Origin of the sequence: Crocinitomix catalasitica ATCC 23190 (assembly GCF_000621625.1) — a bacterium.
Lineage (GTDB): Bacteria > Bacteroidota > Bacteroidia > Flavobacteriales_D > Crocinitomicaceae > Crocinitomix > Crocinitomix catalasitica.
Genome location: NZ_JHXV01000001.1, coordinates 1 through 115,343, shown reverse-complemented (window position 1 = coordinate 115,343; position 115,343 = coordinate 1). Strand labels below are relative to the sequence as shown.

Below are 115,343 nucleotides of genomic sequence, written 5' to 3'. Positions count from 1 at the left end.
CTAACTGCTAAAATTAAATTACCTGCAGATATTGAGGTAGAATTATCCGGGAATCAAGAATCGCGATATGCTACTGTGCAAGGTGTAAACTCCGGCTTTGTTTATGGAAACATTGGTCTCCGTAAAAAATTATGGAAAGGAAAAGGAGTTATTAATGCCAGCGTACAAGATGTATTTGCTTCACGAATAAGAGAGAGCATTGTCGACCAACCAGATTATTATTTGTACAACTATGGACAAAGAGGCCGTTTTTTCACCATTGGTTTTAGTTATAGTTTTGGTAAAGGTGAGGCGATGACTTATTCTGGAAAAAGAAGATAATCAATCAAGGATTGATTTAAATATTAATCTTATTTAATTCTTTAAATTTATCGACTAATTATTTTCATAATAAATCCCTCGAATGAATTCCAAATTATTATTCACCCTATGTACGCTGATTATTTTCTCGTGCAACGAAAACCAGCATGAGAAGAGTAACCTTGTTTCATTAGACCCTTCTGAAAGTCTTGCATGCAACCTCTGTTTATTAAAAGACTCTATTGATCATTATAATATTGCATCACTAAAACAAACGGATAAACAAGATACACTGCTCGACTGGAGACTCAAAATAAACCAACACCTATACGATTCATTATCAAAAAAATTCAGAAAAGAAAATCAAACTATTTTCCAATCAAAGCCAGGAGCTATTGCATACAAAAGCACGGAGTATGGTGCGCTTGAAATGTGTATGAAAAAGTATGCTTTTAACTTAATTGAAGATAAAGTAGAACGCGATCAACTTTTCTCATCCTATGTTGCTTATACTTTTTACAACGATTTACCGATTTATAATAATGAAGTCGACACCTCATTAATTCCAAAAAAAGATGGTTTTTATATCCTAGAAATCTACGGTAAAACCAACCGCGTTAAATATGAAGAATTTCCAGTCTATTGGGAACAATTAATGCATAAACATGTTTTGGCAAATACTTACTTGACAGAAAAGAAAAATAGTATTGCTAAAAAACTTTGCGGTAAGACTTTAAATCAAATGTCAGAAGCAGAATATGCGATGTTTAAAGAACATGTAGCGATTGCAGATGATATTGACAAAAATTTCACTTCAATCATACATCAAGATAAAATTTACCAACAATTATTGGCGGACTTTAAAACAATAAGTTCGCAAGAATAAACAATACTTCCATGAATAAGAAAATGCGCATTTACCACCGATATCTAGGATTCTTTTTAGCTGGAATAATGGCAGTTTATGCACTGAGCGGAATTGTATTAATTTTTAGGGAAACTAAAGTTTTTACGTACGAAACACAAATAGAAAAGACCTTACCCAATACGACCACAATTGACGAATTAGGGAAAGCTTTAGGATTAAAACGGTTTAAAATCGAGAAAACTGACGGTGATTTGGTCTATTTTAAAGAAGGAACATATAATAGTCTTACACACGAAGCTAAATATGAAGTCAAAGAATATCCAATAATACTAGACAAGTTAAATAAGCTACATAAAGCAACTACAGGCAGTCCTTTATTCTTTTTAAACATCTTTTTTGGTCTTGCATTATTGTTCTTTGTTATCTCAACATTCTGGATGTTTTTACCTGGAACGAAAATCTTTAAAAAAGGAATGTATTTTACTATCGGAGGAATTATCCTTACTGTGTTAATGTTATTTGTTTAAGAATGATTTAAGGAATTAGTGTATCTTCGACTAAACAAAAGTTAAGCGATGACCATTCTTCAAATTCCTACACCAAACCTCAAACAAACGATTAAATATTATGATGACTTAGGCTTCAAATATGAAAGTTTAAATGATCAGCATTATATTTTTGACAATCAAATAACAATTGAGATTGACACCAGTCATGTCAGTAGAATTGGCATTAAGATTTTCAGTATTGACTTTTCTAAAATGATTTCGGCACTTGAAAAGATTGCTCCAATCACAAAAACAGACAATGGTTTTATTACCACATCTCCAAGTGGCTGTTGGGTTTATCTTGCACAAAGTGAAGCCCCCATACTTAATACTTCAAAGGAACAGAACACCATTCTAGGGAATTTTTCAGGCATCAGTATTGAATCACATAGTTTCAAAAAAGAAGTTAAATTTTGGGAATTATTGGGATTTAAAATCACAGCTGGAAGTGCGAATGACCCATGGGCATCATTGGTCAATGAAGACAAATTTGTGATCAGCCTTATGAAACCATTGATGTGTCCACATTTGTTTTTCAACCCGTCATTGACCTTTTTCAACGGGAAAAACAATCCGCAAATTATAGATGAAATTCGAACGAGAAAGATTCCAATTCGACAAGAGATAACGCATTTTAATAAAAATAATATCGTTGATAATATTATACTTTGTGATCCATCAGGACTAGGGGCTTTTATTTTCAATGACTAAATAAACAATTAGAAACATTACCATTCCAATTAATTTATCTAGTTTTGCATTTTTAAAAAAATATTGAATATAATGAAAAATGGAACAGTAAAATTCTTCAATGAATCAAAAGGATTCGGTTTTATCACTGATGATGAGTCTAACGAAGAGTATTTTGTACACATCTCTGGTCTTATTGATGAGATCAACGAGGGTGACAACGTAGAATTTGATTTAAAAGATGGTAAAAAAGGATTAAACGCAGTTGACGTTAAAGTATTATAATTATACCAATCACTTTTTAGATTTGCCTGTTCGAGTTCAACTTGGACAGGCATTTTTTTGTTTAAACACCATAGATACATTAATTTTAAGAAGTGTCAATAATAAAAGCTACATACTCCATTCTACCCGCACATGATGGTATGCGCTTAAATGAATTTGCTGAAGCACATTTAAACGAATACACGAGTAAAAAGGGAGTTAAAAAAGCCATTAAGCGCGGTGAAATATTAGTCAACGCTAATCATGTTGAAGGCGGTCGTTTTTTAAAGGAGGATGATATTATTACGATTGTAGATATTGAACAAACACCTCCAAAAGTATTCCCGATAGACCTACCTGTTATTTATGAAGACGATTTCATTGCAGTAATCAATAAACCAGCAGGACTCACAGTAAGCGGAAATCAATATAAAACAGTACTCAATGCACTTGGCCATAACCTCAAACAAAGTAAATCGGAAGATGCTTTACCGTGGCCACAACCGGCGCATCGATTAGACAATCAAACATCAGGATTATTATTAATTGCTAAAACAGCAAAAGCAAGAATAGAATTAGGCAATGCGTTTGAAGAGAAGCGCATCACAAAAACCTATGCTGCAATACTCATCGGTAAATTAGCAGAAGCGCAAAACATTACGTTTCCAATTGATAATAAACCATCAGCATCTTTAATTACACCTCTACGATATGTTAGTTCGCTTAAAAACGAATTCCTCACATTGGTAGAACTAAATCCATTTACTGGTCGTACACATCAATTAAGAATTCATTCCGCTAAGATTGGTCACCCCATACTTGGTGATAAATTATATGGTGATGACGGTATGATTCTAAAAAACAAAGGACTTTTTTTAACAGCGAAATCACTCACTTTTCAACATCCAATAAACGGTGAAGAAATAATTGTAACAATTGAACTACCAACTAAATTTTCTCGTCGTCTTGAAAATGAAGAACGCAGGTTTAACAAATATAAACTAAAATGAGAATACTATTATTTACACTTTTCCTTACACTAATAACAATAAGTTTTGGTCAAACGGTCGATCTAGATTCGATTGACAATAATTATATAAGAATATTAGCGATTCAAAACTGGGATGAGGTAGTACACATTTCCGCTGAAGATGAATCGACAGAGGGCGGTGAGATTAATTATTATTACAACGAGAATAAACTTGAAAAAATCAGTGTTGATTATTTCGGAGAAATGGGCAAATCTTCGAAAGAGTTTTATTTAATGAATGGAAAGCTATCGTTCGTTTATGAAATAAATCACACTTATAATCTACCGATTTATTTGGATTCAATCACTGCAGCTGAGCATGGCGAAACAGCATTTTTTGACAGTAAAAAATCGAAGAACACTGTTAAATCGACTTATATAGCAAACGGTATATTACTTGAACAAATTCCTGCAATAGCATTCGATTCAAAAATTCGAAAGGCGGAGGCTAATCGACTTATGGCTGATTTTGAAAAATTACTAATAAAGCTTGAATCTAAATAGAATTTGGGGCTTAATTATTGTTTCGATAATTTTAGCTCTTTTAATCGTAGGTTATTCGCATTAACTGAGCGTCTATGTCATTCATATAATGATACAAAACTTCACCTGCGTTTTCGTCGATAAAAGAATTCAAAGCTGGTTTTTTAAACTTCTTTGAAACTTTATATGGACTTTTGGAAATATTGTAGATAACGTTTTTACTGATCTCCCCATATTTATCAACGATAGTCTCATATACAACCTCAGTTTTATTTAAGGATTTAGCTTCAATTTTAGATAAGTCATCGGGGTTTGCATTGTTAACATCTAACAAAGTACCAATATTTAAAATGACCAAACGGTTATCCACATTAAAGCACTTGCCTTTTGAGGCAAAATCACCTTGTTTATCATACCGATGATTGGTTATCTCATTTTTATCATATCTGCTGATTATGTAGTCAAGATAGTAATTTTTAACCGATGCCGCTGTTCTGGTTACCGTTGCTAAATAACCATACCATTCACGATTATAAATCTCTCCTACAATTGAAAAAGAGCCGTCGTCATGCAAAACTACTTTTTGCAAATTAAGATCTTTAATAGACACATCTCCTTTTTCATCTACCATTTCTATTTTTTCTTTCTCCGATAAGTCAGCTAATAAGTCATTCGAAAACTTAAACCATTTCTGACTTTTAATCGTTTTTTTCTGGATATCTACTTCAAAAACAAACTCTCCTTTAGCTTTTACGGATCCAGCATCATTATAATATCCAGCGATATAGATCTCACCTGTCTTAGACTCTATTAAACGCATTTCAACAATTCTTTTATCCTCCTCAAGCTTAAAAATGATATCCGTTATTTGTTCGTCCCTTCCCTGCACTGTTATCCCAAACTCTTCTACATCGGCGGCATTAGTAACATCCTCTGATTTTGAGGATTTTCGTATTCGAGCATACAATAAGTACTTCCTCCCTTCGGAATCAAATGAATAATCATGCGAATTATAACTACAATGCATATCAAAAAATTCGAGTTGATTTGTCGTATTCGCTACTAGATTCAAATATTCATCATATATCAACCAACCACGAGGTATGTTCAACATATATAAACTTGTATACAATTCAATCCTAATTAAATTCTTGTCAGAGGTATAATCAACAATACATAGAGGTACATGTAAAAAAGAGAGATACTCTTCTTTATGAAGTAACTTTGGCGGACTAATTTTAAAAGTTTCAAAATCCACCTCTAGACCAAAAATTTTTAAAACATTACTCTTCTCATTATATTTTGAAGAAAAAAGGTTGATTCTACCATCTATTGATATTATTTTCAAAAATTCATGCTCCTCATGATAAAAATATTCAGTCATATTTTTTGACGACACCAACTGAAAATCACGATTATACTTGCTTAAAAAATGGTCACCTTTATTCTCTTTGCTAACCACTATATATCCATCTGCAAAGATTATACAATCGAGTATATGAAGATTACTGTGTTGATTAAATGGAAATGAAAGCTGTTCTGATTCTGAACTACTATTATTATGTTGACCCCAACCCGTAAATTGGTTGATTAAACACATACAAATCACCAACAAAAGTAAATTATAATTTTTCATAATTAAGCTAATTATTTATCAATAGACTGAATAATTAAAATTTAAATTAATAAGTAATCTTCATTAATTCGGCTGCTTCTCTGTCATTCATATAATGCCACAACAACTCTACGCCACCCTCATATTCATTTAAATAACAATTAGTGTCCAGCCATCTAAATTTTATTGAATTCTGGTACTTACTTTGAGAGATATTATAGATTACATTTTTTTCAATTCTTCCATATTTATCAACTTGTGTTTCAAATACAACTTCTCTTTTTTCAAGATCCTTTTTAGTTTTTTTTGTTAAGTCGTCTGGATTACTATCTTGAAGATCCAGCATCGTTCCTAAATTAAGAAAAACCAATTTATTTCTAGCATTGAAGAAATAAGAGGCGTGTTTAATATTTCTATTTTGATCAACCCTATAATTCGCCATTTCTTCCTTATCATATCTACTTAGAATATAATCTCCATAATAATAGACATTTACATAACTTGATGTAGATGCATTATAATTTGAACTTACCTTATAAATTTCACCAATAATAGTGAACGAGCCATCATCATGCAACACCACATCTCTGAAGTATAGATTATAAATGTATAATTTATCATTCTCCAGATTATAAAATTTCTCTTTGTCTTCTGCTAAATCATCCATTAAATCTGTTGAAAACGGAAGCCATTTATGAGATTTAATTGTTTTAGATTGTCTATCCAATTCAATAATAAACTCACCTGCAGTACCGACATTGTTTTCCTCTTCATAATAGCCAACCACATACACCTCATCAGTTTTTGATTGCACTAATTTTAAAATATCAAAATACTTATCCTCAAATACTTCAAGCGGAATTCTCGTTACCTCACCATCAATCTCTAATATTAACAACTCTAAAGCCTGCGGTTCATAATCAGACGGATCTAAAATCAATCTACTTTCAGGTGTTGGCGCAGAAGTATATAATAAGTATGCCCTACCATCCTTATCAAAAACAAAATCTATTTGAAGCGTCATCCACCCCTCTTTAAACACATCGGAATAAGCCGATAAATCCCATAACTCATTGAGTTTATCATCAATAATAAACCAAGTAAAAGTAGCTCCTGTACTACCAAAAAAACCTCGATAGGCAACGCTAACCTTAAACATTTCTTCATCGTCCATTGAATCAATATTAAAAGCAATCTTACCTTGTAATTCTTTTACGACTTCTGAAGGCCCCAATTCTAATGTGGCCAAGTCTAATTCTTGCGCATAAAGTATTGTTGATTTCGTTTTTCTCGTGTATTGAGACGAAAACAACATCACTCGCTCACCCATTTCCATTGTTTTTACAAAATAAAACTTTTCTTTTATAAATTTTTGAGACACATCTACAGAAGAAATTAGTTGATAATTCAAGCTAAATTTATTGATGTAAATTTTACCCTTTTTTTTACCTTCAATTTGCTCTTTTAAAAAAACAATATAACCATGCGAAAATCGCATGACATCAAGAATTTTAAAATTCTCATTGTCTTGATATTTAACGGAGATTTTTTTTATAGTATAGCTATCATCATTTGACTGACTGAAACCAATATTGAACACTAAACAAGTTATAAAAATGCTGGTAATTAGCAATTTTAGATTTTTCATAGATAAATGTTTTAACGAATATATTGTTTCAAAGGTAATTCAACAGCAACTAACATAGAAATTGTGTTAGGATCCCTTTAAAACAAAAATGATAGTCTTAGCTTAGTAAGACTATCATTTTTCATGTAATTAATAATTTAGTATTTAATTCGAATCAATTGAACTACCTTTCCTATTCTTCCTCTAATTATAAGTTCATTAGCGAATTCATTAACATTCACTGTTGCAACTTTAACAATTTGTCTATCTACAGCTAAGCCATCCTTCTTTGGATCTGCAAAATTTACAGCAGCTTCAACAGTTTGTTCGCCAGCAGCATCAACAGTTGTTTGTACGATCGCTCGCGTTTTCAAAGATTTTTTAACCTTACGATCGAGAACGTCATAATCACCATCATATGCGTCAAGCAACTGACCTAGCTCAACTAGAATCAATTCGTTTTTCGCATTAAAATAGGCTGTTGCTCCATCATAAGTATTATGTCTTAAATATCGAGCATTAATAAAATCACCACCATTAACTCTGCTAATGATTAGATCTCCGTAATGATATGTAGTTCTTGTCGATGTACTCCCATTTGCATTCGTAGTTGTTGTAGTTGTGATCCAAAAAATTTCACCGACCATTGAAATAGTTCCATCATCATGTTTAATGATATCTCTTAAAAACAAATCAATCAAACCTAAATCACGTCCTTTCGACTCTTTAGCATTCGCCTTTTTTAATTGTCGTTCTGACAGTTCAGATGTAATAAACTCCTTACTGAATTCATGCCAACGCTCTTCTTTAATATCATTTGTCTTTGAATCAATTTCAAAAAGCACCTCACCATCTAAGCCATGCCCCTTATCAACTTTACGGTAATAACCTCCTGCATATACTTCGCCTGATTCGAGCATTACAACAGACATATTCATTATCTCTCTCTCAACGCCTGACTCAAGCTTAATTTTCTCTTCAACGCTGCCGTCATTAATGATTGTTAGCTCATATTTATCTGAAGAATATTTAGCCGAAGCACCTTTGATTGTAGCAGGCCTTGTCATGGTTAGAAGAAAAACTTGTCCTTCATTACCAAATGCAACCTCAAAAGTAGTAAATACTTTCTCCCCTTCGTTGATCATATAATCTAAAGACTCCCAAAGCTTATTCAATTCTTTATCAAATGCTAAAAAAGATAATGCTTCACCTGTTTTTCTTGTGGTTGGATTTACAGATAAAAGAAAGAAGTCCTTATTCGGTGAAGTCATAACCTCAAAATTCACTGTGCCATTCCATTTCTCTGACTGTTCTTGATACAATTCTATTGGTTCTGTAAGTTTTGTAGACTCAATATCTAATTCTTGCCCATAAATAATAAGCGTTTTACTCAATTTTGAGTACTTATAGGATATTACAATATACTTCCCATCAACAGCTAGCAATTTTTCAAGTATGAAATCTTCCTTTTCAAATTGCTCTGTAATATTCTTTGAACTGATTAACTTAAATTCATGATCATACTTTTCAATATAATAATACCAACCTCCAGGTCCTCTAATTGGCTCACGAGTTATTACCAGATATCCGTATTCAACACTAACGCATTCTACAATTTGTAAGCGATCATTTTCATGAAATTTTATCATAAAAAGCTCAACATCATTGTCCGCCATTTTGACTTGACTGAAGCCATAATTAATGGAAATTAGCAGGGATATTGCTACTATAGCAATAATTCTTATTCTATTCATAGTATAAAAGTTTTCAGCTAAGTTAAAATTCTGAATCAATTTTAACAGCAATTAACAGAGAATTAATCATTCTGCTTTATCCAAACGAAAATTTAACCTTAACTTAGTAAGGCTATCTCTTTTCAAGCGATTAATAGATAGGAACAGTTAAAAAGTCAAAGAAACAAATGGATAAACCAAATACAAGAAGTGGCTTTATTTTTACTGAATTTGTTGAAGAAAAGAAAGAACCTTTCGATAAATTTTTCGACATTTTTAAAGAAATAATCACCCACACGTCAGGGGATGTAGATGAGGCATTGGACTGGTTAGCAGAACTGGACAAAGAATATAAATTAAGTACGCGCGATTATAATTTAGATGACTTTATTGAAGATCTAAAAAAACGAGGCTACTTAAAAGATGATGATGATCCCAACAAACAAGGAGGCTTATCGATCACTGAAAAAACAGAACAAGCCATTCGACAGAATGCATTGAACCAGATTTTTGGTAAATTAAGGAAATCAGGACGAGGGAATCATACCACAAAACATATTGGATCGGGAACAGAGGAGAGTGGTGAATTTAAGAATTACGCTTTTGGAGACTCACTATCACAAATTGCAATCACAGAAAGTATCAAAAATGCCCAGATTAACAATGGTATTGGAGATTTTCAGCTTTTTGAGAAGGATTTGATTGTCAATGAGAATCACCATAAAGCACAAATGAGTACGGTCTTGATGATTGACATCAGTCACAGTATGATTTTATACGGCGAAGACAGAATCACACCGGCTAAAAAAGTCGCAATGGCTTTGGTCGAATTAATTCGAACGCGTTACCCAAAAGACACATTAGATATTCTGGTTTTTGGCAATGATGCCTGGCCGATTAAAGTGAAAGATCTTCCCTATTTGCAAGTTGGTCCTTATCATACGAACACGGTTGCTGGCATTCAATTGGCAATGGACCTTTTGCGCAGAAAGAAGAATACGAATAAACAGATTTTTATGATTACCGATGGTAAACCAAGTTGCTTGCGTTTGCCGAATGGCGAATATTATAAAAACAGTTTTGGCTTAGATCCAGAGATAACAGACAAATGTTATAATATGGCGAAACAAGCAAGAAAATTGCAAATTCCTATCACCACATTCATGATTGCACAGGATGAATATTTAATGGAATTTGTAGAAAAGTTCACACAAGAAAATAGAGGAAAAGCATTCTATACCGGTTTAAAAGGACTGGGTGAAATGATTTTTGAAGATTACGAAACGAATAGAAAAAAACGAATCAAATAAAGATTCTCAAGGATAAATTATTATGGATCACAATAAAATAAAAACACTCGGCGCATTAAAAAAATCCGATTATAAATACAAAAGCATTAAGGATGAGTTGAGAACGAACCTCATCAATATGTTGAAGGAAAAGAAAACACCTTTTTCTGGAATCATTGGTTATGACGCAACAGTAATTCCACAATTACAACGTGCGATATTAGCAAAACACAATATAAATCTATTAGGACTAAGAGGTCAGGCAAAAACAAGAATTGCAAGATCATTGGTCAATTTATTAGACGAATGGATGCCTGTAGTTGCAGGTTCTGAAATTAACGATGATCCTTTGAAACCCATTTCTAAATATGCCATTGATAAAATAGCAGCTGAAGGAGATAAAACACCTGTCGAATGGATTCATAGAGACAAAAGGTTCTTTGAAAAACTAGCAACGCCGGACGTAACTGTTGCCGATTTAATTGGAGATGTAGACCCGATAAAAGCAGCGACTTTAAAACTGACTTATGCAGATGAACGTGTGATTCATTATGGCATGATTCCACGTGCGAATCGTTCGATATTTGTGATCAATGAATTACCCGATTTACAAGCTAGGATTCAGGTGGCCTTGTTTAATATTTTGCAAGAAGGTGATGTACAAATTAGAGGATTCCAGATTAGAATGGAATTGGATTTGCAATTTGTCTTTACTGCCAACCCAGAGGATTATACGAATAGAGGAAGTATTGTAACGCCTTTAAAAGACAGAATTGGTTCTCAAATATTAACACACTACCCTATTACGCGAGATATTTCAAAAGAAATCACAGCACAAGAAGCCAAAGTAGACAAGTTATTGGCAGGCAATATACATGTGCCTGAATTGGCGAAAGATATTTTAGAGCAGATTAGTTTTGAGGCAAGAAAAAGTGAATTCATTGATGCCAAAAGTGGTATTTCTGCAAGAATGACAATTACCGCTTATGAGAATCTTTTAAGCACAGCCGAATTAAGATTATTAAAATCAGGAGACCAAAAAACAGGCATTCGAATGAGTGATTTGTTGGGTATCATTCCCGCAATCACAGGAAAAGTTGAATTGGTTTATGAAGGAGAACAAGAAGGCGCTGAAGGTGTTGCCAATTTATTAATTGGGAATGCGATCAAATCCCTTTTTGACGAAAATTTTGTGGAGATTAAAAAACTTTCCAAGCCTGGTCAGTATGATGATTTTGATCAATTAACAGAATGGTTTATCAATAATCCAGGATTCGAATTAGAGAACGAAGTCAATGAAAAGACATTTGAAAAAGCTATCAATCAAATAAAACCTTTGGATAATATTCTAGAAAAATATCAGCCAGAATTGGCTAAAAAAGATCGTTTATTCGCTAAAGAATTTGTGCTTTGGGCGTTGGTTGAATATAAAAAATTAGCAAAGAAAAGATTTGCTGAAGGATATGAATTTGAGGATAATATTTTAAGAGGATATTAGAATTGAAATGGGGTGGTGATTTATAATTACCATCCTGTTTTATACACTTTCGTTCCTGCGCCACAATCGTGTTTTTGGCAATAAGTGCGACCGGCATTCAGGCAAAGTTGTTTTTCATCAACGCCATTCACCCAGTCTTTAATGATTTGGTCTAAAACATAAGCACCTGGGTAGAGTAACGTATTCGTTCGAACTAAAGGATAACCTCCAGCTTTCATGAATTCGTTTTGCAAATAACCATAGGAAACACATGCATTCATGACAATATCTTTTTGTTTACCATCAACATTGGGCCAATCTTGTACGTGAATAGCATCCATCATTCCATTGTGGCCATTAAACATAACCATATCCGCATTTCCTGCTGCAACTATTGTCGTATTATTATTCAATAGAATTGAGTCTTTATGTGCTCCTGAAATAGCTGATAGATAATTATTGATGGTCTCTTCCATCCTATCTCCACGATAAGCATCTGCAATTAAATAGACTTTTTGGCCTTCAAATTCTTTTTCAAACACCATTCTTTCTAGCACATTCGAATCAATATCCAATTCGTCATATCGCAATTTCCAATCGGGCAACTTTTTAAAATAAGCTTTTGTTCCACCGCTGGTTGCCCAATAAAGATTCGTTCGAATACTCATGCCATCACCTAACGATTTAGAAGTTGGTACAATGCCTTGATGTTCGTTATCACAAAGGGGAATGTATAAATGGACAATTAAATCTTCCTTATTGGCTTTTTTTACGGCTAATGCTGTTTTAATTTCTGAACGGTCGAATAAGGTAGAAAAAACTTCACTTTTGGGCTCATTTACAACTTGAACCGAATCCTTCACACCATTAATTGTATCAATTTGTATGGCTGCAACTTTGTCTTGGCGCGCTGTCGATTGACAGGCAGAGATCGTTCCTAGAATCGAGAGAATTATGGTAATTTTTATCATAGGTCATTAAATTAGTAAACTATTTGCCTCATTCAGAGCCAATACTTAATACTTTTAGTTCAATTCTATTGTTTTTAGAATGAAATTCAGCTTGTTTATCAATTGGCATTTTTTCTATAACTACTTCTTCGTAAATAGGTACAGTTTCTCCATAACCTTTTGAAACAACTTGCTTTTCAACAATCCCAAACTGAGAAATTAAATCGTTTTTTATTGCAACTGCACGTTTCTCACTTAATTCGAGATTCGCTTTTTTACTACCTCGCGTATCAGTATGACATCTTAGCTCAAAAATAAGTGTTGGATACCTTTGCAAAAACTCCGCGATTTCTATTAATTCTGACGGTAGGTCTTCTATTTGTAAATTAAGTTTAAATGAATACCTTATTCGGGGCACAAAATTATATCACCTTGGTGAAAAACACTATCAGCTATAGTTTTGTGTATTTCTTGCCCTTTTATATTGGCAATTATAACTAAAAACGATATTACGAAAAAGGTATGATTTATATTCATTTCATTTAAAATTTTTGATAAACCAATTGAATTTCAACATCCTCAATATCAAAATGATCAAAAGCACGAAGATCGACTCCTAAACCGCTAAGACAAAATAGTTTCATTTAATAAACATCTGGTTGAATAAAATCACTCACCATTTCCAGTTCATGTATTGTTTCAATACTCGAGCAAGCAGCTTTCATCAATTTCTTTACGCCATCCGCAAAACCCGGTAAATTTTGACCAGCATTTTTCCAAATATCTTTACTTGGCCATTGGGCATAAGCAATATACAATCCATCAGCTTGTTTGTGCAAACGGGACCCCAAACTTCCCTCAAATTCATAAATCAATTCTGTTAACGACCGCCATGATTTGATAAAGATATCTTCTTCACCTTTTTTTACCTTAAACGAATAAATTGCTGCAAACATATAGTAAATATTTTTTTGAATATAGTAATTATCAAAACAACACCTTCAATGACGAGGTTGTCTTCATTTTTAAAAATCTCGTATCTTAAGATCTATTTAGCATAAACAATGATGACTTAACGGATATTCAATTAGCAGTAGATGCGTTAAATATCCATATAATGCGTATATTTAATTGTAAATACTTCCCATTATGAACAATCAATTTATTGAAGACCTTGAAAAAGCAAAGGCAGCTGCGATCAGCGATTTTTTGGAAGTGGAAATGTCCTGTTTTGATCAAGATCGATACAAAAACATTATTCAAGAAGATAAAACTACTGTTCTCTTCTTTATTGATTTCAGGCAGTCAAAATTCCTTTTCTTAAGTTCTAACACACCAGAAGTAGAAGGTTACACAAAAGAAGAAATTATCGCAATGGGGCCTTTTAAATTTTACGATTTAATTCATCCAGCGGATAATATAATAATGAACTCTAACACATTTGTTAGCATAAACAAATACTTTATAAACCTTGATAAAGATGATATTTCCGATTATAAAATTGGTTATAATTATAGATTAAAACAGAAAGATGGTACTTATGTTTGGCTAGACAACGAATTTATATTTTTAATGGCTGGAGACAATTATGAACCCTTAATTATTGTTGGAACAGCTCAAAAAAAGGAACAACTTGCTTCAACAAAACTTTATGCACGTATCTTTAAATTGAACGAAGAAGATGATTACGATATGGTATTTGAAAATATTATTGAAGATTAAACCATTCTAGTAAATAATCTTACCTGTTTTAACGACCTTATTTCCAACCTGCAGCGTATAAATATAGACTCCCGATTCAGTATTCAACTCAATTATTTGATTCCCTTCGTTAATTTGTCTATGCTCAACCAATCTTCCACTTAAATCATATAAAGTTAAAATTGAAGCTTGATTGATATTATTAATATAAAGTCGATTGTTAAACGCGTAAATTTCAATTAAATCATTTGCATTATGATCATTTATCCCTAGCCATAGCGCTAATTCTATATCGAAAGTAGCATCACAACCATGTTCATTTATTAAGGATACCGTTACTACTCCATAACACAAATCTTCCAATTCGTATACATCATCTGGTGCTATTGTAGACCAAAATCTTATTGAACCATCACAAGAATCAGGATGCGTTGGATCCGTCATTTCATAATCAATTTCTATCGCATCAGGATCGACTAATAAAGCTGAATCCCTTAAAGTACATCCGTCTGCATCTGTTATCTCATAGTAATACCAGCCAGCGTGAAGCGAGTTACCTGTACCAGGCCCCATTAAATCGTTTACAACATCGCCATCCGTATTTGTATAAACTATTGTATACGGTTCTAAACCTCCAAAGGGGGCTGCTAAAATACTTCCATCAGAGAATCCTGGACAAGTAGGATGATAGATTGTTGTATCAAAATCAAGATCTTCACATTGAGAAAATGAGCTTAATGAGATAGCTAAAATTGAAAAGAATAAAAAAAGTTTCATAGTTAAAAGTTAAGTTTTAATCTAAGTTTTCATAGCAGTATTTTAGAGGCTATCAAGTACTAAACCCAAAAAGAAGTTAAAAGGTTGCATTTAAACACAATAGGGTCAAGCCTAACGACTCAACCCTATTGATTTCAATAGTTAAAATGGACAAAAATTAACTACTAATTTATTTATAGATCAGCAATTGCAGCTTCAATATCTTCAAGTGTTGACGGGCTCATTACCGCTGTTTCCATATGATCCATTGTAATTGCTGTCTCATCAGAGATATAACTATAATAGACATCATCAATTTCGGCGACACAGACAAAAATTGCACGTGAACCAGTTGGAACATTATTTAGCCTATAAGTTGATGAAATAGTATCGTTAGGATAAAGGTTTATTACAGAATTAATTTCTGGAAACACAACAAAACAGCTTGTATATCGAATTCTATATTCCGCATCTAAAACCGCTGAAATAGTAGTCTGTGGCGCTGGATTATCCCATCTATAATCACAATTAATCCAACCTAAATCTGGATTATCAAATTCGAAATAATAATACACTCCTCCTTCTAAACTATCTTCTTCCACCACCACAACTGTATCTTCAATTAAAGCCCAATCAACAGGACCGTCTAACGATTCAATCCCTTCGTACAAAGCCATTCTATCATCTGGCGCATCAGTTGGAACCATTACAGATAGACTTGCATCTGGTGCCAAATATACCTGACTACCACTTTTAGTTGCTGTTATTTTTAATTGACCACCTGATACTAAAATATTATCACCTGATACCGTTGGTTTATTCATCAAAACCATATCATTGTAATTTAAAACTTCAATCATTTCAATATTTACTGCTCCAGTTACAGTAGATCCATCTGCATAAACAAATGCATCTACAGGAACGGTTACAATTGTTCCATCTACACCTGTAAATGAGCCACCGGCATTGTTGTTAATGGTAAAATCTTGTTTGGCATCTTCAACATTGTCAGTAAAAACATTTTCTAAATTCGATGTTGGAATTGGCCCTGGAATTATTTCGTGTTTCTTACATGAAAATAAACCAAGAGAAATTGTTAGGATTAAATATGTTATCTTTTTCATATCGTTATATTTATTTTAAATACGGAACTCAATTTTGAATGGTTGTCTGGAAAAAGATTATTTAGCTATACTTCACCATTAAATTCAGCATTAATTGTGTAAATTCAAAACTTAAAATTATCCTTGAAAATTATGAGTTTTTTAAATGCAGAATGGCGAAAATTAATCCTCATTAACTATGAAATCGATCCGGTAATCCTCAACAAATATTTACCTGCGCAAACAAGCATAGATTTATTCGAAGGTAAATGTTACGTAAGTATTGTAGGCTTTTGCTTCAAGAACACAAAAATGCTGGGCATGAAGATTCCATTCCACATTAATTTTGAAGAAATTAACTTACGTTTTTATGTTGATCATAAAGGAAAAAGAGGTGTCGTTTTTATTCAAGAAATAGTGCCAAAACGCGCCATTAGTTCTGTCGCTAATTTAATTTACAAGGAACATTATGTTACACGAAAAATGAAACATGAATGGGTCATTAATAAAGATGAGCTTTTGATTAAATATGCATGGAGAAACAATAAAAAATGGCAATCAATTGAAGTGAAAGCAGTTAATTCTCCAGCGCAACCTATAATTAATAGCTTACCTAATTTTATAAGCGAGCATTATTGGGGCTATACCCGCATCAATAATGAAAAGAGTTTTGAATATGAGGTTAAACATCCTACTTGGGATATCTATCCAGTAACGGATTATACAATTGATGTTGATTTTGAAGCTGTTTATGGCAAAGATTTTGCCTTTCTCAGTCAAGAAAAACCAAGTTCGATATTCTTAGCAGAAGGATCTGAAATTTCAGTAGAAAAGGCATTTAAAGTTTAGTGTCCCGCACCTTTCAAAATACCAAATACGTGCAACACTTCTGGAAAAATCGCATCCATACTTTCCTTCGCTCCATTGGTGGAGCCTGGCAAAGCCAACACTAAAGATTCTCCTTTTACACCCGCAACACTTCTCGACAACATTGCATAAGGCATTCTATTTTGTCCATAAGCACGAATGGTTTCCTCAATACCAGGAATTTTACGATCCAATAGTGGTTCGATTGATTCGGGTGTTACATCTCTACTCGACAAACCTGTTCCACCTGTAAAAATGATTAAGTTCATTCCTTGCTGATGATAATCATTTAGTTTAGCATGAATGCTTTCCTTTTCATCTGGTATGATATCATAAGCTTTTATTTGCACACCACTCGCCTCCAATTTAGCGATGATCGCTTTGCCTGCTTTATCTTCTTTCTGACCTGCAGAAATGGTATCAGAACAAACAATCACAGCGGCCTTTAAATCCTTTTTATTCAAGAATTTGTCCTTATAATCCGTTTTTCCGCCTTTTTTAGATTTTAACCGAATGGTTCCAATTTCAATTCCTTTATCAATTGGCTTCAACATATCATACATATTCAGCGCCACAATACTTGCGCCATGCATAGCCTCAACCTCTACACCCGTTTTATAAATCGTTCGAACTTCCATCTCTATTCGAATCTCCAGCCCTTCAATAGTATATGAAATACGTGTATACTCAATTGGAATGGGATGACAATCAGGCAATAAATCCGGTGTTTTTTTCACACCTAATAATCCTGCTGCTTTCGACATTTCAAAAACATTGCCCTTAGGAACCGTGTCATTTTCGATTGCTTGTATTGTTTCAATCTTACTTACTTTAACAATAGCTTCAGCAATTGCCGTTCGAAGTGTATTAGATTTTTCTGTGATATTAACCATATAAAATTCCTATTGATTCACCTTCCATTGGTGGGTATCATTCTCAAATATTTCTTTTCCAAAAACTGGCACTTGTGCTTTAATTTCTTCTACCAAATAACGGCAAGCATCCATTGCCATTTGACGGTGTTTGGAGGATGTAAAAACGAAAAGACAAATCTCTCCTGCAGCTACAAAACCAGTACTGTGATAAATATGCATACAAGTCAGATCGAATTTCTCAAAAGCGGCTTCTCTGATTTCATGGATTTTTTGCTCCGCCATTTCATCATAAGCCGAATACTCAATGCCTTTGACAATTTGCCCATCAATTTCATCGGCTCTTACTTGACCTAAGAATATATCATGTGCACCGATATTAGTTTTCACTTGATGGTGTGCTATTGATGTAGCAATTTTCTCGGGACTAATTGGCCCTGCAAACAATGCCTTTTTCATTGGTTTCTTATTTTCCATAATCTTCAATTCCTCCTTTTAAATGCAAAATCTCAATTCCTTCAATCTCATTTTCTAAATATGTTTTAGCTTGACTTGAACGAAAACCTGTTTGACAAATTAATACAATTGTATTATTTAAATCTAACCTGTACTTCACTTCTTTTAATGCTGCCATATTCACTTGAATAACATTGTCACCTACAAATTCAGGCAATTCCCAAGCTTCTCTTATGTCAACAATTGTATAGTCTTTGGTATTGAGATAACCAGACAATGCTGTTAAGTCAATTTCATCTTCATTTAAAGCAGTTTTTAAAGCACAAAACAAATCATAATCCTGTGTCTTAAAATTTTCCACATTTGCTAAAACTTGCTCTACCTGATCTGCCGATCGATTAAAACTTAATTTAGTATAAGACGTTTCTAATGCATTGTATAACATTAAAAAACCAGACAATGATGTACCAATACCCAATACTAACTTTATCGCTTCGTTAGCCATTTGCGTACCGATGGTACCAGGTAAAATTCCTAAGACACCAATTTCCGAACAATTCTGCACCGTTCCAGGCTCTGGTGGATTTGGAAACAAACAACGATAGGAAGGACCATCTTTATAATTAAAGACAGATAATTGCCCTTCAAATTTATAAATGGATCCATAAACAAGTGGCGTTTTTGTAATAATAGATGCATCATTTACCAAATATCGCGTTGAAAAATTATCCGTTCCATCTAATACAAAATCATAAGCTTCAAAAATAGACAATGCATTTTCAGTGGTAAGTTTATCTGTATACACCTTAAAAACAGTATGATTATTTAGTTGCGATAATCGTTCTGCGGCTACCGTAGCTTTATTCTTACCAATATCATCAATCGTAAATAAAACTTGACGTTGCAAATTAGACAAATCGATTGTATCAAAATCAACAATACCAATAGTTCCTATTCCAGCCCCAACCAAATATTGTAAAGCTGGACAACCTAAACCTCCGGCACCTATCACCAAAACTTTTGCAGATTTGATTTTTAATTGCCCTTCCTCACCTATTTCACTAAGAATTAGATGCCTATTATACCTTTGTTTTTCTTCTATACTCAACATATCTTCGCCTTATTACAAAGTTACCAAGCAAATCTAACTTATCGCAGTCTTGTCTTAAGATATTCCTAATAATTAGTATAATTAATTCTATTCGAACGCTTTACACATCGAACAGAAAAATAACCGTTCATCGAATTATTATGCACGCATATCTTATTTAATCAAGAAACGGATTCAAGTCTATGTATCTTCACTTGAAAATCAGATAAATGCAGAAAATAAATTGTACTAAAGCAGTTGTAAAACTGAAAAAAAGCAAAATAATCTACATTGACATTCAACCGAATGTCGTTTTTGAAAAAGATGATTTTAACGAATTATTCGATGCTGTTCAGCTATTGGGCAATGGAAATCGCTATTACCACATCATAAAAGTTGGGCAACATACTTTACCACATAAAGACGCAAGGGAATTATCATCAAGCAAAGAGGGAAGTGTATTTAAAAAAGCTGATGCTTTTGTAGTTTCTACCATGGCACAAAAGATAATGGTAGATATCATGACTAAAATTAATCGTCCTGTTGTTCCCACCAAAGCATTTTCGACTGTAAAAGCTGCAAAAATATGGATTAACTCACTAGAAGTGAAAGAAAAACAAGAAATGAAATCAAATAATGTACTGCATTAACCTCCTGCAAAGGGCGGCAAAATTGCTATTTCATTAGCATCATTCAGAAATGTTGTCAATTCCATTATTTTCATATCCACTGCAATTGAGAATTTCTCATTGGCCAACAGATCATATTTCTCAATCAACTTATTTTGAAAATCTGCAATTGTAATTATATTTTCACCTTCGAAGTTTTCTTCAGAACTTCCAATCAATTCAGCTATTCGACCAAAATATTTAACCTTATACATCATAAATCTTCTACTGTGTTTAAATTTCTAAAATTCTGTTGATTAAAATCATCTGCCTTTATAAACTGCGTATTTAACGATTCAATAACGCTTTTTATTCTCAAATTATTTTGATCTAGATGTCTCTTTAAGACAGGTAAAGTCGTTCGTTTATAATAACCTGTTAAGGGATAGATTCGATTCTCATACTGCGGAATAGCAACATCAAATTGTTCCATTCTTATTTTTAGCCAATTTAAAAACTCGACAGTAATAAATGGGGCATCGCAAGTAAGTATTAAATTCAAATCAGTAGTTGACGACTCTAAACCTGTCACGACACCTGCCAACGGACCTTTATCTTGAATAATATCGGGAAGAACAGGGTAATTAAATTGATTGTAGTCATCCTTATTTGAAACAATGAGAATATCCTTCGTCAATTGTTCTGCAATTTCAATGACATATTGAATCATTGGCTGACCATCATAAAACATCAGACCTTTATCCTGCCCCATTCTGCTGCTTTTACCTCCAGCAAGAATAATTACAGTTAAATTTTTATCTAATTGATCAGTCATTGATGCGATAAACGGTTACTTTTTCACCAGCATCAATATTGGTTGTACCAACAGGTAAATAAATTAAAGCATTGGATTTCGCATAAGACATTAGCATGGCAGAACTTTGTTGCGCCAATGCGCTTACTTTACTTCCTTCTATATATGCCTTTAAAAACTCAGCTCTTTGACCATTCGATCGGACACTATTATTTAAAATAAATTCCTCTTGTTGCAATTCTTTAAACCCTTTCCCCATTAAATGATTCAAAGTAGGCAATACATAAATATAAAAACAGGTTAAAGCCGAAGCGGGATTGCCAGGTAATGCGGCAATCATTTTATTCTCTTTCCGCCCCATGAAAAGTGGTTTACCCGGTTTTTGTTTCACTTTATAAAACAATTCGTCAACGTTTAACTCCTTCAAAGCATCCTCCACAAAGTCATAATCACCCACAGATATTCCACCAGTAATCATCACCAAATCCGATTTTTCTATGGCTGCATCAATCGTGTTTTTAGTATGCTCATAATTGTCAGCCACAGTAACAACATCCTCCGCATCAAAGCCGAATTCATTTAATGCAGCGACCAACATGAGCGAATTACTTTCGTATATCTGGCCTGGTTGAATTTCTTTTCCAGGTTGAATTAATTCATTTCCTGTTGTAATCACTGTAATTTTTGGTCGTTTAAAAACATCCACCTCAGTAAAACCTAAGCCAGCCAAGAAACCAATACCACCAGCATTAAGAACCGTTCCTTTTGCCAAAGCCAAGTCTCCTGTATTTATTTGCTCACCTTTTAATCGAATGTTCTTACCGACCTTAACATCTTCTGTTAATTTAATATGTTTGTCTGTTCTCGTTACAATTTCCTGCTGAGCAACAAGGTTGGCATCGTCAGGAACACGCGCTCCAGTAAAAATTCGAACAACTTCGCCAATTTTTAATTTTGGATTTTCACTTGATCCTGCAGCCACTTCTCCGACTAAATTATATTGCCTAATGTCATCCGAATAATGCAAGGCATAGCCATCCATGGCAGATTGATCAACGCCAGGCATTTCGATAGGTGAATAAATATTTTCAGCCAAAACTAGCCCTAATGCTTTGGTTAGTACTACCTTTTCTGAACCCAGTATTGGAACAGTATTCTTCAACTTTTCTTTTGCTTCTTCTACAGTTATCATAGTTAAAGTAAAATTAAGGAAACTAAAATGATTTACAACTTATGTTGCAACATATAAATTCTGTGTAACTTTGTACCATGAGTGAGAAAAAGTCTGGTTTAAAAAAAGCGTTTACTGAGTTTATTTGGCCGCGTAGAAAAATAGTATTTATAGGATTAATTTTAATATTAATTAGTAGAGCAGCGAGTTTAATTTTACCTTGGCAAAGTAAGATTTTAATTGATGATATAGTGCCACAATCTGATTTTGTTGGCTTAAGAAATTTATTGATTGTTGTCGGCGTTGCCATCTTATTACAATCCATAACGTCATTTTTATTGACACGAATTTTAAGTGTTGAAGCACAACATCTCATTTCCCTTTTAAGAGCCAAGGTGCAAAAACATGTTATTTCTTTACCGATTAATTATTTTGACAATACAAAATCAGGAGAGTTGGTATCTAGAATAATGACTGATGTTGAAGGCGTAAGAAATTTAATTGGAACGGGACTCGTTCAATTAGTTGGAGGCTCAATAACGGCGATTGCTTCTGTTTTTATTCTAATTAGTATCAATGCTAAGATGACTTTCTTTGTACTTGTTCCTGTTATAATATTCGCTGTAATTGCATTAAAAGCCTTTGGTTATATTCGACCGATATTTAGAAATAGAGGAAAAATAAACGCAGAGGTTACCGGTCGATTAACAGAATCATTGAATGGCATTCGTGTTATAAAAGGGTTTAATGCAGAAGACCAAGAGAATCATATTTTTGAAGAAGGTGTCAATCGATTATTTCTAAATGTGAAGAAAAGTTTGACAGCAACTGCTTTTATGACCAGTTCATCTACATTTTTATTAGGATTAGCTTCAACTGGTATAATGGGGATTGGTGGATTCTATATGATGGAAGGAACAATGACAATGGGAGATTTTCTTGCCTTCACATTATTCCTTGGATTTATGATTGCACCGATTGTTCAAATGGGAAATATCGGTAGCCAATTAACAGAAGCATTAGCGGGTCTTGATCGAACGGAAGAATTATTACAAATGACACAAGAAAACGATCTGCATAGCCGACCTATTAAGTTGGACAAAGTAGTTGGAAATATAGAATTCGACCAAGTTTCTTTTGCGTATGAGGACGATAAAGACGTAGTAAAAAATGTTTCATTTAAAGCCCCATTGGGTTCAATAACAGCTTTGGTTGGAACATCAGGATCAGGTAAAACAACAATTGCTGGATTAGCATCAAGTTTTATGTTTCCTCATTCAGGACAAGTATTGGTGGATGGAAATGACTTATCACAAGTCGATTTACCGAGCTATAGACATAATTTAGGTGTTGTTTTACAAGATGATTTCCTTTTCGAGGGAACGATAAGAGAGAATATTTTATTCCCTCGGCCGAATGCAACAGAAGCAGAATTACTTGCTGCGGTGGAAGCGGCCTACGTGAATGAATTCGCTGATGGATTTGAAGAAGGTTTAGAAACTGTGATTGGAGAACGAGGAGTAAAACTTTCCGGTGGACAAAGACAACGGATCGCAATTGCGCGGGCTGTTTTAGCCGACCCTAAAATCATCGTATTGGACGAAGCCACATCAAATCTTGACAATGAAAGTGAAGCCTTTATTCAAAAGAGTCTAGCGGCATTGATGAAAGGAAGAACAACATTTGTCATTGCGCATAGATTGAGTACCATTCGACAAGCGGATCAAATTTTAGTCATTGAAAAAGGAGAGATTGCGGAACGAGGAACCCATGATGAGCTGATCAAAAAAGAAGGTCGATACTTTGATTTGTATACTTATCAGAGTAGAATATAATCAAGCATTCAAGTAATTTAGGACTTGTACAACAGCGATGAGCGAATACTCATCGCTGTTGTCATTTTTTATTGCATCATATTGCAACAGGATCTTCAATAAAAACACAGAAACCTTAATCTAAAACCATTTAGGTGATAGTTTAGATTCGAATAATTTGATTACATTAGACAAATAATAGATCGGATTATAACAAATGATGAAACCTAAAATAACTTACTTAATTCTAGTTTTATTGACATTTTTCCATGTAACAGGAACGATTGGTCAAATGGTAAGAAGTGGCACAGCTACAGGCACCTGTGATTGTTATACATTAACAACAACGACGACGCAAGCCGGAAGTGTTTGGAGTCCAACTACAATTAACCTCACCAACTCGTTTGATTTCACTTATGAATTGAATTTTGGATTGTCAGATGGGGGTGGTGCTGACGGAATGGTGTTTGTACTTCGCAAAGCTGGAATATTCACGGGTAGTTTAGGCTCGTTATTGGGTTACAATGGAATTTTAAACTCTATTGGTATTGAGATGGACACTTGGCAAAGTGGAGACGATGGTATTGTTGCAGGTGATATTGTAGCAGATCATATCGGTATGAATTCAAATGGTTCATTAAGTCATGATTTAGTTGCTCCGATTGCGCTACCAAATATTGAAGATGATTTACCACATTTATTGAGAGTTGTTTGGGATCCAATTACCTTAGAATTAACGACATACTTTGACGGAATTCTCAGATTTACACATACGGAAGATTTGGTAACCAATTATTTTGATGGTGATCCAAATGTATATTTTGGTGCAACGGCTGTAACTGGAGGAGCTTCAAATATTCAAACTGTTTGCTTCGAACGTTTTCTAGACATTAATTTAGTTCCTGAAGCACCTTGTCCTGGTGTAGAAGTTTTATTAATTGACGATTCTGAAAGTAGAATGATTTACAACGATAATAAATTCACTGCTTACGAATGGGAATTTGAAGACGGCACAGTCATTTCGGGGGATTCTGCACGATACACATTCGCAGTTGCTGGCACGCACGAAGTTAGATTAACTGTTACAGATATCACGGGTTGTACTACGACAAGATTGTTCGATATCGAAGTCGAAAATATCGGCCCACCGCTAACGACAATTAATGTAACTTGTTTTGAAGGAGGAGATGGCAGGATTGAAGTCACAGAATTCGACCCATTAGCTCTGAGCAACTATAGTATTGATGCTGGCTTAACATGGCAAGTATCAAATATTTTTAATGACTTATCTGCAGGTGTTTACGATATAATAACAGAAGACAGCATTGGCTGTATTTATGAAAGCGATGCTGAAATTTTCAATCCAGATCCTGTTATTGTTACAGCTTTTGGTGACACAATTATCTGCAGAAACGGCACTGCCACAGTTACGGCCTCCGCTATTGGCGGATTAATTTATAACTATAATTGGTCGATACCTGAAAGCGACGAAGGTCCCAGTCAGACAATATCTCCGGATGTAACTCCAACTTTGATAACAGTGGTTGCTACAAATGAATTTGGTTGTGTTTCTGAAGAAGATACAATTGAAGTTACACTTAAAGATCCTATCACTTTAAATATAAGTGAAAACGACTCTGTTTGCCCAAGTTATTTAACAAGCTCAATGGTGACAGCTTTTGGTGGAGACAACGATTACAACTACAATTGGACAGCTAACGGCGTTGATTTCAGTGGTGATATCAATACCATTAATGACAATCCCGAAGTAATGACTGAATATTGTGTAACCGTAAATGACGGATGCGAGACATCTCCAATTAGCATTTGCACAGAAACACATATGAGACCAGTGCCTGCACCAACATTTACATCTGACAAGACCGCAGTTTGTAATCCTGGGAATGCTACATTTTTCTCATCTGGCATATTTTCAGATTCAGTAATATGGAAAATAGACGGAAATACATTTCCCAATCGACAAGACATTACCTACCGATTCACTTCTGTAGGTCTTTATGATATTTCACTAGAAATTTATAACGAATTTGGATGCCACGCTGATATAACAGCGACCAATTATTTCGAATCTATTGCAATTCCCAAAGCAAAATTATTCATTAACCCTAATCCCACCACAATTTTTAATACCGAAATTATATTGACCCCTGGGATTGAAAATTTTGATGATACTTATCAGTGGTTAACCCCAGAAGGGCTACCTGAAGAAAGTGATGATGAATCACCACGTATTCTATATCCAGAAGGAATCCCGAATACATATGAGATTACTTTGATCGTTACGAACGATTTTGGCTGCACAGATACCGTGTCTGATTTTTTAGAAATTATTTCGGATGTAATTATTTATGCCCCTAATGCCTTTACTCCAGATGGTGATGTTTACAATGAAAGTTGGGGTATTTATATTGACGGGATTGATTTTTACAATTTTCACTTGACCATATTTAATCGTTGGGGAGAAATTGTATGGGAGTCATTCGATGCTTCTTCAACATGGAATGGAACCTACGGAAATAGCGGCATCGTCGATGACGGTACTTATATTTGGCAAGTCACTGCCAAAGAATCTACTACAGATAAAAAATTAACGTTCAACGGCATGGTGACCATCCTTAAATAGTTCGCCTTATTAACATACCTATAAATCAGTATTAAATTAAAAAAACGCCTTCCTAATATAAGGAAGACGTTTTAAATATTTGTAATTAACCTTTTAGTAAAACATTAATCCTACTCCACGATTAATTTAGTAGCATGTAACAATGATTGATCCTCTCCATAAGCCACACTAATAATGTAAACACCTGCTTCGAACGAATTCGTTTCAATACTCAGCATATCTCCATTAACATTGTTCTGCTTATAGACCTCTTGCCCCATTAGATTGATCACACTCACAGAATAACCATCTGGTTGCTCACCGCTTAAACGAATATTTACGATACCACTTGTAGGATTTGGATAAACGATTAATTCCGTTTCATTTCCATCAGAATCTATTCCAAGTCCCTTTGGTTCAACAATTGTATTTAACGCAGTATTGGTTATAACAGCTTCGTTAAAATCAAAATAAATATATGCCGTATTTTCAATCGTTTCTCCAATGGCTAAATCCGGTTTCATTCGAACGCGATACTTCACAAAACCATGACTTTCCAATTCGTTTGTATTGCTATCCAGTAACATGATATCATTAAAAACAAAAGCTACTTCACCCGAAGGATCAAATTCAAATTCCATATCATGACTGCTAAATAGCGGTTGTATACTTGTCCATATCAAATTATCATCCAATTGATCTCTGATAATTACATCCTCTGCATAATCTGTTCCTGTATTCTGAAAACGCACGGTATATTCTATCCAATCCGTGCTAGCTGGAATTCCACCTTCAGGCCCTTCACCCATTGGGTTCGGTGTTTTATCATTGGGATCGTAAGCACATATAATTGGTTGTGTCAATTCAGCAGATACACTGAATACAATTGCATCATCTTCTATAATTGAAGTAGTCAATACACTAGAAACGTCTCCCCCTTCACCGTATGGCGTTCCAAGAAAGACTTGAAATGTCATTACTTCGTAGAAATACAAATCATCAAATGACCAATACAAATTTTGTCCTACAATAGAGTCAGGAACAATATCAGCTGAAACATAATCCAAACTATCGTCCAATTCGAGATGCATTATACCAGAAGGGAATGAAGTTCCTAGATTTGCTGTACTCAGCCAAACCCCAATTGTATCATGACAACGCGCTCTATAACTACCGGTCAAATCTGTTCTAATGCTATCTATTAAAACGTTTGGCACCATACCAAAATCAAAAGTATCCAAGAACTCAAAATCGCCAGGCAAGGTTACATCATAGGCATCAACAGCCGAAGTTATTCGCCAAAGGGGCATTTCAGGAACCACTTCATAATCACCGTCTGGTAAGCCTAAAAAATTCATCACATAATAACCAGAATCTAAAGTTGCAGATTCCGTTCCAACAGGATCAGAAACGATCATATTCCTAGGAATCCCTCGTTCTAGACCATCCTTCACTCCATTTTCATTTTCATCATAATACACTTGCCCTTCAACATAAGTTGGACTTATAGTGCCATTTTCAATCCATCCTATCGTTTCATATTTACCGATTACAAATATGTCTAAATCTCCATCCTCCTCGTAATCGGCTAATAATATCATATCGGCTGACGATACAGCATCAGTCAACATTAATGGCGTTTCAAAGATTCCACCACCTACATTTTTATGAAAATATACCTTATCATCATTATTTGATGTTGTAATTAAATCAACATCACCATCGACATCAATATCTCCTGGCGCAATAACAACCTTCCCAATTCCAATATCAGAAATCAAAACAAACGGTTCAAAAACACCAGGACCACTATTTTCGGCCCAATACATAGCACCAGAAAAAACAGAGAAAACCACATCTAGATCGCCATCTCCATCAATATCGGCAGTACAAACAGATCTGGGTGTAGCTTCCATTCCTTCTGCCACTATTATTGGCGCATCAAAAACACCACCACCCAAATTCGTAACAAGTAAAATTTGATGCGGATCACTTTCGAGGCACCACAATAAATCTAAATCCGAATCGAGATCAATATCAACCAATAGGAGATCATATTTAAATACTCGGGAATCCACTATCATATTATCGGATGCTATTGCCCCTGAACCGTCTCCCTCAAGCCAATGAACAAAATCAGATTCTAAATTGATAATATCCGGATTTCCATCAGCGTTCATATCCGCGACCTCAAAACTAAAACTAAAACTTTCGTCAACGAAGACTGTTGCCGCAAGATCAAAAATACAATCACCTAAGTTTTCAGCAAATCTAATTTGAGTAAAATAGTCAGCAATAAACAGAACATCATAATCTCCATCCATATCAAAATCTGACACTTCAAGCTCGCCATCGAAAACGAAACCATCCCCTGTTCTCGCAATATTTTGCGGGGGAGCATAATTTCCATCGCCAAGATTTTCGAGCCAAAAAACATTATTCATCCCTAATGTAACAATATCAACATCACCATCTCTATCAAAATCAATTACCACAATGTCTGTAGGCTGAAGTGCTTCTCCGTCAATCTCATTATAAGGTCCAAATTGAGCATTGGTAGTAAATACAAAGAAAAAAAGAAAAATTGATATTAGAAATATTTTCATTGATCGCAGGTTAGTTCATAGCTATAACTTTTGTGACAGTTACCAATGTAATGAAAATAAACGATTTAAACAAAAAAACGCCTTACTCAGAGAGCAAGGCGTTTTAATAATATTATGTAATTCGGTAATTCTAGTTCTTATTGAACAGCATTCTTGAAAGATGCGTTTTCAAATAATTTGATAAACTCTCTATCCTTAGCTGCTTTAGCTTTTAAACCTGGATCTTTAGATACAGCACTTTTAAGGTTGTTTACAACCAAATCAACATTGTTCTGACGTGCTCCGATAATTGCTTTTAAGTAATATCCCATTGCAGACTCAGCGTCAACTGAAGCATCAATAGTAGATAAAGCTCCCGACAAATCATCATTTAACACTTGTGCCAATGCTTTATTGAAAGTAGTTTCTCCACCGAAGTTACCAATTGCCTCAGCATAGTCACCATTTTGGATATCAATTATTCCTAAGTTATACTTTACTTCAGAACCTGCAGCCATAGCTGACTTTAATAATTTAGTAGCTTTATCTCTCTCACCATTGATTCGAGCGATAATTCCTAAGTTGTTTAAAGTAACAGGATTCTCATTCAATTCGTTTGCCTTATTGAAATGAGTTGTAGCGTTAGCTAAATCGTTTTGCATATAGTATACAAATCCAACATTGTTATGAGATCTCCAATCAGCTGGGTAATTTTTCAATGCGATATTGTAAACACGCATCTTTTCAGATAAATCATCATATAAAGTTGCTGCGAACAAAACTTCTTCTAATTTTAAAGTATCAGGTTTTGATTTCGTCAAACCTTTTAATTCAACATCTGACCAACCAATTTTGTCATAAACAACATTCAATTGAGTTCTTCTTAAAGAAGGTAAAATTTCTTCATCTAATTCTTTGTAAGTTTTAGATAATTTCAAAATCTCTTCTTCTCTTTTTACAGGATCTTTCGTCATTTCAAGAATACGGATGATCAAGTTCTTATCTTCTAAGTTAGATGCTTTAACAGCCTTAGAAAAACCTTCCCAATCTTGTCCAATTGGCTTTAATGCATAGAAAGACTCAGTAGTTTCATACTTAGCAGACTTTGCAATTTTCACAGCAGATTCTTGTCCTGATTTTGCTCTATCACCAGCTAAGCTAGCATTTTTTTCAACTCCACCTTCAGGAGATGCATAAGCAATTAAGTTCATTTTTTTCGGAGCAACTTTTGGATTTGTTTGCGCCATAGTTAACCATGCTTGAAGATCTTTAATATCTTGATCTTTCATTTCAGAAGATCTTACTTCAGATCTACCTTTAAGATAGTTAATTTGTGCATTGTAGTTTTCTTCAGTAGTACGAACAAAATTATCAACACCAACTAGTGCTTTATCATCATTTTGTACTAATAAAGGTGTTACAATTGTTCCATCAGCAATTTTGAAAGGCTCAAAAATTTCTTCTTTTTTACCTTTAGAAACTTTTCCAGTCACTGTTAAATCAGCATGCTCTAAATCTGGAGAATAAGGAATAACATCAGAGTAATTTACCGTTCCACCTGCTTTAAAAGCAATAGTTTGTCCATTACCTGTCGCTTTCTCACCTTGGAAAGTGATTGTTTTAAACGACTTGTTACCTAATTTAGGAGTTACTTCGGCCGACGCTTTTTTGTTCAAACCTTTTTCAGGAAATTTCACTGTAACTGTTACTTTCACGCTGTCACCGTGCATTTCAACTGGGTCTTGTTGAACAACATATTCTACGTCGCCAATTAACTTACATCCAGTTAAAATAGCACTTGCAAAAACAATAGCAGCTAATCCTTTATAACTTTGCTTTTTCATTTTATTTTTGATTTTTAAATCCTTTTCGTTAAATTACCTATAAACAGTGCAATAATAAGTATTTTTTTTGAGGTAGAAAAACGGAAATAGTTATTTAATAATAATTAAGAGTAAACTTTCGACCAAGCACTAAAACCTACCGACAGATTGCAATCATAATAACTTAGCTTTCATTTCATTAATCGACAAATTTAATGCGGGGTGTTGCCAATTCGCATTCAACTCAAAAAGTGGAATTAAAACAAATAATCTCAAGTGCATTTTAGCATGTGGCACAATCAAATCATCATCAATCCAACGTTCACTATTATAGTCAATTATATCAATATCAATAATACGGTCTTCGTACGCCGAACTTATTTTTTCAGACCTTCCAAGTCGTTGTTCTATCTCCTTGATCTTTTTAAATAAATGGACTAGAGAAAGTGTTGTATTCATCTCAATAACAACATTAAAAAAAAGCTCATCAGATTCATAGCCCCAAGGTTCTGTTTCAATAATTTTAGAAATTTTAACAATTGTCCCAACATCAGATCTTAGTTGACGATAAGCCAATTCTAAATTTTTTGATTTATCACCTAGATTGCTACCTAGACTCAGATATACCTTTTTCTGCATTGATTTTCCAATTTAACTATCCTATAAGACTGGTAAAATTACTACTTTTATGGCTGAGAAGTTCGGAATAAAAAATGAAAAAGATATTACTAGTAGAAGACGAAGAGAGTTTGGTTAACGTACTCACATTAAATCTTGAATTAGAAGGTTTTCATGTAGATGTTGCGTTAAATGGAAAAGAGGCACTAGAAAAATTCGATTCGAAATATGATTTAGTCGTTCTCGATGTTATGCTTCCGGAAATGAGCGGATTTGATGTTTGCTTAGAAATTCGAAAAACAAGTATTGTACCTATTCTATTCACTTCCGCGAAAGGGACATCTTTGGATAGGATTACGGGATTAAAATATGGTGCAGATGATTATTTGGTAAAACCTTTTAATTTGGAAGAATTTTTATTGCGCGTTGGAATTTTAATTGAACGTAAAAAAGAAAGAGGCATAGAAGACGAATTCAAATTTGGATCGAATGTGATCAATTTCAAAACTTATACAATTATTGCTAAGGGTAAAAACATGTCCGTTTCAAAACGTGAAATTGAACTTTTAAAGTTATTGATCAGTAAAAAAAACGAAGTAGTTTCTAGAAATGAAATTCTAGATGAAGTTTGGGGAACCGAAAGTTACCCAACGAGCAGAACCATCGACAATTACATTCTAAATTTCAGAAAATATTTCGAAGACCAACCAAAAAACCCCCAATATTTTAAGAGTTTACGGGGAGTTGGATATAAATTCGAATATTTTTCATAAAAATAAACAACCTTTTAATAAATCTTCACGTCATTAATTATAACAGAAAGCATTTTTTTAGCTTTCGGTTTTAATTTCCTTGCACGGTAACCTGAAAAGAGACTTGCTACCTAGACTATCAGTACGCTCTTTTCAGGTTTTTTTATGCCTTTATTTAACGTAATTCTAAATTAATCATAGCGTTTTATATTTTTTGGCATAAAAAAAGCACCACGAAATTCGCAGTGCTTTTAAGTACTTTATATTAAAACGATTAGATCGTCATTATATCAACTTCTTTCTTATCAACTAAGGCATCTATTTTCTTGATACTGTCATCCGTAAATTGTTGTATTTCTGCTTCAAGTCCCTTCATTCTATCCTCAGACAATCCATCAGCTTTCAACTTCTTAATAAAATCATTCGATTCTTTTCTGTTATTTCTAACACTCACTTTAGCAAGTTCACCTTCATTCTTTACGCTCTTCACTAAATCTCTACGACGTTCTTCCGTAAGCATTGGCACGTTAATCAATATACTTTCACCGTTATTCTGAGGATTAAGACCTAAATTAGAATTAATAATCCCAGTAGCGATAGCATCTAAATTAGATTTATCCCAAGGTTGAACTGTAATTGTTCTCGCATCGATTGTATTCACGTTGGCAACCTGATTAATTGGTGTTACAGAACCGTAAGCCTCAACCATAACGCTGTCAAGCATAGACGGAGTTGCCTTACCTGCTCTAATTTTTTCAAGACTAGTAATTAAATGTTGAATTGAATTACTGTTACTTTCTTTAGCTTCTTCGAGAAGCATTTGAATTTCTTCTTCCATTTTCTATTAAAATTAAACAGTTACTAAAGTACCAATTTTTTCTCCTTCAACCACTTTTTTAAGATTTCCTGATGTATTCATATCGAATACAATAATTGGAACATCATTTTCTTTACAGAGTGTAAAAGCAGTCATATCCATCACATTGAGACCTTTATTATAGGCTTCATCAAAAGTCAGATTTTCAAATTTAACGGCATTAGGATCTTTTTCAGGATCGGCAGAGTAAATTCCATCGACTCTAGTACCTTTAAGAATCACATCCGCATCCATTTCAATTGCCCTTAAAGCAGCAGCAGAATCAGTTGTAAAATAAGGATTCCCTGTACCGGCACCAAAAATAACGATTCTACCTTTTTCAAGATGCCTAACTGCTCTTCTTTTAATATAAGGCTCAGCTATTTCTTTCATTTCAATTGCAGAAACGAGACGTGTATATAGACCTAATTTTTCAAGAGAAGCTTGTAGTGCCATACTATTGATCATTGTTGCCAACATTCCCATATAGTCACCTTGTGTTCGATCCATTCCACCATCAGCAGCCTGTACTCCACGAAAGATATTTCCACCACCGATTACAATTGCAATTTCAACATTGGTATCATGTAAGTCCTTTATTTCTGCAGCATAAGCATCCAAACGACTATTATCTATCCCAAATTGCTTTTCACCCATAAGGGCCTCACCACTTAATTTCAGTAATATTCTCTTGTACATTCCTATAATTTTAAGCAAAAAAAATCCTGACTTAAAAAAGTCAGGATTTAATTAAATAATTTATCCTAAAGAAACGCGTTTAAAACCAGTCACTTCCAATCCAGCCCCTTTAGAGACCACATAATCAGAAACAGACATTTTTTCATCTTTAATGAATTTTTGATCCAATAAACATTTCTCTTGGTCCAATGTTGTATTATCAGAAATAAATCTTTCCATTTTACCTGGAAGGATTTTATCCCAAATTTGCTCAGGTTTACCTTCTTCAGCCAATTGAGCTTTCGCTTCAGCTTCAGCTTTCGCCATTACATCCGCATTCAATTGAGACATAGAAATAAATTCAGGAACATTTTTCAATGTTTTACCTAAACGACCTAATTCGATATTCTCTTTTTCGATTACAGCGATTCTAGCTTCAGTTTCTGAAGCTACAAAAGCAGGATCAAAATCTTTATAAGACAATTGTGTAGCTCCCATAGAAGCCACTTGCATAGAAACATCCTTACCTACTTCAGCAGCATCGTCAATCTTTTCAGAAAGACCTACTAAAGCAGCGATTCTGTTATTGTGAACATAAGTTCCAACAAAAGGAGCAGATATTTTCTCAAATGCAGTAATCTCTATTTTCTCACCAATTACGCCAGTTTGTTCGATTAATTTGTCAGCAACAGTCATACCTTCAAAATCAGCTCCTAAAAGCTCTTCTTTTGTATCACAGTTGATAGCAATATCAGCCAATTTATTAGCCAAAGCAATGAAACCTTCGTTTTTACCAACGAAATCAGTTTCACAACCAACAACGATAGCAACACCTACGGTTCCGTCAGCACTAATCTTAGAAACAGCAGCACCTTCACTTGAATCGCGATCGGCTCTTTTTTCAGCTACTCTTTGTCCTTTTTTTCTTAGTACGTCGATAGCTTTTTGCATATCACCTTCAGCCTCTACAAGTGCATTTTTGCAGTCCATCATCCCCGCACCTGTTTTTTGTCTTAGCTCGTTAACGAGTGAAGCAGTAATTTTCATTTCTTTAAACTTTTCTAATTAATATTATTTTTCTTCAGCAGTTGCTTCTGGAGCTTCTGTTGTTTCTTTTGTATCTTTCGCTTCTTTAGCAGCATCTTTAGCTGTTTTAGCTTTATCTCTAGAAGTTTTTCTTTCTTCTAAACCCTCCATGATAGCTGCAGAAACTTTACTCATAATCGCTTCTATTGATTTAGTAGCATCATCATTTCCAGGAATAATAAAATCGATATTTCTTGGATCAGAATTTGTATCAACGATTGCGAATGTTGGTATATTTAATTTGTTAGCTTCTTTAACTGCGATATGCTCTTTCAATACATCGATTACGAAAACCGCTGCAGGAACTCTAGTCATATCAGCAATAGTACCGTAGTTTTTATCAAGTTTAGCACGCGTACGAGACATTTGTAAACGCTCTCTTTTAGATAAAGTTTTCATTGTACCATCTTCTTCCATTTTATCAATAGAAGACATTTTACGAATTGCTTTACGGATTGTTCCGAAGTTCGTCAACATACCACCCGACCATCTTTCGGTGATGTACGGCATACGTGTTGGTTTAATTTGAGCTTCTAAAATATCCTTAGCTTGTTTTTTAGTTGCTACAAAAAGAATTTTCTTTCCTGATTTTGCGATTTGTTTCATTGCTGCACAAGCTTGGTCTAGATGCGCGATGGTTTTATTCAAATCAATAATGTGGATACCTTTTTTCTCAGTAAAGATATATGGAGCCATATATGGATTCCACTTTCTTTTTAAGTGTCCAAAGTGAACACCAGCTTCTAATAACTCTTCAAATGTTGCTTTCGCCATTTTAATTTTTTTAAATATTGTTTACTTTCTTTTTAACTTTTTTCTTCACCGCGTTATTTTACGATGTCTTTTTTTACAAAGCAATTGTCAAGTAGTACTTAAAAGTAATCTTAACAATTTAGATACTAAACCGCAATTCCATAAAATGGAATCGGAAATAGGAATTGATTAACGTTTTGAGAATTGGAATTTCTTTCTCGCTTTTTTCTGTCCTGGTTTTTTTCTCTCAACCATTCTAGAATCTCTAGTCATTAATCCTTCAGCTTTTAATAAAGGTTTGTTATCTGCAGAAATCTCAACCAATGCTCTTGAAATCCCTAATCTGATAGCTTCCGCTTGACCATTTACACCGCCACCGTCAACATTTGCAACAACATCATATTGTCCAACTGTCTCAGTTAACTGAAATGGTTGATTAAGTTTCTCCAAAAGAACAGGAGTCTTGAAATAACTGTTTGCCTCTCTTTTATTAATAGTTACCTTACCGGTACCTTTTGAAAGATAAATTCTAGCTACTGCCGTTTTTCTTCTCCCTAATGTATTAACTACGCTCATATGCTTATTTAATTGAATCTAATTTAATTGTTGCAGGCTTTTGTGCCTCATGTTCGTGCTCTGCACCAACAACAACCTTCAGGTTTCTGTATAAGGCATTCCCTAATTTATTTTTAGGTAACATCCCTTTAACTGCTTTCTCAATCAGTCTTTCTGGGTGTTTCTCTAAAATTTGTCTTGCAGTCAAAATTCTTTGACCACCTGGGTAACCAGTGTGACGAATGTATTCTTTCATCGTTACTTTGTTCCCTGTTAGCACAACCTTTTCAGCGTTTATCACAATAACATTATCACCGCTATCAGCGTGTGATGTGAAATTTGTTTTGTGTTTCCCGATAATTAGGTATGCTACTCTGCTCGCTAAACGTCCAAGTGTTTCTCCTTCTGCATCAACCAATAACCACTTTTTCTCAGCAGTTTCTTTATTGGCAGACACAGTTTTGTAGCTCAATGTATCCACAATTATTCTGTTTTTAATTAATTACTATTATCCCAAATTTGGGCTGCAAATGTACGATGATTAAATTTATTAACAAAGAATCTGTTGAAAAATATATTATTTATATTTTATTGTTCGGATAAGCCGATTGTCTTTCTTAAATTTGCACTCAAATTATTTCAACTCGATAAAGTGCATGAGTGACGCAATTCAACACGAGTGTGGTATTGCCTTATTAAGGCTAAAGAAACCACTTCAATTTTACCTCGACAAGTACGGGACGGCTTTTTACGGCATAAATAAAATGTATCTCCTAATGGAGAAACAACACAATCGGGGCCAAGATGGTGCCGGCTTAGCCAATATCAAATTAGATGTAGAACCAGGAAAAAGGTACATCAGTCGATACAGATCGATCGAACAAACTCCTATCCAAGACATCTTCAGTCATATCAATTCTAGATTTGCTGAAATTGAAAAGGAGGATCCAAAATTATTAAAGGACATTGACTACCTTAAAGATAATGCTGGATTTACGGGTGAGTTATTCTTAGGACATCTAAGATACGGAACCTTCGGAAGAAATTCGATTGAAAGCTGTCATCCATTTTTGAGGCAAAACAATTGGCAAACGCGAAGTTTAACAGTAGCTGGCAATTTTAATTTAACGAACAACGATGAGTTGTTTCAACAATTATTAAAACTAGGTCAACATCCAAAAGCGATGGCTGATACTGTTACAGTTCTTGAAAAGATTGGCCACTTCTTGGATGAAGAAAATGCGGAATTGTACGCTAAATACAAGCCGGAGGGTTATTCGAATAGAGACGTTTATAATTTAATTGGTCAAAACTTAGATATCGCTAAGATCCTTAAAAAATCATCTGATTTATGGGATGGTGGCTATACAATGTGTGGCTTATTAGGACATGGTGATGCTTTTGTTTTAAGAGATCCTTCAGGCATTCGACCAGCATTCTGGTATGAAGATGATGAAATTTGTGTTGTAACTTCTGAACGACCTGTAATACAAACTGCGTTTAACGTTCCTGCTAGTAAAATTAAGGAAGTTAAACCAGGACACGCTTTAATTATCAAAAAGAACGGTATAACTACTGAGACGATGATTAATACGCCAAGAGAATTAAAACAATGTTCATTTGAAAGAATATATTTTTCTCGTCCAGGTGACAAAGATATCTATCACGAAAGAAAAGAATTAGGAAAACTACTTGTTCCTCAAACTGTCGAGGCAATTGATGGCGAGATAGACAATGCTGTTTTCTCATTTATACCTAATACAGCAGAGACTTCGTTCTTTGGTGTAATTAAAGGCCTTGAAAAATATCAGAATCAATTAAAATTCGATTTAATTAAGGAAAAAGGTGCATCACTTACAGATGACGAACTTAAAAAGATTCTTGCTAAAAGAACAAGGGTTGAAAAAATAGCAATTAAAGATACTAAGCTTCGAACGTTTATTACGCAAGATGACGGACGTGAAGACTTAGTGGCGCATGTTTATGACATTACTTATGGTACTGTTCAAGAAAAAAAGGACAATCTAGTTGTTGTAGACGATTCAATTGTAAGAGGAACAACATTAAAGAAGAGTATTTTAAGAATATTGGATCGTTTACATCCAAAAAGAATCGTTGTAATATCTAGTGCACCGCAAATTAGATATCCTGATTGTTATGGTATTGACATGGCAAAAATGGGTGATTTTATTGCATTCGTAGCAGCGATAGAATTATTAAAAGAATCTGGACAAGAAGGAATCATTCAATCGACTTACGAAAAGTGTAAGGCCCAATTGAATTTACCAAAAGAAGAAATTGTCAATCATGTAAAAGACATATACAAGCCATTTACACCAGAACAAATTTCTAATAAAATCGCGGTACTTTTAACACCAGAGAATATCAATGCTGAAGTAAAGATTGTTTATCAAACAATAGAAAACTTACATAAAGCATGCCCAGATCATACAGGAGATTGGTACTTCACAGGAGACTACCCAACACCTGGAGGAAACAAGGTTGTAAACAAAGCATATATTAATTATATTGAAGGTAATAACGAACGTGCTTATTAAGATGTTTAAAGCACTAAATTGATAAAAAAAACTAGATCCACCAGTATAAATACTGGTGGATCATTTATGCTATACCCTGCTCCCACTGAGGTATAGCAATTTCATCAATTAAAATTGATAATGTTTTACTTATTACATCAAAGATACAGGAAGTCAATTCATTAAATCGATCAATTCGGCTAATCGATAATTTTAATCGTTTAACGACTTTTCATTCATTTTTTTATGAATTGTGAAATCATATCCAATTTTACTAAACACAAAAATTAGTAATACAAGAACCTCATTCACGTGTAATTTCTGCCAGAGGAACATTAGCGAGATGGTCAGTACGAAAATTGATATCAATTTTAAAAACTCGACATTGACTGATTTCTTAAAACTATATTTCAAATATCGCCTAGGCATATAGAAAGTAAACCGATCTTTAAAAGCATAGACAAAGATCAGCATTGGAGCTATCAACCACAATTCACTTTTAGCAAAATCTACAAACTCAGCATTTAAAGTAGTTTCATCCGCAATTGTTGCTTCAATCACGGTGTGATAAATCACGTAGATTTCGAGACTAAAGAAGATTAAAAATAAAATTATCGACCCGAAGAACAAACCTAATTTTGAATTAAGAGATGTGAATTGACGGATTTTATACAATCGAATAGAAGAGATTATTTGAATTGCAAATTGATCCAACAAATAATAGATTGCTATAATAAAAATAGACCAATCAAAAAAGAAATACCCAACAAGCGGAAAAGCAATCTCAAGAATATATTGCTGGACGAAAGGGTTTTTAAGTCTTTCTATTAAGGTCATTTCTTAAGTAACTTCAAATTATCTTCAGCTAATTGAAAATCAGGTTTAATATTTAAAGCTTCTTTATAATGTAGCCTTGCGGAATCAATTTCCCCAGCAAGCTCATATGCTAGCCCCAAGTTATTGTGTGCCTGATAATAATTACCATCGTAATTAATAGCTAGGCTTAAATAGTTAATTGCACTATCTAGGTTTTGCAACTTCACTAAATAAATATATCCTTGGTTATAATAAGGATCTGCCCATGTGGAATCAATTCTCGATATTTTACGATAATTTCTTAGGGCATTATCAAAGTCATTTCGTTTTTGAAAGTACATTCCTTTATTATACAAAGCTTCTATACTTCTTGGTTCAATATCTAAAGCTGAATTAAAATAGTCTAAAGCTAAAGTCATATCTCGTTCGTCATACATAACTCCTAACTCAATATATGCAGCATAGAAATCTGGGTCCTGTTCGATTGCTGTTTGATAAGAAGAAATTGCCCTGTCCCAACTCTCTTTTCTTTTTGTTTTATAAGTATCTGCTCTATAAACCATTCCCTTTAAAAAGTACGCTTCTGCCAAATACTGATCAATACTTAAAGCTTTATCAATGTAAAATATTGCTTGTGCTGAATTGTCCAAAAGCGAATTAATTCGTGCTAAACCTAATAAAGATTTTGTAGATAAACTATCTTGAGCAAAGACGTATTTATATTGATATTGTGCATCCTTTATATTCAGTTCAGAAACTTGAATATTTGCATATAAAATTCTTGCGTCTAAAATCGAAGAATCAATACTTAGTACTTTTTCGACATCTATCAATGCACTTTGGGGATTCAAATTCCGCATATGATATTTTGCTCTTGCAAAGTAAGCAGATGCATTATCTGGATTATCTACGATTACTTGGTTTAACAGCCCTAAGGAATCAGCTACAAGAATTGTATCCGACTTTTCCGTATCTGTTAACTCTTCCGTAATTTCAGCGGGAGAATTATTACAACTAAATAAAAATAGACTTAGAAGTGAGAATGCCCAAAATATTTTCATGTATTTATTTTTGCGTAAAAATAGAACTTTCTTTTTGAACTTACAGGAAATAACCTTTAAACGGTAGCAATCAATTAGCAATTGTCGCATTCAATTTTCGATATACCCTTGCTTTAATAAGAAAACTTAAATAAAGGTGGGGATTTAGCACGATCGAGCTGATGCTACAACTTTAAATAAATAAGAAAAGGGGACATTTGAATGAACAAATAATCCCCTTTTCCGTCTGGTAGAAGTACCTTTTATTTCTCTTTTACTGTATCTTTTTCATTTACTCCAACAGGATTCTGAATCTGATTGATAATTTTAACTTCTAATTCCTCCATTAACTCTGGATTATCTTTAATTAAAATCTTAACGGCATCCCTTCCTTGGCCTAATTTGGTATCACCATAACTAAACCAAGATCCACTTTTATTGATAATACCTAAACTCACACCTAGGTCTAATATCTCACCAACTTTAGACACCCCTTGACCGTACATAATGTCAAACTCGGCTTTTTTAAATGGCGGAGCTACTTTATTCTTTACGATTTTCACTTTCGTTCTATTTCCAATAACATCGTCACCATCTTTAATTTGGCTTGAACGACGAATATCAACACGAATAGAAGAATAGAATTTCAATGCATTACCACCAGTAGTAGTTTCCGGGTTTCCGAACATTACACCAATTTTTTCTCTTAATTGGTTAATGAAGATACAACAAGTGTTCGCTTTGTTTATTGAACTGGTTAATTTACGCAATGCTTTCGACATCAATCTTGCTTGTAATCCCATTTGCGAGTCACCCATCTCACCTTCTATCTCCGCGCGTGGCGTTAAAGCCGCAACTGAATCAATCACAATAATATCAACAGCACCTGAACGAATTAAATTATCGGCAATTTCTAGAGCTTGTTCACCGTTATCAGGTTGAGACACCAATAAATTCTCTGTGTCAATACCTAAACATTCTGCATAATATCTATCAAAGGCATGCTCTGCATCAACAAAAGCGGCTATACCGCCTTGTTTTTGACATTCTGCTATTGCATGCAAAGCCAATGTTGTTTTACCTGAAGATTCAGGTCCATATATTTCTACTATTCTACCTTTAGGAAATCCTTTAACACCTAGCGCTAAATCAAGCGTTAAAGATCCTGATGGAATTACATCAATATCTTCAATCGCACTATCTCCTAATTTCATTACCGCACCCTTACCATAGGTTTTCTCCAACTTATCTAAAGTTAGTTGTAATGCTTTTAACTTTTCTGTATTTACTTCTGCCATAACTTCTAATTTTACTTCAAAGGAACACCTTCAAACCATAAACTATTTACGTTCTAAACATTTTAATTTAATTTAATTTTCTAATTCTTCTAAGATTTGTTCGGCATGCGCCTTCGTCTTAACTTTCTCAATAACATTAATGATTGTGCCTTCCTCATCAATCACAAAAGTCGTACGATGAATGCCATCATAAACTTTTCCCATAAATTTTTTCTCGCCCCAAACACCAAAATCATTGATCATCTTTTTGTCTACATCTGCAATCAAACTAAAAGGCAGATCGTACTTATCAATAAATTTGAGATGTCTTTTTTCATCATCAGCACTTACGCCAAGAATTTCAAAACCGTTTTCTTGTAATAAAGCATAATTATCTCTTAAATTACAAGACTGTGTTGTACACCCTGGAGTCATATCTTTTGGGTAAAAATAAATCACCAGCTTCTTGCCATTATAATCTTTCAAAGAGATCTCTTTACCATTTTCATCCAAAGCAGCAAAGTTTGGTGCCTTATCTCCTATTTTTAAATTTGTCATAGACGAATAATTAATCAATGTTCGACACAAAACTAATCAAAATATTCAATTCGATCAGAAAAACATGAAAATAAATTAACCGTGAAAAATAAATAACTAGATTTAGACAAAGAAATAATTGAATAATTCATGACAAATTTTTTACGCGGAATTGTAGATAAAATAATAACAGAGAACGGCGGCCAACTTGCTCAGTGTTCACTTATCATTCCGAATAAAAGAGCAGCTGTTTATTTACAAAAATATTTTGCAGGCGCCTTTCAGAAACCCATTCAATCTCCAGAAATTTTAACAATCAATGAATGGATTGGTTTTCACACAGATTTGAAAATAATTAATCAAACAGAATTATTATTCCTTTTATACGAAGTACATGAAAAAATTGAAGGAGATCAAAAAGAAAGTTTTGACGACTTTATAAAATGGGGTAAAATCCTTTTATCAGATTTTGACGAAATAGACAGATATTTAATTCCACCTGAAAAAATATTCAAAGACCTAAGAAGTATAAAAGAAATTGAAAACTGGAGTTTCTTGGCAACAGATTTAACTGAAGGCCAAACTAGGTATTTGACTTTATGGGATAAGTTGATTGATTATTATAAACAGTTAAATGCTTTACTTATCGATCGATCAATAATCTACCAGGGGTTGGCCTATAAAAAATTCAGCGAATCATTAAATCAAGCAACTTGGGTTAAATCACATTATTACTTTATTGGATTCAACGCCCTTTCGCGCAGCGAAGAAAAAATAATCACCCATTTAATTACTGATAAAAAAGCCAGTATCTATTTTGATGTTGACGCTGCCTATATAAATAACGAAGAACATGAAGCCGGTCACTTTTTCAGAAAGTACCAGCATTTACATAAAAACTCACCAATCAAAGATGTTTTTAACACTATAAAAAAGGATATTACCGTTATAGAGACTGCTCAACAAACGGCTCAAACCTTAATCGCAGGTAATTGTGTTCAAGAGATCTACGAAAAGAACAATGATTTAAGCTCTACGGCAATTATTCTAGCAGATGAATCCTTATTAATTCCTTTGTCAAAATCGCTACCAGCAGGAATTGGCAAAGCGAATATTACAATGGGTTATCCAATTAAATTCTCACATCTAAAAAGTTTAGTTGATACGATTTTCGACTTACAATTCAATTTTCAAAAATTTAATTCTAGTCGACTTTATCATAAGACCATACTTAAATTTTTAGACCATAATTACATTCGTTTATTAATCGCCGATGAACAAGGAATTGAAAAATTTGAAGATGGATTAATGTCTAGGAATAGAATATTTGTTGATTGGGAAGAATTTATTGAGTACTTCCCAAACTTAGCTTCATTTAAAACATTATTAAGCTTGTGGTCAAATCCTTTGAAAGATGGTTTTGATGCGTTCAACGCTCTCGTTCAAGCACTATATGAAGCTTTAACAGAAGTCAAGAATTCGGATGTTGATTTAGAGATTATATATCATTTTAGCAAAGGTTATAAAAAGTTCGAACAAATTGCAGCGGTTTATCCACGTGCATTGAATTTAAAATCGTTCAAAAAGTTATTCTACCAGTTTTGGCAAGAAGAAAGCCTTTCTTTTTTAGGCAATCCGATTGATGGGCTTCAAATAATGGGAATCCTAGAAACAAGGGCGTTAGACTTTGACAACCTCATAATTCTAGGAATGAATGAGGGGAATCTCCCTCAGACCAACGTCATTAATTCGATGATTCCAAGAGATTTAAAACTATTCCATGATTTGCCGATTGAAGACGATAGACAAGCCATTTTTGCGCATCATTTCTACCGTTTAATTCAAAGATCAAAGACTATTTACATGACCTATAATTCATCATCTGACGGAATGGGATCTAATGAAAAGAGTCGATTCATTATTCAATTAGAAAACGAATTAGATAAAAAATATGGTCACACCTTAGCACAATACACCTACTCTACAAATGATAAAGCCGCAGATTTAAACACGACTTCTTATTCAAGTAATGCAATTGTACGGGCGAAGCTAGACGAGAAACTTAAGTTTGGTTTATCGCCGTCAGCCTTGAACAAATTGATCACTTGCCCATTAGATTTTTATTATCGATACATTCTTGACATGAGAGAGAATAAGGTTGTAGAAGAAAATATTGAATCCTCTACATTTGGAACAAAAATTCACGAGGTTATTGAAAAGATAATGCGAGACAACTTTTTCGACAAGAAAATTCAGTTAGATGCTGCAGTTTTAGCCAATGAAAAAAAGAACATTCCAGCTTATTTAAAAGCTGCTTATTTAGAAAACTTCACTGAAGGAGATTTAAAATTCGGACAAAACAAGTTGTCATTCGATGTATCTATAAAGTTCATTAATGAATTTATTGAGCAACAAATAAAAGAGATAAAAGCGAGTAAGTCCCCCATTTTTATTAAGGATTTAGAACGAAATATTTCAGCGACTTATGAATGGAATATTAATGGAGAAAAGAAAACCATTGTACTTTCTGGTAATGCAGACAGAATAGATCAAATAGGATCCATTTATAGGATTATTGATTATAAGTCGGGCAAATGTGACAAAAGCAAAATCGGAATCGACAACAAGATCTTAAACGCAGGCGAAATGGAAAAATTTCTGCAAAATCCTAAAAAGGGTTACGGACGTCAATTATTGATGTATGCTTTGATGTTCAGGCAGACTTATCCTGAAATTAACGCTTTTTCAGTTGGGATAGTTTCAATGATTAATATCGCAGATTGGGTTCAATATCCTCAATTCACAAAAGATAAAATTCCTTTGATTACCAATGAATTATTGGACAGTTTTGAAGAAGAGTTACATTATTTAATTGAAGAATTATATTCAGATGAATTCGAATTCGTTCACAATACCAATGCAGATTATTGTGAGCATTGTGAAGTATAAGCCGATTAAGCTACGGATTGAGTTTCTTATTTTCTAAATGTCTTTTATTGTCACGCTTTGTTTTTTTGTCTAAATTTTTGAGGAGGGCTTCTTCAAGATCTATTCCTGTTTGATTGGCTAGACAAATCAAAACCCAAAGGACATCAGCCATTTCGTCACCTAAATCTTTCGCCTTATCAGATTCTTTTTCAGATTGCTCACCATAACGTCTTGCAATAATTCGTGCTACTTCTCCAACTTCCTCAGTCAATTGAGCCATATTGGTCAATTCGTTAAAGTAACGCACACCAAATTCTTTAATCCAATCGTCAACTAATTTTTGAGATTCTTTTATCGTCATTGTTTCATCTTATTTATAAGGTTCGTTGTAGAAAAACCATCCACCAAATTAATCGTTCTTACTTCACCACTATTTACCAAAACGACATCTCTACCAACGATATAATTTTTAGCATTTGAATCCGCTTGATCAGGATCATAATCACCACCTTTAACAAGTACATCAGGTTTTATTGCTCGAATTAAATCGATAGGAGTATCTGCATCAAACTCTATCACATAATCAACAAAACCAAGTGCGGCGATTAAAGTTGCTCTTGCATCAAACGCATTAATCGGTCTATTTTCTCCCTTACCCAATTGACGAACAGAACGATCACTATTTATTGCCAATACCAGAACATCACCTTGATCAGCACTTGCTGCTAAATATTCAACATGACCTTTATGCAAGATATCAAAACAGCCATTTGTAAAAACGACTTTTTTATTAGCCTCCTTCACCTCTTTTAAACTTGTTAAAAGCTGATCTAGATTAAGTATTTTATTCCGAAGTGTTTGAAGCTGACTCATTTTTTGCCAATTTAACATTTTTGCTATTCACCATCAAAGATATCAATCCTAAGATAATCATCATACCAGTTTGTGACGCCCATATTATCCAACCTAGCGCAAGTGCATCAGGTAAAATTCCAGAAGCATCTGGATTCAGGTATGTTGTGATAATTAAACCAACAAAAGCAGGATAAACACCAATTCCGCCTTGAACAATTATTAAACCAATTGTTCCAGCTATGAATCCAGCTAACCAGGCATTAACACCTAAATTCGCTGTAGAATCGAGTGAGAAAAAGACAACAGCAAACATGGCTACATACATTACCCAAATAATAATTGTATGTAGAATAAATAGTAATTTTTTATCCGTTTTAAAAATAGAAATAGCACCTTCCCAAACACCTTTTACAAAGTCAACAACTTTTGCTCTAAAATTCTGACTAGCAACAGAAATCACAACAATTCCAATGAATCCTATGATGATCCCATACTTAACAACATTACCTAAAATGGAGAATGCGGAAGAGTTTCCACAACCAAATTCACCTGAAGTAAAACTTTCAATTTTAGTTTGGAAGGCTGGAATCATATCAAACTGCATCAATAATGCAATTCCACAAATAATCCCTAACATACCGACATCAACAGCCCTTTCAGCAATAATAGATCCAAAACCTTTCTTAAAAGGAACTTTTTCTGTTTGTGCGAGAACACCTGCTCTTGACGCTTCGCCTGCTCTTGGTAGAATATAGTTTATGATATAACCAATCATGACCGCATGATAAGCATTCCAGTATTTCACTTTATGTCCCATCGATTCCAATAAATACCGCCATCTCCATGCACGTGACATGTGAGAAAGCAAACCAAAACACATGGCTAAAACTACCCAGAAATAATTTGCTTTTTTAAACGCAATAAAAAGGTCTTTTTTCTGATCTTCACATAAGGCATCATAAAAAAGCCAAATAAGAAATACGCCAAAACCTAGAGGAACTATTAATTTAATAGCAGAAATGAGTTTGTCTTTCATAACATCGAAAAAGATAGATACGTGAAATTAGTAATTAAATTGCTTAAAGAAATTTAATTCAATTTATTCGTTTCTGTATTAGGAAAAACTAAAGAAGGTTCGAAAGTCTTCGCCTCTTCAAAATCGAGATGAGCATAAGAGATTATAATAATGATATCATTTACTGCTACCCTTCTTGCTGCGGGTCCATTCAAACAAATCCCACCTTTACCTCTTTCACCTTTAATGATATAAGTTTCTATACGTTCACCATTATTAATATTCACGATCTGCACCTTTTCACCCTCAATCATATTTGCGGCATCGAGTAAATCTGGATCAATAGTTATACTACCGATATAGTTCAGATCAGCTTCAGTTACTTTAACGCGGTGTATTTTTGATTTTAAAACTTCTATCAACATGTTTTATTAATTGAGGTGCAAAGTTAAGTATTTAGTATTAACCTTGGTTCGACTACTAAAAAAATTCATCAAATAACGATTGATTATTGAACCAACTTGAAATAGAATATCTCTTCATTTGTTCTGTAATGCGCTGCAATTTTACGTCTAACCACGTTTGTATTCTCAAAAATCAACTGTTTAACTTCATGTGTAAGATCGTTTGCCAACGAAAGAATTAAAACATTTTCTGAATCATCCTCATTATAACTCTCTACCAATTCCCATTGTCCGGAATAACTAGATTCTTTTAATTTATCGTAATAAGTCACTGTAAAATCATCCTTCAACATAAAGAAAGATCCAATATAATCATTTGAAAGACTATGTTTTTTAAGACTACCCCATCGCTCTCTATATTCTACCTCTGAGTAAAACCATTTACCCACAAGCCGTTTTTCGTGATAAGTTAACTCGTTATTTTTTAAACAACCAGATAAGATTGAAATACCAATAAAAAAAAGTATAAAATGTTTCATATTCTATGTTTTAATAACACATTGAATAAAACAAATACTAGACCAAAAAAAAAGCCACCTCCTCAAACGTTTTAAATGAATGATAATTTAACCAGATTAAGTTGAAGCCATTAAAAAAGCTTTCAAAAACTCATCAATTTCTCCATTCATTACACCATCAACATTTGAAGTTTCATAACCTGTTCGAACATCCTTAACCAATTTATAAGGTTGCATTACATAATTTCGAATTTGAGAACCCCATTCTATTTTCATTTTCCCAGCTTCAATTGCATTTTGTTTCTCCATACGTTTACGCATTTCAAGCTCGTATAATTGAGACTTCAACAACTGCATTGCCTTTTCCTTATTATTCAATTGAGAGCGAGATTCAGAATTCTCAATTATGATTCCTGTTGGCGCATGTCTTAAACGAACAGCTGTTTCAACTTTATTTACATTTTGTCCACCAGCACCACCTGAGCGGAAAGTTTCAAAAGAAATATCAGCCGGATTAACATGAATTTCTATCGTCTCATCTACTAATGGATATACATAAACAGAAGCAAATGAAGTATGCCTTTTTGCATTGGAATCAAAAGGAGATATCCTCACCAGTCGATGCACGCCATTCTCTCCTTTTAAATAACCGAAGGCAAAATCACCATCAAACTCTAGTGTAACAGTTTTAACACCTGCAACATCACCTGCTTGATAATTAATTTCTGTCACTTTCATTCCATTTCGCTCTCCCCACATAATATACATTCGCATCAACATAGAAGTCCAATCGCAACTTTCTGTTCCACCTGCACCTGCTGTAATTTGTAAAACAGCTTTTAAACTATCCTCCTCAGCCGAGAGCATATTCTTTAATTCTAAAGCTTCAAGATCTTTAAATATTTTATTGTAATGCTCTATTACTTCGTCTTCACCTATCTCATCCATTTCATGAAACTCAATCAAAACTTTTAAATCTTCAAGTCCAGTTTTCAAGGCGGCTTGTGCATCAATCCAGAATTTTTTATTCCGAATTCTTTTTAAAATCTTTTCAGCTTCTTTGGCATCATTCCAAAAATCTGGATCTTGAGATTTTAATTCATCCTCCTGTACATCTAATTTCTTTTCCTCAATTTTAAGATAGACATAGAGTTCATCTACTCTTCGTTCAAAATCTTTTAATTGGTCCTGTGTAATCATAATACAAAATTGCTCTTTTTTTTCATTTAAAAGTCAATAGCTTCTCAAAAAAAATGACTTATTAAAATAACTTTAAACTTATAAACAGACTTTACAAAAGATAATAATATTATTCTATTTTTGTGTCTGAAAATTAATACGAAAAAAAAGTCATGAAAGTACCAGCAGATTTAAAATATACGAAAGACCATGAATGGGTAAAAATTGATGGCAATACTGCAACGATCGGTGTAACTGATTTTGCTCAAAGCGAATTGGGTGATATTGTTTATATTGAGATAGAATCACAAGGTGAGACTATTGACAAAGAAGAAGTATTCGGATCTATCGAGGCAGTTAAAACAGTTTCAGATTTATTTATGCCTGTAACTGGTGAAATCACTGAATTTAATGAAGCTTTAGAAGGAAATCCTGAATTAGTAAATGATGACCCATACGGTGAAGGTTGGATGATTAAGATTAATATCTCAGACGCAAGTGAATTGGAAGATTTGATGTCTGCAGCAGATTACGAAGCTTTAGTTGGTTAATCAATTATTTGCAAAAAAGCACCTTTGGAAATATTGGTTGGGAATCATTATTGTTTTAAGTTTATTCCCTGGCAATAAATTACCAGATGTCGAATTTGAATGGGTTAAAATTGACAACATTTTTCATTTAGGGTTTTATAGCATTCTTAGTTTTTTAATGTTATTAGGATTTAATGGAGGTGAAATTAAAATGAACCTTTCAAAAACAAGGTTGTATATAGTAATAATAATTGCTGGAATTGTTATTGGAATTAGTTTAGAATTGATGCAAGAATATTTGATACCTTTTAGGTTTTATGACATTAAAGACATTATAATAAACAGTTTTGGAACAGTTTTTGGTAGTATAATATATAATAGACTGGTAAAAATTTAATAATAATTTAAGGTTGACTTATTTTAGAAATTCGTAAATTAGCACCTTAATAAGACAAGAATTATGGAACTTAAAAAATCAAAAGAAGCCAATTTAGAGAACAAAAGTAAAGCGTTCTTTTTTTTAGGTTTGGTTATAATAGCTTCTGTTGTTGGGATGGCATTTCAATTCCAACAATTTACAGCAGACGAATATGTTGCTGTAAAGCAGAAGAAAACATTATCTGCTGAGTTAAACGAAGAATTACCTGTGGTAGAAGACATACCTGAAGAGGAAGTTGAAACACCTCCACCACCAATGATTCTTGATGAGATTGAGCAAAAAGAAGACGAAATCATTGTTCCTGATATTGATTTATCTGGACTAGGTGAATTACCAGATGTAATTCCAGAAAATAAGCCTGAAGCTCCTAAAAAAGAGGAAATTATTGATGTTCCAGAAGTTGAACCTGAATTCCCGGGTGGTGAAGCAGCAATGGCAGAATGGATTCAAAAGAATATTGTTTATCCTCCAATGTCAGTTGAAATGGGTGAGCAAGGTGTTGTTTACGTGCAATTCGTTGTTAACTCTGATGGTTCGATAGAGCAAGTAAAAACTGTACGTGGTGTATCTGATGCTATTGACAAAGAAGCTCAAAGAATTGTTAAGAGAATGCCTAAATGGAAACCTGGTGAACAACAAGGTAAAAAAGTACGTGTACGTTTCGTACTGCCAATTAATTTTAGATTAGGATAATTAATAAACTATAAAATTATTATATCCGGAAATCCTTCAAGGTTTCCGGATTTTTTTTGATGAAAAGTCTCGAAAACATATTAAAAACGGAAATAAATAAGCAAGATGGGCTTCAACTCGTTGAACTTATTGATTTAACATCGCTTAACCTTTTCGACAATAGAGAGGACATCTTAAGATTAATTGACAAAGCCAATAATGGAATAAAGGGAAACCTCCCAGCAGCCATTTGTGTTTACCATTATGACATTGATTTCATTCGACCAATACTTAATCCAAACATTAAACTAGTCGTAGTTGGTTGTAACTTCCCTCACGGCCATCAAGATATTAAATTACAATTACTTGAAGCAGCTCAAATAAAATCATCAAGCATAGATGAATTGGATATTGTTATGAATTTGGGCGATTTAAAATCAAAAAAATACGCTAAAATAATCAGTGAGATAAACAGTGTAAAAAACGCATTAGGAAATATAAAGTTGAAGGTCATATTAGAGACCGGAGATTTAAATCTAGACGAAGTAAAAATCGCAGCTGAATTAGCAATATCAGGTGGAGCAGATTTTATAAAAACGTCTACTGGTAAAACTCAAAATGGCGCGAATTACGAGGCTGTATATGCAATGTGTCAAGTAATCAATTTGCACTTTATAAAAACAGGAATTCGCATCGGAATTAAACCTTCAGGCGGAATTAGAACAATTAAGGACGCCTTATATTATTACGAAATAGTTCAAGAAGTTTTAGGAGAAGCCTGGCTAAACAATCGTCACTTTAGATTTGGTGCTAGTGGATTATTTGATAACTTGTATAAAAAATTCAATTAGATGGTAAAAAAGTATATCCCAATTTTATTAGAAGCAGTTTACGAAGCATCAATTGAAATACTGAATATATACAAAACAGATTTTAATATTTATGAGAAACCTGATCGAACTCCAGTAACTTTAGCCGATCAGCAATCAAGTGAAATCATTTTAAAACACCTCAAAAAAACGAATATACTAGCCATCTCGGAAGAAGCTGAAATTCCAGATTATACCATTCGAAAAAACGAAAATTTAATTTGGCTTGTTGATCCAATTGATGGAACAAAGGAATTCATTAGAAAGAATGGTGAATTTTGCATTTGTATTGCTTTAATTGAAGCTGGCAAACCAGTTTTAGGCTTAATCGCGCAGCCTACTGAAGGAAAAATATTAATCGGTGGAGATTCGATTGGTGCTTATTATTTTGACTATCATGATGCACATCCCATTTCGGAAGACAATCAACTAAAACCAATAAGCATCAATAAAAATAAGACGGCTATTTTCTCAAGATCAGGATTAACAATTAAAGGGCAGGCGCTCTTGGAAAAGATTGAAAATAAATGGGGTACATTAGACACTATTCAGAAAGGTAGTGCCTTAAAATTCGTAGATTTAAGCTTGAACAATGCGGATTTCTATCCTCGAATGGCCCCAACGATGGAATGGGATATTGCAGCAGGTCAAGCAATTTACACTAGTTTAGGCGGTGAAGTAATTGATTTTATTAATTTTGCGCCTTTAAATTACAATAAAGAAAATTTATACAATCCCTTTTTTATAGCAAAAAACAAGGATTATCAATTCGAATAATATGGAAAGAAAAGTAGCGCTTATAACTGGTATAACGGGACAAGATGGTGCATATTTAGCAGAACTTTTACTTGAAAAAGGATATATTGTTCACGGCATTAAAAGAAGATCATCTCTTTTTAATACGGATAGAATAGACCATTTATATAAAGATAAACACGAAGAAGATGTTCGTTTATTTTTACATTTTGGAGACCTAACAGATGCAACTAATTTAATTCGCTTGGTACAGGAAATTGTACCAGATGAAATTTACAATTTAGCTGCCATGTCGCATGTTAAAGTTTCGTTCGACACCCCTGAATATACAGCCAATGCTGATGGCATGGGTACTTTAAGGCTTTTAGAAGCGATTCGTATTTTAAAAATGGAACACAAGGTAAAATTCTACCAAGCATCCACTTCTGAGTTATATGGCAAAGTTATTGAAACACCGCAAAGTGAAACGACGCCATTTTACCCACGTAGTCCTTATGCTGTTGCAAAATTATACGCTTTTTGGATTGTAAAAAATTATAGGGAAGCATACGGGATTTATGGTTGTAATGGAATACTATTCAATCATGAGAGTCCTTTGCGTGGTGAAACTTTTGTAACAAGAAAGATTACACGTGCAGTTGCTAAAATAAAACTAGGATTGCAGAAAAAAATGTTCTTAGGTAATTTAGATGCGCAGAGAGATTGGGGACATGCCAAAGATTATGTTTATGGTATGTGGCAAATGTTGCAACAAGATACACCTGATGATTACGTGTTGGCAACTGGTGAAACACATTCAGTAAAATCATTTGTTGAAAAAGCATTTGACCATGTTGGTATTCCTGTTAAATGGGAAGGTGAGGGAATTAATGAGAAAGGGATTCATAAAGAAACTGGGGATATCTTGGTAGAAGTAGATGAAAAGTATTTCAGACCAACTGAAGTTGAATTATTATTAGGAGATCCAACTAAGGCAAATACAGAATTAAACTGGAAACCAAAATACACATTTGATGCTTTGGTAAAAGAAATGGTTGAAAGCGATCTTGAATTATTCCAACGCGATAAATACCTAGCGAAAGGTGGACACAAGACATTAAATCAATTCGAATAATACAATATTGAGCGTGGAAAAAGAAGCTAAAATTTATATTGCTGGGCACAACGGAATGGTTGGTTCAGCAATCGTCAGAAAATTAAAACAAGAAGGTTTTCAAAATATCATCGTCCGCTCTTCGAAGGAAGTTGACTTAAGAAATCAAAGCCAAGTTAATGCGTTTTTCACTGAAGAAAAACCTGATTATGTTTTTTTAGCGGCTGCAAAAGTTGGAGGTATATTGGCGAACAATACTTATCGTGCAGAATTTTTGTACGACAATTTAATGATCAGTTCCAATGTTATCCATGCTGCCCATGAGCACAAAGTAAAAAAATTATTGTTCTTAGGTTCATCTTGTATTTATCCTAAATTGGCACCACAGCCTCTAAAGGAAGAATCTTTACTTACTGGTCCGTTAGAAGATACAAACGAACCTTACGCTATTGCTAAAATCACTGGTATAAAACTTTGTGAAACTTATCGAGATCAATATGGCGATAATTTCATATCTGCAATGCCTACTAACTTGTATGGACCGAACGACAATTATCACCCTCAAAACTCACATGTTTTACCTGCATTAATTAGACGTTTTCACGAAGCAAAAATTAACAATTTGAAAGAAGTTGAAATTTGGGGAAGTGGAACACCTTTAAGAGAATTTTTACATGTCGATGATTTGGCAGATGCTTGTTTTTACTTGATGCAAAATTATAACGAAAAAGAATTTGTAAATGTTGGTACAGGTAAAGACCTCTCCATAAAAGACTTAGCTTTAATGGTTAAGAATATTGTTGGATTTGAAGGTAAATTAAAATTGGATGCTTCAAAACCTGACGGAACACCTCGAAAATTAATGGATGTTGAAGTATTAAAAAAAGCTGGTTGGCAATCCACTATAGAATTAGAGGACGGCATAAAATCAACCTATAAATTAGCACTAGATAATGAAATTTTTGTTGCATAGACCAACATTTATATTACCTTATCAATCAGTTTAAGTATTTGTCATATGCGGAAATATTTTGTATTCATACTCTTTCTAAACTTTGCATATAACAATGTTTTTGCACAACTATATTTCCCAAATGAGTCGTATTACAATTCAGAAATAATTCGACTCTCTTTGAATGATACAACTAGAACAAAGATAGATCGTGAACATCTTAGTTTTAAACCAATCATTGATTCTAAAACTAAACCAGAAGTTATTTATCACACTGATGACAAAAGGTATTATTGGATAACTCAAAAGCTATTCAAAGAAAACTTCCTACTATTTAAAGGCAACGATTACTGGTGTGCAGTTGATCCCATTCTAGATTTTGTTGGAGGAAACGACTTTTCTGCAGATTCTAATAAAATTCTATATTGGAATACAAGAGGCATTCGTGTACAAGCAAAATTCTTTGATCGCGTAGCATTTACGACAACCTTTTATGAAAACCAATCGGTTTTACCGGTGTATCAACAAAACTATGTCAATAGTCACGGTGAATTTATTGTTAATGGCGGAGCTACAAAATACACACAAAACAATGCAATAATTCCTGGTTACGCCAGAACAAAACCTTTTAAAGTAGACGGTTATGATTTCGGTTTTGCAGAAGGAGCTTTATCTATAATTGCTGCTCCATGGCTAAATATTCAATTGGGCAATGGCAATCAATTTATCGGAAATGGTGAACGATCATTATTATTATCAGATTTTAGTACCAATTACCCATTCGCCAAATTAGAAACAAGTTTATGGCAAAATCGGATACAATATATAGCCATGTACGCTATACATCAAAACTTATACCGATTGAAATCCTCGACTACACCCGAGGCAACTTATGAAAGAAAGATTGGGACTTATCACTACTTGGACATTGCCCTAACTAAAGATTTTAATGTTGGATTATTTGAATCATTTTTATGGAAGCGAACAGATTCCATAGGTTCTCATCAACCAGATTGGATGTTTATTAATCCAATAATTGGTGGAAACACTTTAATAAAAGGAACTTCAGGCGAAGGATACCAAGCTTATCTGGGTTTAAATGCAAATTACAATTTACAAAACCTGAACATTTATGGACAATTGATATTAGACAACTTTAAATTTGGGGGTGTTCAATTTGGATTCAAATTCTATGACTTATTCGTTGAAAAACTAGACTTTGGAGCTGAAATAAATCACATTCAAAAGAATTCATTTACATCTACAGATAAAAGATATAATTACAATAACAATAATTTATCCTTAGCACATCCTAATGTGAATGGGATAGATGAACTAATAATTAGTTTTTCTTACCAGAAAAAACGTGTATTCATAACAAACAAACTGATTTACTCAGAGCAAGCTTATCGCTCAGATGACACTTATTATAATAAAACACTTTTAACTAGAACCACTTTAACCAACGACGCCTATAAAAGGAAAAATGTTCTTTACAATCAATTCGAAATTGGATATAGATTTAATAAAAATTATAATTTGCAGGCAATTATTGGATATATTTACCGTCAGGATACGAAAGCGACTGATATGCCGCACTTAAGTAATTATTGTTACTTAGGTATTCGAACGAAAATTAGAAATAAGAATTTGAACTTTTGAACAATTTACAACTCATATTAGCATTTATTACTGCATTCAGTGTGGTTCTTTTGGCAACTCCATCACTTATCAAAGTTGCGAAACTGAAGCAACTTGTTGATGAACCTAGCGAAGAACGAAAAAAACATACGACCAGTATTCCAACTATTGGCGGTATCATAATATTTAGCGCCTTTATATTTTCTATTTTTCTTTGGTTCCCAGATGAGAATTACAAAGCTATCGAAGCATTGAGTCAGTTTATGTATCTGGCCGCAAGTCTTGTTCTTCTCTTCTTTGTTGGTGTAAAGGATGATATCATTGGCATGTCGCCTATCAAAAAACTTATGGCCCACATCATGGTTGGCTTTATTTTAGTTGTCATGGGCGGAATTAAAATCACAAGTTTCCAAGGCTTATTGGGACTTGATTTTATTCTTCCAGACTACGCTAGCATACTTTTATCTATCTTCATTTATATTGTAATTGTAAACTCAATTAACTTAATAGATGGTGTTGATGGATTAGCACCGGGAATAGGATTAATAATAACCTTTACTTTCGGAGTTTGGTTCACCAATTCAGGAGATATTCATTGGGCCTTAGTCTCTTTTGCCTTAGCTGGTGCATTATTAGGCTTTTTGGTCTTCAATTTTAATCCAGCTCGAATATTTATGGGAGACTCCGGTTCACTAATAATCGGAGCAGTTGTAAGTGTTTTAGCGATTCAATTAATACAAACACCACTTGATTTTCTGCCAGTTGACTTCCAAAATTTATCCACACCTGTTTTTGCCATGAGCATATTATCCTATCCCCTTTTAGATACATTAAGAGTGTTTATCATCAGGGCAGCTCAAGGACGCTCTCCATTAAGTGCCGATAGAAACCATTTACATCATAAATTAATGGATAAGCAGTTGGGCGCAAAAAGAACTGTATTAATCATATACTTGTTCAATACCATTATGATCGTTCAAGCATTCTTCTTTCGTTTTGACAATCCAAATATCAGTTTTGTCATTAGTTTGAGTCTTGCATTAATTTTCGCGCTTGTAATTTATATGATTGCTAAAAAAACTAAAGGGTGATTAGGTGGACAAGAGTAATCACTTATATTTTAATTGGCATACATTTTAATAATTATGCTCAATTGAATGTCAAGAGTTTAAACACTCAAGACAGAATCGACAATCAGTATTACTATATTAAATCAGACAAATCAATTCATAGTAACGTATTGCCGGCCATTACTTTTATAGATACAGTAAAAAAAATTATTGACGGTGGCATTCAGATAAATACAAATAAATTCACATCTTCTATACGCCCTTTAGCGAATCTACAGATTGGGCTTGATCAAAATCGCAACCAATCAACTTTTATTTATGAAACAGGCATTGGAATTGATTATACATTAACCTCCAAAAAAATATTCTTTACAGCTAAACTCTTACCATATTTGGCGCAAACACCGTATTTCAGAGACTCACTTCAAAAGTTCGAGAATATTGATCCAGGATCGAGCCGATCATACGGCAATAATATTTTTGCCCAATCTCAAATTGTTTTAGCTTATAAACCGAACCACATATTCACTTTCAGTGGTGGTTATGGAAAAAACGTTTTCGGTGATGGCTATCGCTCATTACTATTATCAGATAATGCTGTTGCCTATCCATTTCTAAAATTGGAAACTGACTTTGGAGGAATTAAATATGTCAATCTTTATACAATGTGGGGCGAAAATAGCGATGAACCTTTCACACGTAGTAAAGATCAAATTAAATTTTCTGCTCAACATTATCTAAGCTGGAATATTACAAAATCATTTAATATTAGCGTTTTTGAAACTGTAATATGGCAATCAAACGATACGCTTGTGAATAGAGGTTTCGATCTTAATTATTTAAATCCAGTTGTTTTTTATCGGCCGGTAGAATATGGATTAGGATCATCTGACAACGTACTACTTGGAATAAGCTCGAGTCTCAAAATCAATAAACATTCACAAATTTATGGGCAATTAATCCTAGACGAATTTCTATTAGCAGAGATACGCGCCAAATCAAGATGGTGGGGAAATAAATATGGTTATCAAATAGGATATAAATCTGACGATTTTTTCGTTTCGAACTTATATTTCCAAACTGAATTTAATGTAGTTCGACCATTTACTTATTCTCATAAATATCCGGTAATAAGTTACGGACATTACAATGCATCTGTCGCACACCCCATTGGGGCAAATTTTTACGAAGTACTAAACATACTTTCTTATAAATGGAAGGATTTCAGATTGACGAATACAATGACTTATGCTGCATACGGGATAGATAGTACCGCTGTTAATTATGGACAAAACATTTTTAACTCTTATGCAAATAGAGCTGGAGATTATGACCAACTTATGCTCCAAGGCGATAAACAAAATGTATTTACAGAAACAATTTCACTAGAGAAAAAAATTATTCCTCATTTAAACCTTTACTTGAATTTATCCTATCGACTACGATTTGTAACTACTAGTAATGAACAATATAGTCAGCATTATTTCCAAGTTGGTATTATATCTAGATTATGGAATAGTGCTACAGATTATTGATACATAGCCATAAACAATAATTAGAATCAATCTAAGCATATAAATCTATTTATATGTTACCTTTTTATTACATTTGCATAAATTACAAAGCGTCATAAATGATAGCAGAAGAATCAACGATAGAAAAAACAAAATCTACCTCAAAACTTAAAGATTACGTGCTTTTACTAAAATTGCGTTTAGCTTTCTTAGTTGTGTTATCAGCAGTGGCAGGGTATTTATTTGTAGGAGGTGGACTAAATCTAAATTTCATTTATTTAATATTAGGCGGATTTCTAATTACTGGCGCATCGAATGGCTTGAATCAAGTTATTGAACGAGATGTAGACAAATTAATGGATCGAACATCCGATAGACCAATTCCAGCAGGAAGAATGTCTGTGAATGAAGCTTTGATTGCATCGATAATTTGTGCAATTGTTGGTAGCGTATTATTATTTCAACTGAACTACTTCTCTGGTATTTTGGGAATTCTTGCCCTTGTAATGTATGTATTTTTATATACACCTCTAAAACGTATTACCCCATGGGCTGTTTTCGTTGGTGCATTTCCAGGAGCAATTCCACCTATGTTAGGTGTTGTTGCAATTACTGGAACATTTGACCTTACCGTAGGTATAATTTTCTTAGTACAATTCATTTGGCAATTTCCACATTTTTGGGCAATTGCTTGGGTACTAAATGACGATTATGCAAAAGGAGGGTTTGCTTTATTACCAAGTAAATCAGGCAAAACTAAACGTTCTGCTTTTCATATTTTACTGTATACTTTATTCATGGTCCCGGTGAGTTTATTGCCTTGGCTAATTGGTTTAACAGGTGATATTACTTTAGTTGTAGCGACTGTTGCAGGAGCATGGTTCTTTTGGAAAGCATACAAATTATACTTAAATCTGGATGATAAGTCTGCCAGAAGCTTAATGTTTGCTTCTTTTATTTATTTGCCAGTAATTCAATTCTTATACGTTTTCGATAAATTCTAATCATCTTGAATAATTCAGAGGTCTCCCCAGAAGTAAATGCAAAGATTAAAAAGAACTTAGTTGTTATCTTTTTATTTGCAGTAGCAATGATTTTTGCTGGTTTAACTAGCGGATATATAGTATCCCAAGGCGGTAGCTTTTGGGTTAATATTAAAATGCCTTTAGCATTTAAAATAAGTACGACTTTAATTGTATTGAGTAGTGTTTTCTTAATTCTTGCTGTCGTTGCTGTCAAGAAGAATCAACAAAAAGTATTAAAAATATATTTAGGCTTAGCCTTTATTCTTGGATTAGGGTTTGGTGTCTATCAAATAAAAGGATGGGGCCAACTGATTGATAACGGGAATTTCTGGAATGGACAAATTATAAATATCAAAGGACAATATGGAAACTACTATTCTTTCTTATATAAAGGAAAGGAAGTTTCCTATGACAATGGTACTTTTTATTTAAAAGGAGAAAAGATTGACAGTGAAGTTACTTCCGAAATGAAAGAAATTGCTCGTCAATTTATTGAAGGTAGCAGCAAAAAGAAGCCTACTTATAATTTACCGAACTACGGCACATTATTTACTTTAAAGTATAAAGGTGAATTAGTAACTTATTTGAACAATCAATTATATTTAAACAATGTTCCTTTGGCGATTGAACAACATAGTCGTTTACGATATTTTTCAGAAAGTATAATTGAAGATCGTGGAGATTTTATTATGAAGGGGAAATATGGCGAAGACTTTCAGATTTTTTATCACGGGAAACCGTTGAAATATGAAAACAGAACATTTTCAATAGATGGGAAATTATTATCTCCTAAACAAATGAATGATTTAAACACGCAAGACAACACGGCAAGTTCATATATTTATGCATTTACCTTCATGCATTTATTGCATTGGATTGGCGGTGTAATCGCCTTACTAGTAGTATTTATCAACGGTGCAAAAGCCAAATACACAACAAATAATTATTTAGGTATAAGTTTAGCATCAATTTATTGGCATTTTTTAGGCATATTGTGGCTTTATTTATATGCTTTTTTAATTTTTATTCATTAAACTTGCACAAAGAAAATTTTGATTATGGCAGGAGCAGCTACTCAAGAAATTGACAATTCAACAGCATGGGGAGGAAAAGAATCCCCATTTAAAGTAAGTTACGGAAAAATGATGATGTGGTTTTTCCTTGTATCAGATGGACTTACATTTGGTGGACTTTTAACCGCATTAGGTTATGCAAAGTTTTCAAACGTAGAGTCTACGACGGCTTGGCCTGCTGGTGAAGAAGTGTTTTTTCACTTTCCCTTCACACATGCATCTTTACCATTACTTTATGTTGCATTGATGACATTTATCTTAATTGTCTCTTCGGTAACAATGGTGTTAGCCGTTGAAGCTGGTCACAGAATGGACAAAAAAGGTGTTATTAAATGGCTTTTATGGACCGTTGTAGGTGGATTTGTGTTCTTAGGTTCTCAGGTTTGGGAGTGGGCAACATTTATTGCTGGCCCTGATGGAGATTTTAATACATGGGCAGACAATGCAACTTTAGCGTATAATCCTTATGGACCGACGCTTTACGCTGATTTCTTTTTCTTTATTACTGGATTTCACGGTTTTCACGTTTTTACTGGAGTTGTCTTTAATTCACTTGTTTTAAGAAATGTAATTCGAGGTGTCTACCACAAAAGAGGTCATTATGAAATGGTTGAGAAAGTTGGTTTATACTGGCACTTTGTAGATTTAGTATGGGTATTTGTATTTACATTCTATTACTTAGTATAAGTTCAGATAAATTATTTAATTAAGATATTCCTAAAAATTTTATAAAATGTTAAGAGACGACGTAATTGAATATTCTTTAGACTACCACCACAGCGAAGAAGAAGGTGTTAAAAAAAGAAAAACCATTTGGAAAGTAACTGCAATACTTTCAATTATTACTGCTGTAGAAGTATTGGTTGGTGTAATGTTCCCTAAGCACGAAGTTGCAGCAGGACTTTGGTCAGTGATCAAATTTTCTTATATCATACTTACGATTGTAAAAGCAGCTTATATCGTTTTAGTTTTCATGCACTTAGGCGACGAAAGTAAAACACTTAAATACATGATATTGATTCCTTATATTGTATTTATATTATATTTGATATTCATTATTCTAGTTGAAGCTTCTTATATCGGAAACGGCTGGAAAACCGTACACTAGTATTGTATTCTGACTTAAATAAGAACACACGTTTTCATGGCCAAAACTAAAAGATTATTACTAATCCTATTGGTGCTATTGGGCCCTGGTTCGATTATCTATTTCATAGCTAAAAATGTAAAGAATCATTTTATTGAATTGCCTTATCTAGGATATGAATATACTTTAGATGGTAACGGGAATAAAATAGATTCATCAGCATATCAAATTCCGGCATTTCAATTAACTAGAATGGATGGTCAAATAATTGACAATTCAACTATTGCTGGTAACTTCATTGTGCTTAGTACAATTCAGAATAATTGTCCAAAAATAGATGAATGCGGACTTAGTCCTTATCTTTTCAATGAAATATTCTTCCATAAATTAGTGAAGAACCGAGACAATTATAATAATGTCAAAGTAATTTCAATACTTACAGATCAAGATGGCCAACCTTTAGATTCGATTTCAGATGAATTAAAGGATGAAATGATTGATTACGATAAATCTTTATGGTGGTTTACCACTGGAGAAACTTTACCTTTTTATAATTTTAATTTTTACGGTAAAAAGTTTAAAGATCACCCAGCTGATCCAGCCTCAGGCGAAATCGGTAAATTTGCTTTTACCAATAGTTTAATTCTAATAGACGATAAAGGATTTGTACGTGCAGTCACTGGTGCTAAATCAGATTCTGATATCCGAAACTTTTTTGATATGCTAAAACTTTTGAAGAAAGAAGAATTTGACAGAAATCGAGAACAAAATAAAAAGTAAAAAACGTAATTCTTTATTGCTTAAATATCCATAACGATTGCCTTTTCTTTCTTACTTTTGTACTTTAAATTCTAATCAATGAAGCAAGTAATTTTCTCCTTAATTATCGCAATTGGTTTTGCGAGTTGTAAAAATGAACAGCAAGAAACGCAATTACCATATTATGGTCAGCATGATGTTGAGTTAATTGAGAAAGATGGGGAAATTGTCTCAGATACAACATACCATACTGTTCCAAAATTCTACCTTATTGATCAAGATAGTAACCAATTTGATAACAGTAAAGTTGAAGGCAAAATTCATGTTGTCAACTTTTTCTTTACGAGTTGTCCTGCTATTTGTCCCGCTATGATTGCACAGATGAAAAGACTGCAAGGTATGACTAACGATATTGAAGAGTTAGAATTTTTAAGTCATACAATCGATCCTAAACGAGATACATTGGCCAAACTTAGAGCTTACATCGAAAAACGAGAAATAGATACACATAATTGGCATTTTTTATATGGTGACAAGGCTTATGTGCATGAATTAGGTCAAGATGGTTATATGCTCAATGCAAAAGAAGATAAAGCTGCAGAAGGCGGATTCTTGCACTCTGAGCATTTTGTTTTAGTTGATCGCTCTGGACATATAAGAGGATTATACGTTGGCACCGATGTTGAACAAGTAAACCAATTAAACAAAGACATTCGTAAACTAATTTCACAAGAATATGAGTAATGATACAACTGCGATCGATTTAGAAAAAAAGTATAAACCACTTATCATTATACTTTCTATTGCAATTCCTTTGGTTGTTGCAGCTTTAGGAGGAATTAAGATTGAAGGTTATAATACAAGTTATCTCCCTCCTATTTATGCTTCTATCAATGGTATAACTGCGATTCTATTAATAAGTGCAGTTATCAGTATAAAAAATGGAAATAGACAACGTCACGAATTATTAATGAAATTTGCAATTGCTTGTTCAGCTTTGTTTTTAATCGGGTATGTAGTTTATCACGCCACTTCCACTTCTACTGAATACGGAGGAACTGGTCTTTCTAAATATATCTATTATACAATTCTAATCAGTCATATCTTTTTAAGTATTGCCATCATTCCTTTAGTATTATTCACTTATGTAAAGGCTTGGGCAGGCAATTTTGAAGGTCATAAAAAAATGGCGCGAATAACCTTCCCAATTTGGTTATATGTTGCAATTACGGGGGTTGTTGTTTACCTTATGATCAATCCTTATTACGGGGCTTAATTGCCTTTCATTGCTTTACATACATCATATTTAAATGGTTTAAAGGTTATCATAAAACCGTAAAAACTATACCAATCTTTATTACTAGGATTCCCCCTATTCATACCACTTTGATAGATATCAGTTTTATTCGATAAATCCCCAGCCAAAGGTCCGCTTGCATCTGCGAGTAACAGTGTATTCACATATGCTCCTGACACATCATCTAAATAATCGGTAAACGTCTTTCTGATTCCATATTCAATTGAAATTGCTACGCGTTTTCTTAAATTAAACTTAATTCCAATTCCCAAAGGAACAGTTATTTGATTTAAACTATAACTATTTTTATCAGACAATACCGAATTCTGACCTTCAGTGCCAAGTGGTTGAAGATCGACAATTATATTGTCATAATTTGTTTGTGGGTTGATTCTTGTATAAGCCAGTTGATAAAAAAAATAAGGACTGAAAGGGAATTTCATATCTTTTATTGCATACTTAAAGAAATTAATTTCATAACCAACGGCAAGTTCAAATAACGAACTATTAAAATTTAAATCCCTTGTATTTTCAAAAGCATTATTTGAATTTACATCGTTCCCATAAACGGAACCATAAATAGCCGTGAACCTTAAATTATGTCGTGTTGATAGATTATATCGATATACAGCTCCAAAAGCAACTTTCGATTGCACAAAATGTTCATGATTCAATTCTCCAATATAATAAGCTCCACCGCCAAAGACACCAATTTCAGACGCTTGCTTATAATTTTGACTATAACCATTCATTGTGTAACCAAAAAGGCATATAAAAAGGACTAAGACTTTATTTGAATGATTTGCTGACATAATTACGCTCTAACAAGATTGAAACGCAATATGTTACTATATATTGTAATTTGAATGGTCTTAACGCCATCCACGCATATCACAAATATTTTTTTTGAAAGGTTTAAATGTGATCATAACGCCATAGAAAAAGTACCAATCCTTACCGACTACAGTTCCTCGATTGGTTCCTGAATTTCTAGGACTATCACTTAAACTTCTATCCGCTAGGTCGGCTGCCAAGGGACCATTTAATTGAGACAATTGCGCTCCATTGACATAAGAACCTGACACATCATCTATATAATCAGTAAATGTTTTTCTCACACTATATTCAAACGACATAGCAATTCGACTTCTAAGATTAAATTTTAAACCAATACCCAGAGGAATGGTAAATTGATTTAAGTTGTATAATTTTTTATTATCTGAAAGTGCACTACCCTGGCCTTCTGTCCCTAAAGGTTGTAATTCGTAATCAACACCATTAAAGTTTGTCATCGGATTGATACGAGCATAAGCGAATTGATAAAAGAAATATGGTGTTATTGGGTACTCCATATCATTGATTCGGTATTTAAAAAAATCAAATTCCATACCGAACGCGATTTCGTATAACCTTGATTTAAAATCTAAATTACGTTGTTGTGCATACGGGTCGTCACTATAGGCATCAGCGGCATATAAATCTCCCATATTGGCTGTTAATCTCATCGAATATCTTGTGGTAAGATTATATCTAAAGATCATACCGACAGCAGGCTTACTGTATTTGAAATGTGTACTAGGATTTAAGTCTCCGATATAATAGGTACCCCCACCGAAAAAGCCAAATTCAAATGCTGTTTTAAATCCTTGAGAAAAACTAAATTGACTAATAAGCAAACAACACAATAAAAAAAATCGCATGATTAGAATTTCGGAATAAACAATTCCTTTTGCTTGAATCTATAATGAACAGAGAATAGGCCAAACATATAAGCGTCGTTATAAGTAGGATCACCTCTTTGAAGATAATTATTTCTGCCATCAGGCAAAGGATGAATTCCAGTTAATCCCAAATCCGTATTGACCGCTCTGTCAGCAAGTGCACCAGCAACGTCACCATTTGCGGCCACTATTTCATCATTTAAATAATAAGATGTACTTACATCATCAAGATAATCAGACATGGTATAACGTAAACTTAATTCAAAACTTACCGACCATTGTTTATCAATTACATATTTTAAACCAACTCCCATTGGAATAGCTAAAGTGTATCGTTTATACTTGTCTTCTCTTCCAGCCATCCCTTGACCTTCGGTAGCTAATGGCTGCAAAGCATACCAAGTACCATCATATTCAGCTTTAGGATTGAAAAAAGTAACACCAACACCAGCATAGAAGAAAGGCATCAATGAAAAAGCCTTATTACCCTTAACACCTTTAATTTTATATCTTGGCTTAATTCTTTCTTGCATTGGATAATACTCAAGAATGGCAGAAAACTCACCAATAACACTTCTAAAACTTAAATTCCTTGTATTTCGAACGATATTCTTAGTTACGGCATCATCACCATGAATTAAACCATAAATACCAGTCACTTTCGCCGAAAAATATGGACTAAGCGCATATTTATAACCCAACATCATAGTCGGTCTAGTCATGCTAAACTTAAGATCCTTTATACCATGTGTACCAATACCTTGAGATCCACCCAGGTCACCTAAAAAATTAGTCGCACCAACCCCAAAGAAAACTTCATTTCTTACATACCTCCAGGCTTGAGCATTTACGGAACTTACCGAAATTAGGATCAAGAAAAATAAAAGACTTTTTTTCATTAAAAGCAATATACTTTAAATTGTTTCAGGTTACTATGACAAATATATAAAATATCCAACAATTACTTGTTAGTCTCGTGCCCATAAATAACTGTCGTCAAATATACGAAATCTTCAACTGATAACACCTCGGGTCTTAAAGTTAAGATATTCAAGAACTTATCCTCAGTTGATGTTATCCCTGTCAACAATGGTTTAATCGAATTTCGAATTGTTTTTCTACGCTGATTGAATGACATTTTCACAATTTGTTTAAACCTCACTTCATCACAAGCCAATTTTTGAATACTGTTACGGGTTAACTTAATTACACCAGAATCAACTTTTGGTGGTGGAATGAAAACATTTGGAGGAACAGTAAATAAATATTCTATCTCGTAAAAAGCTTGGAGAAGGACACTAATTATACCATATTTTTTAGTTCCTGGTTTCTCAGCTATTCGTTCTGCCAATTCCTTTTGAAACATCCCTACAACTACTGGAATTTGATTTTTAAAATCTAACACCTTGAATAAGATTTGAGAGGAAATATTATAGGGGAAATTACCAACTACAGCAAATGGTTTAGGCCCCATCAACTCCGCTAAATCGACCCGTAAAAAGTCTAAAGAATGAATTTTTCCGTGTAATTCGTTAAAATGTTCATTCAAATATTCAACAGACTCCCTGTCAACTTCAACGACTTGCGTTTCAAATTTTTCTAGCTTCAATAAATATTTTGTCAGTGCTCCCATCCCTGGACCAACTTCAAGAAGTGTGTCAAAATCAGTGTGTGCATCAATAACTTCTGCCATTTTGATACAAACATTCTCATCATTTAAGAAATGTTGTCCTAGGTGTTTTTTAGCTCTTACACTCATTTTGAAAAATTCGATTTTACCAATAAAAGTGAACGAAATGCCGCCGTTTTATAACCATATTTGTCGGTATGCTCTTTTTGTAATCTTTCAGCATGAAGAATTTTATACTCTTCATAATGAATCATTGATTCACATAAATATTGAACGGCAAACGAAATACTCCCTTCATCATCAGAAAGAACCTGAGATAATTTAGCTTCAATAAAAAAGCCTGTTTTTATTACTTCAGGTATATGTGTTGTTTCCATCCACTCAAGCCATTCATCACTTACATCTTTGTCAACAGAAACTGTTACATTGTACAAAACATTCATATATTTTACTTTCTGATTTTAATTAAATATTGCCGTAATACTGCGGTATTTTTCTCGAGCAGAAGCCGAGTAAAGACTACTTTCAAATTCAAATAGAATTCGTTTGTAATAAGTAGCTGCTTTTTCGTACTCGTCAAGTTTATTATAATAGATTTCTGCGATTCGAAAAATAGCATCATCAGCCAAAATATCGTCAACATACGATTCTGCAATCATTTCATAATATTTTATTGCCTCTAACCAATTCTGTTGCCCTTCGTAAATTTGACCTTTTTTGAAAAGAACTTCATCAATCATACTATGAAATGGAAAATGCGATTCAAGACTATCAAGAATAAAAAGCGCTTCATTAAATTTATTCTGTTGCAATAATAAGTCAGCCTTCGCATATAGTTTAACTGGTGCTTGATTTGTATCCAATCCTAAATTGTCTTGTAATAATAGTGATAATTGCATTGCATTATTTGCTATTAGCTTACTTGTTGAAGCTTTTAAGACATCCAATTGAGCTTTTGCATAATCAAACTCTCCATCATAATAAAAAACTTTTGCATTCTTAAATTTCGCTTCGTGTCCAATTAAGTCTTCACTGAAGTCTTTCGCAACTTGCATATACAATAAAGATGCTTCCCAAATATCGCCAGAAACAACGTAAATATCTCCTAATAGAATTTTATACTCTGCTCGCTCGTAATTAGACATTGATCCTTTCATTGCTTCACCAATCAGACCTTTTGCTTTTTCTGTATCATCTAAATAAAAGGCATATATTTCAGCCAGTTGCCTAATGATTCCTCTCGCTTTTTTTGCATTGTTAATCTGAGCAACACTTTTTTCAAATTCATCAGCAACGACATGTACCTCTTGTTTGGTGAACGTTTTTTGATTTTTCACCATTTCAAATGAAATCTGTAACTTTCTTTCGATAGCATAATGGTAATACGGGTTTTCCGGTCCCAACTCTTCCAAATATTTATACGCTTTTAATGCTGCGTCATAAGCTTGATTCGACTGACAAATTTGACCGATTTGGAAAAGATTTTTACCGTTATCTTTCGTTTTTGCATCTAATGCTTTTGCCTGAATTACAGCCCCATTGAATTCTTTTATTTGCGTATAATACCAAATAAACATCTCATTATTAACTGTTTTATTTGGATACCGTTGAACATTGGTCAGTATTTCTTTCCGCAACATTTCAACCCTTGCAACATCCGAATCAAAATCAATAATTCTGCTTAAATAATTTTGAACTGTACGTAAATAAGCCGCGTTGTAATTCACTAAATCGAGATATTCACGAATCATTTCCTCTGGTTTGTCAACCATTGAATACAATTCTGCTATTTCCAAATGAAAAGCATCATCATTACGCAATACTTTCCGTCCTTTTTCATACGTAGATATAGCATAATCATATAAACCGTAAGACTTAAACGAATTTCCTAAATCTTCAACTCTAGATGGAATGCTTGGCAAATCTTTAATTAAGTCATCATACGTTTCCAATGCCTTTTCATTACGATCAGTTGCTTTGTAAACGTTTGCTAATTTAAAATAAGTGTCAATAACATAAGGATCACGTTTAATTTGTTTTTCAGCAACCTTTTCACATGCATCCAATTTGTCTTGATAAAACAAGGACATAAAGTATCCTTCAAAATATTTTTGCGATCCGTATTTACGATAAATTTTCTCGAAATAAGGTTCTGCCTTTTCAAACTCACCTTTATTAAAATAATGGTTTGCCAATTTTGAATCATTGTCTTCAGGTTGGGCAAAAAGATTCCCTGTTGAACTGAAGATCAACAATAAAACAAATACGATATTTAAATTAATCTTCAAGATTATGCTTTAATAATTCTATAAACTCGTCTATACTCGGTGTTGCGTGATAATATCTCTTTTTTTCAGCAATTTGTTTTTTATTAAAATCATCAAAAGACAAAGTCACGGTTAAGACAGCCTGCATTTCGTTTGCTAAGTATTTATTTAATTGTTCTTCAGAAAAAAGTCCAGCTTTTACATCTTCTTTTAAATCTTGTAATTGATGTTTCAAAGCATTTAATTCATCACCAAAAAACATTTTCTTAGTCTCCACCCCTTTTAGTACTTTACGTACAGATTTTGCTTCATTTAAATGATTACCTAAACTTTCATTGATCGTATCCGAAACATAGAAATTTTTCACAAAACCTTCATTTAATACCACATGGTCCACCATCATCTTCAAACTATCAAATTCTATACCATCCATTAACACTTCCAAACTATCGATAACAACCAGTGCCGAATCAATTTGAACCAATTGTTTTTCAAACTGTTTTTCAGGATTACAACTTGTCATTGAAGTTACAAACAAAATAGCGATAAGCGAATAGAATAATTTTTTCATGTCTAAATTTAATTTTTTATGATATCAAATCCTGTATATGGTACAAGAGCTGCAGGAATTTTAATACCTTCTTCTGTTTGGTTATTCTCCAATAACGCTGCTAAGATTCGCGGCAATGCCAGGGCACTTCCATTCAACGTATGCACCAATTGTTTATTGTTGTTTTCATCTTTAAACCTCAATTTCAAACGATTCGCTTGAAAAGTTTCGAAATTTGAAACAGAACTCACTTCTAACCATTTATCTTGTGCAGCTGAATAAACTTCCAAATCGAATGTTAAAGCAGAGGTAAAACCAAGATCACCACCGCATAATCTTAATGTTCTATATGGCAATTCTAATTTAGTTAAAATATCCTGTACATATTTTACCATTTCATCTAAAACAGCATACGAATTGTCAGGATGTTCGATGCGTACCAACTCTACTTTATCGAATTGGTGCAACCTATTCAACCCTCTTACATCACTTCCGTAAGAACCCGCTTCACGTCTAAAACATGGCGTATATCCAGTTAATTTGATTGGCAAATCAGTTGATTTCACCAATTCATTTCTATACATATTAGTTAAAGGAATTTCAGCTGTTGGTATCAGATAAAGATCATCTATGGTAGCATGATACATTTGTCCTTCTTTATCCGGCAATTGTCCTGTTCCAATTCCAGAAGCTTCATTTACCACAAATGGAGGTATTATTTCTGTATAGCCATTATCTCGAGCTTGATCTAAGAAAAAATTGATTAATGCACGTTGTAATCTAGCCCCTTGACCTTTATAAAAAGGAAATCCAGCACCTGTCACCTTCACACCTACTTCAAAATCAATAATATCATATTTTTTAGCTAATTCCCAATGCGGTTGCCAAAAATCCAATTTTGTTGGAATAGTTCCAGAATTAGATAAAACTTCATTGTCCTCGTCCGAATTCCCGGCTGGAACTGAAGGATTAGGGACATTCGGAACTTCATAGAGGGCAGCTTGCAATTTTTCAGCGTAAGCATTCATAGCTTCTTTTGCATTCTTTTCAAGCTCTTTCAACTCACCTGCTCTAGCTTTTGCTTTATTCGCTTCGTCTTGTTTACCTTCTTTGAACAATGAACCGATAGACTTCGCTAATTGATTTGATTCAGCAGCAATCTTCTCTAACTCCTGTTTTGACTCACGCCAATTCCCATCTAAAACAAGAATGTTTTCAATTAATTCTTTTCCGTCAAAATTTCTCAACTTCAACCGTTCAATTATTGTCTCTTTTTCTTTTCGAATTCTAGCTAATTCTAACATTAATATTATTTTTTTATAAAAGTATAAATTGTCGTTGGTTATTCGGGCAATTTGGGCATAAAAAAAACTCCTTTCAGCAAAGCCGAGAGGAGTTTCAATTTTATAAGTTGAAAAGAATTATTTCTTCTTTCCTCCGTCTAATTCATCTTGAAGAACTTTCAATTCGTCCCATTTACCATCAGCAGCTAATTGTGCTTGTTGCGGCCATGTATCAGGACTAAATCTTGCATAGTTACCTTCTGCTTCGTCTAATATCTTTTGGATATCAGCAACAGATGCAGCAGCTACTTCAGCATAAGAATTCAAACCACCTTCATTTAATACAGAAGCTAATTTTGGTCCAACACCTTCAATTTTTGTTAAATCATCACCTTTTGCAGACTTTGCAGCTGCTTTCTTAGGCGCTTCTTTTTTCACTTCTTCTTTTGCAGGTGCCTCAGCACGAACAGCAGTTTTCTTTGAAGCTACTTCTTTTGCTGGACTTTCTCCTTTAGTTGGAACAGTTTCAACATCAAAAGGAACGACAGATACGAATGATCTATTGTTTTTCTTTTTTCTGAATGCAACTAAACCATCAGTAAGTGCATATAATGTATGATCTTTACCAATCCCTACATTCGCTCCTGGGTGATGCTTAGTCCCTCTTTGTCTTATAATGATATTACCAGCTATTGCAGCTTGTCCACCAAAAATTTTAACACCAAGGCGTTTCGATTCTGATTCTCTACCATTCTTCGAACTTCCGACTCCTTTCTTATGTGCCATATCTCAAATATTTTTATCTTTCAATTAAATGAAAGAATTAAATTTATTAAACGTTAATTTTATCAATTTTGATCTCAGTAAACGATTGTCTGTGACCATTTTGTTTTACGTAACCTTTTCTTCTTTTCTTTCGGAAAATGATTACTTTATCTCCTTTAACGTGTTTTACCACGGAAGCTGATACTACTGCTCCTTTAATAGCTGGGGCGCCTACATTTACTTTTCCGTCATTATCGATTAAAAGAACATTGTCAAAATCAACTTTTGAACCTTCTTCTTGTGCTAATCGATGAACGAAAATCTGCTGGTCTTTTTCAACTTTAAATTGTTGGCCTGCTATTTCTACAATTGCGTACATAACAAATTTTCTATTTATAAAATTATTTAGGACGACAAAAGTAGGGATTAAATTTAATATATCAACAATGCAATCTTAATTTATTTTGAAGGCCTTAGCTTTTTATTCATAAAATATACACCAATCAGAATCAATAGTATCCAAATAATATTTTCTAAGGCAAATTGTTCGCCATCCCAAACACCGATTAAGACAGCTACGATTGGAATTAAATAGGTTACCCCTGAAGAAAAGATGGGACTTGAAATAGCCACCAAATTATTAAACATAAAAACAGCCAACGCTGTCCCCACAACACTTAAAATAATTAAGTAACCTACAGCCAAACCACCTAATTCGTGCTGAACTATAGGTTGATATGCTTTTGTAAACATTGCGACAACAATAGCGGGAAGTAAAATCATTAAAAAACTTAGCGCAGTTATTACTAGCGGTTTCATATGTGACAGCTTATACTTAATTGTTGTTAAACTAATGGCATAACAGATAGTAGCTATAAAAACCAGCAAAGCGTAATTCAAATTATTCGATTCGAAATGAATTTGATTCCAAAAGATTTTAAACAAACCAAAAATGGCCATTATCATACCTATTATTTGCCATTTATTAGGAATAACCTTATAAGCCAAGATACCTATCAAAACAACAAATATGGAAGTCCCCATATTTAACAATCCCGCCAAAGAGCTTTCTATTCCAGTTTCAGCGAGTGTAAATAATAGCGCTGGAAAAAAATTACCACAAAGTCCAGTAATTAATAGCCAACCAAAATTTTCTTTGTTCAATTTTTTAATATGCCTTAAAGCAATTGGCAACAAAACCAAACTTGCAATCACTATTCGCATACTGCCAACTTGAAACGGACCGAGCACCATTTCATTTCCCAAAGGGCTCATTGATCTTTCCATTAAAATGAATGAACTCCCCCATATAACAGAAAGAAAAACCAATAGGAACCAAGACAAAAATTCTTTTTTCATTTGCGGCAAATTTACAGTCTTTTACAACAGCAATATTTATTTTCTTAAAAGAATTGATTTAGACCGACAACAAACGAAATTTATTCCTAATTTTATATCTCCAAAAATTAAAGGATATGCATATAGCTGTAGCAGGAAATATAGGCGCTGGTAAAACGACGTTAACCAAATTGTTAGCAAAACATTATGGATGGGATACCCATTTTGAAGATGTTGAACAAAACCCGTATTTAAATGACTTTTATGAAGACATGCAGCGTTGGTCCTTTAACCTGCAAATCTATTATTTGAATAGTCGTTTTACCCAAATTCAAGAAATAAAAAACAATTCAACAAACGTTATTCAAGATCGTACGATTTATGAAGACGCATATATATTTGCACCCAATCTTCACTCGATGGGCTTGATGACAACAAGAGATTTTGAAAATTATTTTTCTCTGTTCAACTTGTTAGAATCATTTATTTCTGCTCCCGACGTATTAATCTATTTAAAAGCAAGCGTTCCAACGTTGGTGAACCAAATTCAAAAACGAGGACGAGAGTACGAAGAGAGTATTCGTTTAGATTATTTAAAACGTTTAAATGAAAGATACGAAGCATGGATTTCGACTTATGATCGCGGTAAATTAATTGTGATTGATGTTGACAATAACAACTTCCACGAAGATGCAAATGATTTAGGAACAATAATCAACTCGATTGATGCCGAGATAAACGGCTTATTCTAAATAATCGATAATTATCTTGGCATTCATTTGCCAGTTTTACAATACAATGGTTATAAAAACAGCTGAATTTGTAATTAGTAATATGGTGGTAAATCGGTGTCCAGAACCGAACATGCCCGAATATGCTTTTATTGGTCGATCTAATGTCGGCAAATCGTCTTTAATTAATATGTTAACCAATAATAAAAAATTGGCTAAAACATCTGGAAAACCAGGAAAGACACAATTAATCAATCATTTTTTAATCAATAAGGAATGGTATTTAGTTGATTTACCGGGCTATGGTTTTGCGAAAGCAGGACATCAACAAAGACATAAATGGAAAACATTTATTGCCGAATATATGGAAACAAGAGCCAACCTTGTTAATGTATTCGTTTTGATTGATAGCCGATTAGAACCTCAATCAATTGACCTGGAATTTATGGGATACCTTGGAGAAAAAGGCATTCCTTTCTCAATGATCTTCACTAAAACCGACAAATTAAACAATAACAAACTTGGAAATTTTTATAATTTTTACAAACGTGAAATGTTAAAAATTTGGGAAGAAATGCCACCGCATTTTATATCTTCTTCTGTTGATTTTTCAGGACGTGATGAAATTCTAGACTACATTGAAGAATGTAATAAAACGACGGATTTCTCTGATTATGTCCCTGAAAAAAAACAAAAAAAATAAGTAAAAGACTAGAAGTCAAAACAATCATTTGGAATTAAATTCTTCAATAGAGATTTTTGACAGCTATTTTCAGTTCGTCATTCTGCTTTGACGAATTGCGACTCAATGCAATGTTCGAATTCAAAAAAATAACCAGTACAATTCAAAGGACCAAAGACAGACAGTCTTTAATCCTTCATCTATTATATCACTACAGTAAATTGTATAGACAAAAGATAAAGACTACTTAGACACTAAATACTAGCGAAAAAACTCTTTAAGCTTAACTTAAAGGAGGTAAGATTCCCATTTTTTCTGCGAAATGTTGGCAATAATCACGAAGATCTTCAGCCATATTCTTTTCACCCGTCGCTTTCTCGAACGAATCTGCCATTGTAATCAGGGTTTGATGCATAAACTTCTTCATATCATCTACCGTAAATTCCTTATTCCACAAATCAATTCGCATTGCAGTATTCGCTTTCTTATCCCAAAACGAAAGGATCATTGCTTCAGCACTTTCTTTATCAATTCCACCTTCAGCCGCCGACCAAATAATTTGCTCTGGCAAGTTGTTTTCATTTGTCAATACTTCAATTTCAATCTTAGATTTTTTCAATTTACTCATTTGATTTCGGTTTGTATGCTTTTAATACTTTTGTAATATTTTCCTCTGCTAATAAATCAGCCAATGTCACATCAGGATTCTTTTCCATGTATGATTCAACCATTCGCCAGCCAATAAATCTTCCTAACCTTCCTGGAGAACCATCAAGACCAACGGTGCTTGGTGCTTCTTCAAAAAAACGTAGGTTCACTTTCATATCTGTAGAATAGATCCATTCTTTGTCAACTAAATATTGCCAAATGCTATATTCACTCGCCATGGCAAATTCCATTTCCTGTTCAGAATAACGTAGAATTAAATTTTCGGGTAAATCTGGTAATAATGCGCGAATGGCATAATGAATTTTTCCAAAATAAATCAAATCCTCCAAAAAATTCTCTCCTCGAGACTCCTTAAATACATTATCTACTAGCCAACTATTTGCTATATCTACAGGTAAATATTGAGGCTGCATTTTATCAGACATATAAACAGGAAAACCTGCCAATCTAATTTTTCTGTTTTCTGGCCCTGTATACATATCCAATCCCAATCCAATTCTATTTGATGTAGAAACAACACCATAATTAAAGGCACTATTATAAGTAATCACTTGATTTGGTATTGGCGCCTCTGGTAAATGATACTTCAAGTGTTTAAATAAGTCAACGATCAAACCCTTTTCAGCACTAAAATCTTTAAAAACAACATCAATATCTGATTTTAAAGAACGCATAATTGAATCCTGCGTAAATCGATATAAATAATCAATCACAGAATCTTTATTTACACGTTGCATACCTAACATATTATAGATATAAAAATCGTATAATTCACCACCAACAGTTGCCAATTCTTTGTTCACCGCATATAATTCCGACATTGACTTCACGTCAAACATTTTGTCTTCGAATCTGTCAAACTGAATCTCAACTTCAATATTTGATACATCAACTTTCAGTTTATCGGTCGAACATGACAGAATAACGAAAGTAAGCACGATTAAAGTTTTGAATTGATTCTTCATTGAGGAATATTTCTTATTATTGTTATAAAATTAGATTCAATTAATAGATAATTACAAAACTATGAAAAAGTTACTATCTGCGGTTTTAATACTTGGTATTTCGTCGAGCCTTTTTGCACAAGAGAAAAAATTCCAAGTTGGTTTGGTTTTAGGACCAACATTCAACTGGACAAAAATCCAAACTAATAAAATTGAAAGAAACGGTATCGGAAACGGTTTTACCATTGGTATGGGAGGCAATTACATGTTCAATGAAAACATCGGTCTTGCCCTAGGCATTCAATTCGATTTAGAATCATTTAAATTGAATTATGGTAACGATGCAGACAATGGATTAGGCGAAGTATTTTATGCTTATACAGATACTGAAATTAAACGCTTTAAGGATGGTGTAGTTGAAGAATTCTCAGATACCACTGGTTTTCAATTAACAACAAGAAAATTTAGAGCAAAATATATTACAATACCATTATTCTTAAAATTTCAAACCAATAAAATTGGTAGCATGATTTATTACGGTAAATTCGGTTTAAGAACAAGTATTTTAGCAGGTGTAAGAATGGATGACACTGGTTTTGACGCAAGTTATAACAATGCTGAAGGTGCAGAAACATTTTCAAGAATAGTTGGTGCTGAAAGTCGTACACTAGAGAATATGAAACCAGGTGCTGTGAAAAAAGGATTAGCAGCTGTTAGAACGGGTGTTGGAATTTACGGTGGTGCTGAATGGAATTTTACTGGCAGTACTTTTCTTTATTTTGAAGGAGGATTCACTTACGGAATTACACCTGCTTTATATCAAAAATCTAGTCATTTAGTTGAAAAAGTTGAAGTTGCTGAAGCTCCGGGTAAATACACATACACAAACTTAGACATCAAAAACAATCCTCAACATATCATTGAGATTAAAATAGGATTACTTTTCTAATTGAATGCAGTACAATAAAATTATTGAACATATTGTAACTTGGCTAAAAAGTTATGCTGAAAATGCACACTCAAAAGGTTTTATTATAGGAATTAGCGGCGGAATTGATTCCGCCGTTACTTCTTACCTCTGTGCCAAAACAGGTCTTGACGTAATATGTGTTGAAATGGGTATACATCAAAACCCTAACGAAGTTAATAGAGGATTAGATCACATCTCTGCATTGGAAGATAAATTCCCTAATGTAAGCCATCACCGCATTAACCTTACCGATACTTTCGAATCCCTTAAAACCGTTTTACCTAGCAATGCGCAAAACCACGGCTTATCAATGGCCAATACACGCGCAAGAATAAGAATGACCACACTTTATGCGGTCGGTCAAGCGAACGGTTTATTGGTTGCAGGTACAGGAAATAAAGTTGAAGATTTTGGCGTTGGTTTTTATACCAAATATGGAGACGGAGGCGTTGATTTAAGTCCAATTGCAGACTTAACAAAAACTGATGTGTTTGCTATTGCTAAAGAATTAAACGTGATTGATTCCATTCAAAACGCCGCACCTACCGACGGATTATGGGAAGATGAACGCACCGACGAAGGTCAAATTGGTGCGACTTATCCTGAATTAGAATGGGCAATGGCTTTTAATGAAAATGAATTTGCATTAGAAGAGAATCTAAGTAAAAGACAACGTGAAGTATTAGCGATTTACCGCAAATTTAATCGTGCCAACAAACATAAAATGATTCCCATTCCAGTTTGTGTAATTCCAGAAAATTTAAAATAGTTTGTTTGACCGTCGCACTAAAATCTAGCACCACCTTCGCATAAAGCTACTGTGGTTAAGAAGCGTAGCGATCTAAAATCTAACAGCACAGCGTTTTATTATCTAATAACTATCATTTAATTCCCTTCAGGAGCCAATCTTAAAACAATACCATCAATTTCTGCTGTAACCGGTATTTGGCAACCCAACCTACTATTATCTTCAACAAAAAATGCTTCGTCTAGCATATCCAATTCCCCGTCAGACTGTTCTGCTAATTCCGTATCCGATTCTAAATAACATTGGCAAGTTGCACACATGGCCATACCACCACAACGTCCTTCAACGGGCAATTCGTACGAACGGCAAACCTCCATGATATTCATATTCATATCCGTCGGTGCCTCAAGGTCATGCTGTACACCTTCTCTATCAATAATGTGGACGGTGATCATATTTTCTGCCATGGTCGTGTTTTTTTTGCAAATTTAATTGATTTTTTTGAAGCAGTTGCATGTCCCGATTCTTAGAGGTTAGTTTTTTTTGGGCGTTCCCTATGAAGGGGCAGGCTTTACGCTCTAATCTTTTTGTCTGACCGCCTGAGGCAGACAGACAAAAAGGATATCCGCTTTAATACTTAACGCGATTTTACTTTAAATTGCAAACCATTTAATTCATAAGGGGTTCGAATACTTTACAACCTGAGTTCGATTTTCACGCTTACTCTCTAATGAGTAGTAAATACCTATCAACTGTTTCAATTGTAGAGTAATATGGATTATAATAATCATTTCTATAAAATCCATGATTTAGAATCAATGTGTCATTATGGATACCCTTTAACTGAACAAAAACATTAAAATAAACTGAGATACCAATTGCTGGTGAACAGGTTGTACGCACCCCTTTTTTTAAACTGTCAATTTGAAAGATATTCACTGAACCATCATAACAATCTGCGAAATAAGTATCCGGAGTAAAAAATAACAGAATCAATACCATACGGCTTCATTTCTATATGAACTTCTTGTATTGTTGAATCAACATAAGCTGTATATGTTCCATCATCAATAACGGTTGTTCTTTCTGTGGTTTTCATCATCCCTCTAAAAGTACCTTCATAACTTTCAGCTTCAACTTCTGGCTTCTTCTCTACTTCAACATCCTCTTTCTGACAAGAGATTAAAATAATTGAGAAGAGAATTAAGAATAGGTTATTCGTTTTCATATCACAAACATTTAAGTCATTAAACAATATACGGAAATTTTAGGTAAAGCGTTGAAGTTTAACTCTTATACATAAAAAAAGCACCTCATAAAATAAGTTGAGTGACATTTCGTTCCGTATAGAAATCGAAACCTTTAGCATACTATTATAACAATTCCAATATTAACCAAAAAAAGAATGTAGGTTTTCACAAGGTCACGGAGAATTTAAGTTAAAAATTAAATTTGGGTGCTAAATTTTTGAAAAAATTGCACATTCAAAAATATTATTACACCCCTCCGGGGTTTTAAACTTGCTTTTTGCCAATATCGAAGGAATGTCTTCCTCCGCTATTGTATGTCGTCCCTTCAGGACTTAGCTTTTCTATTGCAAAAGATAATTTTTGGAGCATCTGCGGGGAATCAACATCACATCAGTCCAACCGTCGCTATGGTATTAACCAAAGGCTTCTCAGCTGGTGCAAAGATATGGTTAGCGAGAAAATCGCAAAATCTGCGCAATCCTCAATTTTCTCAACCCTACAATGCAACATAAAAAAAGCACCTCATAAAAATAAGTTGAGTGACATTTCGAGGCCATTGCTGCGCAATCCTCAATGTCCTCACTTAAAATTTATTCAACACTCCGCATAAAAAAAGCACCATATAAAAAAAGGTGAGTGACATTTCGAGGCCATTGCTGCGCAATCTTCAATGTCCTCACTTAAAATTTATTCATCACTCCGCATAAAAAAAGCACCTCATAAAAATAAGGTGCTTTTAGTATTAAATATTTAATGTTATTTATTCAAATCCATTAACCCCGTTAACGGTAGTGTACTTCAATACATTTTTCTTGTCTGGGTGAATTCTAGCAAAGGCCGATTGTACAGCTATTGTTCCTTCGTGGAAACCACATAGAATCAATTTCAGTTTGCCTTCGTATTGATTTACATCACCAATGGCATAAATACCTGGACGATTCGTTGAATAATCTCTAGTATCTACTGTAATTGCGTTTTTGTCAATTTCTAATCCCCAATCAGCAATTGGCCCTAAACTTGGTTTTAAACCGAATAATGGAACAAAATGATCAGCTTCTTTCACAACTTCACCTTCTGTTTTATGTTTAATCGTTACCGAATTTAACTTTCCATTTCCACCAATACCTGTCACCTCAGCTTCTGTAATTAAATTGATTTTACCTTCAGCAGCTAAATCCATTACTTGTTGAACAGAATCTAAATGACCTCTGAAAGAATTCCTTCTGTGTACCAAAGACAATTCAGAAGCAATATTATTCTTCACTAAATAAATTGACCAATCCAAAGCAGAGTCACCACCACCCGCAACAACAACTTTTTTATCTTGGTAAAATGCAGGATCTTTAATAATATACTCTACACCTTTATCTTCAAACTGCTCCAAATTTTCTACTGGCGGTTTTCTTGGTTCAAACACACCCAATCCACCTGCAATCATAACAACTGGCGCAATATGTTTTGTTCCTTTATTCGTGGTAACAATAAATTTATTGTCGTCCGTTTCATCAATCGTCATTGCAGACTCTCCTAAAGTAAATTCAGGCTTAAACGGTGCAATTTGTTCCATTAAATTATCAATCAACTCACCAGCATCCACAGTAGGATAACCTGGTATATCGTAAATTGGTTTCTTTGGGTAAATCTCTGTTAATTGTCCTCCAGGTTGTGGAAGAGAATCTATTAAATGACATTTTAATTTTAATAATCCTGCCTCAAATACAGTAAATAAACCTACTGGTCCTGCCCCTATTATGATAATATCTGTTTCAATCATTTTTTAATAATTCTATTGATTAAAGAAGTTTTTTTAATTTTTAAATAGCTTCTACTCCTACAACTTGTGGAATAGCATTGATGATAGACTCTTCAATTCCTGCTTTTAACGTCATTGCACTCATTGAGCATGTCTCACATGCACCTAGAAGTCGAACGCGAACGATATTGTCTTTGGTCAATTCTACAAACTCTACATCACCACCATCTTTTTGCAAAAATGGTCGGATTGACTGTAAAGCAATCTCAATTTTTTCAACCTCGTCCATAACCTTAGTTTTCAATAATATCGACAAATTTACGAACAAAATCCTCAAATATCTTTGATGACTGCGTATTATCTTGCAATACTGCGGGACGACCAACGTCACCAGCTTCTCGAATACTTTGAATTAATGGCAATTGTGCGATTAAAGGAACATCCATTTGCTCTGCTAAATTCTTAGCCCCATCTCTACCAAAAATATAATACTTATTGTCTGGCAACTCTTCAGGAGTAAACCAAGCCATATTCTCAACAATACCTAAAACAGGCACTTTTAAAGAATCCATTCTAAACATATTAATTCCTTTTCTAGCATCTGCTAAAGCCACCTCTTGAGGCGTACTAACAATAATAACACCTGTTAAAGGAACATTTTGCACCAAAGTTAAGTGTACATCTCCTGTTCCTGGAGGTAAATCAATCAACATATAATCCAATTCACCCCAAGCTGCATCTTTAAACATTTGATTCAATGCCTTTGTTGCCATAGGCCCTCTCCAAACAACAGCTTGGTCAGGATCAGAAAAGAATCCGATTGACAATATTTTTACGCCGTATGATTCGACTGGTTTGATTAACGTTTTACCATCAACCTCAATTCCTTCCGGACGAGAACCAATCACATCAAACATTGTAGGTGTTGAAGGACCATAAATATCTGCATCAACCAATCCTACTTTATATCCTAATTTTGCTAAACCAGCTGCTAAGTTTGCAGTAACAGTAGATTTACCTACCCCACCTTTTCCACTCGCAACAGCAACAATATGTTTTACATTTGATAAAATAGCACGCACTTCTGGTTCTTTATCCTTTGGTAAGGGAACCAATGAAATATTTGCATCAACGTCCTTTCCAAACTCACGCTCTAAAGCAAACTCTAAAGCTTCTTGCATCCGTTTTTTCGCATGCATTGCGGGATTGTAAATTTTAACCTCAAAACTTATAACTTTACCTTCTACCTTAATATCAGACACTAAATCTAATGTAACAATGTCCTTTTTAAGATCTGGCTCAACTACTTTTCTAAGTGCTTCCTTAACTTGATCTATTGTAATTTCCATGACGCAAATATTTGTACAAAAGTACGGTGTTTATTTGAAAAAAGGTCTATGGATGAATACCTATTTTAGGAATTAGATGACAACTAATTTTTCTGAATAAATTATACCGTTCATATCTGTCACCTGTATTAAATAAGTCCCCGATTCTAGGTCTGCTGTACTTACAAAATATTTTGTGCTATTCAGCGCAATATCAGCGACTGTTTTACCATTAAAATTAGCAATCGTAATCCGCTGCATTCGAATTGGCCTTAGTTGCTCATCAATAAGCATAATTTTGGATTGCACTTCACTAGGATTGGGATAAACAAATACTGATGTTTTAAGCATACCATTTGTTTTTGGCGATGCAATTATTGATGCATTGTTCGTTTCAATAAAAGCATTATAATCGAATTGGATATGTGCGATATTATCAACCCTTACATATGGTGGACAATCTTCTTTTAACATAACGGTAAACTCCACTGATCCGTTACTACCTATAAGGTCTGAAGCTGAATCTGGCAATTCAATATTATTGTTGACCCATGTTAGCACACCAGATTGTTGCGACACACTAAATTGATGCGTAGCCGAACAAAAATGAACGGTTGACCAATCCAGATATTGCGAAAGGGTATCTACAATATAAACGCGACGGGCGGCATAATTACCAATATTTTGAAATCTAATTTTATAACGAATTGTATCTCCTCTCAACGCATATAATGCTTGACCTTTACCTTGAACCAAGACCTGCTTGTCGTTTGGGTCGATTGATCCTACTACAACATCAAATAAACTCACTTCATTATTCTCAACTCCGCATTCTTCTGCGTCATAAAGAATTTGTCCATCAACGGTTACAATTTCATCCAATGCAACTTCAGAATCAACAGAATCAATTAACATAAAGGTTGTATCGCTCATTGCAGCTAACCCTTCTAGAACGAAACCATAAGTTCTACCCGATTCATCCTCTGAAAAACTTGACCAAGTATCACCGACCAGATATGTATTCGATGAAAAGCTTAGTTCGAATTCGACTGTTGACTCAGTGTCAAATGCCCCCGCATTCCGAATATTAATCATCAAATCATTAGTTAAACCACGTCTAAAAGCTGTCGCTCCAATGCTTAATTCCAAATCGGGATCCAAACAGGTTGGCAAATTCCCAAAATCATAACCGCAATATCCGTCATCTTCACTTAAAAGTACTATAACCTCATAAGTATCAAGCGGAGCTTCGGGCGAAATTAATGTCCAATTTTCATCCTCAACTTGGCTTACACTATAAATACCATCCAATACATAAACTTGATAATATCCATCATTATCAGTGAATACTGTTAAATCCCCAGGTTGAATAGTTATTTCTTTATTTGGAATCCCTTTTTCGTCAGCATCAAATTCGCCATTCTCATTCTCATCAAAATAAATATAACCACATATTTTGGCACCACATTCCTCATTTAATGTCACGACTTGATTCACTTCTTGATTGGTTAAAGTTTGAATCAACCCAGAAGGCCAGCGAATAATTAAGCTGTCAATTATAGTTGCATCGTTCAATCCAAAAATTGTTTTCAATGAACTTTGTCCACCAAGTGCACTAGTTTGAGTACTTAATTCTCTCATTTGCCAAGTCTCCTCGCCCAGTACAGTCGCTTTTATTCTTATTTGCGCTCCAATTCCTGACTTATTCGAATTACATCCTACCAATGTTATTCCAAAATAATTATTACAAGCTCCTTTTTCATTGATAAAAAAGTCATTTGTAGATTCACCATGATTTGAGATATGTAAGTCATAATCTCCATCATTATCATAATCCGCCCAAGCTAGTCCGTAAGAATCGGCACCTTGCTCGGTAATTGCGTTGCTCATTTTAGTAAAGCTTTTATCTCCGTTGTTTGAAAACAAAAAATTATTCCCATTTTGATCATTAGCGACAAGTAAATCTAAATCACCATCATTGTCAAAATCAATCCACGATGCACCGTGAGAATTCCCTAAATTTGATACGATAACCCCCGATTCTACTTTTGTAAACGTACCATCTCCATTATTTTCATAAAAGAAATTCTTTTCAGTAATACTCGAGTTGGTCACAAAAAGATCTAAATCCATATCATTATCATAATCGCCCCAAACACCACCAACAGAGCTCCCTCCATCGTTCACTATTGCCCCTGTTTCAACCTTAACAAACACTCCAGCATCGTTTCTGAACAAATTATTATCCTCGCCATTTGTATTGGCGATAAACAAATCTAGGTCGCCATCGTTATCATAATCCCCCCAACTTGTACCTACGCTTGAACTTGCCGTTTCATTAATCACACTTGAAGAGACCTCTTCAAAACTTCCATCCCCATTATTGTGAAACAAGAAGTTGAAATTAGTTGGATGAATATCTGAAGAAACCAAGTCTAAATACCCATCATTGTCATAATCGGCCCAACTAGCAGCATGTGTATACAGCCCTAAATCCACAATAGGATCATCCACCATTGAGACAAAAGATCCATCGCCTTGATTGATATATAATTTGTTAGCTGCATACGTGTTGTTCGCTACAAATAAATCAAGATCACCATCGTTATCAAAATCACCCCAAGACGACGAAACAGATTCACCTAAATCACTCACCAATGCTCCGCTTTCAATCCTTGTTAATGTACCATCCCCATTGTTGTGATAAAGTGCACTTGGCTCATCAACATTTTTATTTGGCACATATAAATCTTCAAAACCATCATTATCATAATCACCCCAAGAAGCACTCCAATTGTTTCCAGAATAGACATTCAAACCTGCTGTATTGTCTTCAACAAATTTTGTATTCGGATCGTAATTTAAATAAACATCCGGTAAATTTATTGCACACGCATTTTGACCTGTAATTTTAAATTGAATAAAGTCACCTTGTACAAATTCTTCTGCCAATTCCAAGGTCGTTCTTAATTTCAGTCTATTACTATCTAAATTCAATACCCCCGGGAATCCATTCTCATTAAAACTTGGAATCAATTCATTTAGCTTATAGGTATATACATTTTCATCTAATAAAGGATCCGAAATATTGCCGTACTCACTGGTGATATTGTATCTTAAATAACTACTATCAGCTAAAAGTGTAATTTTTTCTGTTCCAGGTACAATCACATGTACTTCCATATCAAACATATGCGCAATTTCAACACTAGCAATATCTACGCCTACTTCAATTAGAGGACTACATACATCCCCAATTAAAGGCTCACTAAATAACCTAACTTGATAGGCACTTGGTTTTGGTTCGACATACAATACATAATCAGAAATATTACACGTAAAACTTTCAAAATTTTCAGGATACCCGACACATTCATAACCCGAATAAACGTTAAATAAAACAGTATCACAATTCGTGACATTTGCGTTCAAAGTTAATTTAATTGTTGCCCCATTATCTACTGAACCAATCAAATAAATGTCGCTCGACATTTCAACCACCTCACCAGTAGATTCATTATAAACTGACGTAATTTCTAGATTTTCAGGAGTCGCAATATGCAACCATGTATTTTCAGCATCAGCATTCGATGTATTCTGAATATTCAAATTCCAACTAACCGTTCTGCTGTTAGCATCAACCCATGGGTTTTCTGAAGATAATATAAGATTGGAAGGCACAAACTTTACTTGATCCGCAGGACCAGTAACATAATTCGTTTCACCTCCGTCAAAAGCTACAGACTTTTCATAATTAAAAAACCATGTAACATCTTCGTAAGTATCATTTGGCACATCACAATTAGGCGCTAATTCTATTTCGACAAATCCGTGAAAACCATCATCCGATAAATTAAAGTCTCCCGATAAATAATAAGCCTCAATATTATAATATAAAGTATCTCCGTTTCTGAAATCAGGTATGATTGATGCAATCGTCTCTGATCTAGAATTATTTGTACTTAGTGTTCTAAACTGTCGAATTTTTGTGTTGACCAATTCATAATTTTCAGGAATAACAACTTTCACATCTTTTAAGTATCCCCAGTTTCTATATTCAAATGGAAATAAATTTCCACCGGCGTAATTACTACAACAATCACCTATACTCAAACCAAAACTTTGTCTTACTTTACCTGTACAAGAATTGATACTTGTGCTTTTTCCATTATTATTCCGCCATGAATAACCAATTAAAGTAGTTCTTTGAAAATGATTATTACATTTCATTTTATCCTCTTCGGTTGGTATTTCCATTTCACTTACGTAAAAATCACTTTCCCATAAAGTCTCTTGAACTAAACCATCAATTGGTGCTATTACTTTAAAATTTGCGAACACACGAATTGAGTCACCATCACTAAAAACATAATCAACAAAGGCAGGATTTATTTCCGCAAGAAAAGCTGATGATAAATTTATTGTAAAGATTCCTGCTTCATCCGTAAAAGAAGTTTCAGCTGTGATTATGTTTACAGATCGAGATATACCTTCACTTGCATCGAATATCACAACATTTGCACCAATAAAATTATAATGAGCACCATAATCATTCATTAATGCGATTCCACCATTTGCCCAAGCCGCAGCATCACTATGAATATAACCTTTCGCTATTGCTTGTACCGTATCTGCAACCATGGCTCTATTCATTTTTACTTTTTCTAAATTGAGGTCACCTGAAACATCTGCTAATCCATCAAAATTATTGTCAGGTTGACCTAGACTTGTTCTTTTCACTTGAAAATCCGTATAATTTAAACCTTCACACGCTGCAAGTGGGCAATGTAAATAAGTAGCTACACTTTGCTCACATACTAAAGGCACATCGCAAGCGACGTCACAAGAAGCATCAATTTGATAAAAGACCGATAAGTTTATATTGCGCCAACCACTCTCTCCACACTCCCCCATCAATTGAATAGCCAATTCACTTTTAGGTAAATAAAATGGAGCTTCCGCTGGAAATATTGCACGAACTTTATTTTCTATAGGATCATAATCAATTGAGATTGGCTCCCAATAAGTTGCATTACTAAAGAACCTCAACTCTTCATAAACAAGTCCTTCTTCCAGTTCAACCTCAACACGATAATATGAGTTTTCATTCTCTGGCAAAGTATTTTCAAATGAAGAAATAATAAAGGAATAGGTTGTACTTTCACCGGCATAAATATTGGCAGGTGTTTCGGTAAACACAGACATGTTTTGAATATTAGCTACTTGACCATTTATACTATTTTCATAAACTTCTTCCGCACAAACATCCGTAAAAGTAATATCAGCATTCCAGCCTTTTACTTTTAAATCTTCACAGATATCAATACAACATGAATACATATCCCAAGAGATAAAGATAGAATCACCAACATTAAAATCAGGTAAATTCAATATTACTTTACCGATTGCTCCTTCACCCAAGCAAGTATAATTACCATCAATTGATGTCGTAAATAATTCTATCGGAGTAATTGATGAATAAGTTCCTGCTTCTCCATTTTTCAATTTAAAAGATGCAGCATCAAAACGACTAAAAATAGATTCGTCGTATCCAGAACCTAATGATTTAAAAATATCTACAACAGCATTTGTCGCGATACCTTCTCCAGTATTCACAATAATTAATGTTTGTTCACTTGCCTCTCCCGAACCAAAACAGCTGTTTAAATTATCAACAGCACTCATTGTCAGAACTGGCGTTTGAAAATTCACACTAACAAAAGCATAATTATTGGCTGAGTAATCAAATTCATCATCACATCCCCAAAATGCGCGAATAGTAGAACGTGAAGTTATTGCCGAACAAGCATAAGTAGCGATACTTTCTGTTAACGCTATACTTTCATTATTATCAAAGTATTGATCATTATTCCCTATCAATTCGAAATCAGCACCAGTTAAAATAATTGTATCTCCCGAAATAATTCCTTTATCAGCATCGACTAAACTTGCGCCTTCACCAAATACATCTGTAATATAAACCTTATCCGTTCTTCCATTTCCTGCATTTACAATTGTGAAACTTCGGAATGTAGTATCTCCACTCACAATCGTTTGTCTGCGTGGCGAAAAATCTATAATACTTAATGCTGGATAAAGAATATTATAACTTGGCGACAAATTAAATTCAAAACCATCGTCATGAACAACACCTACATTATTTCTAAAAACTCCGCCTGACGATTGAAATTCAATTGCATCCATCGTAGCGATATAATCAATTCCAAAAGAGACACTGTCACCTATTGTAATATCGTTCGATGCAAATGAAAGAGCAGTACTTTCTGTAACATCTAATTCTCTCATTTCATAATCAGTCGACTCAACAACACTACCTGGAATGTAAACAATACCTTCAGGTAATTGCACTTCAAAATAAGGATTCTGTAAGTCAGTTCCTGTATTATTTACAATTGTAACTTTAAATGAAACTTGTTCTTGACAAACGCCAATCTCTTCAGTTACGGCATATGTATAAAATAAATCCTGTGAAAAAGACAAGCTGGCTGTGAATACGAAACTGAAAAGAAGTAAATATTTTTTCATGGGTAGTGTTTTTTTCTGACCTATATGAAAACCTCATTCCAAAAACGGAAACACATACAAATCAAGCAATTAAAAAACCGCCCGAAAAATATTCCATCCCAATTTGGGACATAAGTATCTATTTGACACAAAAAAAGGCCGCAATAAATGCGACCTATTTTGTTATTTTAACACGAGCCAGAAGGCTTAATTCACTACAATTTTTTGGACAGCAGAATCTATTTCAGCGTTAAAATGAATAAAATAAATTCCTTTAGCAATACCAGACAAATCGATTGTTGCATGCTGAAATTCTAATGATCGATAAATCATTTCACCTTGCGTATTGTAAACCTCAATTTCTACATCATCGGTTATTTGAGATTCAAAATCTATCTTAAATGTACCATTATTAGGATTAGGATAAATTTCTATCTGAACAAGTTCGTTCTTTTCCAAACCAACATAAAAAGGTTCAAAAGTTCTGTTTTCATAAAGTCTAAAAGCTCTTTCTCCATCGATATTCATGCCCGTAATAATTAAATCAAGATCACTATCGTTATCGTAATCTGACCACTCTACACCGCTAATAGCGACATCAATCACAGTATCAGAAAGCAATTCGTTTAACACAAAAGCGCCCTCTTCATTATCATACGCAACACTCACGGGATCAGAATCTGCATTATAGCCCGTCATAAATAAATCAACATGACCGTCACCATTATAATCTATCAGGTCAATCGTACCGAAATACATATCCGTAATAGCTTCATCCTCAACCTCGGTAAAAACACCTTCTCCGTCATTCGTGTAGACAGTAGTTTGGGCAGTAAAGCTGGCATTTATACCATTAATAACCAGATCCAGATCCCCGTCCGAATCAATATCTGCCGCTGCTGAACTAGAAAAATAAAAATTCATAAAACCTGCATCTTCAACTGCTGTCATTCCCCCGAGACTATTATTCAAATAAAATGTTGTTTTGGGAGCATACGTCAAATCAAACCCCGTTAATAATAAATCTAAATCACCGTCATTATCCGCATCAAAAGAACAAATATCTCCAAAATAATTCGCCATTAAATCCATCTCTTGTTCAACAAATTCACCTGCATGATTCTGTAAATACATTTTTGCGATATAAGTCGAATTGGTGTCTACACCAGTCATGATAATATCAACTCTACCATCTAAATTATAATCTGCGGCATCAATTTTACCATTGGTTACCGCATTTATGTCAAGCGGAATTTGTTCGAAATCACCATCACCTGAATTCAAATAAAGATGGGTTGTATTTATATCACCATTATAACCTGTTATAATAAAGTCTTCAAATTCATCATTGTTAAAATCGGCTTTTGCCATTGCCGACAATTGAACTGGTTCAATTAAATCCATTACTTCTTCAAATACATCTGAAGTATTCTTAAAGAATTGCGAATTCTCTCCATATTCTTCACCAGCACCTGTTAGCACAAACTCCTTTCTTCCGTCATTGTCGCTGTCTAACCAAATAACATCGCCATAGATTATTGGATTTACATTTTCAATGTTTCTTTCCGTAAATTCTTGTGCAACTACTGATATTGGCATTGCTGTTAGCGCCAACCAAATAAGTCCATTTTTTTTCATTGTTTTTAACGTTTAATTTTTTTGCAAAACTAGACCTTATTTAGATTGATTAAAAATAAGGATTCGGATCAATGCATCCTCAAAAACAAGTATAAAACTACCACTACAATCTACTAAACAGTAACTTAACAGAATAATTACACAAAATTCATTAATTTAAATCACGATGTAAAATCCCTCTTTTATGGTAGAAAAATAACCTTTTTACGGTATCGAAAAACAGGGCTCAAACAAAAAAAAGGTCACCTATTTGGCGACCTTTTCTTAATAAAATTCAAAAATATTCTAGTTTTTACTTCTTCTTAAAAGCATTGATGGCATTGATTGTGAAATCGGATAAAACCAATTCACCACTCATTGCTGCACGAACTTTCAAGAGGTTATCCCATTTCTCTGTTCCTTCCCAGAAAATCGACTTCAACATGCGCATTGACTCCGGGTTTGAATCTGCCAACTGATTCGCTAATTTATCAACTGCTTGATCCATCTCCTCAACAGATCCATAAATTGAAGCATATAAACCTTGCTCTCTAGCCCATTCAGCCGATTGCCACTCTGTTGCATTGATTGTTAATTGAGACATTGCAGACATCCCGATTTTACGCTCTACAGCTGGTCCAACCACGAATGGTCCAATTCCAATAGCCAATTCCGATAATTTAACTGCCGCATGTTCTGTCGCTAGACAATAATCAACTGCAGATGCAACACCAACTCCACCGCCTACAGCTTTACCTTGTACACGACCAATAATTAATTTTGGACACTTTCGACAAGCATTGATCACATTCGCAAAACCTGAGAAAAATTGTTTCCCTGTCTCCAAATCTTTGATAGAAATCAATTCATCAAAACTTGCACCTGCGCAAAACGCACGGTCACCAGCAGATTTTAAAATGATTACTTTAACTTCATGCTGCGCGCCAACATCTGTAATTGTCTTCGCTAGTAAATTCAATATTTTACCAGGCAACGAATTACTTAATGGATGACCAAATTCAATTGTCGCGATTCCTTTTTCGTTTATTTCAGACTTAACGTGTCCTTGATTTATTGCACTCATATTTTACTAGATTTATAGATGAAAGATAAAAGATCGCTGCGCTCATAGATTCAATAATTAGTCGCTAGCTATACCTTTTATTATTCCACCACTGTCTTATTTTTTAACTTTTTCATTCAAAGATCAATAAAAATGTAGTGCTTGTATTTCTCAACTTACACGTCCCACGTCTTTCGTCTTTGCTCCTTTGTCTTTTGTCTTAGTCCTGATCCCTCTTCTTCACCATTGTCAGAATAGTTGCTATTCCAACAGTTTCACCTGTTTCATCAAAAATATCAACCAAGAATCTTACAATACCTTTTGCGATATCGGCATCATTTTTCTTTTCTTGATCCGTTTTTTCTTTAACTGTAAATCTTACACCGATTGTTGTTCCAATATAAACTGGTTTTGTAAATCGACACTCATCAATTCCATAATTCAATAAAACCGGTCCTTTTTTAGGTTCAACGAATAAGCCAGCTGCTTTTGAAAGAATAAAATAGCCATGTGCTACTCTTTTTTCGAAAATTGTTCCATCTAAAGATGTATCATCAACGTGGGCATAAAAATTATCACCACTCACATTTGCAAAATTGCTGATATCAGCTTCAGTTACGGTGTGTTTATGTGTAAAAACAGTATCACCAATTTTTAGATCTTCAAAATGTTGTCTGAAAACATGCGGCATTGCTTCTGGTTGATCTGCACCAACCTGGAATTGTTTTGTAATCGCCGTAATTGTTTGCGGGTGACCTTGAATAGAAGTTCTTTGCATATAATGTAAAACACCTCTTTTACCTCCCATTTCTTCTCCACCACCTGCACGCCCCGGTCCACCATGTGTTAACATTGGTAAAGGTGATCCATGACCAGTACTTTCTTTAGCACAACGTTCGTTCAACACTAGAATTCTACCATGGGCAGAAGCAGCGTTTAAAACATAATCCGTTGCAATAGCATCATCAGCTGTTACAATTGATGAAACCAAAGAACCTTTTCCTAATTTGGCGATAGCAATCGCATCATCCAAATCTTTATAAGGCATTAAAGTAGAAACAGGACCGAAACACTCAACATTGTGAGCGCCTAATTTATTATGTGGATCGTCATTTCTAAACACAATTGGCGAGAAGAAAGCACCCTTATTTTTATCTGCTCCAACAACGTCAAAATTATCCATATCACCAATCACAATATCTTGTTCTTGCATCAATAATTCGACATTTGCTCGAACGCGATCAACTTGAATCTGTGAAGCTAATGATCCCATTCGAACAGTTGCATCACTCGGATCACCGATTGTATTCTTAGCCAATCGAGCACTCAATGCTTTTTGCACATCATCCATCAATTCTTCAGGAACAATAATTCGACGTACAGAAGTACATTTTTGACCTGCTTTAATTGTAATTTCTTTTTGAACTTCTTTGACGAAGATGTCAAATTCTGGTGTGCCTGGAACAGCATCTTTACCTAAAATAGCGGCATTCAACGAATCTGCTTCAAGGTTAAATGAAACTGAATTATCTACAATTACAGGAAGAGATTTCAACATTTTACCTGTCTTAGCCGAACCTGTGAAAGTAACAACATCTCCACTTGAAACGTGATCTAAAATCCCTCTACCTAATCCTACAACTAATTGTAAAGCACCTTCAGGTAATATTTTTGAAGCAATGATATCTCTCACCATTAACTCTGTCAAATAACAAGTAAATTCAGATGGTTTTACGATAGCTGGAACACCCGCCATTAAATTCACAGCAATCTTCTCAAGCATTCCCCAAATCGGGAAGTTAAAAGCATTGATATGAATCGCAACACCTTCTTTTGGCACCATAATATGATGCCCCATAAATGAACCTCCTTTCGACAAACCAATAGGATCTCCATCTACATAATAAGGAAGATCAGGAAATTGTCTTCGCAAAGATGCATTGGCAAATAAGTTTCCGATTCCACCTTCAATATCTATCCATGAATCAACACGAGTTGCACCAGTTGCTGCACTCAATTCATAATATTTTCGTTTATTCTTTAGCAAGAACATTGCTAAATCTTTCAACATTAAACCTCTTTGCTGAAAAGTTAATTTACGCAATGCTCTGCCTCCTTTTTCTTTGGCATACGCTGTCATCGCCTCATAATCCAAGCCCGCTGAAGAACAAGTTCCTATTTGCTCTCCTGTAATTGCATTAAACAATTCAGTTTCTACGCCTTCTCCGCTTTGCCATTGGCCTAATGCATAATTTTGATATATGGTCATTCTTTTGCTTTTAGTCTAAAATTTTGAAAGTATAAATTTAACCAATTTATTTCAAATGGGAAGAATACACTTACCGCGATATATCCTTTTGAATGGTCCGTTTTCTTTTTAGAATCAAACCTAAAGGAATCTGTCGGAATGGCTACTTTGCCAATCCATATCCATCATATAGCTGATCAATAAATCCAAAACAAAATTTATGCAAATTGGCATCAGTCACCAATAAAAGTATAAAATCGTTTTTTTCTACTTCTGCAACAATATCTACATTTGAAACTTTTGCATCTCCATCATAAATGTCAGGATAGATTTCGTTATTGTAAAACCAAAATTGCGCTTTATTAAATCCAAACTCTGTCAAGCCCCAATTAAACATTCCCCAATAATAACTATCACCTACAGTAAGAACTTTTGGCGATTTTTCCGTTACAGAATCTTTAAAATTATAATGCCCATAAGCCATCGGAAAATCTTCAATATCAAATAACAAATTCATTCCGCGTTCTATATCATCATCACTATCTCGCATGTTATTAGACCATTCAACTCGAGAGATATTCAATTCTGGTATTTTATCGTACTTAGCTAAAGCATTGAAATAGGTAATTATCGAATCTAGTACTAGCATTTCTCCATATTTACTCCAATGTATGCCCGTTTTCGGAAATAGCGGATACCTCGAAGTATCTTTCATATCATCGAACCATTGGTGAAAATCGACAAGATGCACATCAGTTTTTGCTATCGCCTTACTATAACCTTCGAAATTCGTTTTTCCACGTGAATTAATATCGTATTGATCTGGAATAAACTCAGGGTAAAAACTCCCTTTACCAGGCGCGAGAACAACAACAATTTCAATACCTTTTGCTTTTAATACCTTATCAATTGCTCCAAGTTTATTAACCTTCATATCAATGCTATCTTCGCCAATAAAATCAGTACCTAAATAAGCATCGATATAATTCTCTTCATATAAATAACCGTCATTACCAATGATCACATCCTTAGCGCGCGCTTGATTGTAAAGAGAATATTGTAACTGATTATAGATTCGAACAAAAGTCCCTCTGAAACCAATTTTAGCTTGCACATAATCTTCCGTTGTCTTTTGGTATTCGCCATCAAACCAAGTAACCCAATTTAACTTAGGTTTTTCTGGAATTGTATAAGCACCAATTAATTGCTTTTCTCCTATTAATTTTGTCATCCTTTGCAACATTGGCAAGAACATCACCGTCACAATTATTGTAAAGAGTATGACTTTAATATTTCTATTTGAAAAAATCTTCTTCATCCGTTAAAACCTAAAATAAATAAACGGATTAAATCCAGATGAATTGACTGCACTCACTGATAAAACAAGTAAAACCAAAGAAATAATTGTTAAAAGCAGATGGTATTTAATTGCATAGACCTCCGTATTATAGATGAAAGCTTGCAATTTTCTACCCCATTTGAAAGCTGCAATAAATGAAAATAGAATCGCCAATGAACCGATTAATCCAAAAGCAGGAATGGCATCAATGCTAAGAGAAGAGTTGAAGTTAAACATTTGCTCAAAGTAGGTTTTAATATCAACAATGTTCTCCAACCTAAAAATCACCCATCCAAACATCACAATAATGAAAGTGATAAGAATAGAGAAAAACTTGCCGATCCTAATTAAAAATTTCTCAAAGAAAAGTCGATCAAGAATTAAAAAGAAGCCGTGAAAAGCACCCCATAAAACAAAACTCCATGACGCACCATGCCAGAGGCCAGAAAGCAAGAATACTATCCATAAATTAAAGAAAAGTCGGTATTTAGATTTCACCCGATTTCCACCCAAAGGAATGTATAAATAATCACGCATGAAATTACCAAGTGTCATATGCCATCTTCGCCAAAACTCACTAATACTTCGTGAGATATAAGGTGAATTAAAATTCTCTGGAAATTTAAAACCGATCATTCTACCAAGCCCGATTGCCATATCTGAATAGCCTGAAAAATCGAAATAAATTTGGAAAGTATAAGCCAAAATTCCCAGCCAAGCTGAGCCAATACTTAATTCGGATAAATTGCTGTTAAAAATCAAGTCAGCCTGTTCAGCCATCACATTGGCAATTAAAACCTTTTTAGCCAACCCAATAGAGAAGCGGTAGAATCCTAACAGTTTTTCATCAATCGTTTCTTTTCGTTTTATAATTTGATCTGCAATTAAATTAAACCGCACAATTGGCCCTGCTATCATTTGTGGAAAAGACATGATATAGAGCAAATAATCAGATACCTTTTTTAAAGGGGCATGAATACGACGATATACATCAATTGAATAAGTAAGGGTTTGAAAAGTGTAAAAGGATATCCCTATAGGCAATACAACCTTCGTCCAACTAACTTCTGTCGCACCAAACAAATTCAAGGTATCATTAAGGTTTTCAATAAAAAAGTTAGCGTATTTAAAGTAAACCAATAAACCTAAATTGATAAATATAGACAGTCCCAATAATAATCTACGCCGTCGATTATCTTGGTTTTCATGAATTTGTTTGACGATATAAAAATCAACAATGGTAGATATGAGAATGACAGATACAAACTTAGGCGCACCCCAACTGTAGAAAAAAATACTCGCAGCAAGAATTACATAATTCTTTAATTTAGGCCCAACAAGATGATAAACCAATAAGAATATAGGTAGGAAATAGAAAAGAAAAAAGCTACTGCTAAATACCACGAGATAAATATAGTTGAATTAGCAGATTTGAAATCTTTTCAAATCTATCAAATTTCAACAGCTCCCAAAATTTCAGTCAAAACAGTTTTTAAATCAAGACCTGCAACGCGAATTTGTTGTGGAATAAGACTTGCTTCAGACATACCTGGATTGGTATTCACTTCTATTAAATTTGGCACCCCATCTTCACTAAACATAAAATCAATGCGCGCAAACCCTTTTAAATCTAACCTTCTGAAGATTGATTTCGCCGTATTTTGAATTTTTTCTATAGCTGCATCGCCAATTTCAGCAGGTGTTATCTCTTGCGATTTACCTTCGTATTTGGCTTCATAATCAAAGAATTCCCCTTCGGCAATGATCTCCGTTGGAGGCAAAGGATACACTTTGTTTCCAACACGGTAAACGCCACAAGTAATTTCACGCCCAGTTAATAATGCTTCAACAACAACCTCATCATCCTCTTCGAATGCTTTAGCGATAGCTTCAGGCATTTGCATTAAAGTTTTCACCTTAGTGATACCAAAACTAGAACCTGCTCCATTAGGCTTTACAAAACAAGGAAAACCAATTTCATCTGCAATTTCAATTGGATTGAACTTATCATTTTTACGAATAAGGATTGCTTTCGCAGTTGAGATACCAAAGGCACGCAAGAAACTATTGCACGCCCATTTATTAAAAGTAATGGCTGCTCCAAAAGAATTTGTATTGGCATATGGCAAACCAATCATATCAAAATACGATTGTAATTTCCCATCTTCACCAGGGGTACCATGAATGGTTATGAACGCTAAATCGAATGTTAACTCAATATCATTCTCTAGAAAAGAAAACTTATTCTTATCAATAGGAATAACACCACCTTTATGGTTTACATGCCAACTTTGTTCAGATATTTCAACCAAATAAGGATCATAAATATCCCTATCGATATGTTCGAAAACTACACCGGCACTCTTTTGAGAAATCTTATTCTCAGAAGAAAATCCTCCATATACAACTGCCAATCTTTTTTTCATCTTATCTTACTTCGTTAGTTCGTTTTCGATTTAAAATTAACCAATAATTGTACAGTTCGTTTCTCCGCCTATACAAAAGATATTAACAGTAAAATATCAAGAATTAAAAAAAGCTCAAAAACTCTTCAAATGACATTTTATAGGTATAATCCATCGGCCATTTTTTCTTAAATACAGAAACACCTGCATTTATCTTTCCAGCCAAATTAAAATCAATTCCTTTACCTGTCAGTAATGCCCAAATTGAACTGAATCCGCTCTTTACAAATTTCGATGCATCACCAACCAAAACAAAAGGATAACTGCCTTTCTCTTTCTTATGTATCTTTACTTTCTCTGGAATTCTAACCCATCCACAATCAACATCTGCGATCTTCAAATAAAGTGAAGAAGGCTTAATAATGACATTGTACCAATTTGGATTATCAATCACATAATCGAAAGCAATATAAATTTTATCCGCCTTTTTTTCGATAGAAAAATTCTCCATCGACAAGAAGTCTAAATCTTTATAAAAGAAGCTAGCATTACCTTGTAAACAGGTAAAACAAAGGAATAAAAAGAGAAAACGCTTCATGGTAATATTATTTTTGGTTAGCGAAATATTTGTAGAATAAAGGAATCGTTTCTATTCCTTTATAATAATTAAATAACCCGTAATGTTCGTTTGGTGAATGAATCGCATCTGAATCTAAACCAAATCCCATTAAAATAGTTTTTGTTCCCAACACCTTTTCAAACATAGAGATAATCGGAATTGAACCACCACTTCTCATTGGAATTGGTTTCTTTCCAAAACTTTCTTCCATTGCTTGACTAGCCGCTTTATAAGCAAAAGAGTCAATTGGCGTTAATGCTGGCTCACCACCATGATGAGGCGTAACTTTAACACGAACAGATTTAGGAGCGATACTTTCAAAATGATCTTGGAATAATTTCGTGATTTTATTCGGATCTTGATTCGGTACCAAACGCATTGAAATTTTAGCAAAAGCTTGAGAAGGCAAAACAGTTTTTGCACCTTCACCAATATACCCACCCCAAATTCCATTCACATCTAATGTTGGTCGAATTGTTGCTCTTTCTAAAGTAGAAAATCCTTTTTCTCCTGCTGTTTCACGAATATCAATTGCCTCACAATAATCATTCTCAGAAAATGGCGCTCTAGCCATTTCATTTCTTTCTTCTTGGCTAATTTCTAAAACATCATCATAAAAACCAGGAATTACAATATGATTATTTTCATCTTGCAACGAAGCAATCATCTTTGTTAAAATATTTATAGGGTTCGCTACAGCACCACCGTATAAGCCAGAATGCAAATCTCTATTCGGACCAGTAACTGCCACCTCAACATAACTCAATCCTCTCAACCCAGTTGTAACTGAAGGAACATCTTTTGCAATCATACCTGTATCAGAAACTAAAATGATATCAGCAGCAAGCATCTCGATATTCTCTTTGATAAAAGTCTCTAAATTTTCTGAGCCTACTTCCTCTTCCCCTTCAATAATAAATTTAGCATTACATGGTAAACTATTCGTTTTTACCATCGCTTCAAACGCCTTTAAATGCATATACATTTGCCCTTTATCATCACAAGCACCACGCGCAAAAATTGCACCTTCTGGATGAATCTTAGTCGGCTTAATCACAGGCTCGAATGGTCCTGACTCCCACAATTCGATTGGATCAGCAGGTTGAACATCATAATGTCCATAAACCAAAATAGTAGGCAAATTTTTATCAATTATCTTCTCTGCATATACAACAGGATGACCTTTAGTCGGAATAATTTCAACGCGATCAACATCTAAATCTTCAAATTTCACTTTTAAGAATTCAGCTGCATCAGCAACATCTTTTTTGTATTTAGGATCTGCAGAAACAGAAGGAATTTTTAGTAACTCAATTAGTTCGTTCAAAAATTGCTCCTTATGTGTATCGATATATTTTTTAACCATTGTTGAAATTAATTTTGTATTCAAATTTAAAAATTGTTTTAATAATAATTGTTGCCCCCTTTTAAGTTGACCTTAAAAATGATTCCACCCTTGCGCAACCAAAGGTACCAATTGTCCACCACGATCGACAATATTCATTCCACTGCCTTTATCTGTAAAGTGACCAATAACAGCAAGGTGTTCGTTCCCTTTAATTCTATCAAAATCCTCCTGCTTAATAGAGAATAATAATTCATAATCTTCACCACCATTTAAAGCACACATGCTCGGATCTAATTCAAAATCTCTTGCAATACTGTGTGTTTCTGTATCGATTGGAATTTTCTCATCATAAATAGTACAACCTAAATCACTCGCCTGACAAAGATGAATCGCTTCTGATGCTAAACCATCAGAGATATCAATCATCGAAGTTGGTCTAACGCCCAATTCTTTCAAGTAATGGATAATATCCTTACGTGCTTCTGGTTTTAATTGACGCTCTAAGATATAATCTACACCGACCAAATCCGGTTGAATATCTGGATTATCTATAAAAACTTGCTTCTCACGTTCCAATACTTGCAAGCCCATATATGCCGCTCCCAAATTACCTGAAACAACTAATAGCTCGTTTTCCTTTGCTCCAGAACGCATCACAACATCTTCTTTGGTTACTTCTCCAATTGCTGTAACCGAAATAATTAATCCCGCAGGAGAAGATGTTGTATCACCTCCAACCAAATCCACTTGGTATAATTCACATGCTTTGTGAATTCCTTTATACAATTCCTCTAGCGCCTCTACAGAAAATCTATTTGAAACTGCGATAGATACAGTAATCTGCGTCGCATCAGCGTTCATTGCATAAATATCAGACAGATTGACAACAACTGCTTTATAACCTAAATGCATTAGTGGCGCATAAGACAAATCAAAATGTACGCCTTCTACCAACATATCAGTAGAAACTACTTTATAATTGTCGCCATCGCTAATAATTGCAGCATCATCTCCTACACCAGCTATAGTTGATGCATGATATTTCTCCGTGTTTTTCGTTAACTTTTCAATTAAACCAAACTCACCTAAGTCTTCCAATTCCGTTCTATTCTCGTCCATAAAATTTTAAAAAAAATCCGCTCACAAATTATTGCAAACGGACTTATTACTTTTAAATAATTTAATATTATAAGCTGCCAATCATTTTTGAAGGGTCAACCCAACTGTCATAATCCTCTTCTGCTACATAACCTAAACGAATAGCTTCTTCTTTTAAAGTAGTACCATTCTCATGTGCAGTATTTGCAATTTCAGCTGCTTTATAATACCCTATTTTAGTATTTAAAGCCGTAACCAACATCAACGAATTATTCAATAATTCTTTAATTCTATTATGATTTGGCTCGATACCTTTTGCACAATTTTCATTGAATGATTCACAAGCATTACCAATTAACTCGGCAGATTGTAAAATATTATATGCCATCATAGGTTTAAATACATTCAATTCGTAATGACCTTGCGTTCCACCAATTGTAACAGCTACATCATTCCCCATTACCTGGGCACAAACCATTGTTAAAGCCTCAGCTTGTGTAGGATTAACTTTCCCAGGCATGATAGACGAACCAGGTTCGTTTGCTGGAATGATAATTTCACCAATTCCTGAACGAGGACCAGAAGCCATCATTCGAATGTCATTTGCAATTTTATTTAATGAAACTGCCAATTGTTTTAATGCACCATGCGATTCTACAATTGCATCGTGTGCTGCTAATGCTTCAAATTTATTCTCAGCAGTTATAAAAGGTAAACCTGTAAATTCTGCTATATATTTTGCAACCAAAACATCATATCCTTTAGGTGTATTTAAACCAGTTCCAACTGCTGTTCCACCCAAAGCCAATTCAGATAAATGTGGCAATGTATTATTTAATGCTTTAATACCGTGTTTCAATTGAGAAACATATCCTGAAAATTCTTGTCCTAAAGTTAAAGGTGTTGCATCCATTAAATGCGTTCTACCAATCTTTACAACATCTTTAAATTCTTTTGATTTCGCTTCCAAAGTATCAATCAATCCTTCAACACCCGGAATCGTACATTTTACAATTTTTTCAAATGCTGCGATATGCATTCCTGTTGGAAAAGTATCATTCGATGATTGCGATTTATTCACATCATCATTCGGAGATAATGTTTTTTCACCTTCACCAATCTTGTGACCTGCTAAAACATGTGCTCTATGTGCAATCACTTCGTTCACATTCATATTAGACTGCGTTCCTGATCCAGTTTGCCAGATAACTAAAGGGAATTCATCATTTAATTTTCCAGCTAAAATTTCATCACAAACAGCTCCAATTGCATCTCTTTTTTCAGCAGGCAAAACACCTAATTCGCAATTTGCGTAGGCTGCAGCTTTCTTAAGATAAGCAAAACCATGAACTATTTCGATTGGCATAGAACCAACAGGTCCTATTTTAAAATTGTTTCTTGAACGCTCAGTTTGAGCACCCCAATACTTGTTTGAAGGCACCTTTACTTCACCTATCGTATCTTTTTCAATTCTATAGTCCATTTTATTTCTTTTTGTAAGATTTTATACTAACTTTACCGCGTAATTTTGATACAAAAATAATATATAATATCATGGTAGCATTAGGATTTGCTTTATTTCTTTTGATTGGTTTAATGGCGTTTTGGCTTTTAGCATTTGTTCTTGGTTTTGCAGTACCAATGTGGCTTACAATTGGAACGATGCATATGTTGCGTCCAAAACGATTAACTGATTCAGAAGAAGACGAAAATTAATTTTTTCATCAATTTATAGAAATTTAAGGGAGCCATTTAGCTCCCTTTTTTCATTTAGAATAATTCTTCAATTTTCTCTGTTGGTCTAGCAATTACCGCTTTTTCACCATCAATTATAATTGGTCGTTCAATCAAAATTGGATATTTAACCATTGCTTCAATCCATTCATCCTCCGTGAATGTTTTCCCCTTGTAATTCTCTTTAAACACCGACTCCCCTTTTCTGATGATATCCTTTGCAGGCATTTTTAATTTGCCCAGAATTTCTTTAAGTTCTTTTGATGTAGGAGGCGTTGTTAAATAATTTATAATCTCAAAATCAACACCTCTTTTCTCTAATATTTCAAGTGCACTCCTACTCTTTGAACATCTTGAATTATGTAAAATTTTCATATCTCGTTTTATTAGAATACAATTTTAACCAAAAAAGACAACTTTTCCCATTCAAATAGCGTATTAGAATAAAAGTCTTAACTTCGTTAGAGGCCGATTTTTATTATGCGCAGTAAAGTATATTTATCCATACTAATCACATTCATATGTGTAAGTAACACCTTTGGGCAATTTACGCCGTCAGGTGATGCGTTTTCGCCTACATGTAATTGTTTTCAATTGACAGATGATGTAGCAGATGAATTAGGTTCATTCAATAAAAATGCCACTATTAATTTAAATGATCCTCACCAACTAAAATTCTCAGTTAATTTTGGTTGCGAACCGACAGGCGGCGAAGGTCTTGCTTTTTTATTAAAAGGTGGAGCTTGGACCGTTGGAACAGGAGGGTTTGGTTTAGGTTATGATGGAATTGCAGGAAATGTTTTGGCTGTTGAATTTGATACGCGGGACAATGATGCCTCTGGCGAAATCGTAAATTTTGATATTAGCGGTGATCATATTTCTTTACAAGACAATGGTGATAGTGACCATGAAGACAGTAACCCCAATAATCTATTAGGTATTCCTTCAGGTTTGAATGCTGGAGAAGATCCAACCCCGCACAATATCAAACCTGGCTTCCCTAATCTTGAAGATTGTGAAGATCATCTCATTGAAATCAATTGGACTCCAGGCGTGAATCAAACCATTGAAATTATAGTTGATGGAATAGTCTCACTGACCTATATCGGAGATATGATCACTAGCCAATTCGGAGGAAACCCAGTCGTGCGATGGGGCTGGACTGGCAGCACAGGTGTTGGCACTAATATTCAAACAGTTTGCTTGGCCTTAAATAGTAACTTTACTTATTCGCCAACGGTATGTCCGGGCGAAGAAATTGATTTTACAAATACTTCAGTTAGTTTTTTAGAAATAACAGATTGGTCATGGGACTTTGATGGTTTAGGAAGTTCAATTCTTGAAAATCCAAGCTTCACATTTGATGAGGCAGGAATTTACGAAGTGACATTAACCGTAACCGATGACGGCGGCTGTACTAATTCAACTGTAATCGAAATTCCTATTGGATTTGATACAGAAGTAACCGCGGATGACACTGACATTTGTCCTGACGCAACAACAGTATTGCATGTCGAAGGCTTACCTTATATTGATACTGAATGTTGTTTTAAATTAGTGATGAATGATTTATGGGGCGATTTCTGGGGATCTGGCGTTGCAAACGAACTTGAAGTTACGGCTGATGGCGCATTTTTCGGATCCTATACCCCAACATCTTTCGATCCTGGATCAGGAACTTCTGACACAGTCGAATTGTGTTTTGAACAAGGAACGGAATTAGAATTCACCATTATTGGCGATGACAGTCCTGCAGAATGTTCTTATTATTTTTATACTGAAGATTTAACAGAATTAATTCATGTAGATGGCATTGTTCCAGGAACATGGATCGATGGAGGCACAGAGAGTTATACTGTAGATTGTGGTCTTGTACCGGTAGATTATGAATTTCTATGGGACAATATCACTTTTTTGGATGATGAAAACTTAGCTGATCCCACCGCAACGGTTCCGAGCACAACTTGGTTCCACGTAGACATAACAGATATAGGATCAGGATGTACAATTACGGATTCCATATTGATCACGACTAACCCTCCTGTAAACGCAGTTATTTCGGGACTAGACAGTATTTGTGAAGGTGAGACAGGGGAATTAACTATTGAGTTTACGGGTCCTGGCCCCTATGATATTACTGTTTTTGGACCTAGTGGACCAATGCCAGAGATTACAGGAATTCTTTCCTCCCCATATACATTAACAGTTGATGAAGACGGTGATTATTCATTGATTGGAGTTTTTGGAGACGGATGTGATGGTACTTTTTCTGGATCAGGTACACTTGAGGTTATTGTTCCATTCAGTGTTGAAATAAGAGGCGGATCAGTTTATTGTGAAGGTGATGCTATTTCAGATGCATTTGTAACAACGACAGGTGGAGGAGAAGTTAACTGGTACGACAATCCTGCTTTATTACCGCCAGTACTTGAAACAGGTTACACTTTTAGCCCACCTAGTATTATCGGAACAAATACCTACTATTGTGCAGAAACCGAACCACTATTAGGTTGTATTGGACCTGCAGCAGAATTAACAATTACCGTGAACCCTATTCCTCCAGCACCTACTTATGCCGGTTTAACTGTATTTTGTGAAGGTGATGAATTAGAATTATTCGCCGAAGCTTCTTTAGGAGGAACGATTAATTGGTATGACGATGATTTACCAGGAGGCACTCTATTAGGAACAGGTTTATCATTCACCACTCTATTTACTCCTCCAGGTGGTGATATTTATATAACAGAAATTGCCGAAGATTGCGAAAGCCCAACAACAAGAGTAGAAATCACCGTAAATGAAACACCAGACCCACCTTTGGTAACAGGTACATTAGAATACTGTGAAGGCGATATAGCTTCTGCTTTGACAGGAATACCTGGTTTAGGCGGTACAATTATTTGGAGAAATGAACTCGGTGTGGATTTAGCCACAGGAATCAATTTTACACCGACCTTAGTTCCAGGATCAACAAATATATATGTTTATGAAAAACTAGGAGATTGTGAAAGTGAAGCAACGATTGTGACTATAATTACAAGTGCAAAACCTGAAATCAATCTACCTGTTGATCAAATAATATGTTTGGGTGATTCCATTCAAATAATAGCGATAACAAACGACTATGATGTAAGATGGAGTAACGGCTTAATTGGAGATACAGTTTGGGTAAAACCGACTGTTACTACGCAATATATAGCCAAGGCTATTAGTCCAATTTGTGGGAATGCAGAAGATACAATCATCGTCAACGTAAAAAACTTTTCTGAAATTCAATCAAGTAACGACACAGTGATTGGAATTGGTGGAGAAGCCAATATTTGGTCGAGATCTGAAGGAAACGTAACCTACTCATGGTCCCCAGACATTTACGAGTGTTTATTAGATGATTGCTCATCAGTCCTCGTCATTCCTGACAGACCAACCGTTTATTTTGTAACCGCCGTAGATGAAAATGGGTGTTCTACAACCGACACTATTCTGGTTGATATTTCCGGTGTAATGCAAATTTTTGTTCCCAACCTTTTCTCTCCGAATGGAGATGGTCACAATGATTATTTGGAAATATTTGGACCTCGTTTATTCAATTATAGTATCGAAATTTACGACCGATGGGGAAAGTTAATTTTCAAATCAAATAACCAAGAAGATTATTGGGATGGAAAATTTAACGGTAAAGATTTGCCAGCCCAAACTTTCGTTTACATGATTAGCGGTCAAACTATTATGAAGGAAGACTTCGTAAAAGAAGGCAACGTAACAATAGTTAAATAGTCCTAAATCAAACCTTTTCTTAGGAATAGGCGTATATCTATTATATAACCTTAAACCAACAATTTTATGAAATTATCTTTATCGTTTATCATAGCGTCATTTTTTGCCGTTAATGTAAACGCACAATTCATCGAGCTCCCAACTCCAAAATCGCATTCTACGGACGCAACTCCGGAATGGAACAGTTTTGTAACAAGGGCACCAGGTGATTCTTGTGGAGTATATTTCAATAACTATATTGGTCTCCAAAAAACAAGCTTACTATTTTTTGAAGGCTTAAGAACTGGAAACGGTATTGACTTTAGCCCTTATTCAGGAAGAGGGCAACGCTTTCACGCTAATCAACCAATTGAAGTGAGTGGTGCAGAATTCTATAGTTTTCATACGAACGAAGATTTAGATTCAATTATGGCAATCACAATACTATACGATTATGACGCCATGTTAGACAGTACTGGTGCTGAATTAGCGCGAGACACAGTCTATGTTAAACACACGGCATTCACTCCAGACTTACCAGAAATATCAATTAAAAGTTATTTTGACACACCAGTAACAGTAACTGACGATTATATCATTGCGGTTATCACAACGACTGATGATTCGTTAAAAATTATTACAAATGACGCGTCAGGAGATGGCGCAGGCGAAGGTGTCAGCTTTGCTTATTATGAAAATCCTGCAGCACCAAGTTATACCGGCTGGTATCCAACTTTACCAACTTTCGGTCCTGCTTATGATATAGATTACCTCATCAGTCCTAGAGTTAAGTTTCAATTGCAAGATGGTTTCACAATTATAGACGATGAAGTATGTCCCAACATAATTAGTGCTGCATGTGTAGAATATGTACAAGCAGAAATATTTAGCGATCCGCACTACAATAGAAACTCAGCAGATCCTGTGGCGAAAGTAAACTGGAATTGGGATGATGGTTTACAGAATTCTCTTTTATTAGAATTATGTCATACGTATGAAAATTCTGGTACATATTCAATCATGTTAAGAGACACATTGACTAGGTTTTTTGCTGGATCAAGTCTTTGTCCATTTGAAATTTCAAATGAAATTTTAGTATTAGATTCAACTATTGCTGACTTCGACTTTACTCCTGTCGGACATAATGTTAATTTTTCGGATGAATCAAATTTAGTAGATTCTGTTTTCTTCGATTTTGGTGATGGTTCTGAAGGCAGCACTGATCCTATTACTTCGCATATCTATGATGAGACAGGTGAATACGATGTTTGGTTCTATGCTTACGGTCCATGTTCAACCGATTCAATTATGAAAACAGTAACGGTAACTGACTTGGGAATTGAAGAATTAGAAATCTCACTTAAAATGTATCCAAATCCAGCGAATTCAGAGTTGTTTATTGATACTGAAGTTGAAAATTACCAATTAAATATTATCAATATCCTTGGTGAAGTTATAATAACTGAAAACAATATTACGGGATTAAAAACAATAGATGTTTCGAGACTAACTACAGGTGCTTACTTCGTAGACATTTCAAATGACAATATTAAAACAGTTGAAAAGCTAATCATCAAACATTAAACTACAAACTCGATTAAAATAAAAGCACTGCTAATTTTTTAGCGGTGCTTTTTGTATATACAAAGAATTTACTGCAACTTTGTAACATGCTTAAGAATCGTCTGAAAAATCCTGTTTTTTTAGTTTACTTATTGGCTTTTTATATCATCATTCAATTCAGTGCTTGGCTCTACCTTATTTTTAAGCTGTCACAAGAAACTTATATTGACAAAGAAACGCTAATCAAAAAAATATGGATGCTCATTGGAGAAGGATCCGTTTTCTTGATCATTCTTATTTTAGGAATAATAGCAATAAGAAGAGCTATTAAGAAAGAACAAGAATTTAATTCTTTTCAAGAAAACTTTTTACTATCCATCACACACGAATTAAAAACGCCTATTTCATCGGTTAAGTTATATCTACAAACTTTAAGTAAAAGAACATTATCCGATGAGCAAAAAAATAAAATCTACTCCGAATCACTTGGAGAAATAAATAGACTCGATGCATTAGTCAGCAATATATTAATGACCAGAAGTATTGAAAATAATAATTATTTCTTAGACAAAAAAAGCTTTCGTTTAGATCAGTTCTTCACAGGAAAAATTGAAGCCCTCAATAAAACAATGCTTAGCCAATTTGAAATAAATTTAGACTTGGCAGAAATCACTGCAGACTTTGACCAAATTGCATTTGATAGCATCATTTCTAATTTATTAGAAAATGCCACAAAATATTCTCCAATAAATTCGACTATCAGTATCCAATTATATCAAGATGCTAAACATAACCATTTGGTAATTTCAGATCAAGGTCACGGTATTGAAAAGTCTAAACAGAAAAATGTATTTAAAAAATTCTACCGCGTTGAAAATGAAATGACACGCAGGTCGAAAGGAACAGGATTAGGATTATTTATTACAAAACACTTAGTCAACGCACATAACGGTAAAATTGAAATCCGAAACAATAATCCCAAAGGAACAATTGTGCACATAAAATTCAAATTATGAATAAAAAGGTAGGTTTAATAATTTTAGATGGATGGGGACATGGCGACAAGTCGAAATCTGATGGTATTTTTAATGCAAATACGCCCTATGTAGATTACTTAGAAAAGCATGCGCCCAATGCTGAATTACTCACACATGGCGAACACGTTGGTCTCCCTGCTGGTCAAATGGGTAATTCTGAAGTTGGCCATTTGAATATAGGCGCTGGCAGAATAGTTTATCAAGAGCTTACTCGGATTAATAAATCAATCCTTGACAATGAATTCCAACAAAACAAAACCATCATTGAAGCTTTTAATTATGCGAAATCAAACAATAAAAAAGTTCATTTTATAGGTCTTGTTTCTGACGGTGGCGTTCACTCTTCAATAGACCACTTAGTGACTTTATGTGAAATGTCCAAAACATATGATTTGAAAGATGTTTTCATTCATGCTTTCACAGATGGTAGGGATTGCAATCCTACCACAGGAATTGGACACTTAAAAACTTTAGAAGAAAAAACAGCAAACACACCTGCTAAAGTGGCCAGTATTATCGGTCGTTACTACGCGATGGACAGAGACAATAGATGGGAGCGAATTAAACAAGCCTATGACCTAATGATTCATGGATCAGGTGAAGAATTTGATTCTGCCGAAGCAGCTATCTCTTCAGCTTATAGCAACGGCATTACAGACGAATTTATTTTACCCTCCAAAATTGGTAAAATGGACTCGAATATAGCACAAGATGATGTTGTTATCTGTTTTAATTTCAGAACAGATCGTTGCAGAGAAATTTCCATCGCATTGACTCAAAAGGCTTTTCCCGAATTCGACTTAAAACCAATTCCTTTATATTATGTCACGATGACAAATTATGACAAATCATTTAAGCATATTAAGGTTGTTTTCGAAAAAGCCAACTTGATTAATACCTTAGGTGAAATTGTGGCTAAAAACGGATTATCGCAATTGCGTATAGCTGAGACCGAAAAATATCCGCATGTTAGCTTTTTCTTTTCTGGTGGACAAGAGCAGCCATTTCCGAAGGAAGACCGAATTTTAATTCCATCTCCTTCCGTTGCAACATACGATTTACAACCAGAAATGAGTGCCGTAGAAATTAAAGATGCCATTTGTAAAAGCATGGTAGAAAATGGACCAGATTTTTTCTGTTTGAACTTTGCAAATACAGATATGGTCGGACATACTGGTGATTATAATGCCATATTAAAAGCCGCAGAAGTTGTGGATTCTTGTTTAAAAGAACTCGTCGAAGTAGGACAGCAACATAACTATTCGTTTGTGATAATAGCAGACCATGGAAATTCAGACTTCGCTATCAACAAAGACGGTAGTCCGAATACTGCTCATTCAACCAATCCTGTACCAGTTTTAGTACTCGATCCTGAAGTTAAATCAGTAAATAACGGGACTTTACGTGATGTTGCGCCTACCATTCTAGCTTTATTAAATATTAAAAAACCTATTGAAATGACTGGCAACATACTGATTAATAAATAATTAACAATCCGCTCCGCAAAACTTACGACTTACAAACAATACTATACCAGCAATTTACATTATTTTTAGCTTTGTATAAAAACGTAACGCCAATGTCAAATGAAAGAAGTTAGTCTTTTTATTGCTCTCCTATTAAGCTGTAGTTCTTCTTTTTCGCAAATTATTAATGGTTATGCCAGGGTTACTGGTATAAGCGATAGAGTTTTTACCTTAAATAATGTCAACGAAACCGGTGACACATTTGAAGATGATGAATGGGTTGTTGTTATGCAAATGCAGGATGATGTAATTGGCATCACGACCAACACAGCTGATTTTGGAAGTTTAGGCAGTATCTCTTCTGCAGGATTATACGAAATTAGACAAATAGAATCTCACACAGAATCTGGTGGTGAACCAGCCACAATTACTTTAAGAACATCACCTGTTAATTCATATAATATCGGTGATAACAGCAGAGTACAAATCATAACATTCCCAGAATTAGGAAGCCCCAATTATACCACAACGGGTAATATGACCTCACAACAATGGAACGGAAATATTGGCGGCGTGCTTGCTTTTGAAGTAGAAGGAACTTTAACATTAGAACATAATTTGGATGCTGATGAAGATGGATTTAGAGGTGCTAATGCCAACGCTGGAAGCTCTTCCGGATGCGATGGTAGCGCAAATTACATTAGAGCTTCACACGAATATAGTGCTGACAAAGGGGAAGGTATCTATCGTGTAAACGACGCCACTTATGAGGCAGGTCGCGCTAAAATACTCAATGGCGGAGGCGGAGGAAACAGTCACAATGCTGGTGGCGGAGGTGGTGGAAACTTTTCTGCTGGAGGATTAGGTGGCCCAGGTTATCCGACCTGTAGCCCATCAGCTGGTGGTATCGGTGGTCTATATTTAAGTAACCATATTTCAGCTTCTCGTATTTTTATGGGAGGTGGCGGAGGTGCTGGAGAAGGAAACAACGATTATGCAACAAATGGTGCCGATGGTGGAGGTATTATATTAATAAAGGCCAATGAAATAGAAACGGTATCATGTGCAGGTGTTTCCATAACAGCGAATGCCGAGAGTATACTTATAGCACCAGGGAATGATGGCGGCGGTGGCGGCGGCGCAGGTGGATCAATTGTATTTGAAGTTGAAACTTGGTCCATTGCTGGTGGTTGTCCATTAACGATACAAGCAAATGGTGGAAATGGTGGATCTGTTGGTTCGTCTGCTACCCATGGTGGTGGCGGTGGTGGCGGTCAAGGAACAATAATTTTTTCGTCAGCTGAGCCAACGGTAAACGTAAATCTAGAAACCCAAAATGGTACGGGGGGGTGTAATAACAATTCTGACCCATGTAGTTCTCGTGCTGACAGCGGAGCTGGAGTCGACGATTTAGGAATTTTCGACGCTTTAACGGGACCATTACCTATAGAATTAGTAAAATTTGAAGGCTTATTTAACGAAAACGAGGTGCAATTAGATTGGAAAACTAGCTCTGAAAGTAATAACGACTTTTTTACGATTTATAAATCTAAAGACGGAAATAAATGGGAAATATTGACGAAAGTAAAAGGCGCGGGCAATAGTACTTTACCAAAAAAATATCAAACGTTCGATTTTAACCCACATCATGGCATCAATTATTATAAACTTGAGCAGACTGATTTTGACGGCAGTATTGAAGCACACGGTATCATTTCTGTTGTCGTTAGCGGCAATAAAGCTAGAATTTATCCAAACCCAACGACTGGGAAAATAACGATTGAAAAAGAATTTATCGATTTATACGATATGTATTTGACTGATATACTCGGCAGAAAGATTCCTCTTAATCAAAATACTTACGATTTCACCCGTTCAACAGTCGATTTAGGTTATTTTCCAAATGGGGTTTACACATTAACTTTATCCTATCAAAATCAATTTGAACAGCACAAACTGGTCATTTCTAAATAGAATTAGAACATTTTCTTCGGTTTCCCTGCAATAAAATCTTTAAGATAATACGGTTCGAAATAAGCAACATCGACAAATTCTTTATTTTGATACATTGCTTCTCCTATACTTGCCATTCCTTGTGCTGAAACTTTCATATCAATATCAAATATTGCATTTTCATGTTGAATTATCGCCTTACATTTTTCAGCACCCGGTCCGAAAAAACAAACTTTATTTTTCGACAAAAAAGAACCAAAGCTACTCTCTTCAATTACCACCGCTTCAGTCGGCATCAAATTATTTAATTCGTGATCGTAGACAGCCGCATATACCTCCATACGCCTAGCATCGAACATAGGACATAAAAGATCTGTTGATCCTTGCTTTAAATTCGCCAGTGCTTTGAGAGAGTTAATTGCAATAAGTGGAATGTCCAAAGCAAAACAAAATCCTTTTGCCGTTGACGTTCCAATTCTCAGTCCTGTATATGAACCTGGACCTTCACTGATGACTACAGCATCTAAATCTTTAATATTATAGGCTGATTCAACAAATAAGGTATCAATTAATCCATTCAACTTTTCAGAATGAGAATAGTTGGCATCTTCAAACTCCTCTACTCCTATTATTGTACCTTCTTTAACCAAACAAACTGAACACACCTTTGTTGCAGTTTCAATGCAAAGTAATAACGCCATATTTAATCTATGATAACAATTTCAACCCGTCTATTCGCAAATTCTTCCGCTTCATTCTTGGGTTTTTCATAAAGCATTTGCGTATTCCCTAATCCCACTACTTCAATTCTATCATCTGCAATTCCATTTTCAACGAGGTATTCTTTAACGGAGTTTGCACGCTTTTCTGACAAGTTTCTAATCTTAGCACTATTCTTGTAACCAGGTGCATTTACATGTCCCTCTATTTGAATGCGAAGCGTTCTATTTACCGCCATAAAATCTAATAACCTTTTTAACGCAGGCATTGATATTGATACAAACTCTTCCGAATCTTGCCTGAACTTAATATCTTCTAAAGTCAGTTTTTTGCCCACTTCTAATTTTTCTAAAAATATTGTATACTCTATATCTTTTTTCCCTGAATTATCAACCTCTACAAGTTGACCAAACATAAAATAACCCTGTGTATTCGATTCAATCTCTACAGATCTCGCTACGGGAATATCAAATACAAAATCAGTCCCTAAAAACAAATAATTGTTCCGCTTTATCCCTGTCATCGTAAAATTTGCTTCCACTGGTAAACCAGTGTCTTTATCTCTAATCTTAACATAAAAATTATTCCCTTTTTCATTCATTTTAAAATCCTGTACCTTCCCTGTAACCTCCTCTACTTCTCCACTTCTCTTATACGATACAGCTACTAAACCTTCGTAAGTTGAATTCGTATGAATCATCAAGTAAAAAATATCGTGTTTCTCCGTTTTTAAAACCCCTTCGTTTGGTCCATGAAGTGCTACCGAAATCCCCTTCTTTCTAAAAGATGATTCTTCTGAATGAATCGGGGATAATTCTTCATTCTCCAATTGCGTACAAAAGGTATTATCACTGGCACGATAGAGGTAATAACTAAAATCGGCATTATCGTCAGTTGTAATTTCAAACTCTAAACTACCCTTAACGTTTGGCTCTAATCTTAACCACACCGAATTGACTTCATGAAAATCAGGATCAATTGGTGCTAAATCGTCTTTTGTTCCAAAATCTCCAGGAAATTGTATCTTAGAAGGAATGGAATAATCAATTACTTCAACAGCACCATAACAATCGGCAATTGAATTTGACAATTGCGACTTAAAACCCTGACCAATACTGACCTGTGAGTTTGCAATAAAAAAAATTGCAACCAGAAATTTTAAAAATATTCTCACGTTATAAAGATACTGTATTTTTGTTATTATTAATCGTACGTAAAAAACTGAACAAAGTTCTCCAAAATTTATGACACTCTATACAGCTATAGGCGACGAAAATCTAAAACTACTGGTCGAGGCTTTCTACGACCGTGTTTTTAAAAGTGCAATAATCAGTCCATTGTTCAACAAAACTGACGCTCAAACCATTAAAGAAAAGCAGTTATATTTCTTAACACAGTTTTTAGGTGGTCCACAACGCTATCATGAGAAATACGGACATCCAAGAATGCGGATGAAACATATGCCCCATAAAATTGACAATGCAGCCAAAGACGAATGGCTAAAATTGATGAAAGAAGCTATTGAAACTTTACCTATCGATGACGAGCTTAAAGTTGCGTTGTATAATTGCTTTCCGAAAGTTGCTGCGCATATGGTGAATAGATAATTCACCGGGGATAGTAGAAAAATTTAAAGCGTAAACATTTTTCTTTTGGCGGTTCCCCAAAGCATTGGGGCCGGGCTATTCGTTCTAATCTTTTTGTCCATCCGCTTAAGGCGGAAAGGTCAAAAAGGATACCCACTTCTATCCCTAACCGGGTATGTTTTGATTATACATGATCCCATTCTCGTCCCTTTCAAATAAATTATGTCACCCCTGCGGGGTTTTGAACTTTCCTATGGCAAACTAATTATCGAAGGAATTCTTCCTCCGCTATTGTATGTCGT

General features: G+C 34.3%; 109 protein-coding genes and 2 pseudogenes (1 of these 111 running past the window's edge). 45 read left to right on the top strand and 66 right to left on the bottom strand.

The features are described from left to right. From T367_RS0100570 to T367_RS23490, 7 genes are all read left to right on the top strand, one after another. Positions 1 to 321: the 3' end of an outer membrane beta-barrel family protein gene (locus T367_RS0100570; protein ID WP_027418096.1), read on the top strand. Its footprint begins 2,040 nt before the window's first position; only the last 321 of its 2,361 coding nucleotides appear in the window; its start codon lies beyond the left edge, outside the window; its stop codon occupies positions 319 to 321. 82 nt (positions 322 to 403) lie between these two features. Next, positions 404 to 1,186 (top strand): hypothetical protein, encoded by a 783-nt coding sequence (locus tag T367_RS0100565; protein ID WP_027418095.1) that lies wholly within the window; start codon positions 404 to 406, stop codon positions 1,184 to 1,186. An 11-nt stretch (positions 1,187 to 1,197) separates the two neighbouring features. Further along, positions 1,198 to 1,695 (top strand): membrane protein, encoded by a 498-nt coding sequence (locus tag T367_RS0100560; RefSeq protein WP_035841972.1) that lies wholly within the window; start codon positions 1,198 to 1,200, stop codon positions 1,693 to 1,695. Between the two features lie 48 nt (positions 1,696 to 1,743). Next, positions 1,744 to 2,427 (top strand): hypothetical protein, encoded by a 684-nt coding sequence (locus T367_RS0100555; RefSeq protein WP_027418093.1) that lies wholly within the window; start codon positions 1,744 to 1,746, stop codon positions 2,425 to 2,427. A 72-nt stretch (positions 2,428 to 2,499) separates the two neighbouring features. Beyond that, on the top strand, positions 2,500 to 2,691 hold the full coding sequence (locus T367_RS0100550; RefSeq protein ID WP_027418092.1) for a cold-shock protein: 192 nt from the start codon (positions 2,500 to 2,502) through the stop codon (positions 2,689 to 2,691). 92 nt (positions 2,692 to 2,783) lie between these two features. Continuing rightward, entirely contained in the window at positions 2,784 to 3,680 is an 897-nt protein-coding gene (locus T367_RS0100545) for an RluA family pseudouridine synthase (RefSeq protein WP_157454069.1), read from the top strand. Further along, entirely contained in the window at positions 3,677 to 4,204 is a 528-nt protein-coding gene (locus tag T367_RS23490) for a hypothetical protein (protein ID WP_027418090.1), read from the top strand. Before T367_RS0100545 ends, T367_RS23490 begins: the two co-directional genes overlap by 4 nt. 40 nt (positions 4,205 to 4,244) lie before the next feature. On the opposite strand, the gene T367_RS0100535 is transcribed toward T367_RS23490, so the two are convergent. The 3 genes from T367_RS0100535 to T367_RS0100525 all read right to left on the bottom strand — a co-directional run bounded on the left by T367_RS0100535 (position 4,245) and on the right by T367_RS0100525 (position 9,179). Beyond that, a complete protein-coding gene (locus T367_RS0100535; protein WP_157454068.1) occupies positions 4,245 to 5,819 on the bottom strand; it encodes a hypothetical protein in 1,575 nt (524 codons plus the stop codon). 46 nt (positions 5,820 to 5,865) lie between these two features. Continuing rightward, the gene (locus tag T367_RS0100530; protein WP_027418088.1) at positions 5,866 to 7,446 is read right to left on the bottom strand and encodes a hypothetical protein; all 1,581 of its coding nucleotides are present in this window, start codon (positions 7,444 to 7,446) and stop codon (positions 5,866 to 5,868) included. Between the two features lie 137 nt (positions 7,447 to 7,583). Next, positions 7,584 to 9,179 carry a hypothetical protein gene (locus tag T367_RS0100525; protein WP_035841971.1) on the bottom strand — a complete coding sequence of 532 codons (1,596 nt, stop codon included), beginning with the start codon at positions 9,177 to 9,179 and terminating at the stop codon, positions 7,584 to 7,586. A gap of 167 nt (positions 9,180 to 9,346) precedes the next feature. Here T367_RS0100525 and T367_RS0100520 point away from each other — a divergent pair, with 167 nt between their 5' ends. Both T367_RS0100520 and T367_RS0100515 read left to right on the top strand, forming a co-directional pair. Then, a complete protein-coding gene (locus T367_RS0100520; RefSeq protein WP_027418086.1) occupies positions 9,347 to 10,468 on the top strand; it encodes a vWA domain-containing protein in 1,122 nt (373 codons plus the stop codon). A 22-nt stretch (positions 10,469 to 10,490) separates the two neighbouring features. Further along, on the top strand, positions 10,491 to 11,945 hold the full coding sequence (locus tag T367_RS0100515) for a sigma 54-interacting transcriptional regulator (protein ID WP_027418085.1): 1,455 nt from the start codon (positions 10,491 to 10,493) through the stop codon (positions 11,943 to 11,945). Positions 11,946 to 11,971: 26 nt separating this feature from the next. Here T367_RS0100515 and T367_RS0100510 read toward each other — a convergent pair whose 3' ends face one another. The 3 genes from T367_RS0100510 to T367_RS0100495 all read right to left on the bottom strand — a co-directional run bounded on the left by T367_RS0100510 (position 11,972) and on the right by T367_RS0100495 (position 13,830). After that, entirely contained in the window at positions 11,972 to 12,895 is a 924-nt protein-coding gene (locus T367_RS0100510; protein WP_027418084.1) for a hypothetical protein, read from the bottom strand. Between the two features lie 28 nt (positions 12,896 to 12,923). Then, on the bottom strand, positions 12,924 to 13,292 hold the full coding sequence (locus T367_RS23485; RefSeq protein WP_027418083.1) for an OmpA family protein: 369 nt from the start codon (positions 13,290 to 13,292) through the stop codon (positions 12,924 to 12,926). 226 nt (positions 13,293 to 13,518) lie between these two features. Next, the gene (locus tag T367_RS0100495) at positions 13,519 to 13,830 is read right to left on the bottom strand and encodes an antibiotic biosynthesis monooxygenase family protein (protein WP_027418082.1); all 312 of its coding nucleotides are present in this window, start codon (positions 13,828 to 13,830) and stop codon (positions 13,519 to 13,521) included. 193 nt (positions 13,831 to 14,023) lie between these two features. Between T367_RS0100495 and T367_RS0100490 the strand changes: the two genes are divergently transcribed. After that, positions 14,024 to 14,596, top strand: coding sequence for a PAS domain-containing protein (locus T367_RS0100490; RefSeq protein WP_027418081.1), 573 nt, complete (start codon positions 14,024 to 14,026; stop codon positions 14,594 to 14,596). A gap of 6 nt (positions 14,597 to 14,602) precedes the next feature. Here T367_RS0100490 and T367_RS0100485 read toward each other — a convergent pair whose 3' ends face one another. Next, on the bottom strand, positions 14,603 to 15,352 hold the full coding sequence (locus T367_RS0100485) for a T9SS type A sorting domain-containing protein (RefSeq protein ID WP_027418080.1): 750 nt from the start codon (positions 15,350 to 15,352) through the stop codon (positions 14,603 to 14,605). Positions 15,353 to 15,525: 173 nt separating this feature from the next. Continuing rightward, a complete protein-coding gene (locus T367_RS0100480; protein WP_027418079.1) occupies positions 15,526 to 16,455 on the bottom strand; it encodes a hypothetical protein in 930 nt (309 codons plus the stop codon). Positions 16,456 to 16,587: 132 nt separating this feature from the next. Between T367_RS0100480 and T367_RS0100475 the strand changes: the two genes are divergently transcribed. Continuing rightward, the gene (locus T367_RS0100475; RefSeq protein WP_027418078.1) at positions 16,588 to 17,283 is read left to right on the top strand and encodes a YqjF family protein; all 696 of its coding nucleotides are present in this window, start codon (positions 16,588 to 16,590) and stop codon (positions 17,281 to 17,283) included. Here the strand turns inward: T367_RS0100475 and moaCB are convergent. Genes moaCB through moeB form a run of 3 tightly spaced genes read right to left on the bottom strand, consistent with a single transcriptional unit; the run spans position 17,280 to position 19,740 of the window. Continuing rightward, entirely contained in the window at positions 17,280 to 18,194 is a 915-nt protein-coding gene (moaCB, locus tag T367_RS0100470) for a bifunctional molybdenum cofactor biosynthesis protein MoaC/MoaB (RefSeq protein WP_027418077.1), read from the bottom strand. The genes T367_RS0100475 and moaCB overlap by 4 nt on opposite strands. A gap of 9 nt (positions 18,195 to 18,203) precedes the next feature. Next, a complete protein-coding gene (locus T367_RS0100465; protein ID WP_027418076.1) occupies positions 18,204 to 18,650 on the bottom strand; it encodes a molybdenum cofactor biosynthesis protein MoaE in 447 nt (148 codons plus the stop codon). Then, entirely contained in the window at positions 18,640 to 19,740 is a 1,101-nt protein-coding gene (gene moeB / locus T367_RS20890; RefSeq protein WP_035841968.1) for a HesA/MoeB/ThiF family protein, read from the bottom strand. Before moeB ends, T367_RS0100465 begins: the two co-directional genes overlap by 11 nt. Before the next feature lie 209 nt (positions 19,741 to 19,949). Between moeB and T367_RS0100455 the strand changes: the two genes are divergently transcribed. Continuing rightward, complete coding sequence (locus T367_RS0100455; protein WP_027418075.1) at positions 19,950 to 20,369, top strand: DUF7793 family protein; 420 nt, start codon at positions 19,950 to 19,952, stop codon at positions 20,367 to 20,369. Here T367_RS0100455 and T367_RS0100450 read toward each other — a convergent pair. From T367_RS0100450 to T367_RS0100440, 3 genes are read right to left on the bottom strand one after another with little or no spacing between them, the layout of a single operon-like run. Further along, positions 20,366 to 20,605, bottom strand: coding sequence for a MoaD/ThiS family protein (locus T367_RS0100450; RefSeq protein WP_027418074.1), 240 nt, complete (start codon positions 20,603 to 20,605; stop codon positions 20,366 to 20,368). The genes T367_RS0100455 and T367_RS0100450 overlap by 4 nt on opposite strands. Continuing rightward, the gene (mobA, locus tag T367_RS0100445; protein WP_027418073.1) at positions 20,602 to 21,162 is read right to left on the bottom strand and encodes a molybdenum cofactor guanylyltransferase; all 561 of its coding nucleotides are present in this window, start codon (positions 21,160 to 21,162) and stop codon (positions 20,602 to 20,604) included. The genes T367_RS0100450 and mobA overlap by 4 nt, the downstream gene beginning before the upstream one ends. Further along, entirely contained in the window at positions 21,155 to 22,333 is a 1,179-nt protein-coding gene (locus T367_RS0100440; RefSeq protein WP_027418072.1) for a molybdopterin molybdotransferase MoeA, read from the bottom strand. The genes mobA and T367_RS0100440 overlap by 8 nt, the downstream gene beginning before the upstream one ends. A gap of 77 nt (positions 22,334 to 22,410) precedes the next feature. Here T367_RS0100440 and T367_RS0100435 point away from each other — a divergent pair, with 77 nt between their 5' ends. Together T367_RS0100435 and T367_RS20885 are read left to right on the top strand one after the other, a co-directional pair. Next, positions 22,411 to 24,147 carry an ABC transporter ATP-binding protein gene (locus T367_RS0100435; protein WP_027418071.1) on the top strand — a complete coding sequence of 579 codons (1,737 nt, stop codon included), beginning with the start codon at positions 22,411 to 22,413 and terminating at the stop codon, positions 24,145 to 24,147. A gap of 196 nt (positions 24,148 to 24,343) precedes the next feature. Beyond that, the gene (locus T367_RS20885; protein ID WP_035841965.1) at positions 24,344 to 26,770 is read left to right on the top strand and encodes a T9SS C-terminal target domain-containing protein; all 2,427 of its coding nucleotides are present in this window, start codon (positions 24,344 to 24,346) and stop codon (positions 26,768 to 26,770) included. 110 nt (positions 26,771 to 26,880) lie between these two features. Here T367_RS20885 and T367_RS0100425 read toward each other — a convergent pair whose 3' ends face one another. The 3 genes from T367_RS0100425 to folK all read right to left on the bottom strand — a co-directional run bounded on the left by T367_RS0100425 (position 26,881) and on the right by folK (position 31,796). After that, entirely contained in the window at positions 26,881 to 29,355 is a 2,475-nt protein-coding gene (locus T367_RS0100425; protein WP_027418070.1) for a T9SS type A sorting domain-containing protein, read from the bottom strand. A 137-nt stretch (positions 29,356 to 29,492) separates the two neighbouring features. Next, a complete protein-coding gene (locus tag T367_RS20880) occupies positions 29,493 to 31,178 on the bottom strand; it encodes a tetratricopeptide repeat protein (RefSeq protein ID WP_051568252.1) in 1,686 nt (561 codons plus the stop codon). 153 nt (positions 31,179 to 31,331) lie between these two features. Continuing rightward, entirely contained in the window at positions 31,332 to 31,796 is a 465-nt protein-coding gene (folK, locus tag T367_RS0100415; RefSeq protein ID WP_035841964.1) for a 2-amino-4-hydroxy-6-hydroxymethyldihydropteridine diphosphokinase, read from the bottom strand. A 74-nt stretch (positions 31,797 to 31,870) separates the two neighbouring features. On the opposite strand from folK, the gene T367_RS0100410 reads away from it, so the two are divergent. Further along, positions 31,871 to 32,548 (top strand): response regulator transcription factor, encoded by a 678-nt coding sequence (locus T367_RS0100410; RefSeq protein ID WP_027418068.1) that lies wholly within the window; start codon positions 31,871 to 31,873, stop codon positions 32,546 to 32,548. 253 nt (positions 32,549 to 32,801) lie between these two features. Here the strand turns inward: T367_RS0100410 and frr are convergent, their stop codons facing one another. The 6 genes from frr to rplM all read right to left on the bottom strand — a co-directional run bounded on the left by frr (position 32,802) and on the right by rplM (position 36,936). After that, positions 32,802 to 33,365 (bottom strand): ribosome recycling factor, encoded by a 564-nt coding sequence (frr, locus tag T367_RS0100405; RefSeq protein ID WP_027418067.1) that lies wholly within the window; start codon positions 33,363 to 33,365, stop codon positions 32,802 to 32,804. 12 nt (positions 33,366 to 33,377) lie between these two features. Further along, a complete protein-coding gene (gene pyrH / locus T367_RS0100400; protein ID WP_035841962.1) occupies positions 33,378 to 34,082 on the bottom strand; it encodes a UMP kinase in 705 nt (234 codons plus the stop codon). A gap of 60 nt (positions 34,083 to 34,142) precedes the next feature. After that, the gene (gene tsf / locus T367_RS0100395) at positions 34,143 to 35,108 is read right to left on the bottom strand and encodes a translation elongation factor Ts (protein WP_027418065.1); all 966 of its coding nucleotides are present in this window, start codon (positions 35,106 to 35,108) and stop codon (positions 34,143 to 34,145) included. Between the two features lie 24 nt (positions 35,109 to 35,132). Then, positions 35,133 to 35,921 (bottom strand): 30S ribosomal protein S2, encoded by a 789-nt coding sequence (gene rpsB / locus T367_RS0100390; RefSeq protein ID WP_027418064.1) that lies wholly within the window; start codon positions 35,919 to 35,921, stop codon positions 35,133 to 35,135. A gap of 168 nt (positions 35,922 to 36,089) precedes the next feature. Further along, complete coding sequence (rpsI, locus tag T367_RS0100385; RefSeq protein WP_027418063.1) at positions 36,090 to 36,476, bottom strand: 30S ribosomal protein S9; 387 nt, start codon at positions 36,474 to 36,476, stop codon at positions 36,090 to 36,092. A gap of 4 nt (positions 36,477 to 36,480) precedes the next feature. Next, complete coding sequence (gene rplM, locus T367_RS0100380) at positions 36,481 to 36,936, bottom strand: 50S ribosomal protein L13 (protein WP_027418062.1); 456 nt, start codon at positions 36,934 to 36,936, stop codon at positions 36,481 to 36,483. A gap of 175 nt (positions 36,937 to 37,111) precedes the next feature. Between rplM and T367_RS0100375 the strand changes: the two genes are divergently transcribed. Beyond that, positions 37,112 to 39,013 (top strand): amidophosphoribosyltransferase, encoded by a 1,902-nt coding sequence (locus T367_RS0100375; RefSeq protein WP_027418061.1) that lies wholly within the window; start codon positions 37,112 to 37,114, stop codon positions 39,011 to 39,013. A gap of 192 nt (positions 39,014 to 39,205) precedes the next feature. Here T367_RS0100375 and T367_RS0100370 read toward each other — a convergent pair whose 3' ends face one another. The 4 genes from T367_RS0100370 to bcp all read right to left on the bottom strand — a co-directional run bounded on the left by T367_RS0100370 (position 39,206) and on the right by bcp (position 42,683). Continuing rightward, entirely contained in the window at positions 39,206 to 39,829 is a 624-nt protein-coding gene (locus T367_RS0100370; protein WP_027418060.1) for a DUF6498-containing protein, read from the bottom strand. Further along, a complete protein-coding gene (locus tag T367_RS0100365; RefSeq protein ID WP_027418059.1) occupies positions 39,826 to 40,869 on the bottom strand; it encodes a tetratricopeptide repeat protein in 1,044 nt (347 codons plus the stop codon). The genes T367_RS0100370 and T367_RS0100365 overlap by 4 nt, the downstream gene beginning before the upstream one ends. Positions 40,870 to 41,111: 242 nt before the next feature. Further along, complete coding sequence (gene recA / locus T367_RS20875) at positions 41,112 to 42,146, bottom strand: recombinase RecA (protein WP_035841959.1); 1,035 nt, start codon at positions 42,144 to 42,146, stop codon at positions 41,112 to 41,114. 72 nt (positions 42,147 to 42,218) lie between these two features. Further along, positions 42,219 to 42,683: a thioredoxin-dependent thiol peroxidase gene (gene bcp / locus T367_RS0100355; RefSeq protein WP_027418058.1), complete on the bottom strand. Its 465-nt coding sequence runs from the start codon at positions 42,681 to 42,683 to the stop codon at positions 42,219 to 42,221. Positions 42,684 to 42,812: 129 nt separating this feature from the next. Between bcp and T367_RS0100345 the strand changes: the two genes are divergently transcribed. Next, the gene (locus tag T367_RS0100345; protein ID WP_027418057.1) at positions 42,813 to 45,611 is read left to right on the top strand and encodes a PD-(D/E)XK nuclease family protein; all 2,799 of its coding nucleotides are present in this window, start codon (positions 42,813 to 42,815) and stop codon (positions 45,609 to 45,611) included. A 10-nt stretch (positions 45,612 to 45,621) separates the two neighbouring features. Here T367_RS0100345 and T367_RS0100340 read toward each other — a convergent pair whose 3' ends face one another. The 6 genes from T367_RS0100340 to prfB all read right to left on the bottom strand — a co-directional run bounded on the left by T367_RS0100340 (position 45,622) and on the right by prfB (position 49,582). Then, positions 45,622 to 45,951, bottom strand: a complete 330-nt coding sequence (locus tag T367_RS0100340; RefSeq protein ID WP_027418056.1) for a nucleotide pyrophosphohydrolase — start codon at positions 45,949 to 45,951, stop codon at positions 45,622 to 45,624. Then, the gene (locus T367_RS0100335; RefSeq protein WP_027418055.1) at positions 45,948 to 46,463 is read right to left on the bottom strand and encodes an adenylyltransferase/cytidyltransferase family protein; all 516 of its coding nucleotides are present in this window, start codon (positions 46,461 to 46,463) and stop codon (positions 45,948 to 45,950) included. The genes T367_RS0100340 and T367_RS0100335 overlap by 4 nt, the downstream gene beginning before the upstream one ends. Next, positions 46,435 to 47,481 (bottom strand): lysylphosphatidylglycerol synthase transmembrane domain-containing protein, encoded by a 1,047-nt coding sequence (locus T367_RS20870; RefSeq protein WP_051568251.1) that lies wholly within the window; start codon positions 47,479 to 47,481, stop codon positions 46,435 to 46,437. Before T367_RS20870 ends, T367_RS0100335 begins: the two co-directional genes overlap by 29 nt. A 53-nt stretch (positions 47,482 to 47,534) precedes the next feature. Next, the gene (gene panD, locus T367_RS0100325; RefSeq protein ID WP_027418054.1) at positions 47,535 to 47,885 is read right to left on the bottom strand and encodes an aspartate 1-decarboxylase; all 351 of its coding nucleotides are present in this window, start codon (positions 47,883 to 47,885) and stop codon (positions 47,535 to 47,537) included. 83 nt (positions 47,886 to 47,968) lie between these two features. Beyond that, positions 47,969 to 48,403 carry a hypothetical protein gene (locus T367_RS0100320; protein WP_027418053.1) on the bottom strand — a complete coding sequence of 145 codons (435 nt, stop codon included), beginning with the start codon at positions 48,401 to 48,403 and terminating at the stop codon, positions 47,969 to 47,971. A 96-nt stretch (positions 48,404 to 48,499) separates the two neighbouring features. Beyond that, complete coding sequence (prfB, locus tag T367_RS0100315; RefSeq protein ID WP_027418052.1) at positions 48,500 to 49,582, bottom strand: peptide chain release factor 2; 1,083 nt, start codon at positions 49,580 to 49,582, stop codon at positions 48,500 to 48,502. A 152-nt stretch (positions 49,583 to 49,734) separates the two neighbouring features. Here prfB and gcvH point away from each other — a divergent pair, with 152 nt between their 5' ends. From gcvH to T367_RS0100230, 17 genes are all read left to right on the top strand, one after another. Then, positions 49,735 to 50,112, top strand: coding sequence for a glycine cleavage system protein GcvH (gene gcvH, locus T367_RS0100310; RefSeq protein ID WP_027418051.1), 378 nt, complete (start codon positions 49,735 to 49,737; stop codon positions 50,110 to 50,112). Next, a complete protein-coding gene (locus T367_RS0100305; RefSeq protein ID WP_027418050.1) occupies positions 50,105 to 50,488 on the top strand; it encodes a VanZ family protein in 384 nt (127 codons plus the stop codon). Before gcvH ends, T367_RS0100305 begins: the two co-directional genes overlap by 8 nt. A gap of 63 nt (positions 50,489 to 50,551) precedes the next feature. Next, complete coding sequence (locus tag T367_RS0100300) at positions 50,552 to 51,223, top strand: energy transducer TonB (protein WP_027418049.1); 672 nt, start codon at positions 50,552 to 50,554, stop codon at positions 51,221 to 51,223. Positions 51,224 to 51,282: 59 nt separating this feature from the next. Then, positions 51,283 to 52,053 carry a deoxyribose-phosphate aldolase gene (deoC, locus tag T367_RS20865; protein ID WP_051568250.1) on the top strand — a complete coding sequence of 257 codons (771 nt, stop codon included), beginning with the start codon at positions 51,283 to 51,285 and terminating at the stop codon, positions 52,051 to 52,053. Next, positions 52,054 to 52,848, top strand: coding sequence for a 3'(2'),5'-bisphosphate nucleotidase CysQ family protein (locus T367_RS0100290; RefSeq protein ID WP_027418048.1), 795 nt, complete (start codon positions 52,054 to 52,056; stop codon positions 52,846 to 52,848). Position 52,849: 1 nt separating this feature from the next. Further along, positions 52,850 to 53,941, top strand: a complete 1,092-nt coding sequence (gene gmd / locus T367_RS0100285) for a GDP-mannose 4,6-dehydratase (RefSeq protein WP_035841953.1) — start codon at positions 52,850 to 52,852, stop codon at positions 53,939 to 53,941. 13 nt (positions 53,942 to 53,954) lie between these two features. Continuing rightward, a complete protein-coding gene (gene fcl, locus T367_RS0100280) occupies positions 53,955 to 54,893 on the top strand; it encodes a GDP-L-fucose synthase (RefSeq protein WP_027418046.1) in 939 nt (312 codons plus the stop codon). A 45-nt stretch (positions 54,894 to 54,938) separates the two neighbouring features. After that, complete coding sequence (locus T367_RS0100275; protein WP_027418045.1) at positions 54,939 to 56,534, top strand: hypothetical protein; 1,596 nt, start codon at positions 54,939 to 54,941, stop codon at positions 56,532 to 56,534. Then, positions 56,531 to 57,604 (top strand): glycosyltransferase family 4 protein, encoded by a 1,074-nt coding sequence (locus T367_RS20860; RefSeq protein ID WP_051568249.1) that lies wholly within the window; start codon positions 56,531 to 56,533, stop codon positions 57,602 to 57,604. Before T367_RS0100275 ends, T367_RS20860 begins: the two co-directional genes overlap by 4 nt. Next, positions 57,601 to 59,118 carry a hypothetical protein gene (locus T367_RS20855; RefSeq protein ID WP_051568248.1) on the top strand — a complete coding sequence of 506 codons (1,518 nt, stop codon included), beginning with the start codon at positions 57,601 to 57,603 and terminating at the stop codon, positions 59,116 to 59,118. The genes T367_RS20860 and T367_RS20855 overlap by 4 nt, the downstream gene beginning before the upstream one ends. Positions 59,119 to 59,216: 98 nt before the next feature. Beyond that, positions 59,217 to 60,101, top strand: coding sequence for a heme o synthase (cyoE, locus tag T367_RS0100260; protein WP_035841950.1), 885 nt, complete (start codon positions 59,217 to 59,219; stop codon positions 60,099 to 60,101). A gap of 5 nt (positions 60,102 to 60,106) precedes the next feature. Further along, a complete protein-coding gene (locus T367_RS23480) occupies positions 60,107 to 61,156 on the top strand; it encodes a cytochrome c oxidase subunit 3 (RefSeq protein ID WP_027418043.1) in 1,050 nt (349 codons plus the stop codon). Positions 61,157 to 61,180: 24 nt separating this feature from the next. Continuing rightward, a complete protein-coding gene (locus T367_RS0100250) occupies positions 61,181 to 61,882 on the top strand; it encodes a cytochrome c oxidase subunit 3 (RefSeq protein WP_027418042.1) in 702 nt (233 codons plus the stop codon). A 46-nt stretch (positions 61,883 to 61,928) separates the two neighbouring features. Further along, complete coding sequence (locus T367_RS0100245) at positions 61,929 to 62,303, top strand: cytochrome C oxidase subunit IV family protein (protein WP_051568247.1); 375 nt, start codon at positions 61,929 to 61,931, stop codon at positions 62,301 to 62,303. A gap of 36 nt (positions 62,304 to 62,339) precedes the next feature. Further along, the gene (locus T367_RS0100240) at positions 62,340 to 63,062 is read left to right on the top strand and encodes a hypothetical protein (protein WP_027418040.1); all 723 of its coding nucleotides are present in this window, start codon (positions 62,340 to 62,342) and stop codon (positions 63,060 to 63,062) included. Between the two features lie 78 nt (positions 63,063 to 63,140). Continuing rightward, a complete protein-coding gene (locus T367_RS0100235) occupies positions 63,141 to 63,785 on the top strand; it encodes an SCO family protein (RefSeq protein ID WP_027418039.1) in 645 nt (214 codons plus the stop codon). Beyond that, positions 63,778 to 64,317, top strand: coding sequence for a DUF420 domain-containing protein (locus T367_RS0100230; protein WP_027418038.1), 540 nt, complete (start codon positions 63,778 to 63,780; stop codon positions 64,315 to 64,317). Before T367_RS0100235 ends, T367_RS0100230 begins: the two co-directional genes overlap by 8 nt. Here T367_RS0100230 and porG (T367_RS0100225) read toward each other — a convergent pair. The 12 genes and pseudogenes from porG (T367_RS0100225) to T367_RS0100175 all read right to left on the bottom strand — a co-directional run bounded on the left by porG (T367_RS0100225) (position 64,314) and on the right by T367_RS0100175 (position 73,913). Next, positions 64,314 to 65,150: a type IX secretion system protein PorG gene (gene porG / locus T367_RS0100225; RefSeq protein ID WP_084274254.1), complete on the bottom strand. Its 837-nt coding sequence runs from the start codon at positions 65,148 to 65,150 to the stop codon at positions 64,314 to 64,316. The two genes, T367_RS0100230 and porG (T367_RS0100225), sit on opposite strands and share 4 nt — an antisense overlap. Before the next feature lie 60 nt (positions 65,151 to 65,210). Further along, positions 65,211 to 66,038 (bottom strand): type IX secretion system protein PorG, encoded by an 828-nt coding sequence (porG, locus tag T367_RS20845; RefSeq protein ID WP_051568246.1) that lies wholly within the window; start codon positions 66,036 to 66,038, stop codon positions 65,211 to 65,213. A gap of 2 nt (positions 66,039 to 66,040) precedes the next feature. Next, on the bottom strand, positions 66,041 to 66,958 hold the full coding sequence (locus T367_RS0100215; protein ID WP_027418036.1) for a DUF6089 family protein: 918 nt from the start codon (positions 66,956 to 66,958) through the stop codon (positions 66,041 to 66,043). A 62-nt stretch (positions 66,959 to 67,020) separates the two neighbouring features. Further along, positions 67,021 to 67,818 (bottom strand): 16S rRNA (adenine(1518)-N(6)/adenine(1519)-N(6))-dimethyltransferase RsmA, encoded by a 798-nt coding sequence (rsmA, locus tag T367_RS0100210; RefSeq protein ID WP_035841947.1) that lies wholly within the window; start codon positions 67,816 to 67,818, stop codon positions 67,021 to 67,023. Beyond that, positions 67,815 to 68,132: a DUF4286 family protein gene (locus T367_RS0100205; protein ID WP_027418034.1), complete on the bottom strand. Its 318-nt coding sequence runs from the start codon at positions 68,130 to 68,132 to the stop codon at positions 67,815 to 67,817. The genes rsmA and T367_RS0100205 overlap by 4 nt, the downstream gene beginning before the upstream one ends. Positions 68,133 to 68,150: 18 nt before the next feature. After that, the gene (locus T367_RS0100200) at positions 68,151 to 69,977 is read right to left on the bottom strand and encodes a tetratricopeptide repeat protein (RefSeq protein WP_027418033.1); all 1,827 of its coding nucleotides are present in this window, start codon (positions 69,975 to 69,977) and stop codon (positions 68,151 to 68,153) included. Further along, positions 69,967 to 70,527: a hypothetical protein gene (locus tag T367_RS0100195; protein ID WP_027418032.1), complete on the bottom strand. Its 561-nt coding sequence runs from the start codon at positions 70,525 to 70,527 to the stop codon at positions 69,967 to 69,969. The genes T367_RS0100200 and T367_RS0100195 overlap by 11 nt, the downstream gene beginning before the upstream one ends. A gap of 8 nt (positions 70,528 to 70,535) precedes the next feature. Further along, a complete protein-coding gene (gene serS, locus T367_RS0100190) occupies positions 70,536 to 71,810 on the bottom strand; it encodes a serine--tRNA ligase (RefSeq protein ID WP_027418031.1) in 1,275 nt (424 codons plus the stop codon). Positions 71,811 to 71,927: 117 nt separating this feature from the next. After that, positions 71,928 to 72,227 (bottom strand): helix-hairpin-helix domain-containing protein, encoded by a 300-nt coding sequence (locus T367_RS25240; protein WP_245593012.1) that lies wholly within the window; start codon positions 72,225 to 72,227, stop codon positions 71,928 to 71,930. 99 nt (positions 72,228 to 72,326) lie between these two features. Then, positions 72,327 to 72,575 (bottom strand): annotated as a pseudogene (rpmA, locus tag T367_RS25235) (50S ribosomal protein L27); the annotation flags it as partial. A 55-nt stretch (positions 72,576 to 72,630) separates the two neighbouring features. Next, a pseudogene (rplU, locus tag T367_RS0100180) lies at positions 72,631 to 72,933 on the bottom strand (50S ribosomal protein L21); the annotation flags it as partial. Positions 72,934 to 73,013: 80 nt separating this feature from the next. Then, complete coding sequence (locus T367_RS0100175) at positions 73,014 to 73,913, bottom strand: DMT family transporter (RefSeq protein WP_035841944.1); 900 nt, start codon at positions 73,911 to 73,913, stop codon at positions 73,014 to 73,016. A 116-nt stretch (positions 73,914 to 74,029) separates the two neighbouring features. Between T367_RS0100175 and T367_RS0100170 the strand changes: the two genes are divergently transcribed. Then, complete coding sequence (locus T367_RS0100170) at positions 74,030 to 74,644, top strand: deoxynucleoside kinase (protein WP_027418027.1); 615 nt, start codon at positions 74,030 to 74,032, stop codon at positions 74,642 to 74,644. Positions 74,645 to 74,690: 46 nt separating this feature from the next. Further along, entirely contained in the window at positions 74,691 to 75,326 is a 636-nt protein-coding gene (gene yihA, locus T367_RS20840; RefSeq protein WP_051568245.1) for a ribosome biogenesis GTP-binding protein YihA/YsxC, read from the top strand. Positions 75,327 to 75,588: 262 nt separating this feature from the next. On the opposite strand, the gene gldC is transcribed toward yihA, so the two are convergent. Together gldC and gldB are read right to left on the bottom strand one after the other, a co-directional pair. Beyond that, positions 75,589 to 75,933 carry a gliding motility protein GldC gene (gene gldC / locus T367_RS0100160; RefSeq protein WP_027418026.1) on the bottom strand — a complete coding sequence of 115 codons (345 nt, stop codon included), beginning with the start codon at positions 75,931 to 75,933 and terminating at the stop codon, positions 75,589 to 75,591. Continuing rightward, on the bottom strand, positions 75,926 to 76,939 hold the full coding sequence (gene gldB, locus T367_RS0100155) for a gliding motility lipoprotein GldB (protein ID WP_027418025.1): 1,014 nt from the start codon (positions 76,937 to 76,939) through the stop codon (positions 75,926 to 75,928). The genes gldC and gldB overlap by 8 nt, the downstream gene beginning before the upstream one ends. A gap of 61 nt (positions 76,940 to 77,000) precedes the next feature. Between gldB and T367_RS0100150 the strand changes: the two genes are divergently transcribed. Both T367_RS0100150 and nadE read left to right on the top strand, forming a co-directional pair. Next, positions 77,001 to 77,867, top strand: coding sequence for an outer membrane beta-barrel protein (locus T367_RS0100150; RefSeq protein ID WP_027418024.1), 867 nt, complete (start codon positions 77,001 to 77,003; stop codon positions 77,865 to 77,867). 4 nt (positions 77,868 to 77,871) lie between these two features. Further along, positions 77,872 to 78,657 carry an NAD(+) synthase gene (nadE, locus tag T367_RS0100145; protein WP_027418023.1) on the top strand — a complete coding sequence of 262 codons (786 nt, stop codon included), beginning with the start codon at positions 77,872 to 77,874 and terminating at the stop codon, positions 78,655 to 78,657. 116 nt (positions 78,658 to 78,773) lie between these two features. On the opposite strand, the gene T367_RS0100140 is transcribed toward nadE, so the two are convergent. From T367_RS0100140 to fumC, 16 genes are all read right to left on the bottom strand, one after another. Beyond that, positions 78,774 to 79,103: a 2Fe-2S iron-sulfur cluster-binding protein gene (locus T367_RS0100140; RefSeq protein ID WP_027418022.1), complete on the bottom strand. Its 330-nt coding sequence runs from the start codon at positions 79,101 to 79,103 to the stop codon at positions 78,774 to 78,776. 479 nt (positions 79,104 to 79,582) lie between these two features. Next, a complete protein-coding gene (locus T367_RS0100130) occupies positions 79,583 to 79,864 on the bottom strand; it encodes a hypothetical protein (protein WP_157454067.1) in 282 nt (93 codons plus the stop codon). Between the two features lie 782 nt (positions 79,865 to 80,646). Further along, the gene (locus T367_RS0100120) at positions 80,647 to 81,660 is read right to left on the bottom strand and encodes an NAD(P)/FAD-dependent oxidoreductase (RefSeq protein ID WP_027418018.1); all 1,014 of its coding nucleotides are present in this window, start codon (positions 81,658 to 81,660) and stop codon (positions 80,647 to 80,649) included. A 40-nt stretch (positions 81,661 to 81,700) separates the two neighbouring features. Continuing rightward, complete coding sequence (locus T367_RS0100115; protein ID WP_027418017.1) at positions 81,701 to 81,928, bottom strand: NifU family protein; 228 nt, start codon at positions 81,926 to 81,928, stop codon at positions 81,701 to 81,703. Positions 81,929 to 81,932: 4 nt separating this feature from the next. Further along, positions 81,933 to 82,988, bottom strand: coding sequence for an Mrp/NBP35 family ATP-binding protein (locus T367_RS20835; protein WP_084274253.1), 1,056 nt, complete (start codon positions 82,986 to 82,988; stop codon positions 81,933 to 81,935). A gap of 72 nt (positions 82,989 to 83,060) precedes the next feature. Continuing rightward, positions 83,061 to 89,513 (bottom strand): FG-GAP-like repeat-containing protein, encoded by a 6,453-nt coding sequence (locus T367_RS0100105; RefSeq protein ID WP_084274252.1) that lies wholly within the window; start codon positions 89,511 to 89,513, stop codon positions 83,061 to 83,063. 186 nt (positions 89,514 to 89,699) lie between these two features. Further along, a complete protein-coding gene (locus T367_RS0100100; RefSeq protein WP_027418015.1) occupies positions 89,700 to 91,130 on the bottom strand; it encodes a T9SS type A sorting domain-containing protein in 1,431 nt (476 codons plus the stop codon). 292 nt (positions 91,131 to 91,422) lie between these two features. After that, entirely contained in the window at positions 91,423 to 92,193 is a 771-nt protein-coding gene (locus T367_RS0100095) for an enoyl-CoA hydratase/isomerase family protein (RefSeq protein WP_027418014.1), read from the bottom strand. 199 nt (positions 92,194 to 92,392) lie between these two features. Then, positions 92,393 to 94,441 carry a phenylacetic acid degradation bifunctional protein PaaZ gene (paaZ, locus tag T367_RS0100090; protein ID WP_027418013.1) on the bottom strand — a complete coding sequence of 683 codons (2,049 nt, stop codon included), beginning with the start codon at positions 94,439 to 94,441 and terminating at the stop codon, positions 92,393 to 92,395. 142 nt (positions 94,442 to 94,583) lie between these two features. Continuing rightward, complete coding sequence (locus T367_RS0100085) at positions 94,584 to 95,738, bottom strand: alginate O-acetyltransferase AlgX-related protein (RefSeq protein WP_084274251.1); 1,155 nt, start codon at positions 95,736 to 95,738, stop codon at positions 94,584 to 94,586. A 3-nt stretch (positions 95,739 to 95,741) separates the two neighbouring features. Continuing rightward, positions 95,742 to 97,163, bottom strand: a complete 1,422-nt coding sequence (locus T367_RS0100080; RefSeq protein ID WP_027418011.1) for an MBOAT family O-acyltransferase — start codon at positions 97,161 to 97,163, stop codon at positions 95,742 to 95,744. Between the two features lie 47 nt (positions 97,164 to 97,210). After that, positions 97,211 to 98,185 carry a D-alanine--D-alanine ligase gene (locus T367_RS0100075; RefSeq protein WP_027418010.1) on the bottom strand — a complete coding sequence of 325 codons (975 nt, stop codon included), beginning with the start codon at positions 98,183 to 98,185 and terminating at the stop codon, positions 97,211 to 97,213. 103 nt (positions 98,186 to 98,288) lie between these two features. Further along, a complete protein-coding gene (locus T367_RS0100070) occupies positions 98,289 to 98,762 on the bottom strand; it encodes a hypothetical protein (protein ID WP_157454065.1) in 474 nt (157 codons plus the stop codon). Positions 98,763 to 98,769: 7 nt separating this feature from the next. Further along, complete coding sequence (locus tag T367_RS0100065; protein WP_035841939.1) at positions 98,770 to 100,149, bottom strand: dipeptidase; 1,380 nt, start codon at positions 100,147 to 100,149, stop codon at positions 98,770 to 98,772. A 72-nt stretch (positions 100,150 to 100,221) separates the two neighbouring features. Further along, the gene (thiL, locus tag T367_RS0100060; RefSeq protein ID WP_027418007.1) at positions 100,222 to 101,250 is read right to left on the bottom strand and encodes a thiamine-phosphate kinase; all 1,029 of its coding nucleotides are present in this window, start codon (positions 101,248 to 101,250) and stop codon (positions 100,222 to 100,224) included. Between the two features lie 67 nt (positions 101,251 to 101,317). Beyond that, the gene (fumC, locus tag T367_RS0100055) at positions 101,318 to 102,712 is read right to left on the bottom strand and encodes a class II fumarate hydratase (RefSeq protein WP_027418006.1); all 1,395 of its coding nucleotides are present in this window, start codon (positions 102,710 to 102,712) and stop codon (positions 101,318 to 101,320) included. Between the two features lie 71 nt (positions 102,713 to 102,783). Here fumC and T367_RS24785 point away from each other — a divergent pair, with 71 nt between their 5' ends. Beyond that, a complete protein-coding gene (locus T367_RS24785) occupies positions 102,784 to 102,945 on the top strand; it encodes a hypothetical protein (protein ID WP_157454064.1) in 162 nt (53 codons plus the stop codon). 54 nt (positions 102,946 to 102,999) lie between these two features. Here T367_RS24785 and arsC read toward each other — a convergent pair whose 3' ends face one another. Beyond that, on the bottom strand, positions 103,000 to 103,338 hold the full coding sequence (gene arsC / locus T367_RS0100045; RefSeq protein WP_027418005.1) for an arsenate reductase (glutaredoxin): 339 nt from the start codon (positions 103,336 to 103,338) through the stop codon (positions 103,000 to 103,002). Between the two features lie 105 nt (positions 103,339 to 103,443). On the opposite strand from arsC, the gene T367_RS0100040 reads away from it, so the two are divergent. From T367_RS0100040 to T367_RS0100020, 5 genes are all read left to right on the top strand, one after another. Further along, positions 103,444 to 106,737 (top strand): lectin-like domain-containing protein, encoded by a 3,294-nt coding sequence (locus T367_RS0100040; protein WP_084274250.1) that lies wholly within the window; start codon positions 103,444 to 103,446, stop codon positions 106,735 to 106,737. A 66-nt stretch (positions 106,738 to 106,803) separates the two neighbouring features. Then, positions 106,804 to 108,300 (top strand): T9SS type A sorting domain-containing protein, encoded by a 1,497-nt coding sequence (locus T367_RS0100035; protein ID WP_027418003.1) that lies wholly within the window; start codon positions 106,804 to 106,806, stop codon positions 108,298 to 108,300. A gap of 86 nt (positions 108,301 to 108,386) precedes the next feature. Further along, complete coding sequence (locus T367_RS20830) at positions 108,387 to 109,295, top strand: sensor histidine kinase (RefSeq protein WP_051568244.1); 909 nt, start codon at positions 108,387 to 108,389, stop codon at positions 109,293 to 109,295. Then, entirely contained in the window at positions 109,292 to 110,803 is a 1,512-nt protein-coding gene (gene gpmI / locus T367_RS0100025; RefSeq protein ID WP_035841935.1) for a 2,3-bisphosphoglycerate-independent phosphoglycerate mutase, read from the top strand. Before T367_RS20830 ends, gpmI begins: the two co-directional genes overlap by 4 nt. Positions 110,804 to 110,902: 99 nt before the next feature. Next, a complete protein-coding gene (locus T367_RS0100020; protein ID WP_027418001.1) occupies positions 110,903 to 112,756 on the top strand; it encodes a T9SS type A sorting domain-containing protein in 1,854 nt (617 codons plus the stop codon). Positions 112,757 to 112,758: 2 nt separating this feature from the next. Here the strand turns inward: T367_RS0100020 and tsaB are convergent, their stop codons facing one another. After that, on the bottom strand, positions 112,759 to 113,436 hold the full coding sequence (gene tsaB / locus T367_RS0100015) for a tRNA (adenosine(37)-N6)-threonylcarbamoyltransferase complex dimerization subunit type 1 TsaB (RefSeq protein WP_027418000.1): 678 nt from the start codon (positions 113,434 to 113,436) through the stop codon (positions 112,759 to 112,761). Positions 113,437 to 113,438: 2 nt separating this feature from the next. Then, complete coding sequence (locus T367_RS0100010) at positions 113,439 to 114,545, bottom strand: OmpA family protein (protein ID WP_169736003.1); 1,107 nt, start codon at positions 114,543 to 114,545, stop codon at positions 113,439 to 113,441. 154 nt (positions 114,546 to 114,699) lie between these two features. On the opposite strand from T367_RS0100010, the gene T367_RS0100005 reads away from it, so the two are divergent. Further along, a complete protein-coding gene (locus T367_RS0100005) occupies positions 114,700 to 115,062 on the top strand; it encodes a globin domain-containing protein (protein ID WP_027417998.1) in 363 nt (120 codons plus the stop codon). Positions 115,063 to 115,343 lie beyond the last annotated feature (281 nt).

Bases quoted from the DNA above. Each gene is read 5' to 3' on its own strand.
- T367_RS0100070 (WP_157454065.1), bottom strand. From the start codon at position 98,762: ATGAAGCGTTTTCTCTTTTTATTCCTTTGTTTTACCTGTTTACAAGGT.
- T367_RS0100290 (WP_027418048.1), top strand. From the start codon at position 52,054: ATGGTAAAAAAGTATATCCCAATTTTATTAGAAGCAGTTTACGAAGCA.
- recA (WP_035841959.1), bottom strand. From the start codon at position 42,146: ATGGCAGAAGTAAATACAGAAAAGTTAAAAGCATTACAACTAACTTTA.
- rpsI (WP_027418063.1), bottom strand. From the start codon at position 36,476: ATGAGCGTAGTTAATACATTAGGGAGAAGAAAAACGGCAGTAGCTAGA.
- T367_RS0100455 (WP_027418075.1), top strand. From the start codon at position 19,950: ATGCAGAAAATAAATTGTACTAAAGCAGTTGTAAAACTGAAAAAAAGC.
- T367_RS0100365 (WP_027418059.1), bottom strand. From the start codon at position 40,869: ATGAAAATATTTTGGGCATTCTCACTTCTAAGTCTATTTTTATTTAGT.
- T367_RS0100040 (WP_084274250.1), top strand. From the start codon at position 103,444: ATGCGCAGTAAAGTATATTTATCCATACTAATCACATTCATATGTGTA.
- T367_RS0100230 (WP_027418038.1), top strand. From the start codon at position 63,778: ATGAGTAATGATACAACTGCGATCGATTTAGAAAAAAAGTATAAACCA.
- T367_RS20885 (WP_035841965.1), top strand. From the start codon at position 24,344: ATGATGAAACCTAAAATAACTTACTTAATTCTAGTTTTATTGACATTT.
- T367_RS0100075 (WP_027418010.1), bottom strand. From the start codon at position 98,185: ATGAAAAAAAGATTGGCAGTTGTATATGGAGGATTTTCTTCTGAGAAT.
- T367_RS0100175 (WP_035841944.1), bottom strand. From the start codon at position 73,913: ATGAAAAAAGAATTTTTGTCTTGGTTCCTATTGGTTTTTCTTTCTGTT.
- deoC (WP_051568250.1), top strand. From the start codon at position 51,283: ATGAAAAGTCTCGAAAACATATTAAAAACGGAAATAAATAAGCAAGAT.
- T367_RS0100495 (WP_027418082.1), bottom strand. From the start codon at position 13,830: ATGTTTGCAGCAATTTATTCGTTTAAGGTAAAAAAAGGTGAAGAAGAT.
- T367_RS0100120 (WP_027418018.1), bottom strand. From the start codon at position 81,660: ATGATTGAAACAGATATTATCATAATAGGGGCAGGACCAGTAGGTTTA.
- T367_RS0100520 (WP_027418086.1), top strand. From the start codon at position 9,347: ATGGATAAACCAAATACAAGAAGTGGCTTTATTTTTACTGAATTTGTT.
- T367_RS20830 (WP_051568244.1), top strand. From the start codon at position 108,387: ATGCTTAAGAATCGTCTGAAAAATCCTGTTTTTTTAGTTTACTTATTG.
- rsmA (WP_035841947.1), bottom strand. From the start codon at position 67,818: ATGAGTGTAAGAGCTAAAAAACACCTAGGACAACATTTCTTAAATGAT.
- T367_RS0100105 (WP_084274252.1), bottom strand. From the start codon at position 89,513: ATGAAAAAATATTTACTTCTTTTCAGTTTCGTATTCACAGCCAGCTTG.
- T367_RS0100170 (WP_027418027.1), top strand. From the start codon at position 74,030: ATGCATATAGCTGTAGCAGGAAATATAGGCGCTGGTAAAACGACGTTA.
- folK (WP_035841964.1), bottom strand. From the start codon at position 31,796: ATGCAGAAAAAGGTATATCTGAGTCTAGGTAGCAATCTAGGTGATAAA.
- T367_RS0100035 (WP_027418003.1), top strand. From the start codon at position 106,804: ATGAAATTATCTTTATCGTTTATCATAGCGTCATTTTTTGCCGTTAAT.
- T367_RS0100480 (WP_027418079.1), bottom strand. From the start codon at position 16,455: ATGAAAAAGATAACATATTTAATCCTAACAATTTCTCTTGGTTTATTT.
- T367_RS0100425 (WP_027418070.1), bottom strand. From the start codon at position 29,355: ATGAAAATATTTCTAATATCAATTTTTCTTTTTTTCTTTGTATTTACT.
- T367_RS0100370 (WP_027418060.1), bottom strand. From the start codon at position 39,829: ATGACCTTAATAGAAAGACTTAAAAACCCTTTCGTCCAGCAATATATT.
- thiL (WP_027418007.1), bottom strand. From the start codon at position 101,250: ATGGACGAGAATAGAACGGAATTGGAAGACTTAGGTGAGTTTGGTTTA.
- T367_RS0100490 (WP_027418081.1), top strand. From the start codon at position 14,024: ATGAACAATCAATTTATTGAAGACCTTGAAAAAGCAAAGGCAGCTGCG.
- porG (WP_051568246.1), bottom strand. From the start codon at position 66,038: ATGCGATTTTTTTTATTGTGTTGTTTGCTTATTAGTCAATTTAGTTTT.
- arsC (WP_027418005.1), bottom strand. From the start codon at position 103,338: ATGAAAATTTTACATAATTCAAGATGTTCAAAGAGTAGGAGTGCACTT.
- T367_RS0100565 (WP_027418095.1), top strand. From the start codon at position 404: ATGAATTCCAAATTATTATTCACCCTATGTACGCTGATTATTTTCTCG.
- T367_RS0100475 (WP_027418078.1), top strand. From the start codon at position 16,588: ATGAGTTTTTTAAATGCAGAATGGCGAAAATTAATCCTCATTAACTAT.
- T367_RS0100250 (WP_027418042.1), top strand. From the start codon at position 61,181: ATGGCAGGAGCAGCTACTCAAGAAATTGACAATTCAACAGCATGGGGA.
- T367_RS0100300 (WP_027418049.1), top strand. From the start codon at position 50,552: ATGGAACTTAAAAAATCAAAAGAAGCCAATTTAGAGAACAAAAGTAAA.
- tsaB (WP_027418000.1), bottom strand. From the start codon at position 113,436: ATGGCGTTATTACTTTGCATTGAAACTGCAACAAAGGTGTGTTCAGTT.
- paaZ (WP_027418013.1), bottom strand. From the start codon at position 94,441: ATGACCATATATCAAAATTATGCATTAGGCCAATGGCAAAGCGGAGAA.
- T367_RS20880 (WP_051568252.1), bottom strand. From the start codon at position 31,178: ATGAAAAAGCAAAGTTATAAAGGATTAGCTGCTATTGTTTTTGCAAGT.
- T367_RS0100095 (WP_027418014.1), bottom strand. From the start codon at position 92,193: ATGAGTGCAATAAATCAAGGACACGTTAAGTCTGAAATAAACGAAAAA.
- fumC (WP_027418006.1), bottom strand. From the start codon at position 102,712: ATGGACTATAGAATTGAAAAAGATACGATAGGTGAAGTAAAGGTGCCT.
- prfB (WP_027418052.1), bottom strand. From the start codon at position 49,582: ATGATTACACAGGACCAATTAAAAGATTTTGAACGAAGAGTAGATGAA.
- mobA (WP_027418073.1), bottom strand. From the start codon at position 21,162: ATGACTGATCAATTAGATAAAAATTTAACTGTAATTATTCTTGCTGGA.
- yihA (WP_051568245.1), top strand. From the start codon at position 74,691: ATGGTTATAAAAACAGCTGAATTTGTAATTAGTAATATGGTGGTAAAT.
- T367_RS0100435 (WP_027418071.1), top strand. From the start codon at position 22,411: ATGAGTGAGAAAAAGTCTGGTTTAAAAAAAGCGTTTACTGAGTTTATT.
- T367_RS0100410 (WP_027418068.1), top strand. From the start codon at position 31,871: ATGAAAAAGATATTACTAGTAGAAGACGAAGAGAGTTTGGTTAACGTA.
- panD (WP_027418054.1), bottom strand. From the start codon at position 47,885: ATGTTGATAGAAGTTTTAAAATCAAAAATACACCGCGTTAAAGTAACT.
- T367_RS0100345 (WP_027418057.1), top strand. From the start codon at position 42,813: ATGACAAATTTTTTACGCGGAATTGTAGATAAAATAATAACAGAGAAC.
- moaCB (WP_027418077.1), bottom strand. From the start codon at position 18,194: ATGGTTAATATCACAGAAAAATCTAATACACTTCGAACGGCAATTGCT.
- T367_RS23490 (WP_027418090.1), top strand. From the start codon at position 3,677: ATGAGAATACTATTATTTACACTTTTCCTTACACTAATAACAATAAGT.
- T367_RS0100115 (WP_027418017.1), bottom strand. From the start codon at position 81,928: ATGGACGAGGTTGAAAAAATTGAGATTGCTTTACAGTCAATCCGACCA.
- T367_RS0100465 (WP_027418076.1), bottom strand. From the start codon at position 18,650: ATGGAAAATAAGAAACCAATGAAAAAGGCATTGTTTGCAGGGCCAATT.
- T367_RS0100340 (WP_027418056.1), bottom strand. From the start codon at position 45,951: ATGACGATAAAAGAATCTCAAAAATTAGTTGACGATTGGATTAAAGAA.
- T367_RS0100515 (WP_027418085.1), top strand. From the start codon at position 10,491: ATGGATCACAATAAAATAAAAACACTCGGCGCATTAAAAAAATCCGAT.
- T367_RS0100275 (WP_027418045.1), top strand. From the start codon at position 54,939: ATGCGGAAATATTTTGTATTCATACTCTTTCTAAACTTTGCATATAAC.
- T367_RS0100335 (WP_027418055.1), bottom strand. From the start codon at position 46,463: ATGAGTCAGCTTCAAACACTTCGGAATAAAATACTTAATCTAGATCAG.
- T367_RS0100485 (WP_027418080.1), bottom strand. From the start codon at position 15,352: ATGAAACTTTTTTTATTCTTTTCAATTTTAGCTATCTCATTAAGCTCA.
- moeB (WP_035841968.1), bottom strand. From the start codon at position 19,740: ATGTTGAGTATAGAAGAAAAACAAAGGTATAATAGGCATCTAATTCTT.
- gcvH (WP_027418051.1), top strand. From the start codon at position 49,735: ATGAAAGTACCAGCAGATTTAAAATATACGAAAGACCATGAATGGGTA.
- T367_RS20835 (WP_084274253.1), bottom strand. From the start codon at position 82,988: ATGGAAATTACAATAGATCAAGTTAAGGAAGCACTTAGAAAAGTAGTT.
- frr (WP_027418067.1), bottom strand. From the start codon at position 33,365: ATGGAAGAAGAAATTCAAATGCTTCTCGAAGAAGCTAAAGAAAGTAAC.
- gldB (WP_027418025.1), bottom strand. From the start codon at position 76,939: ATGAAGAATCAATTCAAAACTTTAATCGTGCTTACTTTCGTTATTCTG.
- rpsB (WP_027418064.1), bottom strand. From the start codon at position 35,921: ATGGCGAAAGCAACATTTGAAGAGTTATTAGAAGCTGGTGTTCACTTT.
- T367_RS20870 (WP_051568251.1), bottom strand. From the start codon at position 47,481: ATGAAAGACAAACTCATTTCTGCTATTAAATTAATAGTTCCTCTAGGT.
- T367_RS0100530 (WP_027418088.1), bottom strand. From the start codon at position 7,446: ATGAAAAATCTAAAATTGCTAATTACCAGCATTTTTATAACTTGTTTA.
- gldC (WP_027418026.1), bottom strand. From the start codon at position 75,933: ATGAGTAAATTGAAAAAATCTAAGATTGAAATTGAAGTATTGACAAAT.
- T367_RS0100005 (WP_027417998.1), top strand. From the start codon at position 114,700: ATGACACTCTATACAGCTATAGGCGACGAAAATCTAAAACTACTGGTC.
- nadE (WP_027418023.1), top strand. From the start codon at position 77,872: ATGCAGTACAATAAAATTATTGAACATATTGTAACTTGGCTAAAAAGT.
- T367_RS0100195 (WP_027418032.1), bottom strand. From the start codon at position 70,527: ATGAAAAAATTATTCTATTCGCTTATCGCTATTTTGTTTGTAACTTCA.
- T367_RS0100560 (WP_035841972.1), top strand. From the start codon at position 1,198: ATGAATAAGAAAATGCGCATTTACCACCGATATCTAGGATTCTTTTTA.
- tsf (WP_027418065.1), bottom strand. From the start codon at position 35,108: ATGAAAATTACTGCTTCACTCGTTAACGAGCTAAGACAAAAAACAGGT.
- T367_RS0100550 (WP_027418092.1), top strand. From the start codon at position 2,500: ATGAAAAATGGAACAGTAAAATTCTTCAATGAATCAAAAGGATTCGGT.
- gmd (WP_035841953.1), top strand. From the start codon at position 52,850: ATGGAAAGAAAAGTAGCGCTTATAACTGGTATAACGGGACAAGATGGT.
- T367_RS0100535 (WP_157454068.1), bottom strand. From the start codon at position 5,819: ATGAAAAATTATAATTTACTTTTGTTGGTGATTTGTATGTGTTTAATC.
- T367_RS0100100 (WP_027418015.1), bottom strand. From the start codon at position 91,130: ATGAAAAAAAATGGACTTATTTGGTTGGCGCTAACAGCAATGCCAATA.
- T367_RS0100205 (WP_027418034.1), bottom strand. From the start codon at position 68,132: ATGAATGTTTTGTACAATGTAACAGTTTCTGTTGACAAAGATGTAAGT.
- T367_RS0100450 (WP_027418074.1), bottom strand. From the start codon at position 20,605: ATGATGTATAAGGTTAAATATTTTGGTCGAATAGCTGAATTGATTGGA.
- serS (WP_027418031.1), bottom strand. From the start codon at position 71,810: ATGTTAGAATTAGCTAGAATTCGAAAAGAAAAAGAGACAATAATTGAA.
- T367_RS0100020 (WP_027418001.1), top strand. From the start codon at position 110,903: ATGAAAGAAGTTAGTCTTTTTATTGCTCTCCTATTAAGCTGTAGTTCT.
- T367_RS0100215 (WP_027418036.1), bottom strand. From the start codon at position 66,958: ATGAAAAAAAGTCTTTTATTTTTCTTGATCCTAATTTCGGTAAGTTCC.
- T367_RS0100130 (WP_157454067.1), bottom strand. From the start codon at position 79,864: ATGAAAACGAATAACCTATTCTTAATTCTCTTCTCAATTATTTTAATC.
- T367_RS0100150 (WP_027418024.1), top strand. From the start codon at position 77,001: ATGAAAAAGTTACTATCTGCGGTTTTAATACTTGGTATTTCGTCGAGC.
- T367_RS0100320 (WP_027418053.1), bottom strand. From the start codon at position 48,403: ATGAAACATTTTATACTTTTTTTTATTGGTATTTCAATCTTATCTGGT.
- bcp (WP_027418058.1), bottom strand. From the start codon at position 42,683: ATGACAAATTTAAAAATAGGAGATAAGGCACCAAACTTTGCTGCTTTG.
- T367_RS0100525 (WP_035841971.1), bottom strand. From the start codon at position 9,179: ATGAATAGAATAAGAATTATTGCTATAGTAGCAATATCCCTGCTAATT.
- T367_RS0100240 (WP_027418040.1), top strand. From the start codon at position 62,340: ATGGCCAAAACTAAAAGATTATTACTAATCCTATTGGTGCTATTGGGC.
- T367_RS0100555 (WP_027418093.1), top strand. From the start codon at position 1,744: ATGACCATTCTTCAAATTCCTACACCAAACCTCAAACAAACGATTAAA.
- T367_RS24785 (WP_157454064.1), top strand. From the start codon at position 102,784: ATGGTAGCATTAGGATTTGCTTTATTTCTTTTGATTGGTTTAATGGCG.
- porG (WP_084274254.1), bottom strand. From the start codon at position 65,150: ATGTCAGCAAATCATTCAAATAAAGTCTTAGTCCTTTTTATATGCCTT.
- T367_RS0100245 (WP_051568247.1), top strand. From the start codon at position 61,929: ATGTTAAGAGACGACGTAATTGAATATTCTTTAGACTACCACCACAGC.
- T367_RS0100510 (WP_027418084.1), bottom strand. From the start codon at position 12,895: ATGATAAAAATTACCATAATTCTCTCGATTCTAGGAACGATCTCTGCC.
- T367_RS0100065 (WP_035841939.1), bottom strand. From the start codon at position 100,149: ATGGTTAAAAAATATATCGATACACATAAGGAGCAATTTTTGAACGAA.
- cyoE (WP_035841950.1), top strand. From the start codon at position 59,217: ATGATAGCAGAAGAATCAACGATAGAAAAAACAAAATCTACCTCAAAA.
- gpmI (WP_035841935.1), top strand. From the start codon at position 109,292: ATGAATAAAAAGGTAGGTTTAATAATTTTAGATGGATGGGGACATGGC.
- pyrH (WP_035841962.1), bottom strand. From the start codon at position 34,082: ATGTACAAGAGAATATTACTGAAATTAAGTGGTGAGGCCCTTATGGGT.
- T367_RS0100235 (WP_027418039.1), top strand. From the start codon at position 63,141: ATGAAGCAAGTAATTTTCTCCTTAATTATCGCAATTGGTTTTGCGAGT.
- T367_RS0100440 (WP_027418072.1), bottom strand. From the start codon at position 22,333: ATGATAACTGTAGAAGAAGCAAAAGAAAAGTTGAAGAATACTGTTCCA.
- T367_RS0100375 (WP_027418061.1), top strand. From the start codon at position 37,112: ATGAGTGACGCAATTCAACACGAGTGTGGTATTGCCTTATTAAGGCTA.
- T367_RS0100140 (WP_027418022.1), bottom strand. From the start codon at position 79,103: ATGGCAGAAAATATGATCACCGTCCACATTATTGATAGAGAAGGTGTA.
- T367_RS0100085 (WP_084274251.1), bottom strand. From the start codon at position 95,738: ATGAAGAAGATTTTTTCAAATAGAAATATTAAAGTCATACTCTTTACA.